At 70.2% G+C, this 113,368-nt stretch carries 100 protein-coding genes and 1 tRNA gene (1 of these 101 running past the window's edge); 43 read left to right on the forward strand and 58 right to left on the reverse strand.

Going from position 1 to position 113,368, the window contains the following annotated elements; translation table 11 throughout:
- Positions 1-140, reverse strand: partial view of a hypothetical protein gene (locus ABGB18_RS29775; protein WP_347698936.1) — the start only. It extends 280 nt beyond the left edge of the window; 140 of the gene's 420 nt are visible here — the first part of the coding sequence; the start codon lies at positions 138-140; its stop codon lies off the left edge, out of view.
- A gap of 138 nt (positions 141-278) precedes the next feature.
- Between ABGB18_RS29775 and ABGB18_RS29780 the strand changes: the two genes are divergently transcribed.
- On the forward strand, positions 279-3,425 hold the full coding sequence (locus ABGB18_RS29780; RefSeq protein ID WP_347698937.1) for a PDZ domain-containing protein: 3,147 nt from the start codon (positions 279-281) through the stop codon (positions 3,423-3,425).
- A gap of 214 nt (positions 3,426-3,639) precedes the next feature.
- Here ABGB18_RS29780 and lexA read toward each other — a convergent pair whose 3' ends face one another.
- Positions 3,640-4,347, reverse strand: a complete 708-nt coding sequence (lexA, locus tag ABGB18_RS29785; RefSeq protein ID WP_347698938.1) for a transcriptional repressor LexA — start codon at positions 4,345-4,347, stop codon at positions 3,640-3,642.
- A gap of 1,023 nt (positions 4,348-5,370) precedes the next feature.
- Here lexA and ABGB18_RS29790 point away from each other — a divergent pair.
- The 3 genes from ABGB18_RS29790 to ABGB18_RS29800 all read left to right on the forward strand — a co-directional run bounded on the left by ABGB18_RS29790 (position 5,371) and on the right by ABGB18_RS29800 (position 9,859).
- The gene (locus ABGB18_RS29790; protein WP_347698939.1) at positions 5,371-5,655 is read left to right on the forward strand and encodes a LysM peptidoglycan-binding domain-containing protein; all 285 of its coding nucleotides are present in this window, start codon (positions 5,371-5,373) and stop codon (positions 5,653-5,655) included.
- 914 nt (positions 5,656-6,569) lie between these two features.
- The gene (gene nrdR / locus ABGB18_RS29795) at positions 6,570-7,025 is read left to right on the forward strand and encodes a transcriptional regulator NrdR (protein ID WP_090941385.1); all 456 of its coding nucleotides are present in this window, start codon (positions 6,570-6,572) and stop codon (positions 7,023-7,025) included.
- On the forward strand, positions 7,022-9,859 hold the full coding sequence (locus ABGB18_RS29800) for a vitamin B12-dependent ribonucleotide reductase (protein ID WP_347698940.1): 2,838 nt from the start codon (positions 7,022-7,024) through the stop codon (positions 9,857-9,859). Before nrdR ends, ABGB18_RS29800 begins: the two co-directional genes overlap by 4 nt.
- 285 nt (positions 9,860-10,144) lie before the next feature.
- On the opposite strand, the gene ABGB18_RS29805 is transcribed toward ABGB18_RS29800, so the two are convergent.
- Positions 10,145-10,987 carry an aminoglycoside adenylyltransferase domain-containing protein gene (locus ABGB18_RS29805; protein WP_347698941.1) on the reverse strand — a complete coding sequence of 281 codons (843 nt, stop codon included), beginning with the start codon at positions 10,985-10,987 and terminating at the stop codon, positions 10,145-10,147.
- Positions 10,988-11,052: 65 nt separating this feature from the next.
- Between ABGB18_RS29805 and ABGB18_RS29810 the strand changes: the two genes are divergently transcribed.
- Positions 11,053-12,162, forward strand: coding sequence for an aminotransferase class I/II-fold pyridoxal phosphate-dependent enzyme (locus tag ABGB18_RS29810; protein WP_347698942.1), 1,110 nt, complete (start codon positions 11,053-11,055; stop codon positions 12,160-12,162).
- A 12-nt stretch (positions 12,163-12,174) separates the two neighbouring features.
- On the opposite strand, the gene ABGB18_RS29815 is transcribed toward ABGB18_RS29810, so the two are convergent.
- A complete protein-coding gene (locus ABGB18_RS29815) occupies positions 12,175-13,017 on the reverse strand; it encodes a glycerophosphodiester phosphodiesterase family protein (RefSeq protein WP_347698943.1) in 843 nt (280 codons plus the stop codon).
- Between the two features lie 240 nt (positions 13,018-13,257).
- On the reverse strand, positions 13,258-13,434 hold the full coding sequence (locus tag ABGB18_RS29820; protein ID WP_347698944.1) for a hypothetical protein: 177 nt from the start codon (positions 13,432-13,434) through the stop codon (positions 13,258-13,260).
- 47 nt (positions 13,435-13,481) lie between these two features.
- Here ABGB18_RS29820 and ABGB18_RS29825 point away from each other — a divergent pair, with 47 nt between their 5' ends.
- A complete protein-coding gene (locus ABGB18_RS29825) occupies positions 13,482-14,888 on the forward strand; it encodes an MFS transporter (RefSeq protein WP_347698945.1) in 1,407 nt (468 codons plus the stop codon).
- Here ABGB18_RS29825 and ABGB18_RS29830 read toward each other — a convergent pair.
- Complete coding sequence (locus ABGB18_RS29830; RefSeq protein ID WP_347698946.1) at positions 14,836-15,273, reverse strand: PPOX class F420-dependent oxidoreductase; 438 nt, start codon at positions 15,271-15,273, stop codon at positions 14,836-14,838. The two genes, ABGB18_RS29825 and ABGB18_RS29830, sit on opposite strands and share 53 nt — an antisense overlap.
- A 99-nt stretch (positions 15,274-15,372) precedes the next feature.
- Between ABGB18_RS29830 and ABGB18_RS29835 the strand changes: the two genes are divergently transcribed.
- Together ABGB18_RS29835 and ABGB18_RS29840 are read left to right on the forward strand one after the other, a co-directional pair.
- A complete protein-coding gene (locus tag ABGB18_RS29835; protein WP_347698947.1) occupies positions 15,373-16,578 on the forward strand; it encodes an amidohydrolase in 1,206 nt (401 codons plus the stop codon).
- Positions 16,579-16,656: 78 nt separating this feature from the next.
- Positions 16,657-17,730, forward strand: coding sequence for a PrsW family intramembrane metalloprotease (locus ABGB18_RS29840; RefSeq protein WP_347698948.1), 1,074 nt, complete (start codon positions 16,657-16,659; stop codon positions 17,728-17,730).
- Between the two features lie 16 nt (positions 17,731-17,746).
- Here ABGB18_RS29840 and ABGB18_RS29845 read toward each other — a convergent pair whose 3' ends face one another.
- Entirely contained in the window at positions 17,747-19,084 is a 1,338-nt protein-coding gene (locus ABGB18_RS29845; protein ID WP_347698949.1) for an MFS transporter, read from the reverse strand.
- Positions 19,085-19,130: 46 nt separating this feature from the next.
- Between ABGB18_RS29845 and ABGB18_RS29850 the strand changes: the two genes are divergently transcribed.
- A complete protein-coding gene (locus ABGB18_RS29850) occupies positions 19,131-19,262 on the forward strand; it encodes a hypothetical protein (RefSeq protein ID WP_347698950.1) in 132 nt (43 codons plus the stop codon).
- A gap of 31 nt (positions 19,263-19,293) precedes the next feature.
- Positions 19,294-19,953: a pyridoxamine 5'-phosphate oxidase family protein gene (locus ABGB18_RS29855; RefSeq protein ID WP_347698951.1), complete on the forward strand. Its 660-nt coding sequence runs from the start codon at positions 19,294-19,296 to the stop codon at positions 19,951-19,953.
- Positions 19,954-19,974: 21 nt separating this feature from the next.
- Here the strand turns inward: ABGB18_RS29855 and ABGB18_RS29860 are convergent, their stop codons facing one another.
- Entirely contained in the window at positions 19,975-20,142 is a 168-nt protein-coding gene (locus ABGB18_RS29860) for a hypothetical protein (protein WP_347698952.1), read from the reverse strand.
- A gap of 468 nt (positions 20,143-20,610) precedes the next feature.
- Between ABGB18_RS29860 and ABGB18_RS29865 the strand changes: the two genes are divergently transcribed.
- Together ABGB18_RS29865 and ABGB18_RS29870 are read left to right on the forward strand one after the other, a co-directional pair.
- Positions 20,611-21,705: an MFS transporter gene (locus tag ABGB18_RS29865; protein WP_347698953.1), complete on the forward strand. Its 1,095-nt coding sequence runs from the start codon at positions 20,611-20,613 to the stop codon at positions 21,703-21,705.
- Positions 21,706-21,800: 95 nt separating this feature from the next.
- Positions 21,801-22,046, forward strand: coding sequence for a hypothetical protein (locus ABGB18_RS29870; protein WP_347698954.1), 246 nt, complete (start codon positions 21,801-21,803; stop codon positions 22,044-22,046).
- 69 nt (positions 22,047-22,115) lie between these two features.
- On the opposite strand, the gene ABGB18_RS29875 is transcribed toward ABGB18_RS29870, so the two are convergent.
- The 8 genes from ABGB18_RS29875 to ABGB18_RS29910 form a co-directional block, all read right to left on the reverse strand.
- Positions 22,116-22,676, reverse strand: coding sequence for a crosslink repair DNA glycosylase YcaQ family protein (locus ABGB18_RS29875; RefSeq protein WP_347698955.1), 561 nt, complete (start codon positions 22,674-22,676; stop codon positions 22,116-22,118).
- A gap of 34 nt (positions 22,677-22,710) precedes the next feature.
- Positions 22,711-24,405, reverse strand: a complete 1,695-nt coding sequence (locus ABGB18_RS29880) for an ABC transporter family substrate-binding protein (RefSeq protein ID WP_347698956.1) — start codon at positions 24,403-24,405, stop codon at positions 22,711-22,713.
- A 30-nt stretch (positions 24,406-24,435) separates the two neighbouring features.
- Complete coding sequence (locus ABGB18_RS29885; protein ID WP_347698957.1) at positions 24,436-26,496, reverse strand: ABC transporter ATP-binding protein; 2,061 nt, start codon at positions 26,494-26,496, stop codon at positions 24,436-24,438.
- Entirely contained in the window at positions 26,493-27,401 is a 909-nt protein-coding gene (locus ABGB18_RS29890; RefSeq protein ID WP_347698958.1) for an ABC transporter permease, read from the reverse strand. The genes ABGB18_RS29885 and ABGB18_RS29890 overlap by 4 nt, the downstream gene beginning before the upstream one ends.
- Positions 27,401-28,384: an ABC transporter permease gene (locus tag ABGB18_RS29895; RefSeq protein ID WP_347698959.1), complete on the reverse strand. Its 984-nt coding sequence runs from the start codon at positions 28,382-28,384 to the stop codon at positions 27,401-27,403. Before ABGB18_RS29895 ends, ABGB18_RS29890 begins: the two co-directional genes overlap by 1 nt.
- A gap of 156 nt (positions 28,385-28,540) precedes the next feature.
- Positions 28,541-30,892, reverse strand: coding sequence for an AAA family ATPase (locus ABGB18_RS29900; protein WP_347698960.1), 2,352 nt, complete (start codon positions 30,890-30,892; stop codon positions 28,541-28,543).
- A gap of 64 nt (positions 30,893-30,956) precedes the next feature.
- Positions 30,957-31,853, reverse strand: coding sequence for a haloalkane dehalogenase (locus ABGB18_RS29905; protein ID WP_347698961.1), 897 nt, complete (start codon positions 31,851-31,853; stop codon positions 30,957-30,959).
- A 15-nt stretch (positions 31,854-31,868) separates the two neighbouring features.
- Positions 31,869-33,596, reverse strand: coding sequence for a hypothetical protein (locus tag ABGB18_RS29910; RefSeq protein WP_347698962.1), 1,728 nt, complete (start codon positions 33,594-33,596; stop codon positions 31,869-31,871).
- Between the two features lie 266 nt (positions 33,597-33,862).
- On the opposite strand from ABGB18_RS29910, the gene ABGB18_RS29915 reads away from it, so the two are divergent.
- The 4 genes from ABGB18_RS29915 (at position 33,863) to ABGB18_RS29930 (ending at position 37,099) form a co-directional block, all read left to right on the forward strand.
- Positions 33,863-35,392, forward strand: a complete 1,530-nt coding sequence (locus ABGB18_RS29915; RefSeq protein WP_347698963.1) for an MFS transporter — start codon at positions 33,863-33,865, stop codon at positions 35,390-35,392.
- 35 nt (positions 35,393-35,427) lie between these two features.
- The gene (locus ABGB18_RS29920) at positions 35,428-36,114 is read left to right on the forward strand and encodes a DoxX family membrane protein (protein ID WP_347698964.1); all 687 of its coding nucleotides are present in this window, start codon (positions 35,428-35,430) and stop codon (positions 36,112-36,114) included.
- 17 nt (positions 36,115-36,131) lie between these two features.
- Positions 36,132-36,785, forward strand: a complete 654-nt coding sequence (locus ABGB18_RS29925) for a substrate-binding domain-containing protein (RefSeq protein ID WP_347698965.1) — start codon at positions 36,132-36,134, stop codon at positions 36,783-36,785.
- Between the two features lie 74 nt (positions 36,786-36,859).
- Positions 36,860-37,099: a ricin-type beta-trefoil lectin domain protein gene (locus ABGB18_RS29930; protein ID WP_347699036.1), complete on the forward strand. Its 240-nt coding sequence runs from the start codon at positions 36,860-36,862 to the stop codon at positions 37,097-37,099.
- A gap of 13 nt (positions 37,100-37,112) precedes the next feature.
- Here ABGB18_RS29930 and sthA read toward each other — a convergent pair whose 3' ends face one another.
- Positions 37,113-38,528: a Si-specific NAD(P)(+) transhydrogenase gene (sthA, locus tag ABGB18_RS29935; protein ID WP_347698966.1), complete on the reverse strand. Its 1,416-nt coding sequence runs from the start codon at positions 38,526-38,528 to the stop codon at positions 37,113-37,115.
- Between the two features lie 60 nt (positions 38,529-38,588).
- Between sthA and ABGB18_RS29940 the strand changes: the two genes are divergently transcribed.
- Positions 38,589-39,422, forward strand: a complete 834-nt coding sequence (locus ABGB18_RS29940) for a PhzF family phenazine biosynthesis protein (RefSeq protein ID WP_347698967.1) — start codon at positions 38,589-38,591, stop codon at positions 39,420-39,422.
- Here ABGB18_RS29940 and ABGB18_RS29945 read toward each other — a convergent pair.
- The 6 genes from ABGB18_RS29945 to ABGB18_RS29970 all read right to left on the reverse strand — a co-directional run bounded on the left by ABGB18_RS29945 (position 39,400) and on the right by ABGB18_RS29970 (position 44,295).
- Positions 39,400-40,230, reverse strand: a complete 831-nt coding sequence (locus ABGB18_RS29945; protein ID WP_347698968.1) for a biotin-dependent carboxyltransferase family protein — start codon at positions 40,228-40,230, stop codon at positions 39,400-39,402. The two genes, ABGB18_RS29940 and ABGB18_RS29945, sit on opposite strands and share 23 nt — an antisense overlap.
- Positions 40,227-40,847 (reverse strand): allophanate hydrolase subunit 1, encoded by a 621-nt coding sequence (locus ABGB18_RS29950; protein ID WP_347698969.1) that lies wholly within the window; start codon positions 40,845-40,847, stop codon positions 40,227-40,229. The genes ABGB18_RS29945 and ABGB18_RS29950 overlap by 4 nt, the downstream gene beginning before the upstream one ends.
- Positions 40,844-41,599 (reverse strand): 5-oxoprolinase subunit PxpA, encoded by a 756-nt coding sequence (locus ABGB18_RS29955; RefSeq protein WP_347698970.1) that lies wholly within the window; start codon positions 41,597-41,599, stop codon positions 40,844-40,846. The genes ABGB18_RS29950 and ABGB18_RS29955 overlap by 4 nt, the downstream gene beginning before the upstream one ends.
- A gap of 186 nt (positions 41,600-41,785) precedes the next feature.
- Positions 41,786-42,145 carry a hypothetical protein gene (locus ABGB18_RS29960; protein ID WP_347698971.1) on the reverse strand — a complete coding sequence of 120 codons (360 nt, stop codon included), beginning with the start codon at positions 42,143-42,145 and terminating at the stop codon, positions 41,786-41,788.
- Between the two features lie 81 nt (positions 42,146-42,226).
- On the reverse strand, positions 42,227-43,717 hold the full coding sequence (locus ABGB18_RS29965; RefSeq protein WP_347699037.1) for a hypothetical protein: 1,491 nt from the start codon (positions 43,715-43,717) through the stop codon (positions 42,227-42,229).
- A gap of 353 nt (positions 43,718-44,070) precedes the next feature.
- The gene (locus ABGB18_RS29970) at positions 44,071-44,295 is read right to left on the reverse strand and encodes a hypothetical protein (protein ID WP_347698972.1); all 225 of its coding nucleotides are present in this window, start codon (positions 44,293-44,295) and stop codon (positions 44,071-44,073) included.
- Positions 44,296-44,449: 154 nt separating this feature from the next.
- Here ABGB18_RS29970 and ABGB18_RS29975 point away from each other — a divergent pair, with 154 nt between their 5' ends.
- The 3 genes from ABGB18_RS29975 to ABGB18_RS29985 all read left to right on the forward strand — a co-directional run bounded on the left by ABGB18_RS29975 (position 44,450) and on the right by ABGB18_RS29985 (position 49,264).
- Positions 44,450-45,019 (forward strand): HhH-GPD-type base excision DNA repair protein, encoded by a 570-nt coding sequence (locus ABGB18_RS29975; protein ID WP_347698973.1) that lies wholly within the window; start codon positions 44,450-44,452, stop codon positions 45,017-45,019.
- 244 nt (positions 45,020-45,263) lie between these two features.
- Entirely contained in the window at positions 45,264-47,357 is a 2,094-nt protein-coding gene (locus ABGB18_RS29980; protein WP_347698974.1) for a SpoIIE family protein phosphatase, read from the forward strand.
- A 242-nt stretch (positions 47,358-47,599) separates the two neighbouring features.
- Positions 47,600-49,264, forward strand: coding sequence for an RNA polymerase sigma factor (locus ABGB18_RS29985; protein WP_347698975.1), 1,665 nt, complete (start codon positions 47,600-47,602; stop codon positions 49,262-49,264).
- Between the two features lie 514 nt (positions 49,265-49,778).
- On the opposite strand, the gene ABGB18_RS29990 is transcribed toward ABGB18_RS29985, so the two are convergent.
- Positions 49,779-50,525, reverse strand: coding sequence for a peroxide stress protein YaaA (locus ABGB18_RS29990; protein WP_347698976.1), 747 nt, complete (start codon positions 50,523-50,525; stop codon positions 49,779-49,781).
- An 86-nt stretch (positions 50,526-50,611) separates the two neighbouring features.
- On the opposite strand from ABGB18_RS29990, the gene ABGB18_RS29995 reads away from it, so the two are divergent.
- Positions 50,612-51,346: a GNAT family N-acetyltransferase gene (locus tag ABGB18_RS29995; RefSeq protein WP_347698977.1), complete on the forward strand. Its 735-nt coding sequence runs from the start codon at positions 50,612-50,614 to the stop codon at positions 51,344-51,346.
- 439 nt (positions 51,347-51,785) lie between these two features.
- Here ABGB18_RS29995 and ABGB18_RS30000 read toward each other — a convergent pair whose 3' ends face one another.
- Positions 51,786-52,016: a hypothetical protein gene (locus ABGB18_RS30000; protein ID WP_192786721.1), complete on the reverse strand. Its 231-nt coding sequence runs from the start codon at positions 52,014-52,016 to the stop codon at positions 51,786-51,788.
- A 247-nt stretch (positions 52,017-52,263) separates the two neighbouring features.
- Between ABGB18_RS30000 and ABGB18_RS30005 the strand changes: the two genes are divergently transcribed.
- Positions 52,264-54,330, forward strand: coding sequence for a DNA topoisomerase IV subunit B (locus ABGB18_RS30005; protein ID WP_347698978.1), 2,067 nt, complete (start codon positions 52,264-52,266; stop codon positions 54,328-54,330).
- A gap of 404 nt (positions 54,331-54,734) precedes the next feature.
- Here ABGB18_RS30005 and ABGB18_RS30010 read toward each other — a convergent pair whose 3' ends face one another.
- Positions 54,735-55,229, reverse strand: a complete 495-nt coding sequence (locus ABGB18_RS30010) for a carbonic anhydrase (RefSeq protein ID WP_347698979.1) — start codon at positions 55,227-55,229, stop codon at positions 54,735-54,737.
- 138 nt (positions 55,230-55,367) lie between these two features.
- On the opposite strand from ABGB18_RS30010, the gene ABGB18_RS30015 reads away from it, so the two are divergent.
- Positions 55,368-55,682, forward strand: coding sequence for a hypothetical protein (locus ABGB18_RS30015; protein ID WP_347698980.1), 315 nt, complete (start codon positions 55,368-55,370; stop codon positions 55,680-55,682).
- 109 nt (positions 55,683-55,791) lie between these two features.
- On the opposite strand, the gene ABGB18_RS30020 is transcribed toward ABGB18_RS30015, so the two are convergent.
- From ABGB18_RS30020 to ABGB18_RS30035, 4 genes are all read right to left on the reverse strand, one after another.
- A complete protein-coding gene (locus ABGB18_RS30020) occupies positions 55,792-56,595 on the reverse strand; it encodes an SAM-dependent methyltransferase (protein ID WP_347698981.1) in 804 nt (267 codons plus the stop codon).
- A 78-nt stretch (positions 56,596-56,673) separates the two neighbouring features.
- Positions 56,674-57,615, reverse strand: a complete 942-nt coding sequence (locus tag ABGB18_RS30025) for an ABC transporter permease (protein ID WP_347698982.1) — start codon at positions 57,613-57,615, stop codon at positions 56,674-56,676.
- Complete coding sequence (locus ABGB18_RS30030) at positions 57,612-58,631, reverse strand: sugar ABC transporter substrate-binding protein (protein ID WP_347698983.1); 1,020 nt, start codon at positions 58,629-58,631, stop codon at positions 57,612-57,614. Before ABGB18_RS30030 ends, ABGB18_RS30025 begins: the two co-directional genes overlap by 4 nt.
- 196 nt (positions 58,632-58,827) lie before the next feature.
- Positions 58,828-59,391: a thioredoxin family protein gene (locus tag ABGB18_RS30035; protein ID WP_347698984.1), complete on the reverse strand. Its 564-nt coding sequence runs from the start codon at positions 59,389-59,391 to the stop codon at positions 58,828-58,830.
- 53 nt (positions 59,392-59,444) lie between these two features.
- Between ABGB18_RS30035 and ABGB18_RS30040 the strand changes: the two genes are divergently transcribed.
- On the forward strand, positions 59,445-59,816 hold the full coding sequence (locus ABGB18_RS30040) for a VOC family protein (RefSeq protein ID WP_347698985.1): 372 nt from the start codon (positions 59,445-59,447) through the stop codon (positions 59,814-59,816).
- 203 nt (positions 59,817-60,019) lie between these two features.
- Here the strand turns inward: ABGB18_RS30040 and ABGB18_RS30045 are convergent, their stop codons facing one another.
- Positions 60,020-63,052 (reverse strand): glycoside hydrolase family 3 N-terminal domain-containing protein, encoded by a 3,033-nt coding sequence (locus ABGB18_RS30045; protein WP_347698986.1) that lies wholly within the window; start codon positions 63,050-63,052, stop codon positions 60,020-60,022.
- Between the two features lie 575 nt (positions 63,053-63,627).
- A complete protein-coding gene (locus ABGB18_RS30050) occupies positions 63,628-66,138 on the reverse strand; it encodes a DNA topoisomerase IV subunit A (RefSeq protein ID WP_347698987.1) in 2,511 nt (836 codons plus the stop codon).
- 1,122 nt (positions 66,139-67,260) lie between these two features.
- Between ABGB18_RS30050 and ABGB18_RS30055 the strand changes: the two genes are divergently transcribed.
- Entirely contained in the window at positions 67,261-69,375 is a 2,115-nt protein-coding gene (locus tag ABGB18_RS30055) for a RecQ family ATP-dependent DNA helicase (RefSeq protein ID WP_347698988.1), read from the forward strand.
- Between the two features lie 149 nt (positions 69,376-69,524).
- Here ABGB18_RS30055 and ABGB18_RS30060 read toward each other — a convergent pair whose 3' ends face one another.
- The gene (locus tag ABGB18_RS30060) at positions 69,525-70,418 is read right to left on the reverse strand and encodes a sugar kinase (protein ID WP_347698989.1); all 894 of its coding nucleotides are present in this window, start codon (positions 70,416-70,418) and stop codon (positions 69,525-69,527) included.
- 146 nt (positions 70,419-70,564) lie between these two features.
- Between ABGB18_RS30060 and ABGB18_RS30065 the strand changes: the two genes are divergently transcribed.
- The 4 genes from ABGB18_RS30065 (at position 70,565) to ABGB18_RS30080 (ending at position 76,182) form a co-directional block, all read left to right on the forward strand.
- Positions 70,565-73,477, forward strand: a complete 2,913-nt coding sequence (locus ABGB18_RS30065) for a GNAT family N-acetyltransferase (protein WP_347698990.1) — start codon at positions 70,565-70,567, stop codon at positions 73,475-73,477.
- A 113-nt stretch (positions 73,478-73,590) separates the two neighbouring features.
- Positions 73,591-74,181: a DUF5998 family protein gene (locus ABGB18_RS30070; protein WP_347698991.1), complete on the forward strand. Its 591-nt coding sequence runs from the start codon at positions 73,591-73,593 to the stop codon at positions 74,179-74,181.
- 79 nt (positions 74,182-74,260) lie between these two features.
- On the forward strand, positions 74,261-75,370 hold the full coding sequence (locus ABGB18_RS30075; protein WP_347698992.1) for a nucleotide pyrophosphatase/phosphodiesterase family protein: 1,110 nt from the start codon (positions 74,261-74,263) through the stop codon (positions 75,368-75,370).
- Positions 75,367-76,182 carry a sulfurtransferase gene (locus ABGB18_RS30080; RefSeq protein ID WP_347698993.1) on the forward strand — a complete coding sequence of 272 codons (816 nt, stop codon included), beginning with the start codon at positions 75,367-75,369 and terminating at the stop codon, positions 76,180-76,182. The genes ABGB18_RS30075 and ABGB18_RS30080 overlap by 4 nt, the downstream gene beginning before the upstream one ends.
- 16 nt (positions 76,183-76,198) lie before the next feature.
- On the opposite strand, the gene ABGB18_RS30085 is transcribed toward ABGB18_RS30080, so the two are convergent.
- The 4 genes from ABGB18_RS30085 to ABGB18_RS30100 form a co-directional block, all read right to left on the reverse strand.
- On the reverse strand, positions 76,199-78,694 hold the full coding sequence (locus tag ABGB18_RS30085; protein WP_347698994.1) for a CHAT domain-containing tetratricopeptide repeat protein: 2,496 nt from the start codon (positions 78,692-78,694) through the stop codon (positions 76,199-76,201).
- A gap of 76 nt (positions 78,695-78,770) precedes the next feature.
- Positions 78,771-79,217, reverse strand: coding sequence for a hypothetical protein (locus ABGB18_RS30090; RefSeq protein ID WP_347698995.1), 447 nt, complete (start codon positions 79,215-79,217; stop codon positions 78,771-78,773).
- Positions 79,214-79,750 (reverse strand): sigma-70 family RNA polymerase sigma factor, encoded by a 537-nt coding sequence (locus ABGB18_RS30095; RefSeq protein ID WP_347698996.1) that lies wholly within the window; start codon positions 79,748-79,750, stop codon positions 79,214-79,216. The genes ABGB18_RS30090 and ABGB18_RS30095 overlap by 4 nt, the downstream gene beginning before the upstream one ends.
- A 71-nt stretch (positions 79,751-79,821) precedes the next feature.
- Positions 79,822-80,829 (reverse strand): S8/S53 family peptidase, encoded by a 1,008-nt coding sequence (locus ABGB18_RS30100; protein ID WP_347698997.1) that lies wholly within the window; start codon positions 80,827-80,829, stop codon positions 79,822-79,824.
- A 176-nt stretch (positions 80,830-81,005) separates the two neighbouring features.
- On the opposite strand from ABGB18_RS30100, the gene ABGB18_RS30105 reads away from it, so the two are divergent.
- Positions 81,006-81,500: a DUF3145 domain-containing protein gene (locus ABGB18_RS30105; protein ID WP_347698998.1), complete on the forward strand. Its 495-nt coding sequence runs from the start codon at positions 81,006-81,008 to the stop codon at positions 81,498-81,500.
- A gap of 60 nt (positions 81,501-81,560) precedes the next feature.
- On the opposite strand, the gene ABGB18_RS30110 is transcribed toward ABGB18_RS30105, so the two are convergent.
- From ABGB18_RS30110 to ABGB18_RS30150, 9 genes are all read right to left on the reverse strand, one after another.
- Positions 81,561-82,985 carry a carboxyl transferase domain-containing protein gene (locus ABGB18_RS30110; RefSeq protein WP_347698999.1) on the reverse strand — a complete coding sequence of 475 codons (1,425 nt, stop codon included), beginning with the start codon at positions 82,983-82,985 and terminating at the stop codon, positions 81,561-81,563.
- A complete protein-coding gene (locus tag ABGB18_RS30115; RefSeq protein ID WP_347699000.1) occupies positions 82,986-84,218 on the reverse strand; it encodes a beta-ketoacyl-[acyl-carrier-protein] synthase family protein in 1,233 nt (410 codons plus the stop codon). It lies immediately after the preceding gene.
- A gap of 59 nt (positions 84,219-84,277) precedes the next feature.
- Positions 84,278-84,517: an acyl carrier protein gene (locus ABGB18_RS30120; protein ID WP_347699001.1), complete on the reverse strand. Its 240-nt coding sequence runs from the start codon at positions 84,515-84,517 to the stop codon at positions 84,278-84,280.
- An 87-nt stretch (positions 84,518-84,604) separates the two neighbouring features.
- Positions 84,605-85,561, reverse strand: a complete 957-nt coding sequence (locus ABGB18_RS30125; protein WP_347699002.1) for a beta-ketoacyl-ACP synthase III — start codon at positions 85,559-85,561, stop codon at positions 84,605-84,607.
- A complete protein-coding gene (locus tag ABGB18_RS30130) occupies positions 85,558-86,454 on the reverse strand; it encodes an ACP S-malonyltransferase (RefSeq protein ID WP_347699003.1) in 897 nt (298 codons plus the stop codon). Before ABGB18_RS30130 ends, ABGB18_RS30125 begins: the two co-directional genes overlap by 4 nt.
- A gap of 93 nt (positions 86,455-86,547) precedes the next feature.
- The gene (locus ABGB18_RS30135) at positions 86,548-87,666 is read right to left on the reverse strand and encodes a helix-turn-helix domain-containing protein (RefSeq protein ID WP_347699038.1); all 1,119 of its coding nucleotides are present in this window, start codon (positions 87,664-87,666) and stop codon (positions 86,548-86,550) included.
- Positions 87,667-87,795: 129 nt separating this feature from the next.
- The gene (locus tag ABGB18_RS30140) at positions 87,796-88,227 is read right to left on the reverse strand and encodes a DUF350 domain-containing protein (protein ID WP_347699004.1); all 432 of its coding nucleotides are present in this window, start codon (positions 88,225-88,227) and stop codon (positions 87,796-87,798) included.
- A 38-nt stretch (positions 88,228-88,265) separates the two neighbouring features.
- Entirely contained in the window at positions 88,266-89,411 is a 1,146-nt protein-coding gene (locus ABGB18_RS30145; protein ID WP_347699005.1) for a glutathionylspermidine synthase family protein, read from the reverse strand.
- A 3-nt stretch (positions 89,412-89,414) separates the two neighbouring features.
- The gene (locus ABGB18_RS30150) at positions 89,415-89,813 is read right to left on the reverse strand and encodes a hypothetical protein (RefSeq protein ID WP_347699006.1); all 399 of its coding nucleotides are present in this window, start codon (positions 89,811-89,813) and stop codon (positions 89,415-89,417) included.
- A 98-nt stretch (positions 89,814-89,911) separates the two neighbouring features.
- Between ABGB18_RS30150 and ABGB18_RS30155 the strand changes: the two genes are divergently transcribed.
- The 3 genes from ABGB18_RS30155 to ABGB18_RS30165 all read left to right on the forward strand — a co-directional run bounded on the left by ABGB18_RS30155 (position 89,912) and on the right by ABGB18_RS30165 (position 92,305).
- Positions 89,912-90,958: a PHP domain-containing protein gene (locus ABGB18_RS30155; RefSeq protein ID WP_347699007.1), complete on the forward strand. Its 1,047-nt coding sequence runs from the start codon at positions 89,912-89,914 to the stop codon at positions 90,956-90,958.
- 167 nt (positions 90,959-91,125) lie between these two features.
- Positions 91,126-91,854, forward strand: coding sequence for a YafY family protein (locus ABGB18_RS30160; RefSeq protein ID WP_347699008.1), 729 nt, complete (start codon positions 91,126-91,128; stop codon positions 91,852-91,854).
- 91 nt (positions 91,855-91,945) lie between these two features.
- Entirely contained in the window at positions 91,946-92,305 is a 360-nt protein-coding gene (locus ABGB18_RS30165) for a VOC family protein (RefSeq protein WP_347699009.1), read from the forward strand.
- A 281-nt stretch (positions 92,306-92,586) separates the two neighbouring features.
- Here the strand turns inward: ABGB18_RS30165 and ABGB18_RS30170 are convergent, their stop codons facing one another.
- The 3 genes from ABGB18_RS30170 to aceE all read right to left on the reverse strand — a co-directional run bounded on the left by ABGB18_RS30170 (position 92,587) and on the right by aceE (position 97,819).
- The gene (locus ABGB18_RS30170; RefSeq protein WP_347699010.1) at positions 92,587-93,348 is read right to left on the reverse strand and encodes a maleylpyruvate isomerase family mycothiol-dependent enzyme; all 762 of its coding nucleotides are present in this window, start codon (positions 93,346-93,348) and stop codon (positions 92,587-92,589) included.
- A 39-nt stretch (positions 93,349-93,387) separates the two neighbouring features.
- Positions 93,388-94,887, reverse strand: coding sequence for an alpha/beta hydrolase (locus tag ABGB18_RS30175; RefSeq protein WP_347699011.1), 1,500 nt, complete (start codon positions 94,885-94,887; stop codon positions 93,388-93,390).
- Positions 94,888-95,071: 184 nt separating this feature from the next.
- Complete coding sequence (gene aceE / locus ABGB18_RS30180) at positions 95,072-97,819, reverse strand: pyruvate dehydrogenase (acetyl-transferring), homodimeric type (RefSeq protein WP_347699012.1); 2,748 nt, start codon at positions 97,817-97,819, stop codon at positions 95,072-95,074.
- A 919-nt stretch (positions 97,820-98,738) separates the two neighbouring features.
- On the opposite strand from aceE, the gene ABGB18_RS30185 reads away from it, so the two are divergent.
- The 7 genes from ABGB18_RS30185 (at position 98,739) to ABGB18_RS30215 (ending at position 101,886) form a co-directional block, all read left to right on the forward strand.
- Positions 98,739-98,912, forward strand: coding sequence for a DUF1918 domain-containing protein (locus ABGB18_RS30185; RefSeq protein WP_347699039.1), 174 nt, complete (start codon positions 98,739-98,741; stop codon positions 98,910-98,912).
- A gap of 10 nt (positions 98,913-98,922) precedes the next feature.
- Positions 98,923-99,330: a secondary thiamine-phosphate synthase enzyme YjbQ gene (locus ABGB18_RS30190; RefSeq protein ID WP_347699013.1), complete on the forward strand. Its 408-nt coding sequence runs from the start codon at positions 98,923-98,925 to the stop codon at positions 99,328-99,330.
- A gap of 118 nt (positions 99,331-99,448) precedes the next feature.
- Positions 99,449-99,877: a DUF3052 domain-containing protein gene (locus ABGB18_RS30195; RefSeq protein WP_347699014.1), complete on the forward strand. Its 429-nt coding sequence runs from the start codon at positions 99,449-99,451 to the stop codon at positions 99,875-99,877.
- Between the two features lie 30 nt (positions 99,878-99,907).
- Positions 99,908-100,369: a peroxiredoxin gene (locus ABGB18_RS30200; protein ID WP_347699015.1), complete on the forward strand. Its 462-nt coding sequence runs from the start codon at positions 99,908-99,910 to the stop codon at positions 100,367-100,369.
- A gap of 15 nt (positions 100,370-100,384) precedes the next feature.
- On the forward strand, positions 100,385-100,723 hold the full coding sequence (locus ABGB18_RS30205) for a hypothetical protein (protein ID WP_347699016.1): 339 nt from the start codon (positions 100,385-100,387) through the stop codon (positions 100,721-100,723).
- Between the two features lie 132 nt (positions 100,724-100,855).
- Positions 100,856-101,797, forward strand: a complete 942-nt coding sequence (locus ABGB18_RS30210) for an ROK family protein (protein WP_347699040.1) — start codon at positions 100,856-100,858, stop codon at positions 101,795-101,797.
- Positions 101,798-101,814: 17 nt separating this feature from the next.
- Positions 101,815-101,886: transfer RNA gene (locus ABGB18_RS30215), tRNA-Val, on the forward strand.
- Positions 101,887-101,946: 60 nt separating this feature from the next.
- Here ABGB18_RS30215 and ABGB18_RS30220 read toward each other — a convergent pair.
- From ABGB18_RS30220 to ABGB18_RS30250, 7 genes are all read right to left on the reverse strand, one after another.
- Entirely contained in the window at positions 101,947-103,107 is a 1,161-nt protein-coding gene (locus ABGB18_RS30220) for a site-specific integrase (RefSeq protein WP_347699017.1), read from the reverse strand.
- Entirely contained in the window at positions 103,107-104,717 is a 1,611-nt protein-coding gene (locus ABGB18_RS30225; protein WP_347699018.1) for a replication initiator, read from the reverse strand. Before ABGB18_RS30225 ends, ABGB18_RS30220 begins: the two co-directional genes overlap by 1 nt.
- Positions 104,714-104,863 (reverse strand): hypothetical protein, encoded by a 150-nt coding sequence (locus tag ABGB18_RS30230; RefSeq protein ID WP_347699019.1) that lies wholly within the window; start codon positions 104,861-104,863, stop codon positions 104,714-104,716. The genes ABGB18_RS30225 and ABGB18_RS30230 overlap by 4 nt, the downstream gene beginning before the upstream one ends.
- The gene (locus ABGB18_RS30235) at positions 104,860-106,278 is read right to left on the reverse strand and encodes an FtsK/SpoIIIE domain-containing protein (protein ID WP_347699020.1); all 1,419 of its coding nucleotides are present in this window, start codon (positions 106,276-106,278) and stop codon (positions 104,860-104,862) included. Before ABGB18_RS30235 ends, ABGB18_RS30230 begins: the two co-directional genes overlap by 4 nt.
- A gap of 85 nt (positions 106,279-106,363) precedes the next feature.
- Positions 106,364-106,678, reverse strand: a complete 315-nt coding sequence (locus ABGB18_RS30240; RefSeq protein ID WP_347699021.1) for a hypothetical protein — start codon at positions 106,676-106,678, stop codon at positions 106,364-106,366.
- The gene (locus tag ABGB18_RS30245; RefSeq protein WP_347699022.1) at positions 106,675-106,941 is read right to left on the reverse strand and encodes a hypothetical protein; all 267 of its coding nucleotides are present in this window, start codon (positions 106,939-106,941) and stop codon (positions 106,675-106,677) included. Before ABGB18_RS30245 ends, ABGB18_RS30240 begins: the two co-directional genes overlap by 4 nt.
- Entirely contained in the window at positions 106,941-107,366 is a 426-nt protein-coding gene (locus ABGB18_RS30250) for a plasmid replication, integration and excision activator (RefSeq protein WP_347699023.1), read from the reverse strand. Before ABGB18_RS30250 ends, ABGB18_RS30245 begins: the two co-directional genes overlap by 1 nt.
- A 155-nt stretch (positions 107,367-107,521) precedes the next feature.
- Between ABGB18_RS30250 and ABGB18_RS30255 the strand changes: the two genes are divergently transcribed.
- Positions 107,522-107,902, forward strand: a complete 381-nt coding sequence (locus ABGB18_RS30255) for a hypothetical protein (RefSeq protein ID WP_347699024.1) — start codon at positions 107,522-107,524, stop codon at positions 107,900-107,902.
- Here ABGB18_RS30255 and ABGB18_RS30260 read toward each other — a convergent pair.
- Together ABGB18_RS30260 and ABGB18_RS30265 are read right to left on the reverse strand one after the other, a co-directional pair.
- Positions 107,887-108,579, reverse strand: coding sequence for a GntR family transcriptional regulator (locus tag ABGB18_RS30260; protein WP_347699025.1), 693 nt, complete (start codon positions 108,577-108,579; stop codon positions 107,887-107,889). The two genes, ABGB18_RS30255 and ABGB18_RS30260, sit on opposite strands and share 16 nt — an antisense overlap.
- 289 nt (positions 108,580-108,868) lie before the next feature.
- The gene (locus ABGB18_RS30265) at positions 108,869-109,153 is read right to left on the reverse strand and encodes a hypothetical protein (RefSeq protein WP_347699026.1); all 285 of its coding nucleotides are present in this window, start codon (positions 109,151-109,153) and stop codon (positions 108,869-108,871) included.
- Positions 109,154-109,498: 345 nt separating this feature from the next.
- Here ABGB18_RS30265 and ABGB18_RS30270 point away from each other — a divergent pair, with 345 nt between their 5' ends.
- A complete protein-coding gene (locus ABGB18_RS30270; RefSeq protein ID WP_347699027.1) occupies positions 109,499-110,788 on the forward strand; it encodes a hypothetical protein in 1,290 nt (429 codons plus the stop codon).
- 311 nt (positions 110,789-111,099) lie between these two features.
- Positions 111,100-112,623, forward strand: a complete 1,524-nt coding sequence (locus tag ABGB18_RS30275) for a reverse transcriptase domain-containing protein (protein ID WP_347699028.1) — start codon at positions 111,100-111,102, stop codon at positions 112,621-112,623.
- Positions 112,624-113,368: the final 745 nt, after the last annotated feature.

Consider the following 113,368-nt stretch of genomic DNA (forward strand, 5'->3'; position numbering starts at 1 on the left):
GGGTATGCCTTCGCGGCCGTGCCGTGCAGGAACGCGGCGGTCTGCGGGTCAGCGTCGATCTTGCCGAGCCCGGAGTGCAGGAAGAAGACTCCGGCGGCCAGGCGGGGCGGGAGCTGGTGCGGACGGGCGAAGATCCTCATGGTTCCTCACAGGATGCGAGAACGGATTATCGGACCATTCCCGTACATATCCGGCGCATCCCCCACTTGACCGTTCGCGGGACGGGACAGGTCTGCTTGGAGGAGAATTCATGAGCTGACCTTGGCTAGTGTGCAGCTGTGACCAATGGCGCATACCTGAGATATCCGCATCTGCACGGTGACGTGGTGACCTTCGTCGCCGACGACGATGTCTGGCTGGCCCCCGTCGCCGGAGGCAGGGCCTGGCGGTTCACCGCGGATCGCGTACCCGTGTCGCATCCGAGGTTCTCGCGCGACGGCCGCCGCCTCGCCTGGAGCAGCACCAAGGAGGGCGCCCCCGAGGTGTTCGCGGCCGAGATCGACGGGCCCGAGGGCGAGCGGCTCACCCACTGGGGCAGCGGCACGACCGGCGTGCGCGGGTGGACCGCCGACGAGCACGTGATCGCGATCTCCTCGACCGGGCAGAGCGAGCGCAGCAGGACCTGGGCCTACGCGGTGCCGCTGGACGGCGGGCCGGCCACGAGGCTGCCTTTCGGGTGGGTCGGCGACGTCGCGCTCAACGAGGAGCAGGTCGCCACCGTGTCGCCGCTGTGGCGCGAGCCGTCGCAGTGGAAGCGTTACCGGGGCGGCACCGCCGGCAAGCTCTGGGTCGACGCCGAAGGGGCCGGGGAGTTCGTCCGGCTGTTCCCCGACAGCGCGGCGCAATACTGGTCGGTGAGCTGGGTGGGGGACCGGATCGTGTTCCTGACCGACATCGACGGCGTCGGGAACGTCCACTCGGCCCTGCCCGACGGGTCCGATCTGCGCCGGCACAGCTCCCATGAGCAGTTCTACGCCAGGCACGCCACCAGCGACGGGGAACGGGTGATCTACTCCCACGCCGGGGACCTGTGGGTGCTGGAGAACCTGGAGGCGGAGCCGCGCCGGCTGGACATGCGGCTCGGCGGGCCGCGGCCGGGGCGGGCCAGGCGGCCCGCGCCCATGCGGGTGGGGGCGTACGCGCCGGACGCGACCGGGCGGGCGAGCGCCGTGGAGATCCGCGGGACCGCGCACTGGGTGACCCACCGTGACGGGCCCGCCGGCGTGCTGCGGGCGCGGCCGGGCGTGCGGGTACGCCTGCCGCGCGTGCTGAACGCCGACGGGCGGGCCGTGTGGGTGTCCGACGCGAGCGGGGAGGACGGGCTGGAGATCGGTACGCCCGGCGGCGAGGTCAGGACGCTGGCCACGGGGCAACTCGGGAGGGTGCTGGAGCTCGCGGCCGCGCCGGACGGCAAGCACGCGGCCGTGGCCACGCATGATGGGCGGCTGCTGGTCATCGACCTGGAATCCGGAAATATCCGGGAGCTCGATCGGACCACGCAGGGGGACGTCAGCGGGCTGACGTTCTCGCCCGACTCCGGCTGGCTCGCCTGGGAACATCCGCATCACGAACCGCTGTCGCAGATCAAGATGGCGCGGGTGGACGGCACGTCGGTGATCGACGTCACGCCGGTGCGGTTCGCCGACTATGACCCGGTGTTCACCAGGGACGGGAAGCATCTGGCGTTCCTGTCGGTGCGGACGTTCGATCCGGTTTACGACGCGCACGTCTTCGACCTGTCGTTCCCGTACGGGTGCCGGCCGTACCTCGTGCCGCTGCAGGCTGACACGCCGTCGCCGTTCGACCCCTCGTTGCAGGGGCGCGGGTTCAACGGGGAGGACGACAAGCCCGCCAAGGAGGACAAGAAGGACGGGGCGCCACCGCGTACCGAGGTCGACCCCGACGGTCTCGCCTCGCGGGTCGTGCCGGTGCCGGTGCCCGCGGGCCGCTACGGCAACCTGCGCACCGCCAAGGACGCGCTGCTGTGGCTGCGTTACCCGCTCACCGGGCAACTCGGCGACGGGACCGAGCCGGCCGGCGAGGTCGTGCTGGAACGGTACGACCTCAAGAAACGCGCCAAGGCCGAGCTGGGCAAGGAACTGCGCTCGTTCGAGGTCAGCGAGGACGGCACCAGGCTGGTCACCAACGGCAAGAACGGACTGCAGACCCGCGCCGCCACTGAGGGCGACGAGGTCGTCACCATCGACCTCGACCGGATCACCATCCAGCTCGACCCGGTCGCCGAGTGGCGGCAGGGCTTCCGCGAGGCCGGCCGGCTCATGCGCGACCACTTCTGGCGCGAGGACATGAACGGCGTCGACTGGCAGGGCGTGCTCGACCGCTACGAGCCGCTGGTGGAGCGCATCGGCGCCCACTCCGAGCTGATCGACCTGCTCTGGGAGGCCCAGGGTGAGCTGGGCACCTCCCACGCCTACGCCATCGCCAACGGCGGCGCCTACGATCCGCGGCGCCGCCAGGGCCTGCTCGGGGCCGACCTGGAGGTGGACGCCCAGGGGGTGTGGCGGATCACGCGCCTCCTGCCCGGCGAGTCCTCCGACCACGCCGCCCGCTCGCCGCTGCTCGCCCCCGGCGTGGCCGTCCGCCCCGGCGACGCGATCGTCGCGGTCGGCGGGCGCCCGGTGGACCCGGTACGCGGGCCGCTCGCCCTGCTGGCCGGCACCGCCGACCAGGCGATCGAGCTCACCGTGCGGCCGGCCTCCGGCGGAGACCCGCGGCGCGTCGTGGTCAGCCCGATCGCGGACGAGACGCAGCTCCGCTACCACGACTGGGTGGAGGGCCGCCGGGCCCTCGTCCGGGAGGCGTCGGCGGGCAAGCTCGGGTACCTGCACGTGCCCGACATGGTGGCGTCCGGGTGGGCGCAGTTCCATCGTGACCTGCGTACCGAGATGGCCTATGACGGGCTGGTCGTGGACGTGCGGGGGAACAGCGGCGGGCACCTGTCGGAGCTGGTGCTTGAGAAGCTTTCCCGCAAGGTCACCGGGTGGGCGCGGGCGCGCGGTTATGAGCCGATGCGGTATCCGGAGGACTCACCCCGGGGGCCGATCGTGACGATCACCGATGAGTTCGCGGCCTCGGACGGGGACATCGTCAGTGCCGGGATCAAGAACCGGGGGATCGGGCCGCTGGTGGGCACCCGGACGTGGGGCGGGGTGATCGGGATCGACTCGCGGTATTCGCTGGTGGACGGGACCCGGGTGACCCAGCCACGCTACTCGTTCTGGCTCGACGGGCCGGGGTGGGCGGTGGAGAACCACGGGGTGGATCCGGACATCGAGGTGGTGATCACACCTCAGGACCGGGTGGCGGACCGTGACCCACAACTGGACAAGGCAATCGAACTGGCGCTGGCCGCCCTGGAGGAACACCCGGCCGCCACTCCACCGGACCTGCCACCCCTGCCGTGACGGACGTGAGGCCGGGTGCGCGTGCCTCATCGTTACTGGGTGCGAGCCGGAGCGCGGCGCGGGCGGATGACGCACCGCCCGAGCCGCCGCCGGTTACAACATCAATGACCTGAGATGCCTGGGAGCCGGGATGTCTCACAAGTGAGGACTCCCAAGACCCGGCACGCTCGTGAAGCGGGACGCTTGTGATCGACCATGCACCCGAGGCCTGTGGTCACAACCGGCGGAGGACCGCTACGACCTTGCCCAGGACGCTGGCCTCATCACCGGGGATGGGCTCGTAGTTGGGGTTGTGGGGGACGAGCCAGACGTGACCGTCCTTGCGCTTGAAGGTCTTGACGGTGGCCTCACCCTCGATCATGGCAGCCACGATGTCGCCGCTCTCCGCCACCGGCTGCTGGCGCACGACCACCCAGTCGCCGTCGGCGATGGCGGCCTCGATCATCGAGTCACCCGCAACCTGGAGGAGGAACAGCGTGCCCTCACCGACGAGCTGCTTGGGCAGGGCGAAGACGTCCTCGACGCTCTCCTCGGCGAGGATCGGGCCACCGGCGGCGATACGGCCGACGAGCGGGACGTAGGCGGCCGTGGGGCGACTGACCGTGGACTCCTCGTCGGAGGCGTCGGGGTCGACCCACAGCACCGGCTCGCCCGGGAGGCGGACCTCGAGAGCACGTGGCCGGTGCGGGTCGCGGCGCAGGTAGCCCTTGCGCTGCAACGCGGTCAGCTGATGGGACACGCTGGACGTGCTGGTCAGCTGCACCGCCTCCCCGATCTCGCGCATGGAGGGCGGATATCCGCGCTGTTGCACCGAGTCGCGAATCACTTCGAGGATCTTGCGCTGCCTGGGTGTCAAGCCCAGAGAATCGCGCCGACGCACCGCGAGGTCGCTGACCCCGTTTGCGTCATCCCGCTCGCTCATGCTCTTCCTCCTCGCCTGGCGGACCGCCTCACCGGCGGGCCTCCCGGTCCGTGGTCTTGATGTCGCACACAGCGACGTTATCGCTGTTGAAGATCATCTTCAAACAATTGTTCGAGTCTTCCTCGAAATTGTCGCCAGTGTGGTGTACAACATCGTACGGGAGTTCGATCGACACCGTGTTCGATTTGCTGATCTTTATTTGGCCTTTTCCTCAGGCCACACGGCGGGAGGTCATCCATGCGAACGACCACAAATGCGGACACGACCAGCGAAGACGCCAAACTACTCACGCTCATCGCCGAGGCCACGCAGAGTAACGATCGACGTGGAGACAATACGCGTTCGGGCATCGGATCCCGCGATGATTCCGGCAAGAGGTTGGGACTCCGTTCGAGTGGCGGGGGGAGGCGCGGCAGACCTTCGTCCGGCGGCGGAGGTGCGGCCCGGGGGCGCGGAAAGCCATATTTGCGACTCGTCCCCTCGCCACGCCCCGACCCCGACGAGACCTTCCCAACGACCCGGGGAGCGCCTCACGCGCGTCCTGCTGAGGGCGAGGAGCCACGGGCAGACCGGAAGCCCTCCGCATCGGGCAACGGTCAAGGACCGGTGCCGCGGGAGGGCGGGGGTGGCGTGGCCGGGCGTGGGAGAGCATCGGCGACAGGGCCGAAGCGCGGCACGGCGGGACGCGGGCGCGCGACGACGACAGGGGCATGGCAGCCGGGAGCGGCGGCGGTCAGGCCGATGGCCGCGGTCGGGCCAGGGCCGGTGGCGAAACGGCCGAGGCCGGTGGCAAGGAGGCCGGGGGCGGCGATCAAGGGGGCGAATCCTGGAGCCGGTGGGGGTCGAGTGCCGGCGGTGGGGGCGAAAGGAAGATCGGGTGTCGGGCGGATACGGCCGGGGAGCCGTCGGGGGGCGCGACGGGGATGGAGCCGGCGTGCTGTCAGGTGGCGTGAGCGACGGGCGGTGGCACGGCTCGGGCGTCAGTCCGCTCCTCCGGTTCGGCTGACCCGTCGCGGGCGGTTCGTGCTGGTGGTCGGGATGGCGTTGCTGTCGCTGGGCGGATTCTGGCTCGGTACGCGTGCCGCAGGGCATGCGGCGGTGCAGGTCGTGGTGCCCGGCCACGCGGGACTGCCGTGGGTGGAGATACGGGAGGGGGACACATGGTGGGGGATCGCCGGCGCGCTCACCCAAGGGGGCGACCCTGACGCGGTGGTGACGGAGATCAGGCGGCTGAACGACCTGCCCGACTCCCTCATCCGTCCGGGCACACGCCTCTACGTCCCGAATGACACGGCGGCCTTACGCTGATCGCCAAGCGGGCACGGATCCCCGCCGGAGCCTGAGCTTACGTCCGCACCAGCGCGGCACGGCCGCGGGCCACCATCACCCCACCGGAAGGTCGACGCTCACCCGGTGCGGTCTGTGCTCGCTTCCTTCTCTGTCGTGCCGGTGGTTTCCGCCATGGCTGAGGGGTCACCCGCGTTGCTGAGGGCGGCATCCATCCGGTGGGGCTGATGGTGTCCCACCGGGTGGATGGCTCAACATCTTGTTATGCGCTGTCCGGCCGGGCGAACAGGCTGAGCGGGCGAGTGGCCGGGCCGCCATGCGGACGTCACCGTGCCCGTCTGCCGCCTGCGCGGGTGAGGTGCGTTTCTGACCCCGCCGGTGACTTTGGGTGTGCGGTTCTTGGCGTGGCTGACGTGCGCATCCGTTGGTCACGTGACTAATCTGCGCGTTCGGTTGGCTCTTGTTGCGGGGGGCGGCCGTGGGGCTGCGGGGTGGACGATGCTGCTGGGCCGGCGAGGACGGTGGGCTGAACGATGCCGATGGGGGCAGAGGGATGGGGGCGAGAGGGTGGGGAGAGGTCGTTGGGGGGGTTGGGTACGGTTGTGAGGGCGCTTCACGGGTGGGAAGCGATGGGGCTTCTGGGGCGTGCCTCGAAGGGGGAACAGCGGTCGGCTGACCGGTGTTGAGGCCGACACGCCCGACCCGGCCGGTCCACCGCAGGCTGATCAGCGACTTCAGGCCGAAGGGGTCGCTCAACTTGCGTTCATGGTCGCACGCTTCTACGGTTGGACCACAACATCTAGTAGTTACACCGATGTAGGTTCACCACACCTTGTGTTTACGTGACCGCCCCATGGATACCCGTGGGGTGTGCGCGAGCGTCCCGCTACGGCGACTGGTTGTGGACTATTGGTGGTCGTAATGGAGGCGAAAGCGTGCATTGTCCGTTCTGTCGCCACCCTGACACCAGGGTCATCGACAGCCGTTCCACGGACGACGGCGCGGCCATCCGGCGTCGTCGGACCTGTCCCGAGTGCGGGCGCAGGTTCACCACGCAGGAGACCGTCCTGCTCATGGTGAGCAAGCGCAGCGGAGTGACAGAGCCGTTCTCGCGGGACAAGGTCGTCGCGGGCGTGCGGCGGGCGTGTCAGGGCAGGCCGGTCAGTGAGGATTCGCTGGCGCAGCTCGGGCAACGGGTGGAGGAGGCGATCCGGGCCAAGGGCGCGGCCGAGATCCCCTCCAACGAGGTGGGCCTGGCCATCCTCGGCCCGTTGCGGGAGCTCGACGAGGTGGCCTACCTGCGGTTCGCATCGGTATATCGCGGTTTCGAGAGCCTGGCGGACTTCGAGGCCGAGATCTCACAGTTGAAGGCGGAGAAGGGGGAGTCATGACGGAGACGGCCAGCGGTTCAGTCGCGCGCGGGGGCAAGCGTCCGCGCAGGGGACTGAAGATGAAGCGGATCTTCACCAAGCCCGGCGTGCACCCGTATGACGAGATCCAGTGGGAGCGCCGTGACGTCGTCATGACGAACTGGCGCGACGGCTCAGTGAACTTTGAGCAGCGCGGCGTCGAGTTCCCCGGCTTCTGGTCGGTCAACGCGGCCAACATCGTGACGACCAAATACTTCCGGGGCGCCGTGGGCACGCCGCAGCGCGAGTGGAGCCTGAAGCAGCTCATCGACCGGGTCGTGGGTGTCTATACGAAGACCGGGATCGAGCACGGCTACTTCGCCGGCGACGAGGACGCGGAGATCTTCGACCACGAGCTCAAGCACGCGCTGGCGCACCAGGTGTTCGCGTTCAACTCGCCGGTCTGGTTCAACGTGGGCACGAAGTCGCCGCAGCAAGTAAGCGCTTGCTTCATCCTCTCCGTGGACGACCAGATGGAGTCGATCCTGGAGTGGTACAAGGAAGAGGGCGTGATCTTCAAGGGCGGTTCCGGCTCGGGGGTCAACCTGTCCCGGATCCGCTCGTCGAAGGAACTGCTGTCGAGTGGTGGTACGGCCAGCGGGCCGGTGTCCTTCATGCGCGGCGCGGACGCCTCGGCGGGGACGATCAAGTCGGGCGGCGCCACCCGCAGGGCCGCCAAGATGGTCGTGCTCGATGTGGACCACCCCGACATCGAGGAGTTCATCGAGACCAAGGCGCGCGAAGAGGACAAGATCCGCGCGCTGCGTGACGCCGGGTTCGACATGGACCTGGGCGGCAAGGACATCGTCAGCGTCCAGTACCAGAACGCCAACAACTCCGTACGCGTCTCCGAGGAGTTCATGCGGGCGGTGGAGAAGGGCGGCGACTTCGGCCTGCGGGCCCGCCTGACCGGCGAGGTCATCGAGACGGTCGACGCCAAGGACCTGTTCCGCAAGATGGCCAAGGCCGCCTGGGAGTGCGCCGACCCGGGGCTGCAGTACGACGACACGATCAACGACTGGCACACCACCCCCGAGACCGGCCGGATCACGGCGAGCAACCCGTGCAGTGAATACGTCCACCTGGACAATTCCTCCTGCAACCTGGCCAGCATCAACCTGCTGAAGTTCCTGAAGGACGACAACTCCTTCGACGTCGCCGACTTCGTCAAGCTGACCGAGCTGATCATCACCGCGATGGACATCTCGATCACGTTCGCGGACTTCCCGACGGAGAAGATCGGCGAGACCACGCGGGCCTACCGGCAGCTCGGCATCGGCTACGCCAACCTGGGCGCGCTGCTCATGGCCACTGGACACGCCTACGACTCCGACGGCGGCCGGGCCGTGGCCGGGGCGATCACCAGCCTCATGACCGGCGTGTCCTACCGCCGCAGCGCCGAACTGGCCGGGGTCGTGGGGCCGTACGACGGATATGCCAGGAACGCCGAGCCGCACAAGCGCGTCATGCGCAAGCACGCGGCGGCGAACGACGACCTGCGGACCGTCGGCTCCATGGACGCGAAGATCCACAGCGAGGCGTCGCGTCAGTGGTCGGAGTGCCTCAGGCTCGGCGAGAAGCACGGCTACCGCAACGCCCAGGCCAGCCTGCTCGCGCCCACCGGCACGATCGGCCTGATGATGGACTGCGACACGACCGGCATCGAGCCGGACCTGGCACTGGTCAAGTTCAAGAAGCTCGTGGGCGGCGGGTCCATGCAGATCGTCAACCAGACGATCCCGCGGGCGCTCAAGCAGCTCGGCTACCAGCAGGAGCAGATCGAGGCCATCGTCGAGTACATCGGCGAGCACGGCCACATCGTCGACGCGCCCGGCCTGCGCCTCGAGCACTACGAGGTGTTCGACTGCGCGATGGGCGAGCGGGCCATCGCGCCGATGGGGCACGTACGGATGATGGCGGCCACGCAGCCGTTCCTGTCCGGAGCCATCTCCAAGACGGTCAACCTGCCGGAGTCGGCCACGATCGACGACATCGAGCAGGTCTACCTGGAGGGCTGGAAGCTCGGCCTCAAGGCGCTGGCGGTCTACCGCGACAACTGCAAGGTCGGCCAGCCGCTGTCGGCGGGCAACGGCGCCAAGAAGGAGGAGGCCAAGCAGAAGGAGGCCGCGGCCGAGCCCGAGGTCAAGGTCATCGAGGTCAACCGGCCGACCCGGCGGCGCATGCCCAACCAGCGGCCCAGCATGACGACCCGCTTCACGGTGGGCGGCGCCAAGGGCTACATGACTGCTTCGTCCTACCCGGACGACGGGCTCGGCGAGGTCTTCCTCAAGATGTCCAAGCAGGGTTCGACGCTGGCGGGCGTCATGGACGCGTTCTCCGTGGCGATCTCCATCGGGCTCCAGTACGGGGTGCCGCTGGAGACGTACATGAGCAAGTTCGTCAACATGCGGTTCGAGCCCGCGGGCATGACGGACGACCCGGACATCCGGATGGCCACGTCCGTGATGGACTACATCTTCCGCCGGCTGGCCCTCGACCACCTTCCTTTCGAGGAGCGGGCGGCCCTGGGCATCTTCTCGGCGGCCGAGCGGGCGGCGCAGCAGCGGGGCGAGGACCCGGCGGCGCTGCAGGAGTCGCTGGACCGCGAGACGCTGGCCCAGTCGGCCCCGATCGAGGAGAAGCCGAAGGCGGAGGGGCAGCGGCAGCCGTCGTCGCAGGTCGGGGAGCTCACACTGGAGAGCCACCAGCGCTTCACGGCCGACGCGCCGCTCTGCATGACCTGCGGCACCAAGATGCGGCCCGCCGGTAGCTGCTACGTCTGCGAGGGATGCGGCTCCACCAGCGGCTGTAGCTGATTTCGGGCAGGTCGCGGTTGATGCGGCGTTGGGCGGTCGCGTCGATTGTGCCTGGTTACGAAGGGGATCCGGAGACGTTCCGGGTCCCCTTCGACCTGTTTCGCACGTGGCCGGCAGACTGCCGAACAACGGCTCAACGAGGTCGCATGTGATGCGACGGAGGCATCTGCGGATTTGTCCGGTGCCGCACACCGGTGGGTCGATGTCCGTCCGTGGGAGGCGGTCTGCCGCCGGTGAGGGCGCTGGACGTGATGGCGCCGCCTTCTGATCTCGGTGAGTGGCGCGTCAGCGGTCCGTGTAGAGGGCGTGGGCGGCGGTGATGGCGTGGTCGGCGAAGCCCAGGGTGTCGCGGCGGCGTTCGAACGGGGACCCGTAGAGGGAGCGGCGGGGGGTGCCGAAGTGGTCGCCCAGCCCGGAGAGCACGCTCGCCGGCGACGGCAGCGCCGTGTCCTCCTCGCGCACCCGCAGGGCCTCGTTCACCACGCGGTGCCAGCGCTCGGGGAAGGTCTCCAGGGCGTGCCGCCCTGCTCCGGCCTTCGAGGTGATCTCGCCGGTGGCCAGTGTGTAGTGCAGGCGCGCGATGCCCGTGACGATCCACACGACGGCGTAGTTCCCGAGGCTCGCCAGCCCCCGCGGGGTGGCCAGGTTGGCGGCGCGGGCCACCAGGCGCCGCCAGTAGCGGTCGAGGTTGGCGTCGGTCCAGGCGGCAAGGGCGTCGGGATCGTTCCAGACTTCCAGCTCGTCCGCTTTGGGGCCGCGGCAGGTGAGGCCGTGCTGGGCGAGGGTGTGCCAGGTGACCGGGTCGACCGTGCCGCGGCGGTTGAGCCGGCCCGCGTGCGCCTGGGGTCGTTCGTCCAGAGTGGCGGGGTCGCGGCGGAGGTCGTCCCAGGTGAGGTAGAAGCCCTCCAGCGGGTGCGCGCCGAGCCGGGCATGGATGCGCTCCAGCACCTCGATCGGCGGTTCGGCGGCCGTGACCGCGACGAAGTCGATGTCGCTCGTGGCCGGACGGTAGTCGCCCAGGGCGGCGGAGCCCTCCAGGTAGAGCCCCTCCACCAGTCCGGGGGCCTCGGCGTCGGCCAATGACAGGTAGGTCTCGACAATGGCATCGATCTTCGGATGGGGCATCATGGCCGCCCAGCCTGCCACAAGCGGCCCCACCGGCTCATCACATTCAACGATCCTAGAATAGCCGGGTGAACAACGTATATCGCCCCGAAGACCTCAGAGCGTTACACGATGGACTCAAGTGGTCGGACGTCGGACCGGACGTGATCCCCGCGTGGGTGGCCGACATGGATCTGCCCACCGCTCCCGCGGTGGTCGAGGCGCTGCGGCGGCGGGCCGAAGGGGACCTCGGTTACCCGGCCTGGCTGTTCGACCCCAGCGCGGGCCCGCTGGCCGAGGCGTTCGCCGAGCGGATGGCGAAGCGGTACGGCTGGGCCGCCGACCCCTCCCACGTACGCTCCTTCAACGACCTCAACCAGGCACTCCAGGTGCTCCTGCAGGTCTGGACCGAACCCGGCGACGGCGTCGCCCTGCACACCCCCGCCTACCACCCGTTCCTGGAGACGCTGGAGGTCATGGAGCGCCCCGCGCGCCCGATCCGGCTGGAGCCGGACGGCGGCTCCTGGCGCTTCGAGGTGCCCGACCTGTCCGGCTGCCGGGTGCTGCTGCTGGTCAACCCGCAGAACCCGACCGGCCGCGTCTTCACCCGCGCCGAGCTGGAAGGGCTGGCCGAGCACGCCGAACGCCACGACCTGCTGGTCATCGCGGACGAGATCCACGCCGACCTGACCTATGGGCCGCACCGGCACATCCCCTTCGCCACGATCCTCCCGGAACGCACCGTCACGCTCACGTCCGCGACGAAGGCGTTCAACCTGGGCGGGATCCGCTGCGCGGTGGCCCACTTCGGCCACCCCGGCATGCGCGCGGCCATGGAGACACAACCCCCCTTCGTGTACGGCTCCGCGAACGTGTTCGGCGTCGAGGCCACGGTCGCGGCCTGGCGGCAGGGAGACGCCTGGCTCCGCGACACCCTGGCCACGCTCGACCGCAACCGGCACCTCATCGCCGAGGCCCTGCCCAGCAGGTTCGGCTATCGGCTGCCGGAGGCGACGTACCTGGCCTGGCTGCGTACGGACCGCCCGGGCCTGGCCGAGGTCATCGAGCGCGAGGCCCGGGTGCGGCTGAACGACGGCGCCGCGTTCGGCCCGGGCGGCGAGCACTACGTCCGGCTGAACTTCGCCACCACCGAACCCATCCTCACCGAGATCCTCAGCCGCCTGCACCAGGTCCGCTGACCAGGGTGGACCTCAGCCGTCGAGCACCGAGCGCAGCACGTCGGGCCGGTTGGTGACGATGCCGTCCACGCCGTAGCCGAGCACGTGGCGCATGGCGGACGGGCTGTCCACCGTGTACGTGAGGACTTGCAGGCCGAGGGCGTGCGCACGCCGCACGTACGCGGCCGTGAGGTCCGTGTAGTGCGGATTGACCTGGTCGGCGAACTTCGCCACCCCGGGGAGCTGGCCGGTGGACGGCCGGCCGAGCAGCGCGATCGGCACGCCGGGCAGCAGCTCGTGGAAGGTGCGCATGGAGTCCCAGTCGAACGACTGCACCACCAGCCGCTCCTGCGACGCCCACTCGGGGTGGTGGCGCAGCTCGGCGGCGATCCGCTTCTCGATCCCCGGATAGAGCCGCGGCGCCTTCACCTCCAACAGCAGGCCCAGCCCGGAGTCGCTCATCGCCTCCAGTGCCTCGCCGAGGGTGGGCACCCGCGTGCCGGCGAACTCGTCGGAGAACCAAGCCCCGGCGTCCACCTTGCGGATCTGGGCGAGCGTGAGGTCGCCGACCCGCCAGGGGGACAGCCCGGGCAGTACGCGCTCCGCGTTCGTGGTCCTGGCCAGGGTGGTGTCGTGCATCAGGACCAGCTTGTGGTCCTTGGTCTCCTGGACGTCGAACTCGAACACGTCGGCCCCGTGGTCGGCGGCGAGTTCGAGGGCGGGGATCGTGTTCTCGGGGGCGTGGGCGGAGGCGCCGCGGTGGGCGACGTTGACGGCGGTGGTGGCGGCGGTGGTGGCGGCGGTGGTGGCCGCGGTCGCCGGTGCTGTCAGGATGGTGAGCGAGGTCGCGAGGGTGACGGCGAGTCGTCCGAACATGGGTCTCCTCTGGTGGGGAGAGGTCCTACGACTCGACGGTGACAATCGATCATGACCGGCAGTTAAGCGCAGAGTAACCCGACGGTGCCGAGACGGTGAGCATTGGACACGCGGGGCGGGCGAATGTCACGGTCCGTCCCGCCGAAGGGACGTAAACCTGAGTCCGGTGTCCAGGGCGCTGGTGACGCGCCGGTGTCGCCGGACATCTCCCAGATCATCGCGCAGGCCCTTGCTCCGCGGTCAGGCCGTCTTCCCGCCGATCGACCAGGCGTCGTCGGACGTCCACCACTGCCCGCCGTCACCGGTGTGGCAGTAGGTGGCGACCGCCTGCTCGTCGTGCCGGACCGTGCAGCCGGGCACCATGGCCGGCGGGTCGTACGGGCTGGCGTCGAGGCAGAGGTTGCAGCCAGGTCGCAAGGGCCCGATGGGGATCATCGCAAAGCCGCCGTTTACCCTTGTCGGACGTGAAATACCGTGGAACGCTCCCCGTGCTGCTCTCGGCCTGGTTCATGGCACAGTTCGACTTCTTCGTGGTCAACGTGGCGGCACCCTCCATCGAACGGGACCTGAACACCGGTTCCGCCTCTCTGGAGCTGATCGTGGGCGGCTACGCCTTCACCTACGCGGCCGGCATGATCACCGGAGGGCGGCTGGGCGACCGCTACGGCTACCGGCGCCTGTTCCTGTTGGGCGTGGCCGCGTTCACGGTCGCGTCGGTGCTCTGCGGCATCGCCGTCACCCCGGCGATGCTCGTGGCCGCCCGCCTGCTCCAGGGCCTGGCAGGCGCCGCGATGGTGCCGCAGGTGCTGGCCACGATCTCCGCCGTGTACCCGCCGCACGAGCGGGGGCGCGCCCTCGGCTGGTACGGCGCCACCGGTGGCCTCGGCTCGATCGCCGGTCAGGTGCTGGGCGGGATGCTGCTGTCGGCCGACCTGTTCGGCCTGGGCTGGCGGGTGATCTTCCTGGTCAACCTGCCCGTGGGCCTGATCGTCCTGCCGCTGGCCGGCTGGTTGCTGCCCAAGATCGCCCCGCCCGGGCGGGCGAGACTCGACCTCGTCGGTGCGACCGGCTTCGCGCTGGCCCTGGCGCTGGTGCTGGTGCCGCTCGGCCTCGGCAACAGCCTGGGCTGGCCCGCCTGGACGTGGGTGTGCATGGTGCTGAGCGTGCCGGCCTTCGCGCTCACCTGGCGCTGGCAACGGGTGCTCGGCGCCCGCGGCGGGCAGCCGGTGCTCGACCTCGCGCTGCTCAAGGTGCGCTCCTACCTGGCGGGCGTGGGCTCGCTCGTGGCGTTCATGGCGTACTTCGCCTCGTTCATGTTCACGCTGACGCTGCTGCTGCAGAGCGGGCTCGGGCTGACGGCCTACCAGGCTGGGCTGGCGTTCGCGCCGATGGGGATCCTGTACTCGATCACCTCGCTGGTGGGCACCCGGCTCATCAGGCGGCACGGCCTGGCCGTGGTCGTCGCCGGTGGCACCGTCGCGGCGCTCGGGCTCGGCCTGCTGGTGGTCGCGGCCGGGCAGGGCCTGCCGTATGTCATGGTCGGGCTCACGCTCGTCGGGGCCGGCAACGGCCTGGTCCTGCCGCAGCTCATCGGGGCGGCGCTGGTCGAGGTCGCGCCGCACCAGGCCGGCGTCGGGGCCGGGGTGCTCAGCACGGCGCAGCAGTTCGCCGGGGCGGGCGGCGTGGCCGTGATCGGCGCGGTGTTCTTCGCCGTGGCCGAGGGCGGGGAGTACGTGGCCGCCATGCGCTCCTCGGCGGCCGTGGACCTGGTGCTCGTCCTCGTCGTGGTCGCGTCGGTGGCCTTCGCCAGGCGGCGTGCTACGCGACGGGTGCCGACGACAGAGCCGTCCCGTACAGCCGCGCGATTCTGAGCCTGATCACCACTCGCCGGCCGGTGACCATCCGCCGCAGGAAGGCGGCCTCGTCGGCGACGGCGGGCTGCATGGCCAGTAACTCCCGGCCCACCTCGTCGCCCGGTTCGCCGCTCACCGGCGACATCTCCGCCATGCCCTCGGCCACGGCGTAGGACTGGAAGTCGCCGCCGGCCACGTAGAGGGTGCAGCGCGGGTCCTGGCGCAGCTTGAGCCGGTCGGCGACGGTGGGGATCCGTACCACCCGCTGTTCCGGGTCCCAGGTGTAGACCACCGTGGACAGGCCGGCGCCGGTCGCCAGCGCGCCGAAGCGTTGTTCCCCCAGCAGGAGCGAGAGCTCCTCGTCGGTCAGCGGCCGGCGCTCCGGCTCGTGGTTCAGCGACATTCGCCATCCCCCGTCCGATTTGTGAAACTGTCAGCCTATCCCGAGCTGCCGGTGGAAGGGCTGGTCGTTCCATGTCCGGTCAGTTGTAAGTTACAAGTCATGAATCTTGCGATAACCAGCGGATATGTCGTACCGATCGACGGCGACCCCATCGACGGTGGCACCGTACTCATAGAGAACGGGAAGATCACCGCCGTCGGCCGGGACGTGCCGCTGCCCGAGGGGATCACCGTGGTGGACGCCGCCGGGGGCTGGGTGCTGCCGGGCTTCGTCGAGGCTCATGGCCACCTCGGGGTGCACGAGGAGGCCGAGGGGTGGGCCGGCCAGGACACCAACGAGATGACCGACCCGAACGGCGCCCGCCTGCGCGCGCTCGACGCCATCAACCCCGCCGACCTGGCCTTCGGCGACGCGCTCTCCGGTGGCGTGACGACCGCGGTGATCAAGCCGGGCTCCGGCAACCCGATCGGCGGCCAGACCGTCGCGATCAAGTGCTGGGGCAGGTCAGTGGACGAGATGCTGGTCAAGGAGCCGGTGAGCGTCAAGAGCGCGCTCGGCGAGAACCCCAAGCGCGTCTACGGCGACCAGAAGAAGCTGCCGTCCACCCGGCAGGGCGTGGCGGCCGTGATCCGCGACGCCTTCATGAAGGCGCAGGACTACAAGGCCAGGCGGCAGGCCGCGGCGGCGGAGGGCAAGCCGTTCGACCGCGACGGCACGCTGGAGATCCTGGTCCGCGTGCTGGACGGCGAGTTGCCGTGGTGCCAGCACACGCACCGCGCCGACGACATCGCCACCGCGCTGCGGCTGGCCGGGGAGTTCGGCTACCGGGTGGTGATCAACCACGGCACGGAGGGCCATCTGCTGGCCGACACCCTGGCCGCCCGGAAGGTGCCGGTCATCATCGGGCCGCTGTTCACCAGCCGGTCGAAGGTGGAGCTGCGCGAGCGCTCGCTGCGTAACCCGGGCATCCTGGCGCGGGCCGGGGTCCAGTTGGCGATCACCACCGACCACCCCGTCGTGCCCATCCACTTCCTGGTGCACCAGGCTACGCTGGCGGTCAAGGAAGGGCTGGACCGGGCCACGGCGCTGCGCTCGATCACGCTGGACCCCGCCCGCATCATGGGCCTCGACGACCGGGTGGGCGCCCTCAAGCCCGGACTCGACGGGGACGTGGTGATCTGGTCGGGGGATCCGCTGGACGTCATGAGCCGCGCGCTGCGCGTGTTCGTGTCGGGTCGGGAGGTCTACACGTACGCGGACGGGGAGTCCGTCGTCACCGACCCGTACTACCGCGAAATCAAGTAACCGTTAAGTGACTGTAGGTATGACTGGCGCATAGAGGGCGGGACCAACGGGAAGAGAGGCACCACCATGACCCCACCGTTGCTCGTTCAACGGCCCAGCAAGGCCCTGCTGGTCGGCCTCGTCGTTTCAAGCCTCCTCGCGCTTGTCATGCTGGCCGTCATGCTCGCCTCCGGCGGCCCCGTCGGGTTCGGCCTGTCGGCGTTGCTGGCCGTGGCCCCGTTGCCGGTGCTGCTCGCGGCCGTGCTCTCGCTCGACAGGCTCGAGCCGGAGCCGAAGCTCAACCTCGCCTTCGCGTTCGCCTGGGGCGCGGGGGTGGCGGTGGTGCTGGGCGTCGCGCTGACGGTCCTGGGCCAGGAGCTGTTCGCCAGGGCCGGCCTGCATGCCGCGACGGTCGACGACCTGGGCGTCGTGCTGCTGGCCCCGGTGATCGAGGAGGCGCTCAAGGGCTCGGCGCTGCTGCTGTTACTGCGCCGGCGGCGGGAGATCGACGGCCTCACCGACGGCATCGTGTACGCCTCCATGGCCGGCCTCGGCTTCGCCGCCGTGGAGAACGTCGGCTACTACCTGCTCGCGTTCGGCGAGGACGGCCCCGGCGGCGCGGTGCAGCTCTTCGTGCTCCGCGGCCTGATCGACCCGCTGGGCCACCCCATCTACACCTCGCTGATCGGCGTCGGCGTCGCCTACGCGCTCACCCGCCGCACCACCGGCAGACATGCCGCCATCGCGCTCGGCTACCTGGGCGCGGTCTTCCTGCACGCCCTCTGGAACGGCGCCGCCACCGCGAAGTCGCTGCCCCTGCTGGGCACGGCCTACCTGGTGATCATGGCGGTGCTGGTCCTGCTGATCGTGGTGACCGTCGTCGAGCGCCGCCACCTCGTCGCCAGGATGGATGTCTACCTGCCCGGATACCGGGACACCGGGCTGGTCACGGAGGCCGACGTCCGCATGCTCACCACGCTGCCGGCGCGCAAGGCGGCCCGCAGGTGGGCCAGGCGCGCGGGGCTCGGCCGTGCCATGAGCGACTACCAGCAGGCGGCGACCGAGCTGACCCTGCTGCACCTGCGGGCCGAGCGGCAGGACCTGGACCCGGTGCGGTTCGCGGTGGAGCGGGACGCGTACCTGGGGGTCATGGCGAACGCCCGCCGCTGGTGAACGCCTCGGGTGGACGTCAGCGGGTGGCCAGCGCGGCGACCGCCGTGCCGGCCGTGAGCACCATGCAGGCCACCACGGCCACCGTCGTGCCCAGGTCCGGTCCGAGGCCCCCGATCACCGCGGCGATCCCGGCCGCGCCCAGCGAGGAGCCGACGTACCTGGCGGTGTTGTTCGCGCCCGAACCCATGCTCACCCGGTGCGCGGGCACGCTCTCGATCGCCAGGTGGGTGATCGAGGAGTTGATCAGCCCGGCGCCGACCCCGCTCACCGCCAGCCCGGCCACGACGGGCGGAAGCGACAGCGCGGAGCCCACGCCGAGCAGCCCGGCGAACCCGGTCGCGCTCAGCCCCAGCCCCAGCGCCAGCCGGGCGGCCGCGCCCAGGCGGACGTGCCTGGCCAGCAGCGACGAGACGAATGACAATCCCGACCAGACGCAGAACAACAGCGCGGCCTGCAGCGGTGTCAGCCCCTGCCCGGTCTGCAACACGCTGGGCAGGTAGCTGAGCAGCCCCACCACCGCCGCACCCACGACCAGCGCCCCGCCCGTCGCCACCAGGAACACCGGCCGCCGGAACAACTCCAGGTCCAGCAGCGGCTCCGCGCGCCGCCGCTGCACCGCCACGAACGCGCACACCAGCACCGCGCCCGCCGCGAACGCCACCAGCACGACCGGCCGCCCCCACCCGGACCGGCCCTCCGTCACGCCCGCGACCAGCGCGGCCACCCCCAGGGTGAGCAGCACCACGCCGGGCACGTCGAATCGGCGCGGCGTCGCCGCGCGCGACTCCTCCAGCACCCGGGCCGACACCACCACCAGGACCAGCGCGCCGCCCGCCAGCAACCAGTACACCGCCCGCCAGCTCGCCATCGCGGCCAGCGCACCCGACAGGAGCGGCCCGAGGGCCGTGCCGAGGCCGATCATCGCCCCGTAACGGCCGGTGGCCCGGATCCGCGCCGCCCCCGAGGGAACGGCATGCCCGACGATGCCCAGGCTGGCCGCCAGCATCGCCGCACTCGCCCCGCCCTGCACCACCCTGGCCAGCACGAACACCGCCACCACCGGGCTCACGGCGGCCACCACGCTGGCCGCGGCGAGCACGCCCGCGCCTGCCACCAGCACCCTCTTGCGCCCGTAGTCGTCGGCCAGCCCGCCAGAGACCAGCAGCACCGCCGACAGCCCGAGCGAGATCCCGCCGAGGATCCACACCGGCCCGGTCGGCCCCGCTCCCAGCGACCGCGTGGCCTGCGGCAGCGTCACCATCGGCACCGTGAAATTCGTCAGCACGAGCAGCGGCGCGGACGACGCGACGGCCAGCGTCCCCCGCCGCACTGTAGGTTCGATCATTGAACTCATACCGCGGAACGCTATCACGGTTCAATGAGTGAACTATGGTGGATCCATGTCGCTCGGCAAGAACTACGACGGCCAGGAGTGCTCCCTGGCCATGGCCCTGGAAGTGGTCGGCGCGCGCGAAGATCGGGTCAGTCTCGCCCTGAGGACACCCCGCCGGATGCTGAGCCCGATTCCCTGACAAAATTGGGGAAACCTCGAAGGGAGATCACATGGGCTGGGCGGAGATCGGGCCGGAGATGGGAGATCGCATGGGCTGGGCGGAGATCGGGTCGGAGGCGGAGCTGCGCGAGCTCCTCGGCGAGGTCATGCCGCGGGCCGCGACCAAGGAGCGGGTCCGGCTGCACGAGCGTGATCTGCAGTGGCTGGCGGCCTCGCCGTTCTGCCTGATCGCCACCTCCGATGACCGGGGTTCCTGCGACGTGTCGCCCAAGGGTGACCCGGCCGGGTTCGTGCACGTCATCGACGACACCACGATCGCCATCCCGGACCGCCCTGGGAACCGCAGGGCGGACGGATTCCTCAATATCCTGAAAAATCCGCATGTGGGGTTGATTTTTCTGATCCCCGGACGCAACGAGACCCTGCGTGTCAACGGGCGCGCCCGGCTCGTGCGCGAGGCGCCGTTCTTCGACCAGATGATCGTCAAGGGCCACCGCCCGCGCCTCGCGCTCGTGGTGGAGATCGAGCAGATCTTCCACCACTGCGCCAAGGCGTTCATGCGTTCCGCGTTGTGGAAGCCCGAAAGCTGGGGCCCCGACGGGTTGCCGTCGCACGCGACGCTGATCAAGGACGTGCAGAAGGTCGAGGAGAGCCTGGAGGAGCTGGAGGCCTACTACGGCGAGAGCTACGCCCGGCGGCTGTACGGCTGACCCGCCGCCCGGCCTGCGGCCTCAGGCGGCGGGAGTGGGACCGCCGGGAAAGCGGATCACGTTTTTGCCCGTGTAGGCCCGCAGGTCGACGACCTTGGGATCGGTGGCCGGCTTGCGGTGGTCTGCCGAGCGGATGTCGCGGACCTTGTGCCGGGCGATCTGTGGCGGCACTGCCACAAGCCTCTTCATCGTGAGCCCCCCGTGATGATCCTGAGACAAATGTTATTAACAGATACCCCCGTAAGCCCGGTGTAAGGAGCGGTCAATAGGGCAGCCTGCGGCCCGACGGCGACCGCAGGTCCGGCGGCGCGGCCGGCCGGAGCCGCTTGGCGGCCGGCTTGCCGACTCTGACGCGTTTCATGTCTCCCCCTTTCCGAAGCGCGCCGTTCTCCTTCCGCGGCCGGGACCCCGCCCGGCCAGGCGCATGGCCGGTGGTCGTCACCCGCTCATGCGCGCCAAACTAACCGGCCTGACCTGACCGTTCAACGCATTTCTACTCAGTGGGTAACAAGGTCGTCTTCCGCGAGGTAATCGCCACAAGACGCGGCAGCCGCGTCCGTCGGGACAAGGACGCCTTCCAAGCGGGCCTCAGGAGGGCGATACGACAGCGTTGATCTTTATGGTGGCTTGACCGAGATTTTGGAGGAGGCAGGGCGTATGCCGCTGATCGCGGTCAGTGCGGCGTGGGCCGTGTTCTGGGGGTCGTGGTCCGCCCTGCTGCCCGCCCTCAAGCTGGAGCTGGGTGTCTCGGCCGGGGATCTCGGGCTGGCGCTGAGCCTCGTACCCGTGGGGGCGCTGCCCGCGATGGCGCTGGCCGGGCGGCTGGCCCGGGGCCGGGAGCGGGCCGCCCTGATGGCCGCCACCGCCTCGTTCGCGGTCAGCGTCGTGGGCCTCGGGCAGGTCGCCACGCTCTGGCAGCTCGCGCTGGCGCTGCTGGTGGTGGGCGCGGCCAGCGGCGCGCTCGACGTCGCCCTCAACCTGGCCACCGGGCGCGCCGAGCGCGAGAGCGGCCGCAGGTTGTTCCAGGCGGTGCACGCCGCCTTTCCCGTCGCGGTCATCGCGGCGGCCCCGCTCACCGGGCTGGCGCGCTCACTCGGGCTCGGCGCCGGCCCGGTGCTGCTGATCGTCGCGGCGATCGTGCTCGCCGCGGCGTTGTCGCTGCCGGCACTGCCCCTGCGGGGCGGCCGGGCCGCCGCCCAGCCGCACACCGACCGGCGCTCGCTCTGGGGGACCGCCCTGCTGCTGGGCATGCTGGCCGCATGCGCGCTGGTCATCGAGAACTCGGTCGAGCAGTGGTCGGTGCTGCTGCTGGAGACGCATCGCGGCGCCACGCCGCTGGTGTCGAGCGCCGCGCCCGCCGTCTACATGGGGGCGCTCACGGCCGGGCGGCTCGTCGTGCAGGTGCTGCCCCGGGCTCCGGTGAGGGAGTTGTTCCTGGTGGCGGGGGTGGGCGGGGGCGCCGGGATCGCCCTGGCCGGCCTGGGCGGCAACGTGCCGGTCTCCATGGCGGGGTTCGCGGTGACCGGGCTGGCGCTCGGGCCGCTGGTGCCCGCCATGCTCAGCCGGGCCGCCGCCGACGACGCCGGCGGGACGCTGGTGTGGGGGGTGTCCACGATCTCGTACACGGGGTTCGTCGTCAGCCCGCTGCTGGTGGCCGGGCTGAGCGGGTGGCTCGGCCTGCCCGCCGCGCTGGCGGCGCTCGGCCTGCTGGGCCTGCCGCTGGTGGCGCGCTTCGCCGCCTGGCGACCGTGACAGAGGTGGAACGCCGGAATATGGCGGTCGCTTGGGGCAGAGGCAACCAGGAACCGGGTATCCCCCCGGCTGACGGACTGCAAAGGGGAGTCACCATGGCTGTCTGCGAGACCTGTGGCAACGACTACGACATGGCGTTCGAGGTGCACGCGCAGGGAGCGACGCACACCTTCGACAGTTTCCAGTGCGCGATCGAGGCGATGGCGCCCGTGTGCGAACACTGCGGGACCAAGGTCATCGGGCATGGTGTCCAGTCGGGCGAGCACTGGTACTGCTGTGCCCACTGCGCCCGCGAGGAGGGCACCAGCGGCATCGTCGACCGGGTGATGGCCGGCACCTGAGGGCCGCCACCACGTCGCCCCTCGGGGCCGCCACCAGCTCGACAACGCCTGTCCGGGCGGATGCTCCGGTCAGGGCAGTAAGTCACGCATGCGGGCGACCGCGTCGTCCAGCGGCCCCTGCGGCACCGGCGTGGCGAGGTCGAGGCTGATCGTGCCGTCCCTGACCTCCCAGACCCCCGCGATCCGCCCCTCGTGGACGACCACCGGGGAGATCCAGCCCGCCTGGCGGCTGACCTTGGGCCTGAGGGCGGGCGGCGGCAGCGTGCCGGCCCAGCCCGGCAGCCAGGTGCGTGGGGTGGTGAAGGTCACCCTGCCCTCGCGGGGCGGGCCGTGGCAGAGCTCACCCAGCCGGCTCAGCGGCTTGAGCAGCGCCCTCCACCCGGACGTGAGCGCCCGCGTCAGGTGAGGCTGCCCCGTCGCCGCCACCACGGCTTCGACCAGCTCCTCGCGCGTCAGCGGCGGCCCGCCCAGCACCCCGGGCACGGCGTCGATGATCGCCGAGATCTCTCCGGCGGTGACCGCGTGGCCGCGCTGCCAGGACCCCTTCTCCCAGAAACGCAACGTGCTCAGGGCCGCACAGTAGTCGGCCACCTCGTCGGCGGGGACGAGGTGCAGGGTGCCGCCGCGCACCAGGCCACCGACATCCCGGCCCCTGCCGGGAGGGTCAGCCCGCGAAACCGATGTCCTCGTAGCGGAGGTCGTAGAAGCCGCGCGCTCCCACGTTGGCCAGCGTCTCCTTGGCGGCCACGTTCTGCGGGCGCTGGTAGAGCGGCAGCACGTTGACCTCCTGCCAGATCAGCTCGTCCGCCTTGTTCGTCAGCTCGCGCGCCCGTACCGGATCCAGGCTCTGCGCCGCCGCGCTCATGGCCCGGTCGATCTCCGGCGACCCGACCCGCCCGAAGTTCGCGTTCCAGGTCTTGCCGTCGGGTGAGTTGGCGTAGATCCCGTAGCTGCTGGAGACCGGGAACGGCGTGCCGATGTAGGCGAAGGGCGTGATGTCGAAGTTCCCGGGGATCACGTAGTTGGTGAAGAAGTCGTCGCTCGGCACCGCCCGGATGTTCAGCTTCACGCCGATCTGGCCGAGCATGCTCTGCGCCAGCTCCCCTTCCGACTTGCTGATCTGCACCCCGGTCGGCACCACGAACCGCAGCTCCAGGGGCTTGCCGTTCTTCTGCCTGACCGCGCCGCCGTTCAGCTTCCACCCGGCCGCGTCCAGCAGTTGTTTGGCCCTGGCGGGATCGTACACGCCGAGGTTCCCGGCGTTGTCCTGGAAGCCCTCCTGGGTGTTCATGAAGAAGTGGTTGTTCAGCAGGGCGATCGGCCAGTCGAGCCCCTGCAGGTCGGACTGCGCGATGGCCTGGCGGTTGATGCCGAGCTGGATGGCCTGGCGTACGTTGCGGTCCTTGAGCAGCTCGCTCGACCCGTTGAAGGTGAAGTGCCGGAAGTCGGGCCCGGCCGCCTGCCGCACCTGGGCCCCGGCCGTGGACTTGGCGCGCGCGTAGTCGGGAGCGGACGGCCCGACGTCGATGAGGTCCAGCTCGCCGTTGCTGAACGCGCCGATCAGCGAGTCCTGCTCGGACGCCCGATAGATGATCTTGTCCAGCTTGGCCCGGTTGCCCCACCACTTGTCGTCGCGTACCAGAGTGATCGTCTTGGCCGTCTGGTCGAACCCGCCGAACTTGAACGGCCCGGCCGTGACCGGGATCTTGTTCAGCCAGGCGGTGTTGAAGGCCTGGGCCGTCCTGTTGGTGGCGGCGGGCAGCAGCGGGCCGAACAGCGCCTGCCAGTCCCCGAACGGCCGCGCGAACGTCACCACCACCTCGTGGTCGTCCTTGCCCCGCGCCACCTTCTCGATGTCCTGGTAACCGGTGGACGAGGCGATGTGGAACTCGGGGTCACGCCCGTTGAGCGCGTGCCACTGCGCCTGGTAGTCGGCCCAGGTGATGGGATGTCCGTTGGACCATCGGGCCTTGGGATTCAGCGTGTAGGTGACCACCTGCTTGGGCCGCTGGGCGGTGACCTTGGCCTCCAGCAGGTAGTCGCGGTCGGGAGAGATCTCCGCCTTCTCGTTGGACACGAACGGCGACGGCAGCAGCGCGTTGCTGATCGCGGCGGCCACGGCCAGGTTGCCGTCGACGTGGTTCCGGTTCCACTGGGAGGGGAACTCGTTGATGCCCCACCGCAGCGTCCCGCCGTCCTTGACCTTGTCACGCGACTGCTGGTTGATGTCGAAGGCCTTGATCGTACGGTCGTCCCCGCCGGGGCCCTTGTTCCCCGGCGCGTTCCCGGCACTGTCCCCGCAACCCGCCAGGCACAACGACGCGGCGACGGCGGCCACGACAAGACATGACGTTTTCATCGAGCGGATTCCTCCTGGTCTGAGCGAGGTCTAGACGACTTCGCGCTTCTCGGCGTAATGGCAGGCCGCGCCCTGGTCCGGGGCACCGTCGTGCTCGCCGGCCAGCGGCTGCACCTCGGGCTCCACGGCCACGCAGAGCCCGCGCTGCTCGTCGGTGAGCTCGGCGCGGAACTTCGGGCACCGGGTGCGGAACCGGCAGCCCGTCGGGGGGTTGGCGGGGCTGGGGAGGTCACCTTCGAGCAGGATCCGCTCGCGCGAGCGCTCGCGGACCGGGTCGGGCAGCGGGATCGCCGACAGCAGAGCCTGCGTGTACGGATGCGCCGGAGCGTCATAGACGGCGTCCACCTGGCCGATCTCGGCGATCCTGCCCAGATACATCACCGCCACCCGGTCGGCGATGTGCCGCACCACGGCCAGGTCGTGCGCCACGAACAGGTAGGACAGCCCGAGCCGGCGCTTCAGCGAGTCGAGCAGGTTGATCACCCCGGCCTGGATCGACACGTCCAGGGCGGAGACCGGCTCGTCCAGCACCAGCAGCCGCGGCTCCAGCGCGAGCGCCCTGGCGATGCCGATGCGCTGCCGCTGCCCGCCGGAGAAGTCCTGCGGGTAACGGGCCGCGTGCGCGGCCTCCAGTCCGACCAGGGCGAGCAGCTCGCTGATCCGCCGCCCGGACCGCTTGCCGTGGGTGCGCAGCGGCTCGGCCAGGATGTCGTGCACCGTCATGCGCGGGTCGAGCGAGGCCAGCGGATCCTGGAAGACGACCTGCATGTCACGCCTGATCTCGGTGCGCTCGCTCCGGGTGAGCCGCGCGGTGTCGTGGCCGAGCACGGCGACGCGGCCCTGCTGCGGCGGGACCAGCTCCAGGATCTGCGTCAGGGTGGTCGTCTTGCCGCTGCCCGACTCGCCGACCAGCCCCAGCGTCTCGCCCTGCCGGATGTCGAAGCTGACCCCGGCCACCGCGTGCACCGTGCCCACCCTGCGCTTGAACACCGCCCCCTTGAGCAGCGGATAGTCCTTGACCAGGTCGCGCACGGCCAGCACCGTCCGCTCCCCACGCACCCGCAGCGGAGAGATGCCGTCGGCACCAGCCGCCTGCCGCGCGACGGCACCAGGCGCCTGCCGGGGCGGGCCGTCCGGGTGCACCTCCTCCCAGCGGATGCACGCCGCCCCGTGCCCGGCGCCCACCTCGAACAGCGGCGGCTCCCGGTCGTCGCACGCGTCGATGCGCATCGGGCAGCGCGGCGCGAACGGGCACCCGGGCGGCAGCGCCGCGGGGGAGGGCGGCTGGCCCTCGATCGGCACCAGCGGCTGCCGCCCCCGGTCCACGCGCGGGATCGAGCCGAGCAACCCGGCCGTGTACGGCATCCGCATCCGGTAGTAGATGTCGTCCACCGCGCCCACCTCGACGGCCCGCCCGGCGTACATGACCAGCACCCGGTCGGCGAACCCGGCCACCACCCCGAGATCATGCGTGATCATGATGATCGCGGCGCCGGTCTTGGCCTGGGCCCGCTTCAGCACCTCCAGCACCTGGGCCTGGATGGTGACGTCGAGCGCCGTGGTCGGCTCGTCGCAGATGATCACGTCGGGGTCGTTGGCGATGGCCATCGCGATCACGACCCGCTGCCGCATCCCGCCGGAGAACTCGTGCGGGAAGGCCAGGGCCCGCTCGGAGGGCCGCGGGATGCCCACGAGGTCCAGCAGCTCGACGGCCTTGATCTGGGCGTTCTCCTTGCTGACCCGCTGGTGCGCGCGCACGGCCTCGGCGATCTGGTCACCCACCCGGTAGACCGGGGTGAGCGCGGACAGGGGGTCCTGGAACACCATGGAGATGCTCTTGCCGCGGAAGGCGGCCAGCCGCCGCTGTGAGGCCCCGAGCAACTCCGTGCCGTGCAGGCGCACGGACCCGGTGACGCGCGCCCCCGGCGGCAGCAGCCCCATGATGGCGGCCGAGGCGACCGACTTGCCCGAGCCCGACTCGCCGACGATGCCGAGCACCTCGCCGGGGCGTACGGAATAGCTCACCCCGCGGACGGCGGGCACGTCACCGAAGGTCACGTTGAGGTCGCTGACCTCGAGAACCGGGCTCATCGCGACCTCTTGGCGGACGGATCGAAGGCATCACGCAGCGCGTCGCCCATGAGATTGACCGCGAGCACGGTCACCACCAGCAGCCCCGCCACGAACCAGAACGTCCACGGCGCGTAGACCGCGGTCCTGGAACCGTCGGCGATGAGCGTCCCGAACGACACGTCCGGCGGCTGGATGCCGAACCCGAAGTAGGACAGCGAGGTCTCGGTGAGGATCGCGGCACTGACGTTGAGCGTGGCGTCCACGATGAGCAGCGACGACAGGTTGGGGATCACGTGCCGGAAGATGATCCGCACCGGCGAGACCCCCATGTAACGCGCGGCCTGGACGAACTCCCGCTCCTTGAGCGAGATCGCCATCCCCCTGACGATCTTCGAGGTGACCATCCACAGGAACAACGCCAGCATGATCACGAACACCGCCCACTGCCCCGAGCCGAACAGCGGCGAGATGATCGCCAGGATGAGGAACGCGGGCAGCACCAGCAGCAGGTCGGTCAGCCAGGTCAGCGACCGCTCGGTCCATCCGCGGAAATAGCCGGCGAACGCCCCCACCACGGCCGCCAGCGCCGTGGACACCAGCGCCGCCAGCAGCCCCACGATCAGCGACTTCTGCATCCCGCGCAGGGTCACCGCGAAGACGTCGGACCCGGTTTGGAGCGTTCCAAACCAGTGCGTGGCCGACGGCGGCTGCATGAACGCGGTGAAGTCCTTGTCGGTGTAGCTCCACCGGTTGACCAGCGGTCCCGCGAAGGCCAGCAGGAACATCAGCGCGAGCACCGCGAACCCGATCCGCCCCTGCGTGGAGCGGAAGAACCGCCCGGCGACGACCCGCACCCGTGACGGCGCCTTGACCGCCACGCCGTCGGACAGCTCCTCTGCCAGCTCCTCGTCGGACAGCGTCATCAGGCCCGCACCCTCGGGTCGAGCGCCGCGTGCAGCAGGTCGGAGACGAGCGAGGCGCACAGCACGGCCACGGCCGCCAGCAGGGAGATGGCCGCCACCGTGTTGACGTCGTTGGTGAAGATGGAGTTGATCAGTTGCTCGCCCAGCCCGTGCCAGCCGAAGATCTTCTCCGTGAACGTGGCCCCCGTCAGCAACGCCCCGAACGTGAACGCGAAGTAGGTCATCACCGGGATCATCGCGGTCCGCAGCGCGTGCCGGGTGAGCGCCTGCCTCCTGCTCAGCCCCTTGGCCAGCGCGGTGCGGACGAAGTCGGCACCGATCACGTCGAGCATCATGTTGCGCTGATAGCGGCTGAAGACGGCGACGAGCCCCACGGACAGCGAGACCGTCGGCAGGATCAGATGCTGCAGCCGGTCCACCACGTGCCCCCAGAACCCGGCCTCCAGCCCGACGCTGTATTCGCCGCTGACCAGGAATATCTGGCGGTCGAAGAGGCGGAAGTTGGCCCAGGACGCCGCCAGGATCAGCATGTTGGCCAGCACGACCACCGGCACGGCCAGCACCACGAAGGACCCGCCGGTCGTGAGCCGGTCGAACCAGCCGTATTGCCGGACCGCCGCGAGCGCGCCGAACAGCACCCCGAGCAGGCTCCCGCAGACCAGCCCCAGCATGACCAGCCGGAACGTGACGCCCATGCGGCGCTTGAGATCCTCGTTGACCGGGGCACCGGAGACGGACTTGCCGAAGTCGCCGCGCAACACGCCGCCCGCCCAGGTGCCATAGCGCTGCAGCAGCGGCGTCTTGTCGTTGAGGTTGAGCGCGGTGAGCTGGGCGTCCACGACGGCCGGCGGCGGCTTGGGGGTGCGGTCGGCGTAGTTGGAGCGCGGGTCGAGGGCCGTCGCGGCCAGCAGGTAGGCGAGGCTGGCGGCCAGCACGATGAGCACGGCGTAGTTGAGCAGCCTGCGGGCCAGGAACCCGGCCATCGCTCCTCCTCCGCCGCGCCACCCGACGTAACGTCGCCCTGGTTGTCACCGACGCCGCTCACTCTACGACATCACGCCATCACTGTGAGACGACATGCCAAGGGCTGGGGGCTCCGCCTTCCCCGAGGGAGGAGATCAGAGTGCCGGAACCGCCGATCAACGTCCGGAGAGCTCGTCCACCGCCGTGCGCACGTCCTCGCTCATGATCGTCGTCAGATCGGCCGAGCTGGCCGAGCCGCCGCGCGAGGCGTGGGCGGCCAGCCGCACGTCGCGGCGCATGGCGGCCCGCTCGAACAGGGACCGGGCGAACCGGCCGTTGCCCAGGCCGTCGATCAGCCGCTCCCCGCACACCCAGGCGAACACCTCGTCGAGGTTGCGCAGCGCCTCTTCGTCGAACGTGTCGCCCGACTTCTCCGCCAGCAGCACCGCGATCTCCGACAGCTCGGCGGGGGAGTAGCTGGGGAAGGCCACGCGCTGGTTGAACCGGCTGGCCAGGCCCGGGTTGCTGGCCAGGAAGGAGTCCATCTCGCGCTCGTAGCCGGCCAGCACGATGACGAGCCGGTCGCGGTCGTCCTCGGCGCGCTTGAGCAGGGTCTGCACGGCCTCGGCACCGAACGCGTCACCGCCCTGGTAACCGGGGTTGAGCAGGCTGTAGGCCTCGTCGATGAACAGCACCCCGCCGAGCGCCCGGTCGACCAGCTCGTTGGTCTTGATCGCGGTCGCGCCGAGGTGCTGCCCGACCAGGTCGGCCCGGTGCGCCTCGACCACGTCGGGCCTGGCCAGCAGGCCGAGCGCAGCGAACACGCGGCCGAGGACCCTGGCGACCGTGGTCTTGCCGGTGCCCGGCGGCCCGACGAACACGAAGTGCCGCGTCTGCGGCGGCGTGGGCAGCCCGCGCTCCTGCCGCATGCGCGCCACCTGGAGCTGGGCCGCGATGGCGTGCACCTGCCGCTTGACCGGGGCCAGGCCGGCCATCCTGTCGAGGTCGGCCAGCGCCTCCTCCAGCGTGGGCGTGGCCACGTAGCCGCGGAAACGCGCGGTCAGCTCGTCGAACGCCTTGGTCACGTCGGGCGTGGTGGTGGTCACCAGGTCCTCGGTGGTCGGGGTGCCGCCGGCGCCCACCACGCGCACGTCGCGGGCCTGCGCGGCGGCCTCGACCAGGCTGCGCGCGAACCGGGCGTTGCCCAGCTCGTCGACCAGGCCCCGCCGGTGCACGTCCTCGAACAGGCCGAGCAGCGTGCGCCTGGTCTCGGAGCCCATCGTGTCGCCGCGCCGGCGCTGCAGCAGCTCGGTGACCTCGACCAGCTCGGCGGGCGAGTAGCCGGGGAAGCGCACGCGCGTGGCGAACCGGCTGGCCAGGCCCGGGTTGCTGGACAGGAACGCGCTCATCTCCTGCTCGTAGCCGGCCAGGATGATGATCAGCCGCTCGCGGTCGTCCTCGGCGCGCTTGAGCAGGGTCTGCACGGCCTCGGCGCCGAACCGGTCGGGCTGCCCGTCGGAGGAGTTGACCAGCCCGTACGCCTCGTCGATGAACAACACGCCGCCGAGCGCCCGGTCGACCAGCTCGTTGGTCTTGATCGCGGTCGCGCCCAGGAACTCGCCGACCAGGTCGGCCCGCTGCGCCTCGACCACGTAGGGGGTCTCCAGCAGGCCGAACGCGTAGAAGATCTTGGCGAGCGCGCGGGCCACGCTGGTCTTGCCGGTGCCGGGCGGGCCGAGGAAGACGAAGTGCCTGGTGGGCCGCTCGGTGGTGTAGCCGGCCTCGGCCCGCAGCCGGGAGGCCTCGATGGAGGCGGCGATGGAGCGTACCTGCTCCTTGACCGGGGCCAGGCCGACCATGCTCTCCAGCTCGCTGAGCGCGTCCTCCACGGAGATCTGCGGGGGCGCGCCCGACTTGTCGGGCGGCGCCTCCAACCTGCCCTCCCGCCCTCTGATCCGGACCTGCCGCTCCTCGGCCGCGGCGCGGGCCGCCCTGGTCTTGCGGGCGAGCATGAACCGGTGGACCAGCACGGCGAGCGCGGCGGCGCAGGCGGCCCAGACGGCCACCTCGTCGGAGACGAAGGAGAGGAGGGCGGCGAGCACGCCCGCCGGGGCGAGCGCGGCCAGCGTGGTGACCCACGGCGTCACCCAGCGGATGAGGTGGGCGGCCGCGGCGACGGGCAGGGCGAGCCCGACCATCAGGTGCAAGGTGCCGGCTCCGGCCGGGAACAGCCCGGAGAAGGCCAACAGCGCCAGCACCATCCAGCCCGCCACCACCAGCGTGGTGGCGGCGGCGCGGGGGAAGCGCATGGTCAGCGCGACGAACGCGAGCACCAGCAGCACGACGGGGAAGGTCTTCAGCAGGTCCCAGCCGAACGCGGCGCCCACGCCCATGGTGGCGACGAGCGCGACCACGTAGAGCACCCGGCGCACAGCCGGGGGAATCTGGAAATAACGCAGCCGAACCTTCTCGAACAGATCCCGCGCCGCGGCCCGCCCCGCGGCCTGGGCCCTGTCGGACTCACGCATCACGCCTCCCCGGTCCGCCCCCGGTTATACCGCACTGGAGCGGCTGTTGGGCGGACCTGACACGCTAGGTGGAGGTCACGAAAGCGGCGATCCGCCGCCCGAGTTCCGGGCCGGCGTCCTCCTGGAGGAAGTGCCCCGCACCTGTGATCACAGGATGTCGCAGGCCGGAGGCCCCCGCCAGAGATTTGCGAAGAATGGGCGCCATGCCGCCGGTGATCGGATCTCCGTCGGAGAACGCAACGAGGAACGGCCTGTCGAGCGTGGTGAGAACCTGCCAGGCCGCGCGGTTGGCGGGCGCGGCGGGATCGTCCGGCGCGATCGGCACGAGGCCCGGCATGGCGCGCGGCCCGGCCTTGTACGACTCGTCGGGGAACGGCGCGTCGTAGGCCGCGCGCACCTCCTCGGGCAACACGCTCCTGCAGCCCGCCTGGACGAGCCGGGCGACGTCCAGCACCGGGGCCTTGAGCACCGCGTCCTTGAACCGGTGCCACACGTCGGGCATGGGAATGTCACCCGTCGGCAAGCCCGTGTTGGCGGCCACGATCCTGGCCACCCGCTCCGGGTGCTCGGCGGCGACGCGCAGCCCGATCAGCCCGCCCCAGTCCTGGCCGACCAGGGTGAAGCCGTTCAGGCCGAGCGCGTCCAGCAGCAGGGCGCGGGTCCACTCGACGTGCCTGGCGTAGGTGTGCTCGGCCTGCTCGACCGGCTTGTCCGAGCGGCCGAACCCGACGAGGTCGACCGCTATCGCGCGCAGCCCGGCCGCGGCCAGCTCGCGCATGACGTGCCGGTAGAGGAACGACCAGCTCGGCTCGCCGTGCAGCAGCACGACGGGCTCGCCGCCGGCGGGTCCGGCCTCGACGTAGGCCATGCGCAGGCCGTCGGTCACGTCGGCGTAGCGGGGTTCGTGGGGGAAGCCGGGCAGATCCGCGAAGCGCTCCTCGGGAGTGCGCAGGATTCGCATAACGGATGATCCTAGTCACCGCCGCTGGTGCCGCCCAGGGAACTCGCCCACGGACACCTGCTTGGGGGTGACGCGCAGGACGTTCGAGTCGGGCAGCGCGATCCCGCGCACCTCGACCCAGAACCGGCGCTGCAGCGGGTCGGTGGCGAACACCGCCACCCGGGGATCGGCCTCGATGGCCGCCCACGCCTCCGTCTCGGCGATCAGGCGCAGCTCGCCGGAGGACGTCACGGAGGCCACCGCCCCGGCGACCCTGGGCCCCCGGTCGTCGCCGTAGGACAGGACGATGCCGCGGGCGTAGGAGAAGGTCTGGCGGACCTCGGCGTCCAACGGGACGGAGGGCGCGGAGCCCATGGGCAGGTCGCACATGATCAGGGAGGCGCGCCACGGCCCCGGGGCGCCGCGCCACCACGCGCGCAGCGCCCGCACCGCGAACACCACCACCGCCGCGCCCAGCGCGCCCAGCCCGGCGCGCCACGCCCACGCCGACCCGAGCAGCCCGCCCGCCGCGCAGGCCGCGGCCGAGGCCACGACGAGCGCGGTCGCGACGAGCAGCCACCCGTTGTCGCGGTGCCTGGCCCGCAGGTAGCCGCGCACCAGCGGGTACGGCACCGCCACCGCCACCACGGCGGCCCTGGGCTCCACCGCGAGCGCCCCGCCCAGCAGCGGCACCAGCACCGACCAGGTCCTGCCGAGCACGATCCAGAGCGTCACGCCGGTGTTGCGCCTGGCGCTGCGCTCGTCCGCGCGCGCCGTCTCGGCCAGCGCCAGCAGGGGACGCCCGCGCCACGCCCCGGCCAGCGCGCGCAGGGCCGCCAGCGCCGGCCAGCCGAGCACCACCAGGCCCGCCAGCCCGGCCCACACCGGGTCGAGCGCGGCCGGGACCGAGGGCACCGCCGCCAGCAGCAGCCAGGCGGCGAAGGCCGCCACCGACACCACGGCCGACACCACGGACGCGCCCAGCCAGGGGTCCCTGGAGAGCATCGCGGGCACGTACGGCCAGCGGCCGACCCGCCGGGCCTGCCTGACCGTGAGCGGCACCAGCAGGACCAGCACGGCGAATCCGCCGAGCTGCGCCTGGGCGCCCCAGTCGAAGAAGAGCGCGCACACCCCGATCGCCACCGTGGCCACGGCGACCAGGAGGCGGGACTGGCGGGACCAGACCTCCAGCGCACGCCTGGCCCGGCCCGTCTCGCGCGGGTCCACCGGCCAGGCCGGATCGTGGTGCGGGCGGGGCCGGTCCCAGCGCAGCAGGGCCAGACCCAGGTTGACCTGGGCCTGCGGGTGGCCGGGGTCGGTCCTCAGCGCGGCCCGGTAGTGCCGCTCGGCGTCGGCGTGCTCGCCGTTCAGCAGGGCCAGGTCGCCCGCCATGACCTCCGGGTCGGCCTCCTCCGGGGCGAACTTCCTGGCCAGCGCGGCCTGCTCGGCGGCCTCGCACCAGCGGCCGGGCACCCGGCGCAGGATCGCGGCCAGGCGCAGGCGGGCCGACCAGGAGCCGCAGGCCAGGTCGGAGGCCCGCTCCGCGGCGCGTACGGCGTCGGCGTCGCGGCCCAGCCGCTCGTGCGCCAGGCTCATCAGCCGGTACGGCCACTCCGCGCCCGGATCCAGGTCCGCGGCCCGCCGCGCGGCGTCCAGCGCGGACTCGGGGCGGCCGGCGTGCAGCCTGGTCAGGGCCTCCTGGCACCACTCGCGTGAGGACCTGTCCGGAATGTTGCCGTTACCGTTACCTTGATCGATCCTCACCTGACCCATGATCGGCGGATGGCTGAAAGTTGGATAGGTAGCGACATATGGGTGTATCTCTCTAGAGAGGTGCGGGGGCCACCGTGGATCGGCTGATACCGCTATGACAAGTGCCTGACATGGCCTAAGCTGCGACGCAAGCCGGAGCGCGGGAATCAGGGGTTGAACAGCTCGGGAGGAGTGAGCGTCTAGCCCGCATTTCGCCAGCGGCCGTTGCCCAACCGCACGTGCGGGCCCTGTGCACGGATCGGCCCGCAAGGAGACCCATGACCGTCACCCAGGCCGTTCCCTCCGTACGGACTGCCGACCCCGAACACCATGACCGCCGCTGGGCCATTCTCGTACTGCTGTGCCTGAGCCTGTTGCTGATCACGGTCGACGCCACGGTTCTGCACATCGCGGTGCCCGCGCTCACGGCCGCGCTCGAACCGTCCGCGGTGCAACTGCTGTGGATCATCGACAGCTACTCGCTGGTGGTCGCGCCGCTGCTGATCGTGTTCGGCACGCTCGGGGACAGATACGGCAGAAAACGCCTGGTCCTGTGCGGCTTCGTGCTCTTCGGCGTGGCCTCGGCGGCCGCCGCGTTCGCCCCCACCCCGCTGACCCTCATCCTGGCCAGGGCGCTGCTCGGCGTCGGCGGCGCGATGATCATGCCGGCCACGCTCTCGCTCATCCGCCAGGTGTTCACCGACCGGCGCGAGCGGGCCATCGCGCTGGGCGTCTGGAGCGCCGTCGCGGCGGCGGGCGCGGCCGTCGGGCCGCTCATCGGCGGCGTGCTGGTCGGCCTCTGGTGGGGCGCGGTCTTCCTCATCAACGTGCCGATCCTGGTGGTGCTGCTGCCCGCCGCGGTCCGGCTGCTGCCCGAGTCGCCCGAGCGCAAGGCGCGGCCGTGGGACGGCGCGAGCGCGGCGTTGTCGGTGCTGGGGATCCTGGCGCTGGCCTTCGGGCTGAAGGAGGCGGGCTCGGGCAGCCTGATGCCGCTGTGGGCCTCGCTGCTGGTGTTCGTGGCCGGGCTGGGCTTCCTGGGGGCGTTCGTCCGGAGGCAGGCGCGGTTGCGCGTGCCGCTGCTGGAGGTCGGGCTCTTCCGGCGGCGCGCGTTCAGCACCGGGGTCGCGGGTGTGCTGCTCGGCGTGTTCGCGCTGGTGGGGCTGCAGCTCATGCTCGCCCAATACCTGCAGCTCGTGCTGGGCGACAGCCCGCTGCACGCGGCGGTCAGGATGCTGCCGCTGGTGCTGTCGGCCATCGCGGGCGGGCTCGCCGCCGCCCACATCCTGCCCCGGATCGGCATGCGGGCCACCATGAGCGGCGGCCTCGGGCTCGTCGCGCTGGCCCTGACCCCCACGCTGACCTGGGGGGTCGAGCGCCATCCCGTGATGCTGGCGGTCTGTTTCGTGGGCATCGGCTTCGGGGTGCAGGTGGCGCTGCTGGCCGCCTCGGACACGATCATGGCCGCGGCCCCGGAGGCCCAGGCGGGCGGCGCCGCGGCCATCGAGGAGACCGCGTACGAGCTGGGCGCCGGCCTGGGCGTGGCCGTGCTCGGCACGATCACCACCATCGTGTACGCCCCCGGCCTGCCCGCCGTGCCCGGTGTGTCCGCGGGCGGCATGGACGAGGCCAGGCAGTCGCTGGCCGCGGCCGCCCACGTGGCCCACGAGGTCGGCGGCAGCACGGGCGGCGCGTTGCTCGACGCGGCGCGGTGGGCCTTCGTGAACGCCCTGCACACGACCGTGGTCGTCAGCGTCGTCCTGCTCAGCCTGACCGCCGTCGCGGTGGCCGTGCTGCTCAGCCGTGATTGAGGTGTGCCATGTCACCATTAGGGCAGACAACAACCGTGAAACAGGTCTTTCGTGATCTTGCCGCGTTAGTCGCCCGCGTCGGCGTGGGCGGTATTTTCTTCGCCAATGGCTGGACCAAGCTGGAAGACGGGCTGAAAATCACCGGGGCGAAGTTCCTGGAGCAGGGTGCGCCCGCGCCGGGCGCCTGGGCCACGGTCACCATGCTCGCCGAGCTCATCGGCGGCGCGCTGCTCATCGCCGGGCTGGCGGTCTCCACCACCGGCCTGGTCCTCTTCGCCGAGGCGCTGGCGGTCTTCGTGGTGGCGCCGCCGCTCAATCCGATCACCATGAACGAGCTGATCCTGCTCGGCGCCGCCGCACTCCTGCTCGCCGTGGTCGGGGCGGGGCGGGTGTCGGTGGATCACATGGTCGTGATCCGGCGCAGGGAGTCGGAGGCGGCCAACGAGTTCGCCGCCGACACCGAGGCCGAACGGGTCATCGCCTCGCTGCGCGACCCGGACAAACCCGCTGATACCCCCGCCGCGCAGGAGGATCCGCCCGCCCCGGCGGGTGAGGACCCGGCCCCCCATCCCCGTCCGGCGAAGGGCGAGCCGGAGCCGGCCCGTCCGGCGAAGGGCGAGCCGGAGGCCCCCGCTCCCGCCCCCGTTCCCGCCGAGGGCGACACGCTGGTGGCGGGCCGTAAGAAGCCCCCGGCCCGCGGCCGCCGCCCCGCCACCGACTGACCGAGCGGGGGGCGCGCATGGCGGCCAGGGCGGGCAGAGCGCGCGCGATCTACGTGCGCTGCCCGTACGTGCTCACGGACTACTTCGGGCTCATCGTCTCCTCGGTGGGGGAGACCATCGAGCCGCACGGCAGGCAGATGATCCTCGGCGCGGGGGAGGCGGCCCAGCGCTCCGCGGTGCTGCCCGCCCTGCCCGGCCGCCAGGGCGTCGCGGGCGCGGTCCTCATCCTGCGGCCCGAGCCCGGCGAGGAACTCCTACGCCTGCGCGACCGCCGCTTCCCCTTCGTGGTGATCGACCCGAGGACCCCGCCGCCGAAGGACATCGTGGCCGTCTCGGCCGCCTACTTCGCCGGCGAGCTGCTGGACCTGCCCGAGCCGCCGACGGCGCTGGTGGCGTTCAACGACAAGATGGCGGTCGGGGCGCTGTGGGCGGCGGCCGAGCGGGGGCTGCGCGTCCCCGGAGACCTGTCGGTGGCGGGGTTCGACGACATCGACGTCGCCACGGCGACCTCACCGCCGCTCACCACCGTGCGCCAGCCGCTGGCGGAGATGGGCCGGATGGCGGTCACGCTGCTGATGCGGCTGCTCGGCAGGCACACCCTGGAGGCGCTGCACGTCTCGCTGGGCACCGAGGTGATCGTCCGCGGCTCCACAGGCCCGGTCCCGCGCTGACCGCCCGCCCGCACCACCGCGACCTTCACCTGGTCGGCACGCAGACCGGAAACCCGGGTGGCGGCGGAGGCACGATCGTCGGCCTGGCGGGCAAGTGCGTGGACGTGGCCGGGGGGAGCAACGCCGACGGCGCCGCCGTACAGCTCTACACCTGCAACGGCAGCGCCGCCCAGTGGTGGACCCGCCCGGGCGACGGCACGCTGCGCGCGCTCGGCAAGTGCCTCGACGTGGTCGACCGCGGTACGGCCAACGGCGGCCGGCTGCCGTTGTGGTCGTGTTCCGGCGGTGCCAACCAGAAGTGGACGCTGACCTGAGCCACCGCCCGGCTCACATGCCCGCCGTGAGCCGGGCCACCACCCGCATCTTGTTCATCGCGTCCAGCGCCGCCACCTTGTACGACTCCGCCAGCGTCGGATAGTTGAACACCGCGTTGACGAGGTAGTCGACCGTGCCGCCGCACCCCATGACCGTCTGCCCGATGTGCACCAGCTCCGTCGCCCCCGTGCCGAACACGTGCACGCCCAGCAGCCGCCGGTCCTCGGAGGAGACGAGTAACTTGAGCATCCCGTACGAGTCGCCGATGATCTGCCCCCTGGCCAGCTCCCGATACCGCGAGATGCCCACCTCGAACGGCACCTTGTCCCGGGTGAGCTCGTCCTCCGACTTCCCGACGAAGCTGATCTCCGGGATGGTGTAGATCCCGATGGGCGGCAGCTCGCGCAGGTCCTCGACCGGCTCACCGCACGCGTGCTGGGCGGCCAGCCGGCCCTGCTCCATGGACGTGGCCGCCAGCGCCGGGAAGCCGATCACGTCGCCCACCGCGTAGATGTGCGGGACCTTCGTGGCGTAGTTCGCGTCCACGGCGATCCGGCCCCGGTCGTCGGCCTCCAGGCCCGCCGCCTCCAGGCAGAGCTCGGCCGTCTTGCCCTGCCGGCCGGCCGAGTACATGACGCAGTCGGCGGGGATCTTCTTGCCGCTCTCGAGCAGGGTCAGCGCCCCGCCGGGGCGGCGCTCGACGGCTGCCACGCTCTCGCCGAACCTGAAGGTCACCGCGAGGTCGCGCAGGTGGTATTTCAGCGCCTCCACGATCTCCAGGTCGCAGAACTCCAGCATGCGCTCGCGCCGCTCCACCACCGTCACCTTGGTGCCGAGGGCGGCGAACATGGAGGCGTACTCGATGCCGATGACCCCGGCGCCCACCACGACCAGGGTCTCGGGGACACGGTCGAGGTGCAGGATGGCGTCGGAGTCGATGACGGTCCTGTCGTCGAACTCGACGGTGTCGGGACGGGCGGGCGAGGTGCCGGTGGCGATCACGATCTTGTCGGCGGTGACCTTCGCCTCTTCGATGTTCCCCTGCTCACGGGTGATCCCGATAGTGTGCGCGTCCAGGAACCGCCCGGTGCCCGGCAGCACGGTCACGTGGTTGCGGCCGAGCTGGCTGCGGATCACCTGGACCTCGCGGCCGATCACGTGCTGGGTGCGCATCCCGAGGTCGGCCACCGTGATCTCGTCCTTGACGCGGTAGCTGGCGCCGTACAGGTCGCGCTGGTTGAGCCCCGTGAGATAGAGCACGGCCTCTCTCAGGGTCTTGGACGGGATCGTCCCGGTGTTGATGCAGACGCCGCCGATCATGTGCCGTTTCTCGACCACCGCCACTTTCTTGCCGAGCTTCGCCGCCGCGATCGCGGCCTTCTGCCCACCCGGTCCCGAGCCCAGGACCACTACGTCAAAGTCCGCCACGCCCTCCAGTCTGCGGGTGCCGTGTGAACGGGGAAAGACCTGTCTGGGAGACTCCGGGTTATGTCGCGTCCCTTTACTCAGGTCGATGTCTTTCCCACCGACGCGCCTTACCAGGGCAACCCGCTGGCGGTCGTGCTGGACGCCGAGGGGCTGGACACGGAGGAGATGCAGCGGTTCGCCAGGTGGACCAACCTGTCCGAGACCACGTTCCTGCTGCCGCCCACCACGTCCGAGGCCGACTACCGGGTGCGGATCTTCACCCCGGTGAGCGAGCTGCCCTTCGCCGGGCACCCGACGCTGGGCTCCTGCCACGCCTGGCTGGAGGCGGGCGGCCGGCCGCGTTCCGAGACCGAGATCGTGCAGGAATGCGGGGCCGGGCTCGTCCGTGTGCGCAGGACGGACGAGGGGCTGGCGTTCCAGGCGCCGCCGCTGCTGCGCTCGGGCCCGGTGGAGGAGGAGCTCGCCGAGCGGATCGCCGAGTCCCTGAGGATCAAGCGGGGCGACATCGTGGACATCGAGTGGGCCGACAACGGTCCCGGCTGGATCGGGGTGCTGCTCGCCGACGCCGAGTCGGTGCTCGCACTGCGGCCGGGGCTGGTTACGCACGACATCGGCGTGGTGGGGGCCCACCCGGCGGGCTCGCCGTACGCGTTCGAGGTGCGGGCGTTCTTCCCGTACCAGGGTGCCACCGTGGAGGATCCGGTGACGGGCAGCCTGAACGCGTCCCTCGCCGGATGGCTGCTGCGGACGGGCCGGGCCACGGCTCCCTACGTGGCCCGGCAGGGAACCGCGATCGGGCGCTCGGGGAAGATCCACGTCTCCACCGGCCCCGAGGGCGAGGTGTGGGTGGGCGGCGCCTCCATCACGAGCGTCACCGGCCGCGTCGAGTTGTGAACCGTACTTCGTCGCCCGGCCTGAGCTGGGCGGCGACGGCCAGGTCCGCGGCGTGTACGACGGCGATGACCGGATAGCCGCCGGTCGGCGGGTGGTCGGCCAGGAAGACGATCGGCTGCCCGCTCGGCGGCACCTGGACGGCCCCCACGACCATGCCCTCGCTCGGCAGCTCGCCGTCCCTGCCCCGGGCCAGCTCGGGCCCGCGCAGGCGGACGCCGACGCGGTTGCTGTCCTGGCTGACCTCGTAGGGCCGCGCGCACATCAGCTCCAGCGCCCCCGGGACGAACCAGTCGTCGCGCGGCCCCGGCAGCACCCGCAGCACGGGCGGCCGCGGCTCGGGCGGCGGCGCCAGATCCGCGTGGATCTCCCCCTGGGGCGGGCCGACGGGCAGCAGCGTGCCCGCCCGCAGCGGCTCGGGCCCGAGCCCCGACAACGAGTCGGTGGACCGGCTGCCGAGCACCGGCTCGACCGCGATCCCCCCGCGCACGGCCAGATAGGTACGCAGCCCGCGCGCGGGCGCCCCCAGCCGCAACTCCCCGCCCGCGGGCACCCAGAACGGCACTCCCATCGCCGCGTCCAGCGGCGCGCCCGCCAGCGCCGCCCACGCCCCCTCACGGAAGCGGAACCTGGCCAGGCCGAACGTCAGCTCGATCCCCGCCAGCCCCTCCGGGTTGCCCACCAGCCGGTTGGCCAGCTTCAGGCTCTCCATGTCGGCCGCCCCCGACCGGGGCACGCCCAGGTGGGCGTAGCCGGGCCGCCCGAGGTCCTGGACGGTCGCGTACGGGCCGGGCGCCAGGACCTCGATCATGCGCTGTCCGGCTCGAACCGCACCCGCATGCCCGGCCGGAACAGCGAGGGCGGATCGGCCGCCACGTCCCACACCCGCACGGACGTGCGCCCGAGCAACCGCCACCCACCCGGCGAGGGCCCCGGATAGACCGCGGAGTAGGGCCCCGCCACCGCCACCGACCCCGCCGGCACCGAGGTGCGCGGCGTGTCCAGCCGGGGCATCTCCAGCAGCGGGTCCAGCCCGGTGAGATAGGCGAACCCCGGGGCGAACCCCAGCCACCCCACCACCAGCTCCCGCCCGCAGTGCCGGGAGACCACCTCCGCCACGGAGATCCCCGCGAGCTCCGCCACCGAGTCGAGATCGGCCCCGTCATAGACCACCGGGATCCTCACCACGGGCCCCTCGGCCGCCGCCGAGCCGCGCCGGCCGCGCTCGCGGTCCACGACCGCCTCCAGCCGGGCGCGCAACCGCCCCTGATCCGCCCCCGGCGCCACCACGAGCACGGTCTCGGGCCCTGGCAGGATCTCCACGACCCCCTCGGGCCGCTCGGCCCGGAGCGCCGCGTGCACCCGATGTGACAGCTCCAGCGAGCCGGTCTCCACGAGCAGCCCGTGCTCCCCGGCGGCACGGATCACGCGAACGCCTGCAGGACCACTCCGGCAGCCAGCAACTCGTCCCGCACCGCCTGCGCCAGCCGGACCGCGCCAGGCGTGTCTCCGTGGACGCAAATGGACCGGGCGGAAATAGGGACAGAACTCCCGTCTACGGCCATCACAGAGCCGTCCACGGCCATCCGGCGGGCCCGGGCGGCCACCTGACCGGCGTCGTGGATGACCGCGCCCGGCTCGCGCCGCGGCACCAGCATCCCCTCGGGGGTGTAGGCCCGGTCGGCGAACGCCTCGCTCACCGTCGGCACCCCCTCGCCGGCCGCCACCTCGTGCACCACCGAGCCGGGCAGTGTGAGCACCGGCAGCGCCGGGTCGTAGTCGGCCACCGCGTCGATCACCGCGGACGCCTGCGTCTTGTCGCGGCAGATGCGGTTGTAGAGCGCGCCGTGCGGCTTGACGTAGGACACCCGGCCGCCCATCGCCCTGGCGATGCCGTCGACGGCCGCGAGCTGGTAGAGCACCTCGGCGCACAGCTCCTCCGGCTCGACGTCCATCTCCCTGCGCCCGAAGTGCGCCAGGTCCCGGTAGGACACCTGTGCCCCGATCGCCACGCCGCGGTCCACGGCCGCCGCGCACGTGCGCCGGATGGTCACCGGGTCGCCCGCGTGGAATCCGCACGCCACGTTGGCACTTGTGACCACGTCGAGCAGCGCCAGGTCGTCGCCGAGCCGCCAGATGCCGAAGCCCTCGCCCAGATCCGCGTTGAGGTCGATCACCATGCCCCCATCATGGCTTATGGCCGCCTCGGCACGACGAACAATGTCTGCGTCGCCCGGCGCTTTGATAGCGTCTCCGTGGTTGAACGGGCAGGGCTTGTCCGTCGCCTACCTCAGCTGAGGGAAGCGAGAAGCTGCTCCCTCCAGGGAGCGGAGGAGTCACGCAGATCCACTCGCCGCGAGGGATCGTCAGGCACGTTCACGAACACGTGCGTGGTGGAGTCGACGTCGAGCCGACGCCGTCGCGCTATTGGCGAATAGCGCCAGGCGCTCCAGCGGCGTCGTCTCCTCGCCCCCGACCAGGAGGATGGTCAGCTTGCCCAAGGCCGTGGCCAGGCCGGTCACGCCGGGATGGCCGGTGACGAAACGCCAGTCGAGCGCCCTGCCGTGCCCGAAGCCGGAGCCCAGCCACGAGCGGGCGTGCTCCTCGGAACGCGGCGGGATGGGCGGCGGGGGTCCCGGGACGGGCGTGGCCGGGGTGCGGTCGCGGCGGGCTCGTGGACGATCAGCGCGGTCACGGGCCCCATGTGCTGGGTGCCGGGATCCCACGGCCCCTGGGTGCGCTCCGAAGCCTGGTATCGGCCGGCGCCCAGGTGCGTGTACATCGCCATAGAAGGAGACTCTAGTGGCTCAGATCTCGTCGGGGATGTCGGCGATGTCGTCGAGTGCCGCCGCCAGCTCGTCGGGGTCGCCGCCGATCCGCTCGGCGATCTCGATCAGCACGTGCAGCACGTCATGTCGGTCGTGGCCGAGGTCGAGCAGACGCTGCGCGGCCTCCCACAACTGCGGCGGGTCGCCCTCCCACAGCCGCGTTGCGATCTCCTCGTGCCAGGCCAGGTGCTCCTGATCGATCGCGCCGCCGTGGTCGAGCTCGAGTAACGTACGGCGGTCGGCCTCGTCGGCGGGGTTGAGCCGGTCGAGCTCGATCCCGTTGTGCGTGCCCTGCAGGTAGGGGAAGGCGAAGACCCGCCGCGCCAGCGCCGACAGGTCGCCGTCCGGCAGCAGCCGCTCCAGCAGCGGCCGGTCCAGCCCGAACGACGTCGGATCCCGGTAGGCCTCGGGGAACTTGCCGATGGCCTCCCACACGGCGTCGAGCGTGGCCTTCAGCCCCTGCTCGGGCAGCCCGTTGCGGCGGGCGGCGAACCGCACCCACGCCGACATCACGTGCGGCATCGCCTCCTGCTCGGCCACGCTCAGCATCACCTTGCGCGGCAGCCAGTCCAGCAGGAACGTCTGGCACTTGGTCGGGCTGACCCGCAGCGGCCGGTTGAAGTCCTGCTCGCACCCGTAGTCGATGATGTGGTCGGCGCAGCGTGAGGCCGATGACGGGTCGGACAGGTGCTCGGCCGCGTCGGAGGCCAGGAACTCCGCCGCCAGCATGGCCCGCCGTTCCCTGCTGTACGGGGCCTCGATGTGCAGCGGCGCCGGCCGCTTGCGCCCCGGGGGCAGCGCCTTGAGCCGGGCGCGGGCGAAGGCGTGGTAGGAGCTGTAGCTCTCGCTCACCGGCGGTGGCGTCTTCGGCTCCCTGGTGGCCTTCATCGCCGATTCCAGCAGGGCCCTGGCCTGCTCGGGCTGGACCTCCTCGAACAGCAGCAGCGGATTGCCCGCCGCCTCGGCCCTGGCCTGCTCCAGCAGCTTGTCGACCTGCGAGGACACCCAGGCGTCGCGGGCCATGCCGCTCATGTTGTAGTCGACGACCATGACGAGCGCGTGCAGGTCCTCGGGCAGTGAGTTCTCGTTCCAGCGGTAGGCGAAGGTGCAGATCACCGTGTCCTGGTCGCCATAGGCGTCGCGGGAGACGTAGCAGCCGGCCGGTTTGACGGCGCCCACCCGGTCGGCCCAGCCCGGCCTGGCCACGCCCGACTCCATCATGGCCAGCGCCGCGCCCTCGGCCTTGGCGCCCTGGCGGGCCGTGCCGAGGTAGGCCAGGCACATGAGCAGCGTGAGAGAGGCCGGCGTGCCCGCCTTGGCGGCGTAGTCGACCAGACCCTCGCCGAGCACCTGCTCCACGTCACCGCCCCTGACCCGCCTGCCCCACCAGGCGCCGATCATGTCGGAGACCATCAGCTCCGCGTCCAGCGGGCTGCGTACGGCCAGCAGCTCGCGAGCCGCCTGCACCATCTCCTGGAACACGTCGTCCGGCGAAGTGCTCTCCCTGGGATCTCGTCGGTGTCGGCGCACGCCCTCACTCTCTCGTATTCCAGGCGCAAACGGTGCGTAGAACACGGCCTGGTGACCCCGATGTTATCGGGGAACCTCCTCGCGCCCCAGGGTACGACGGCGCGGACGCCGCGGGCACGCGTTCGGCAGGCCCCGGAGGCATGCCGCCGGACAGGCGCCGGGGCATGCGACCGGCAGGTACTGAGGCACGCGGGCCTTCGGTATGAGGGGTGCCTCTGATCTGGTGAGCCTGGTGCCTTGGGACTACCGGTGCCTTGGAACTGCTGGTGGTGCCTCGATCTGCTGGTGGTGCCTCAGCGGAGGCTTCGGGGCGGAGGCGCGGAGTTGACGATCGCGAGCAGGTGCTCGCGAGCGATGCGCTCCACGATTTCGGGCGTCGCTGAGATGCCCAGGTGCTGTGCGCACGCGCACACGTCGGCGACACAGCGGTCGATCGTGTCCACGGGCACGGTCAGGAACTCTTCGGCCAGCTTGAGACTGACCGGCTCCCTGAGGAACCGTGTGGCCAGAGCGAGCATAGATGTGAGATTCCTCTGGAGACCTGGGGGCAAACCCCCAGGAACGTCTACAGGGCGACTTGCGCTCTCATTTCACTCTTTCTCGGGACTCTGTCAAGGCTCTGCGGAGCCTGTGTTCACTTCACCCGGTGCGCATTCATGCAAAGCTGTCTCCATGCGCATCCAGCTCGCCCAGCGGAGCGAGGCAGACGAGCTCCTCGGCCGCAGCCCGCTCGCCCTGCTCGTCGGCATGCTGCTCGACCAGCAGGTCCCCATGGAGTGGGCGTTCACGGGGCCTTACACGATCTCGCAACGGCTGGGGCACGATCTCACCGCCGCGGAGATGGCCTCCTATGATCCCGAGGCGTTCGCCGCGCTGCTGGCGGAGAAACCGGCCGTGCACCGCTACCCCAAATCCATGGCGGGCCGGGTCCAGCAGCTCGCGGCCTACCTCGTGGAGCACTACGACGGGCAGCCGGAGCGGATGTGGGCAGGGGTGGCGGACGGCAAAGAGTTGCTGAAACGATTGATGGCCCTCCCGGGATACGGCAAGCAGAAGGCCCAGATCTTTTTGGCATTGCTGGGTAAGCAACTCGAGGTCCAGCCGTCAGGCTGGCGCGAGGCGGCCGGACTCTACGGCGAGGAGGGGTCATACCGTTCGGTGGCCGACGTGGTCGACCCCGACAGCCTGACCCGCGTGCGCACAGCCAAGCAGGAGGCCAAGCGCGCGGCGAAGGCCCAGTAGGAAGGCCCGTAGGCGGGCCCGACAATCCTGCGCTGTAACCTGATCTTGCTGCGCAATGTGGAGCTACTTTGACAGGATGCGTTGACCCTAAAGGCGACCCGGCCGCGACGGGGGCTTCCGTCCACACATGCCCATCGCCGATGATGTACTGCAGAATCCGGTCGCCCGGAGCTGCGCTACGCCGATACACAGTTATGGAGATGTGCCGCGTGGGAGACCCTGGCACGCGACGGAGGTGCCGACCATGAGCGCCGAGACCTCCGTTCCCCGTCCCCGGGAGTCGGATGTGGACATCTCAGACTCCGCCCTCTTCAAGGGCATGCTGTCGGAGGCCGAGTTCGCCTTCGCGTTCTTCGACGGCGATGGCCGCGTCCAGCGGGTCAACGACGTGTTCAGCGATGTCGTCAACGTGCCCGCGGACCACATGATCGGCCGTCAGCCCGTGGAGGTGCTGGCCGCCGACCTCAGCCAGATCATCACGCACGCCGTACAGGCCGTCATCGAGAGCGACGCGCCGGTCACCGAGAGCCGCGTGCGGGTGCGCTCGGCGGAGGGCGACACCCGGCACTGGTCGCTGTCGTTCTCACCGGTCCACGACGAGGCGGGGGAGCTGCGGGCGATCGCCCTGGTCGGGCTCGACGTGACCGAGAGCCGCCAGACCGAGGAGGCGCTGCGCCGCAGCGAGGAGCGCTACCGGTCGCTGGTCGAGGCGCAGTCGCAGCTCGTCTGGATCACCTCGCCCACCGGGGCCGTCGTCGAGGACGCGCCGCAGTGGCGCGCCATCACCGGCCAGGGGCTGGAGGAATACCTCGCCAGCGGCTGGCTGGAGGTCGTGCACCCCGAGGAGCGCCAGCAGACCGAGGAGGCCTGGCGGGAGGCGCTGCGCGGGCGGACCATGTTCGAGTGGAACTACCGGGTGCGCACCCGGGCCAGCGGCTACCGCCACTTCGAGGTGCGGGCCGTGCCGATCATCCGCCACGGCCGGGTCGTGGAGTGGGTCGGCGCCAACACCGACGTGACCCCGCAGCGCGAGGCCGAGGAGATGCGCGGCCGGCTGACCGACCAGCTCGGCGCCGCGGCGCTGCGCACCGCCCGGCTGCAGGGCGCCACCGCGATGCTGGCCGAGGCGCTCACGGTGGAGCAGGTGGTCCAGGTCATCATCGACGTGGGCCGTACGGCCCTGGCGGCCGACCGCTCGGCGGTCGCGCTGCTCGACACCGACCGCGCGGCGCTCAAGCTGATCAACGGCGAGGGTGTGCCCGAGGCGTCCGGGGTGGCCGGCGAGGAGATCCCGCTGTCCAGCTCCAGCGTCATGACCATGGCGGTCAACAGCCGCCGGCCGGTGTTCGCCGAGTCGCCCGAGTCGCTGAAGGCCCAGCTCCTGGAGGCGGGTGGCGAGGAGGAGATCCTGGCCAACTACCTCTTCCACAGCGACGAGCGGGCCTGGGTCGGCCTGCCGCTGCTCGCGGCGGGACGAGCACTCGGCGCGCTGCGGTTCTCCTTCACCAGGCCGCAGAAGATCTCCCAGGAGGACGGCGTCTTCCTGGAGGCGCTGGCCGGCCAGTGCGCGCTGGCGGTCGAGCGGGCCACGCTGTTCGAGCGCGAGCACCGCACCGCCGAGACGCTGCAGCGCAGCCTGCTGCCCGACCGCCTGCCCGTGGTCAAGGGCCTGGAGCTGGCCCAGCGGTTCCGCTCGGGCAGCCGCCACGTCCAGGTCGGCGGCGACTGGTACGACGCGTTCGTGCTGCAGGACGGGCGGGTCGCGGCGGTCGTGGGCGACGTCATGGGCAAGGGCGTCAAGGCCGCGGCGGGCATGGGCCGCATCCGCAACGCCATGCGGGCGCTGGCGCTGACCAACCCGCCGCCAGCGGCCGTGCTCACCGGTCTCGACCGCGTATTCGAGGCCACCGAAGAAGAGGAACAGGTCACGACCCTGGCCTACATGGTCGTCGAGCCGGTGACCGGCGAGGGCACGCTGGCCCTGGCCGGTCATCCGCCGCCCGTCCTGGTTTCGCCGCAGGGCACGGCGATCCTCTGCGACGCGGAGCCCGGCACTCCGCTAGGCTGGCCGACCAGTCGCAGGCAGTTCCGGTTCGTGGTGCCGCCCGGCCATACCGCCGTGCTCTACTCCGACGGACTCGTGGAGAACAGGAAGCGCGGGCTGGATGCCGGACTGGCAGAGGTTTGCAGTGTTGTGACCGAAGCGCCGCCTGAGGTCGTCAGTAGTCCGCATATGTTGCTGGACTTCCTGGTTGATCGAATGTTGTCTGGATATGAACAGGATGATGACGTTACCGCCCTGGCCATCCACGTGCCGCCCGCCACGAAGAGTGACTGAATGAAACAGTCATAACGGTTGCTTTCGGGTATCAGTGCCCCGCTTACGTACGCACTACTGTCTTGGTCGGCCTAGGGTGGAGGTCAACCGCCGGGAGGTGGCCGTATGGAGTGCGGGGTCATGCCAGAATGCTGTGCAGGTCCGTCGCGGTCCGCACGGCCTCACCGATCTCCGAGAGAGGCAACAGCCCCCCAGCGGGCATCTGGGTCCATTGTCGCCACGCGTTCGTTCGAGAGGTGTTCGTGTCGCCTGCAAGTTCGACTCGCTCGAAGCCACAAGAGCTGAACGAGCCCGTCATTCAGCGACTGCTCGAGCGTGGGCGCTCGCAGGGTTTCCTCGAGTCTGAGGATGTTCGTCAGGCCTTCGAGGAGGCGGACATCCCCATGTCGCACGCCGCCGCGTTCTTGCGGAACCTCAGCAAAGAGGGCGTGACCGTGGTGGTGACCGCCGCGGATTCGGCTGCGCCGAAGAAGTCTCGTGGTCCAGCAAAGCGCCGCACCGCCGCCCCCGTCAAGACCAAGACGGCGGCAGCCGCCAAAGAGCAGCAGCCCGAGACCGTGACCGCGGTCGTGGGCACCGCTGAAGCCGAGCCGGCCGCCAAGAAGGCGGCCCCTGCCAAGAAGGCCGCTCCGGCGGCCAAGAAGGCCGCGGCCCCCGCCGCCGCCAAGAAGGCCGAGCCGAAGAACGGTGGGCCTGCCGAGACCAAGCCGAAGGCGCCCGAGGGCTCCAGGGCCGACTCCGACGACGACGAGGACATCGAGCTCGACGGCGACGTGGAGCTGGAGGACCTCGAGGATCTCGACGTCGAGGACGACGAGATCGTCGGTGAGTCCGACTCCGAGGGCGACTCCGACGACGACTCCGAGCCGGAGTCCGAGGACGAGGCCGAGCCCAAGGCCGCCGAGGTCGCCGTCGAGAAGGGCGAGGACGAGGTCCTCATCCTCTCCGACGACGACGATGACGCCCCGGTCGCGCAGGTCGCCGCCGCCGGCGCCACCGCCGACCCGGTCAAGGACTACCTCAAGCAGATCGGTAAGGTCCCCCTGCTCAACGCCGAGCAGGAGGTCGAGCTGGCCAAGCGCATCGAGGCGGGTCTGTTCGCCGAGGAGCAGCTCGGCAGCGGCGAGACCGACGGGCTGCCGGTCGACGTCCGGGCCGAGCTGGAGTGGATCGCCGAGGACGGCCGCCGTGCCAAGAACCACCTGCTGGAGGCCAACCTCCGGCTCGTGGTCTCGCTGGCCAAGCGCTACACCGGGCGCGGCATGCTGTTCCTCGACCTGATCCAGGAGGGCAACCTGGGCCTGATCAGGGCCGTGGAGAAGTTCGACTACACCAAGGGCTACAAGTTCTCCACCTACGCCACGTGGTGGATCCGGCAGGCGATCACGCGTGCCATGGCCGACCAGGCGCGGACCATCCGCATCCCGGTCCACATGGTCGAAGTGATCAACAAGCTGGCCCGCGTCCAGCGGCAGATGCTGCAGGACCTGGGCCGCGAGCCCACGCCGGAGGAGCTGGCTCGTGAGCTGGACATGACCCCCGAAAAGGTGGTCGAGGTCCAGAAATACGGCCGCGAGCCGATCTCCCTGCACACCCCGCTGGGTGAGGAGGGGGACAGCGAGTTCGGTGACCTCATCGAGGACTCCGAGGCCATCGTGCCGGCCGACGCCGTCAGCTTCACGCTGCTCCAGGAGCAGTTGCACTCCGTTCTCGACACGTTGTCGGAGCGGGAGGCGGGCGTCGTGTCGATGCGCTTCGGCCTGACGGACGGACAGCCGAAGACGTTGGACGAGATCGGCAAGGTCTACGGGGTGACGCGCGAGCGCATCCGCCAGATCGAGTCGAAGACCATGTCCAAGCTGCGCCACCCGTCGCGCTCCCAGGTGCTGCGGGACTACCTGGACTGACCAACGCTCATCCACCCATCGCCCCGCCCGGGCTCATCCGGGCGGGGCGATGGTATTTCTGAGGATCGTTTCGGGTGGGATGGGGTTTCCGGGGACTCGTGTCGGGGTGGGGCAGCCGGGCAGGAGCAGAGAGCGGGCGCGCCAGCGGGTCGGTTGGGTATTGCTCGTGGCGGGGGCGCCTGGCCAGGAGGTCCGCTCTTTCTGGTTCTCGCCTGGCGAAGTCGTGCGCGCGGTCGTATGCCGGCTTGCCCACATGCCCGCAGGCGGTCCCTGCGGCGTCTCTCAGGCGTGATCTCGCGGTCCGGGTGCTGGACGGCGCATCACACGTGGAAGCCTCTTGTGTGCCATCCTGCGGCCGGCCGGTCCTGCGGCCGGCCACTGCGCGTCCACTCACAGCCAGCCCATCCCGCAGGCGACCCTCTCGCGTGCCGTCCGCGACAGCCCGTCTCCTGGAAGCGGGGTGTTGGACCGTCCACCGGAAATGGGTCGCTTGGGTGTGTCGTCCCGTTTGGGTCTAGGCAGGGCCGGTGAGGTGGACGTCGAGGGTCCAGGGGCGGTTCGGGCGTGGGGGAGCGGTCAGGTCGACGGTGTAGCCCAGGGCGTCGAGGGTTTTGGCTAGCTCGTCGGGGGATGAGGGGGTGGTGTCCTGGTGGAGGAGGGCACGGGCGATTTCTCCTCGGGTGGCCTTGGCCATGTGGCTGACGACCTTGCCGTCCCGGAACACCCGGACCGTCACCGAACGCGAGCCGGGCTGCCAAGCCCCCGTGTACGTGGCCGAGCGGAGGTCCACCACCAGCCCGGAGACCCGGTCCAGTTCCTTCGTGATCTGGGGGCGCCAGAAGGCCGCCAGACCCCCGAGCGGCGGAAGGTTGACGCCCATCGAGAGGCGGTACGGAGGGATCCGGTCTGTGATCTTCACCACACCCCAGAGGCCGGAGAAGATCAGCACGGAATCCTCCGCGCGCCGTCTCGCATCGCTGTCCAGGGTGTCCAGACCGAGGTTGTCGTACAGCACGCCGGTGTAGAGGGCGGCGGCCGGGAGGGTGGGGGCCGTCTTCAGGGCCGCGTTCTTGGCCAGTTCGCCCGCCAGGCCGGGGGTCAGGCCCAGCACGTCGAGGGCGTCGCGCCGTTTGGAGGCGCGTACGAGTGCGGTGATCACCCGCTTGCGGGTCCGGTCGAGGGCCGGGAAGGACAACTCTCCGACGGGCGGGCCGTCCCCTTCGTGGGCCTTGCCCTCGGACGGCGGCAACAACATCAGCACGACTGCCAACCTTACGGCGCCACCGCCTGTGACCGGGCCGTAGCCCGGATGAAGGCGGGGGAGAGCAGGTCAATTAGGCTGCGCGGGTGAATTTTGACCTACTTGTCCACGAGGCATGGCCCGCCTACGAGCAGCACGTCCACGAGGGGTGGGTGCTGCGTTATGCCGGGGGAGTGACCAAGCGGGCCAACTCGGTGCTGGCCCTGACCATCCCTCAGGATCTGGACGGGGCCATCGGCGCGGCGGAGGCGTTCTACCGGGAGCGCGGGCAGCGTTGTGTCTTCTCTATGGGGTCGAATTCCGCGCCCGGGCTGGAGGACGAACTGGCGCGGAGAGGCTACGGGCAGGTCGACTCGACGATCATCATGGCTGGTACGCCCCGCCTCGACTCCGCGAACGGGGACGGGAACGGGGGCGGGGATCGGGGGGGCGGCTCGGGGGTCAGGATCGCGGAGCGGCCGTGGCCGGGGTGGCTGGAGACATGGTGGACCGTGGACGGGCGTTTCGACAGCGCGGTCGAGGTCGCCGAGCGCATCTGCACCGGCGTGCCCGCCTGGTACGCGGCGTACGAGGAGGACGGGATGGCGCTGGCGGTGGGGCGGGGCGTGCCGCAGGGTGACACGCTCGGCATCTACTGCATGGCCACGTTGCCGCAGGCGCGCCGCCGCGGCCTGGCGCGCAAGGTGCTGCGGGCCCTGATGCGCCATGGCGGGACGAACTCCGCCTATCTGGTCACCACGGCACCCAACCAGGCCGCGCAAGCTCTCTATCGCAGTGAGGGCTTCGAGACCGCCGGACGCTATCACTACCGGGCCCTATGACGCCGTCCGCGTGACGTGGGCCGGAATCCGGCCGTGTGGGACGGGTGACCGGGCGTTGAGCGGGCGAAACGGGGCCTGGGGCCACGGTTTGAGCGTGCGACGGGAGCCCTCGCCCGGCCGGGGCCCCGGCCTGCCTGGACGTGGCCTCACCCGTGATGCGGGCTCGGACGTGATGCGGGCTCGGACGTGCGGACCGTGCTTCCTCAGGGAGGCCGTCGCGATGCGAATGACGGCCCGGGGAGTCGGCTGTGGCGAATGCGGAACGATGGCTCGGGAGGAGCCGGCCGGCCGTGTGGGCCAGGGATCCCTGCGAGGGTGGGCCGCGCGTGGTGGGTGCGGGCCGATGGAGTTTGGGCGTGCGGAACGGCGGCCCGGGTGTGCCGGGACCGCCGTCCGCGGTTGTGCAAATGAGTTATGTCATCACGACCAGCGCCAAGGATCAGCGCTCGTCGTTGGGGGCGATTGAAGAGGTTTCGCTGAGGCGAGCCGACTCGTCCAGGATGTCGGCACCCTTTTCACGCAACGCTGCGATGTGCTGACGCCCGTGATGGGCGCAGAACAACAGCTCCCCACCCACAGGGAGGGTTGCGCGAATATAGGCCTGGGCACCGCAGCGGTCGCAGCGGTCGAGGGCCGTCAGCGGCTTAACGGGGGCGAGAGCTCCAGTCACGTATCGCCTTTCGGGTCACCCCCGCCGAAGCGAGGATCTGGCGTCAGTCACTTGGAACAACATCTAACCGGACGTGGACGTTCCCAACCGCCTGGTCTCTACGCCCAGAGCAGAATGTGGCCCTTGGTAATGATGATCAGTCTGCTGGTAACGACAAACGTCGCGCCATGGCAAGCTTGTACGCGCGCGTACGGGAAGAACGGTAAGCTACGCACACGTGTTCGATGCCTAGATCAGGGGAGCTGGAGTGACGCTAGTGGAGGCGGGTTACACGGCTCGTCACCTGTCGGTGCTTGAGGGCCTTGAGGCGGTTCGCAAGCGACCGGGCATGTACATCGGGTCCACCGACAGCCGCGGGCTCATGCACTGCCTCTGGGAGATCGTGGACAACGGCGTCGACGAGGCGCTGGCCGGGCACTGCGACCGCATCGAGGTCGAGCTCTACGCGGACGGTTCCATCGAGGTCCGCGACAACGGGCGCGGCATCCCGGTCGACATCGAGCCGAAGACCGGCCTGGCCGGCGTCGAGCTCGTCTACACCAAGCTGCACGCGGGCGGGAAGTTCGGTGGCGGCGCCTACGCCGCCTCCGGCGGCCTGCACGGCGTCGGCGCCTCGGTGGTCAACGCCCTGTCCGCGCGGCTCGACGTCGAGGTCGACCTCGCCGGCCTCGTGCACGAGATCAGCTTCCGGCGTGGCGTCCCCGGCGTCTTCGACGGCGAGGGCCCCACCGCCAAGTTCAAGAAGAAGTCGGGGCTGCGGATCGGCGGCAAGCTGCCGAAGCAGGTCACCGGCACGCGGGTCCGGTTCTGGGCCGACAAGCAGATCTTCCTGCCGGACGCCGAGGTCTCGCTCGACGAGATCCACGTGCGCCTGCGCCAGACCGCCTTCCTGGTCCCCGGCCTGACCCTGGCCGTCTTCGACAGCAGGCAGGAGGAGCGCGTCTCGGAGGAGTTCCGCTTCGACGGCGGCATCTCCGAGTTCACCGAGTTCCTGGCCAGCGACGAGCCCGTCTGCGACGTGCTGCGCCTGCAGGGCGTGGGCCACTTCCACGAGACCGTGCCGGTCCTCGACGACCAGGGCCACATGACGCCCACCGAGGTGCAGCGCGAGCTCACCGTGGACGTGGCGATCCGCTGGGGCAAGGGTTACGAGTCGACCGTGCGCTCGTTCGTCAACGTGATCGCCACCCCCAAGGGCGGCACCCACCTCACCGGATTCGAGCGCGGCCTGGTCCGCACGGTCAACGAGCTGCTGCGCGAGACCCGCCTGCTGAAAAACGGCGACGACCCGGTCAACAAGGAGGACATCTCCGAGGGCCTGACCGGCGTGGTCACGGTGAGGGTGCCGGAGCCGCAGTTCGAGGGCCAGACCAAGGAGGTGCTCGGCACCTCGGCGGCCACCCGCATCGTCTCCCACGTGGTCTCGCGAGAGCTCAAGGAGCTGTTCGCCAACCCGCCGCGCGGCTACAAGCAGCCGCTGCGGGCCGTTCTGGAGAAGATCGTGGCCGCGGCCAAGGCGCGCATCGCGGCCCGCGAGCACCGCGACAACCAGCGGCGCAAGAGCGTGCTGGAAAACTCCGCGCTGCCCGCGAAGCTGGTCGACTGCCGCAGCAACGCCGTGGACCGCAGCGAGCTGTTCATCGTCGAGGGTGACTCGGCGCTGGGCACGGCCAAGCTGGCCCGTGACTCGGAGTTCCAGGCTCTGCTGCCGATCCGGGGCAAGATCCTCAACGTGCAGAAGGCGTCCGTGAGCGACATGCTCAAAAACGCCGAATGTGCCGCCATCATCCAGGTGGTCGGGGCCGGCTCCGGGCGCTCGTTCGAGATCGAGGCCGCCCGCTACGGCAAGGTCATCCTGATGGCCGACGCCGACGTGGACGGCGCGCACATCCGCACCCTGCTGCTGACGCTCTTCCACCGCTACATGCGGCCGATGCTGGAGGCGGGGCGGGTGTTCGCCGCCGTGCCGCCGCTGCACCGCATCGAGCTGACCAATCCCGGCCGGGGCAAGGACAAATACATCTACTGCTACTCCGACGCCGAGCTGCACAAGGTGCTGCGTGACCTGGAGCGGCGGGGCAAGCGGTGGAAGGATCCGGTGCAACGCTACAAGGGTCTGGGTGAGATGGACGCCGACCAGCTCGCCGAGACGACGATGGACCCGCGGCACCGCATCCTGCGCCGGGTGCGCATCGAGGACGCCGAGGGTGCCGAGGGCATCTTCAACCTGCTGATGGGGAGCGACGTGGCGCCGCGGCGCGAGTTCATCGTCAACAGCGCGGCCGAGGTCGATCGCGATCACATCGACGCGTGAGAGCGCGGGTGCGGCCACAGCCGGTGTGCGACGGTGTGGCCGCCCCCTGGAGCTCATACGGCCTCGGCTGCATGAGATCCGGGCGCTTGCAGCGTGCGGGCGCGGGCTTCGGAGCGCTATCTCGCAGGGTGTGTCGTGCCATGGCGGGCTCCTGATCTTCGCGCCCGGTCACCGGCCGCCCGGCCCGGCCGCCTTGTGAGGCTGCCCGAGGTCCTGGTCACTCACAGCCGTTTTGCGGCTGGTCGCACGGACCCCGGGCGGAGAGCCAGTTTGGTCTGCTGGGGGCAGTCCGAGTGACCTGGTCAGATCGCGCGTCTCGGAGCGGCGGAGCTCGCCCCGTTGGCGGGTCCGCGGGTCGAGGTGCCCAGATGGTCGTCGGGGAGGGGGTGCGGGCGCGTCCGTCGTCAGTGCGGTGACGGTGTCAGGCGGCCCGTGTGGACGTCGTAGATCGCTCCGGCCACCGGGAGACCCTCCGGCAAGAACGGGGTGGTCCTGACGCGGATGAGGTCGTGACGGAGTGCCTCGTTCTGGTCGGGCACCGTGTGAAACTCCAGGCTGCGCGTGTCCACGCCGCGTTCGGAGGTCAGGGCGTGCACGTCCGAGTCCGTCACCTTGCTCATGCCGCAGTCCGTGTGGGGCATGACGAGCACCCGGTCCACCCCGAGCACGTAGACCGCCAGCACCAGCGTACGGAGCACGTCGTCCGTCACCCGGGCCCCGGCGTTGCGGAGGATCTTGGCGTCGCCCGCCTTCAGCCCCAGCAGCCCCAGCGGGTCGATGCGGGAGTCCATGCAGGTCACGACCGCCAGCCCGCGGGCGGCGCGGCCGGTCAACCCGGAGCTCCCGAACCTCTTGGCGAACTTCGCATTGGCGGCATACACGTCGTCGAACGAGCTCATGTCAAAAATGATCCCCTATGCCCTACGGATGGTCTTTTCCGGGGTGGCGACAGGCTGGAGTTGGCCAACCTCCCACGAAAACGCTTCACTTCGCGTGATGATGTCGTAGCCCTGTGTACGTCTTCGAAGAAGGTTGTCGTGAGTAGGTCCGAATCGCTCGCCGAGTATTTCCGTGTCCAGGCCCGGCGCCGCCTCGACCGTGTGGAGTCCAGGGACGACGGCCGCAACGCCAAGTGCGCCCTGGCCCTCCTCGACACCGCCGTCTACGCGGCCAGCCTCCCCGAGGACGACCCGCTGATTCTCGTGCTGGACGAGGCGGGTTGCTTCGGGCCGCTGGGGTGTGAGGGCTTCGATCCGGGGGAGGCCGGCAACCGGCTCGTCCGGCACTGGCAAGGCGGCGAGCCCCACGAACTGCTGCTCGCCCTCCCGGCCGCCATCGCCGCCGCCACCTGACGTTCGGTCGGGCTGCCGCATGAGGTCCGGCCAGGGCCGGTGCATCGTGCCCGGCCCGGCCGTGGCCGGTGAGGGCGTGCCGGGGTGACCGGGCTGCCGGCGTGGGTGGTCAAGGTTTGCGGCCGACGCCGACGTACCACCATTCGCTGCCCGCCAGTTCGGTCTCCCAGAGTTCGTCCGGCCGCCAGTCGGCCACGTGCGTCACCCCGGGATCGAGCACCTCGAACCCGTCGAACATGCGCGAGACCTGCTCATGGCTGCGGTGGACCAGCGGCGCGTCGGCCTTCTCGTACACCTCCCTGGCCGCCACCCCCACCTCTGGGTGGGCGTCGTCGGTGAGGTGGGAGATGATCAGCGCGCTGCCGGACGCCATGCGCTCGCGGAAGTCGGCGACCACCTGCCACGGGTCCTCCTTGTCGGTCAGGCAGTGCAGCAGGCCGAGGAACACCACCCCCACCGGCTTGGTGAAGTCGATCAGTTGCTTGGTCTCCGGGTGGTCCAGGATCGTCGCGGGCTCGCGCACGTCGGCGTGCACGATCGTGATGTTCGAGTCGGTGCCCGCCAGCAGGGCCCGCGCGTGCACGATCACCACGGGGTCGTAGTCCACGTAGACGACGTGCGCCTCCGGGTGCGTCTTGCGGGCGACCTCGTGCACGTTGTTCTGGTTGGGCAGCCCCGTGCCCAGATCGATGAACTGGTCGATGCCCTGCTGGGTCACATGACGGACGGCTCGGCCGAGAAAGCGGCGGTTGGCCAGGCAGATCTCCCTGCTGGGTCCCAGGGCCATGATCTTCTCCGCGGCCTCGCGATCGACCGCGAAGTTGTCCTTGCCGCCGAGGTAGTAGTCATACATGCGCGCTGCGTTGGGGATGCTCGGGTTGATCCCCTTCGGGACCCGCGAGGGGTTGGTCATCTCGGCCCTTCAGTAAGCACCGTTGGCTGCTTGGACCAGATGTTAACGCGCATGACTCTCATTTGTTGATCTTTCCTGCTAATCCCGGCGGTGCCTGAGCGCGTAATCAGTGCTGACGGCCGTGAGGATGAGCAGCCCCTCGACGATCGGCCGATAAGTGGAGTTCCAGCCGAGGAGGTTGAAGCCGTTCCCGATGAGCGTCAGGATCAGCACACCCACCATGCCCCGCCAGACGGCCCCCTGGCCGCCCAGGATGCTCGTGCCGCCGATCACGGCCGCGGCGATGGCGGTGAGCTCCAGCAGCGTGCCCATGTCCGCCTGGGCCGAGCCGCCGCGCGCGGCCAGCACCAGGCCGGCCAGCGCCGCGCAGACCCCGCCGGCGGCGAACACCGCGACGCGGACCCTGCCCACTCCGATGCCCGACAGCCAGGCCGCCGTGGGATTGCCGCCGACGGCATAGACGCGCCGCCCGAACGCGGTACACGACAGCAGCACCGTCGCCACCACGGCCACCGCCACCAGCAGCAGGGACGAGGCCGTGACGCCGCCCAGCACCGTGGGCCAGCTCAGCGACTGGAAGGCGGCCAGCCGCTCCGGCCCCGGATAGACGATCGCGCCGCCGGTGATCACGAGGGCCAGGCCGCGGTGCACGATGCCGAGCGCCAGCGTGGCGATGAACGAGTGCACCCGCGACAGCACCACGACCACGCCGTTCAGGGCGCCGAGCAGGCCGCCGGTGGCGACGGCGGCCGCGTACCCGGCGGGGACCCCGGCGCGCTCGGTGACGATCACCGCCACGATGGCGCTCACCGCGAGTACCGCGCCGGCCGACAGGTCGAAGACGCCGCAGATCACGCACAGGGTCATGCCGCACGCGAGCAGCCCGACGACGACGGCCTGGTCCAGCAGGTTGACGAGATTGCCGGAGGTCAGGAACGTGTCCGTGGACAGCGACAGCGCCACCACGAGCACGGCGACCGCCAGCACGATCCCGTAGTCGCGCAGGCGGAGCGTCGTCATTCGTCGTATTCGCCGGTCACCTGGGCGAGCGCTTCCTTGGTCCCCATGGCCTTGCCGGGGTCGAGATCGGTCGCGAGGTTCGTGGTGGGCACCTGCTTGCCGAGCGCCTTGTTCAGGCCCAGCTCGGCGGCCTTGGCACCGAGGGTCTTGACCGGCAGGTAGTACGCGGCGTACCAGCGTCCCTCCCGCACCGCCGTGACGGTCTGCCGGGAGGCACCGTTGGCGATGTACAAAATGTTCTTGTCCTTGGCCACCGCCTCGGCGCCCAGGATGGCCTGCGACGCCCCGATGATCACGTCGATGCCGGGGTCCTTCTGCAGCACGTCCTGCATGGCCTTGCGCCCGCTCTCCTGCGTGTAACCGCCCTCAAGCCGGGCCTTCACCTCGACGCCCGGCGCGCCCTCCAGCACGCCGATGGCCGCCTGGGTGCGGGCGTTGTCCAGCGGCAGTGCCTTCAGGCCCTCGAAGTAGCCGACCTCGCAGGGGTCCAGCTTCCTGCTCTGGCACGCCTGGACGGCCAGCTTGCCGAGGCCCTCACCGTTGACCGTGGGCACGTCCACCAGCGTGATCGTGCCGTTCACCTGCGGTTCGGCGGTGTCGTACCGATTGCCGACGGGGGTGAAGTGGACGACGACGGAGATTCCGGCCTGCACGGCCGAGCGGATCGCGGGCACCACGGACGCGCCGTCGTTGGCCTGCACCACGAACACCTCGAAGCGCTTGGCCGTCACCGCGTCCTGGAGCTGCTGGACCTGGGCCTGGGCGTCGAAGTTGGAGTCCAGGAACTCGGCGGTGGCGTTGTTGGCCTTGGCGTACTCCTCGATCCCGGCGAACGTCGCGGTCGAGAAGGAGTTGGCCTTGGCGAAGCCGAAGAATCCGATGCGCTTGGGCCCGGCGGTGTCCGGGGCCGGCGTGGAGCTGTACGTGGCGGTGCCGCGGTCGGCGGGATTGACGCACGCGGTGGTCAGCAGGGCCACCGCCGCCAGGACGGGTAAGGCGGTCCATCGTGCGACCATGGCGGTCTCCTTCGGCATCCTCGGGGACTCACGGGGCAGAATGCCTGTGATCATAGAGAAACGGGGAGACCGGGGAGGCCGCTCCGGCCGACGAGCGGCCGGAGAACCATGTTTCGGACGGGAAGCCTGGGTTTCAGGCGGCGAAACCCGGGTTTCGGAACCGATGACCCGTATTTCCGGACATCGAGCTCGGGTCTCAGGCGGGAGCGTTGCCGGGCTTCCACTTGATGCCGCAGCCGAGCGACGGGATCTGCTCCTCGGGCACCGGGTCGCCCTCCAGCAGGGCGTCGATGGCCACGCGCAGCGACGAGCCGGTCACCGGGACGGAGTTGCCCGGCCTGGCACCGTCGAACTCGCCCCGGTAGACGAGCTGCAACTGCCCGTCGTACAGGAAGAAGTCGGGGGTGCAGGCCGCTCGGTAGGCTTTGGCCACCTCCTGGGTGTCGTCCAGCAGGTACGGGAACGGGAATCTCGCCCTGGCGGCCTGCTCCGCCAGGTGCGTGGGATCGTCGTCCGGGTAGTTCACGGCGTCGTTGCTGCAGATGGCGACGACCGACAATCTGGCGCCGTAGTCGTTGGCGAGGGCACCGATGCCGTCTTCGATGTGCCGCACATAGGGGCAGTGGTTGGACAGGAACATCACCAGTGTCGCGGGCGAGCCCTTGAGGTCTTCCAGCGAGACACTGCCGCCGTTGATGGCGGTCAGGTCGAAGGCGGGCGCGGCAGTCCCCAGTGGAACCATGAACGAGTTGGCAGCCATGGCATCAATTGTCGTCCCCGGGCGGGCCGGCAAACGAGTCGAGAGGTGAATTGATGAGTGGCATCGCCGCGTTCCGGAGCATCGTGCTCGACACCGCCGACCCGAAAGGGCTGGCCGAGTTCTACTCGAACCTGCTGGGGTGGCCGATCACGTCAGTCGAGGACGACTGGGTCGTGGTCAGCGACGGCGGGTCGCCGATGCGGCTGGCCTTCCAGCTCGCGCCCGACCACCAGCCGCCGGACTGGCCGAACCCCGGCCGGCCCCAGCAGTTCCACCTCGACGTGACCGTGGAGGATCTGGACGAGGCGGAGGCACAGGCGATCAAGATCGGGGCGGTGAAGCACGGGCACCAGCCGAGCGTGGAGGGCGACTTCCGGGTGTTCCTCGATCCGTCCGGCCATCCGTTCTGCCTCTGCCGGGACTGACGGCCGCCGCCGCACCCGGGGACGGGCGGGGGCCTGGTCTGGCGGGACCTCGTCTGACGGGACCTCGTCTGACGGGGGCTGGTCTGATGGGGGCTGGTCTGATAGGGCCTGGTCTGGCGGGGTGAGTTCGTGTGTGGGGGTGCGGGGGTGCTGGTTCGAGAGTGGGGTGGCGGGGACCGGCCGGCGCCGGTCCCCCAGCCGGGTCAGCGGGTGGACTGGATCAGCAGGTCCACCGCCTTCCTGAGGTTGCCGGCCGCGAGCTCGTGGTCGGCCGCCGCCTGCAGGTCCGGCCGCTTGCCGGCGCGCTGCGCGACGTCCCTGGCCACCGAGACCAGCGCGTCGCCGACGGCGTACGCGTCGGTCTCCGAGCGTTCGAGCAGGGACGCGGCCGTGCCCAGGGCGTCCAGGACGGGGCCGGTGTCGCGGGCCGAGCCGTCGGCGTGCCAGTTGCGGTCTTGCAGGGCGGGCGTCAGCTCCGAGGCGGCGGCCCTGGACAGGTTGTCGCCGCCGGTCAGCCTGCCGCGTGCAGCCTTGAGCCGGTCCTGCCCGCGGTCGGTACGCAGCCCCCACCCATACGGGAACAACGGGTCATACGCCGCGTCGCCCACGTTGATCGGAAGCTGCTCGGCCGAGCGGAACCAGGTGAACGGCAGCCGCCCGGTGTAGGGCACCGCCCCGAACAGCGGGTCGGCCACCCCGTCGCCCTCGGTGCCGGGCAGCCAGGAGGCCACCACGGCCTCGATCCCCGACAGGTCGCCGAGCACCATCGGGCGGCCGGACACCACCAGGACCGCGCACTTCATGGCCCCGCAGACCCGCTCGATCGCGGCCCGGTCGGCGGCGGACAGGTCCAGCGTGCGGCCGGCGCGGCCCACGTCGCCCTGACCCTCGGCGTACGGCGTCTCGCCCACCACGACGACGCCCACGTCGTGCCCGGCCAGGTCGGCGGAGGCGTCGCGGGAGTAGGTCACGCCGGCCGCGCGGGAGCGGATGGCCGACAGGATCGTGGTGCCGGAGGTGATCGGCCCGGACGAGCCCTGCCAGGTGATCGTCCAGCCGCCGGCCTGGTTGCCGAGGTCGTCGGCGTTCGAGCCCGCCACGTACACTTTGGCGTCGCGGCGCAGCGGCAGCAGGCCGCCCGCGTTCTTCAGCAGCACCTGCGACCTGGCCGCGGCCGTGCGGGCGACCGCCCGGTGCGCCGCCGAGCCCACCTCACCGAGGCGGGAGCGGTCGGCATACGGGCGCTCGAACAGCCCCAGCCGGAACTTCTGCCGCAGGATCCTCCTGACCGCGTCGTTCACCCGCTTCCTGGCCACGCGTCCGGCCTCCACCTCGGCCTTGAGCGTGCTCGTGAACGCCGGGTAGGCGTACGGGACCATGATCATGTCGAGCCCGGCGTTGACCGACGTGCGCACGTCGCTCGGATAGTCGCCGGGGATCTGGTCGATGGCCTGCCAGTCGCTGATCGCGAAGCCCTTGAAACGGAGCCGGTCCTTGAGCACGCCGTTGAGCAGCGCGTCCTGGGCGTGCATCTTGAGCGGGCCGGAGCCGAGGTCGACGCTGGAGAACGACGGCATCACGGTGGCGACGCCGCGCTTGACCGCCTCCGCGAACGGCGCCAGGTGGATGGCCTCCAGCTCCTGGCGGCTGGTCCTGGTGATGCCCTGGTCGGTGGTGAAGTCGCCGTTGGTGGAGGAGCCGTACTCGGTGCCGCCGTCGCCGACATAGTGCTTGGCGGTGGCCAGCACGCCGTTCTGCTGCAGCCCGTCGATGATCGTGGCCATCCGGCTCACCAGCGCCGGGTCCTCGCCGAACGACTCGTACGCCCGGCCCCAGCGGTCGTCACGCGACACGCACAGGCACGGCGCGAAGTCCCACGGGATGCCGGTGGCCTTGACCTCCCTGGCGGTGATCTCGCCCTGCCGCTCGACCAGTTCGGGGTCGCGGGTGGCGCCCATGCCGACGTTGTGCGGGAAGATCGTCGCGCCGACCACGTTGTTGTGGCCGTGCACCGCGTCCACGCCGTAGATCAGCGGCACCTGCAGGCGGGCCCGCCGCGCCTGGAGCTGGTAGGCGTCGACCATGTCGGCCCACGCCCGCGGCGTGTTCCGGGCGGGCGCGGAGCCGCCGCCGGACAGGAGGGAGCCGAGCAGGTAGGTGGCGATGTCGCTCTGCCTGGCCAGCGCGCCGCGCTCGGCCTGCGTCATCTGGCCGACCTTCTCCTCCAGCGTCATCCTGCCCAGGAGGTCGGCGATGCGCTTCTTGACCGGCAGGCGGGCGTTCAGGTAGGGGAGGCCGTGGGCGTTGATCACGACGACCGGGGCCTCGGCCGGCGGCCTGGTGCCCGGGCCCGACAACTCGATCGGGATGGTCTCGGCTACCTCGTCCTGCCCGTCCTGGCTCGTCCTGACGGTGAACGCCTTGCTCGCGCCGGACGCCGTACCCGCCCGGAACGTCAGCGTGCCCTGGGCGGACGTGTAGTCCGCGCCCGGGGTGGCGGTGCCGGCGCCGGTGCGGTAGTCCACGGCCAGGTCCTCGGTGAGCGGGGCGCCGGTGGTGGTGGTGATCGTCACCCGTACCTCGGCCCGGCCCTGCTCGTCCACCGGGTAGACGGGCGCGTCGGTGGACAGCCGCACGGGTCGCGGCGGCGCCGTGCCGTAGACCTGGACCTCGTCCCACATCAGGGTGCCGGTGCCGGTGGGCAGGCGCATCGCGTAGCCCCACATGGCGACCAGGTCGAGCTCGCCGTCGGTGGGGGCGCCGCCGGGCTGGTGGTCTGTGCGGCGGGTGAAACCGGCGAACGGCGCCCGCACCTGCCGCCAGCCCACCGTGTCATCGGTGAACGACGACTCGAACAGCTCCGCCTTGCCCGCTCCGCCGCCGCCGTCCTTGACCTCGAAGAAGATCCGCTGGCCTGAGCCGGCGCCTCTCACCCAGAAGGAGAAGCCCTCGTAGGGGGTCCAGTCCTGGGGGGCGGACAGGTCGTGGGACCAGCCGCCCCACCGGCTGATGGCGAAGGCGGACCTGAGCGCCCGGTTGCCGGGCGGGGCGCCCGGCCTGTCGGTGGCGGGTTCCGTGGTGAGAGCCGGGATGGAGGCCGCGTCGTTGCCCCAGGCGTGGACGCCGGTGGGCACGCCACCCGACGTGAAGTCGGTGATAGTGAGCGGCTCGGCGGCGGCCGTTGCGGGCGGGGCGACGACGAGAGACGTGATCAGGGTGGCGAGGGCGGTCCACATGGGGGGCCTCGATCGGAACACGGTGCCTCCAGTCGGGAGAGCGCACTCCCAGGTGCGATCGGCCATACCGCACCTTTCATAACAGCCCCCGACGACGCTGTTCCCGCTGCTTGGCGGTCCCTTTCTCTAAAAACTCCATCCGTTGGGGCAAAGCCAAGCCGCCCGCCGCACGTGGCTGAGGGCCTCCAGGAAAAACGCTCGCTGACGCGCTCGAAAGCTCTATCTGTTACGGCAGAGCCAAGCCGGCCGCCACCCGCCGCACGTGGCAAGGGCCTCCAGGAAAACGCTCGCTGACCCGCACAGGGCTGATCACCGTTACGTGCGCCTCCTTGACCGCCTGGGTGGTACCCACGAGGGCCGCCTGAGAGGTGCGCACGAGACTGCCCGGGCGGTCGGCCCAAGACCGCCCGGGCGGCGCTCCGAGACCGCGTCCACCCCTGGACCGAGGCGTGGCGGCGCACCCGCGCGCTGTGATCGGCTCGCCACGGCCCACACCCCCGTCAAGGCCCAGGCCCGCCACGACCCACACCCCCTGCGACCCCAGTTCAAGCCGGCGGCGAGAGGCCGTGGGGGTGTTAGTCCTCGTCGGGTTCCTCGATCGGCTCCGAGTTGGTGGTGGGGGTCGGCGTCAGGGACGCGGAGTCGGAGGCGAGGGCGCCGCCGATGGCGCCGATGGTGTGGGTGAGGCGGACACCTGAGCCGTCCCTGCGGCCTATTTCGTCCGGTAGTGGCACCGGCTTGCCCACCGCCGAGACCGCCTTGGCCGGGGCCGGGCCGGCCCAGGCCAGCAGCAGCTCGTCCTCGCCCTTCAGGAACCGCTGGGCCCGCACCCCGCCCGTGGCCCGCCCCTTGGCGGGGAAGTCCGCGTAGTCGGAGACCTTGCCGCCGCCCACCTGCGTGCCCGGCAGGGCCGTCGAGGAGCCCGCGATCGTGACCACCTGCGCGGGACGTTCGGAGTCGACGACGCCGAACCAGATCACCCTGGCCCCGTCGTCGAGCCGGATGCCCGCCATGCCGCCCGCCGGACGGCCCTGCGGGCGGACCAGCACGGCCGGGTAACGCAGCAGTTGGGCGTCGGAGGAGATGAAGACCAGGTCGTGGGCCTCGGACACCAGCTCCACAGCGCCCACCACGTGGTCGCCGTCCTTGAGGGCGATCACCTCGAAGTCGTCACGGACCGGATAGTCCGGAACCACCCGTTTGACCACCCCCTGAGCCGTGCCCAGGGCCAGGCCGGGACCGTCGGGATCGAGGGAGCTCAGGCCGACGACCTTCTCGTCGGGCTGCAGCGAGACGTATTCGGAGACCGGGTGGCCGCCCGACAGCGTCGGAGGGTTGGCCGAGGGCGGCAGTGTCGGCAGGTCCACCACCTGGACCCGGATCAGCCGGCCCAGCGACGTGACGACGCCGACCTCGCCGCGTACGGAGGTCCGTACGACCGACACCAGCACGTCGTGCGCCGCGCGATCGCCCTCGCCAGGCAGCGGCGTGGCGTCGCCGGTGCGGGCCAGCAGGCCGGTCGAGGACAGCAGCGCCAGGCACGGGTCGTCGGCCACCTGGAGCGAGATCGCCGCGGTGCGGGTGACGCCCGGCGACTCCAGCAGGACCGTACGGCGCGGCGTGCCGTATTTCTTGGCCACGTCGGCCAGCTCGCCGGAGACCACCTGGCGCAGCTTGGCCTCGGAGGAGAGGATCTCGGAGAGCGCGGCGATCTCCTCAGTCAGCGTCTCCTTCTCGCGGTCGAGCTCCAGCTTGTCGTATCGGGTCAGGCGGCGCAGCGGCGTGTCGAGGATGTAGGAGGCCTGGATGTCGGTCAGCTCGAACACCTCCATCAACCGCGTCCGCGCATGGGTCGAGTCGTCGGAGGAACGGATGACCTGGATGACCTCGTCGATGTTCAGCAGGGCGATGATGAGGCCGTCGACCAGGTGCAGGCGCTCCTCGCGCTTGCGGCGCCGGAACTCCGTCCTGCGGCGCACGACCTCGAGCCGGTGGTCCACGTAGACCTGCAGCATCTCTCGCAGGCCCAGGGTGCGGGGCTCGCCGTCGACCAGGGCGACGTTGTTGATGCCGAAGGTCTCCTCCATCGGCGTCAGCCGGTAGAGCTCCTCCAGGACGGCCTCGGGGATGAAGCCGTTTTTGATCTCGATGACCAGCTGCAGGCCCTTGTGCCGGTCGGTGAGGTCCTTGAGATCGGCGATGCCCTGCAGCTTCTTGCTGGTCACCAGCTCGCGGATCTTGGTGATGACCCGCTCGGGGCCGACGTTGTAGGGGAGTTCGGTGACGACGATGCCCTTGCGGCGCGGGGTGATCTGCTCGACCGCGCACTTGGCCCGCATGCGGAACGTGCCACGCCCGCTCTCGTAGGCGTCCCTGACCCCCTGCAGCCCGATGATCGAGCCGCCGGTCGGCAGGTCGGGACCCGGCACGAACCGCATCAGCTCGTCGAGCGTCGCGTCCGGCTTCTTGATCAGGTGGCGGGCGGCCGCCACGACCTCAGCGAGGTTGTGCGGGGCCATGTTGGTGGCCATGCCGACCGCGATCCCGCTGGTGCCGTTGACGAGCAGGTTGGGGAACGCCGAGGGCATGACCCCGGGCTCGGTCTCCTGGCCGTCGTAGTTGGGTTTGAAGCCGACGGTGTCCTCGTCGAGCGACTCGACCATGAGCATCGCCGCCGGGGCCAGCCTGGCCTCGGTGTAACGCATGGCGGCGGGCAGGTCGTCGGGCGAGCCGAAGTTGCCGTGCCCGTCGACGAGGTTGAGGCGCATGGAGAAGGGCTGCGCCAGGCGTACGAGAGCGTCGTAGATGGCGGAGTCGCCGTGGGGGTGGAGCTTACCCATGACGTCGCCGACGACGCGCGAGGACTTGACGTGCCCACGGTCGGGGCGCAGGCCCATCTCGCTCATCGAGTAGAGGATGCGCCGCTGCACCGGCTTGAGTCCGTCACGAGCGTCGGGCAGGGCGCGCTGGTAGATAACCGAGTAGGCGTACTCGAGGTAACTCGTGCGCATCTCGGAGGAGACGTCGATGTCGACGATCCGCTCCTCGAAATCCTCAGGCGGGGGTGCAGTCGTGCGTCGGGCCATCTTGTGCTGCGCGGCTGCCTCGGCCGTCGCGCCGAGGGGAAGCGCATCCTCCTTCTGTGCTTGTGCTGTAACGGTAGCCGTCAGCCCGCTGGAGCAGCGTCAGATCGGCGTGTGGGGTGTCAACGTACCCCGTCCCGGTCGCGACTCGGTGACGCCCAGAGGCGCGCGGCCACGCGACCGGTATGGGTTCCGACGTGTTCGCCCCTGGGAATGATGGCACGAGCCAGGTCCCCATTGATGTATCCAGAGCGTCGCATGTGCCTCGGCGGACGCCTGCGGGATCAAGGCCGTGCTCGTCGGGGACGGCGGTCTCCACCGCCGCGCGGGCGCGGGACAGGGCTTCTCGCCCATAAGGTACGGGCACCTCCTCGCCGATGACTGACCTGGTCACGCCGGGTCTGGCCGGGTAATCCCGATGACCCGGATCGAACATCCTGTCGAAGTCAAGAGGATACTCGATCCGCGCGGCTTCTCGCATACTTGTTCGATCAAGGGGCGGCGTGTCGTCGCGCGAGGAGTTCGTCGGCCAAGCAGTTGCTGGGTATCACGTTCTGGGCACGGAGGCCACCTCCCTGGCCTCCGGAGGCGTCGTGACCGAGTTTCATCCCCGCGACCGAGCACATCGGCCACATCGGCGCCGAGCACATCGGCGCCGAGGCCGCCGGGGTCGATCCGCGCAGGCCGCTGGAGGCCGAGACCCCGCCGGCTCAAACGCCCTTCCGCGAGACGGGGATCGACGACGAGCAGCACCTGCAGTTCGCCGTCGGGCTCACCGATCGGGAGAACGAGGCGCCGCTGCCGTTCCCCATGGGCCCCATCAGGTCGCCGGAATTCCAGCCGAGGCTGCGGTGGCGGCCGCGCGATCGCCACCACCTCCTCCAGGCGGGCACGGGATCACCACCCAGGGGGCCCAGAACGCGCACGTCACGGCGCCCTGCCCGATGCGGGTCAGCGAGCGTTCTCCTGGAGGCCCTCAGTCATGGGCGGCGGGTGGCGGCCGGCTTGGCTTCGCCGTACAGGATGAAAATGCGGGTGGTGGCCGGCTTGGCTCTGCCGTACGAGCTGGAAATGCCGTTCAAGATGAAAATGCACCGGGTAGGAGAAGCTGGTAACAAGGAGGGCATGATTGATGCCCCGGATGCGGCGATGCTGCGGGAAGAGGCCGAGGAGAAGCTGCGGGCGCTGGCAGGCGATCACGCACGGCTCCGTGATGACCAGTGGGCCGCGATAGAGGCGCTCGTCGTGGACCGGCGCAGGGTGCTCGTCGTGCAGCGCACCGGATGGGGCAAGTCGGCCGTCTACTTCGTGGCCACCGCCCTCCTGCGCGAGCTGGGCGAGGGCCCCACCGTCATCGTGTCGCCCCTGCTGGCGCTCATGCGCAACCAGATCGCCGCCGCCGAGCGCGCCGGCATCAACGCCGTGACGATCAACTCCGCCAACCCAGAGGCGTGGGAGGAGATCTACGGCCAGGTCGCAGACGGGCAGGTCGACGTGCTGCTGGTCAGCCCCGAGCGGCTCAACAACCCCGACTTCCGCGACAACGTCCTGCCCGAGCTGGCCGAGAGCGCCGGGCTGGTGGTGGTCGACGAGGCGCACTGCATCTCCGACTGGGGACATGACTTCAGGCCCGACTACCGCAGGCTGGCCACGTTGTTCGCGGAGCTGCCGCCGGGCATCCCCGTGCTGTCCACCACCGCGACCGCCAACGCGCGGGTCACCCGTGACGTGGCCGAGCAGATGCGCCTGCCCGGGGAGCTGAGGTCCGACGGCGACGACACGCTCGTGCTGCGCGGCCCGCTGGAGCGCGACAGCCTGCACCTCGGCGTCGTCCGCCTTCAGACGGCCGAGCAGCGGCTGGCCTGGCTGGGCCGGACGCTGCGCGAGCTGCCCGGTTCCGGCATCGTCTACACCCTCACCGTGGCCGCTGCCCACGAGATCGCCGGCTACCTGCGCGAGCAGGGCCTGGAGGTGGCCGCCTACTCCGGTCAGACGGAGCCGGCCGAGCGGCTGGCGGCCGAGGAGGCGCTGCTCAACAACAAGATCAAGGCGCTGGTGGCGACGAGCGCGCTCGGGATGGGGTTCGACAAGCCGGATCTGGGGTTCGTGGTGCACGTGGGCGCGCCGCAGTCGCCGGTCGCCTACTACCAGCAGGTCGGCAGGGCCGGGCGCGGGGTCGAGCGGGCCGAGGTGATCCTGCTGCCCGGCGTCGAGGATCGCGACATCTGGGCATATTTCACCTCGCTGGCGTTCCCGCCCGAGCCCGTCGTACGCGCCACGCTCCAGACCCTCGAAGCGGGCGGCCTCATGTCCACCCCCGCCCTGGAGGCCGCCGTCGACCTCAGCCGCGGCCGCCTGGAGATGATGCTCAAGGTCCTCGACGTGGACGGCGCGGTCAGGCGGGTCAAGGGCGGCTGGGAGGCCACCGGGGAGCCGTGGTCCTACGACGCCGACCGCTACGCCCGCATCGCCGCCGAACGCAAGGCCGAGCAGCAGGCCATGCTCGGCTACCTGACGACGTCCGAGTGCCGCGAGCAGTACCTGCGCAGGCACCTCGACGACGAGTCCGCCGCCCCGTGCGGCCGCTGCGACAACTGCACCGGCAACCACCGCTCCCCGGAGATCGGCGAGCAGGCCGTCGCGACCGCCCGCGACCGCCTGAGCCGCCCCGGCGTCGAGATCGAGGCCCGCAAGCAGTGGCCGACCGGCCTGGCCGACCTGTCCGGGCGGATCAAGGCCGAGCTCGGCGCGGATCCCGGCAGGGCGCTCGGGCGGCTGACCGACATCGGGTGGGGCAACCGGCTGCGGGAGCTGTTCAACGGGGACGACGGGCCGCTCCCCGACGACCTGTTCAAGGCCGTGGTGCAGGTGCTGGCGGCCTGGGAGTGGAGCGCCCGCCCGGTCGCCGTGGTCAACGTGCCGTCGGCGGCACGGCCCACGCTGGTGCGCGGCTTCGCCGAGCGGCTGGCGCAGATCGGGCGGCTGTCCTACCTGGGGGAGCTGGGCTATCGGGCGGGCTCGCCGGGGCAGCAGTTCAACAGCGCCAAGCGGGTCCAGGCGATCAGGGGCACCCTGGCCATGCCCAAGGAGCTGGCCGCCTCGATCGCGAGCTGCGGCGGCCCGGTGCTGCTCGTGGACGACCGGGTGGACACGGGGTGGACGATGACGCTGGCGGCGGCCCTCGTCCGCCACGCGGGCGCCCCCGCCGTCCTGCCCCTGGCCCTGGCGACCACGTCCTGACCGCCGGGGTCAGCCGACGCCCATCGAGAGCAGGTCGTAGCCGGCGCGCTCGGCGCCGGCGAGACCGTATTCGACCTCGTAGGAGCCAACCGACGGAGGGTCACCTGGCCGTAACGCCCGCATGCCGCGAACCGCGAACGCCCGCGTGCCTAGAACGGCGGGCGCGCGCCCAGGTGCATGATCGCCTTCGCCGCCAGCCGGCACCCGGCGGTCAGTGCCTCCGCCGGCGGCTTGCTCGCCAGCCAGGCCGGCAGGAACCCGGCCGAGAACGCGTCACCGGCCCCCGTGCCGTCCACGATCTTGTCGACCGGCTCGGCGGGCACGCGCACCGGATCCGGGCGGCCGTTGGAGTACCACAACGCGCCTTCGGCGGCCATCTTGATCACGACCTGCGGGAACCACGCCGTCAGCACCTTGGCGGCGGCCTCGGGGTCGTCGCGGCCGGTCAGCACCTTGGCCTGGTCGGTGTTGGCGAACAGCAGCTTGGCCCCGCTGGTCCACTCCAGGAACGGCTCGGCCCCCGTGCGGTCCAGCGGCGCCGACGAGGCGCAGTCGATCGAGATCGACATGTTGGTGCGGTGGGCCATGTCGAGCGCGGCGAGCCCGGCGTCCCGCGAGCCCTCGTTGATCAACGTGTAGCCCGACAGGTGCAGGTGCGTGCCCGGCGCGAACAGGTCGCGCGGCAGGTCCTCCGGCGACAGCGCCGCGTTGGCACCCGGGTCGGACAGCATGGTGCGCTCGCCCTTGTGCGTCACGAGCACCACGCAGGTGCCGGTCGGGCGCTCCGGGTCCATGACGAGCCGGGCGTCCACGCCGTAGCCCATCAGCTCCATGTCGCGGTTGCGCCCCGTGATGTCAGCGCCCCTGCGGCCGATGAACGCCACCTCGGCACCCTCGACGGCGAGCCACGAGGCGACATTCGCCCCGGAGCCGCCACCATGCATGGTCACGATCGCCGGAGTATCGCTCGCCCTGGCGAGCGCATAGCGGGCGCGCGCGACGGCGTCGGTCATGAGATCGCCCACCACGACGACCCGCGTCATGATGCCACCACCTTGCATCCTTCAGAACGAGCCTGGCCACGGCAAAACTAACAGCTTCCGGGCTGCCCGTGGGGCGGACCCCCGACACCCGGCCGCAGTCGATGCACAAGCGTTGCCCAAAAAGCCTACTGGTCTTGCCATGTGGGATGAGGGTTACCCTCGAGACTGTGGAGGCACAGTACCCGGCTCACTGGGAGGCCGACGTCGTCCTGACGGACGGTGGCACCGCACACGTACGTCCCATCAGGCCCGCCGACGCGGACCGCCTCCGTTCCTTCTACTCCCGCCTGTCGGACGAGTCGATCTATTTCCGGTTCTTCGGCCCGCGCCCCCGGCTGTCGGACCGGGAGGTCGAGCGCTTCACCAACGTCGACTACGTCAACAGGGTCGCCCTGATCGCCACCATCGGCGACGAGATGGTGGCCGTGATCCGCTACGACCGCACGGGCCCCGGCGAGGCCGAGGTGGCCTTCCTCGTCGAGGACGCCCACCAGGGCAGGGGCGTGGCCTCCGTGCTGCTGGAGCACCTGGCGGCCACGGCCCGCGAGCGCGGCATCGAACACTTCGTCGCCGACGTCCTGCCCGCCAACAAGCGCATGACGGGCCTGCTGCGCCAGGCGGGCTACACGGCGCAGACCCAGTTCGCCGACGGCGTCGTACGCATGACGCTCGACCTCACCCCCACCGAAACCTCCACCGAGGTCACGGCGGCGCGCGAGCACCGGGCGGAGGCCAGGTCGATCGCCCGGCTGCTCGCCCCGGGCTCGGTCGCGGTCATCGGCGCCTCGCGCGAGCCGGGCGGGGTGGGCCAGACGGTCCTGCGCCACCTGCTGGCCGCCGACTTCACCGGCCCCGTCTATCCGGTGCACCGCGAGGTGCGGGCGGTCGCGGGCGTGCGGGCCTACCCGAGCGTGAGCGCGATCGACGACGACGTGGACCTGGCGGTGGTGGCCGTGCCGGCCGAGAGCGTCATCGACGTGGTCAAGGAATGCGCGGAGAAGGGCGTGCACGGGCTGGTCGTGGTCTCGTCGGGGTTCGGCGAGACGGGCGCGGAGGGCAGGGCCAGGCAGGATGAGCTGGCGCGCATCGCCCGCTCCTACGGCCTGCGCGTCGTGGGCCCCAACTGCCTCGGCATCGCCAACACCGACCCCGCCGTCAGGCTCAACGCCACCCTCGCCGCCACCGTGCCCGGCCGGGGCGAGGTGGGCTTCTTCAGCCAGTCCGGCGCGCTCGGCACCGCGCTGCTCCAGCGGGTGGCCCAGCGCGGCATGGGCATCTCGTCGTTCGTCTCCGCGGGCAACAGGGCCGACGTCTCGGGCAACGACCTGCTGCAATATTGGGAGGAGGACGATTCCACCGAGGTGATCCTGCTCTACCTGGAGACGCTGGGCAATCCGCGCAAGTTCACCCGGCTGGCCAGGCGCATCTCCCGCAGGAAGCCCATCGTGGTGGTCAAGAGCGGCGGCACCCGCGCCGGGGCCTCGGCGGCGGAGCCGGGGCTGCCGGACTGGGCGATCGGCCCGCTGTTCGAGCAGGCGGGCCTGATCAGGGTCGACGACCTCTTCCAGCTCTTCGACGTGGGCCAGTTGCTGGCCTACCAGCCGCTGCCCGCCGGTCCCCGGGTCGCGCTCGTGACCAACTCCGACGCGCTCGGCCTGCTCGCCGCCGACGCCTGCCTCGCCGCCGGGCTGGAGCCCCGCGCGCCGGTCAACCTGGGTGCGGCCGCGGGCCCCGCGGAGTTCGGTACGTCGCTCGCCGGCGAACTGTCCTCCCCCGACGTGGACGCCGCGGTCGTGATCTACATGCCGCCCATTCCCGGCGAGACGGCCGAGGTGGCGGCCGAGCTGCTCCGGGCCGCGAAGGACACCGGCAAGCCGGTGCTCACGACGTTCCGCGGCCATCTGGGCATGGATCCGGTGCTGCGCGTGGAGACGCCCGGCTCGGGGACGCCCGCGCGCGGCTCCATCCCGTCGTACGCGGCGCCGGAGGAGGCGGTCAGGGCGCTGGCCCACGCGGTCCGCTACGCGAAGTGGCGCGCCCAGCCGGTGAGGCCGCCCTCGGAGCTCGACGACATCGACACCGCCCGTGCCAGAACCCTCGTCCACACCGCCCTGTCGCCCGGTCCCGAAGCGATGACCCCGGCTGCGGCGGATGCGACCGGCGACGCGGCACCCTCGGCCACCACACCGCGGCCCGCCGCGGCCGCGCAGGCCCAGGGAGAGCCCTCAAAGGGGGCACAGGGGGATGCCCCGGGGAAGGCGCTGGCGGAGGCCGCAAGCGAGGCACCGAGGGAGGCCCCGGAGAAGGAGCCCCCGGCCGAGGCACCGACAAAGGTCTCAGGGGTGGCGGGTGGTGGGTCCGTGTTGCCGCCCGTGTTCGCCGAGCCCGGACCGCCCGTCGAGATCGACGCCACCGAGCTGCTCTCCTGCTACGGCCTGACCGTCTGGCCCGCCGTGGTGGTGAGCTCGCCCGACGAGGCCGTCGCCGCCGCCGAGCGGCTCGGCGGGCCCGTGGTGCTCAAGGTGGCCGACCCGGGCGCCTCGCGCCGTGCGGGCACCGTGCGCCTGGGGCTGACCGGCCAGGAGATGGTGCGGCACGCCTACGCCGAGTTCACCGACCAGCTCGGCACGGAGGTGGAGCTGGCGGTGCAGCGCATGGCGCCGCAGCCGGCCGTGCCGACCGTGGTGAGCGTGATCGAGGACCCGGCGTTCGGGCCGGTGGTGTCGTTCGGGCTGGGCGAGGTGGCCGCCCGCCTCCTGCTCGACCAGGGCTTCCGCCTGGCCCCGCTGACCGGCGCGGACGCCTCCGCCCTGGTCAGGTCCGTACGCGCGGCGCCCCTGCTCTTCGGCCAGTACGGCTACCCGCCCGTGGCGGTCGACGCCCTGGAGGACCTCCTCGTACGCGTCGGCCGCCTGGCCGGCGACCTGCCGGAGCTGGCCCGGCTGGACCTGGACCCCGTGTTCGTGGGCGAGTCGGACGCCATGGTGCTCGGTGCCAGGGCCACCCTGCGCACCCCGGCGGGCCCCCGGCTGGACGGCGGCCCGCACCGCCTCTCCTGATGCGCCCTGAGCGAAAGAAGTGACCAGAGCGCGCAATGATGCCTGGATAAAGACGTTATAGAGCGTTATGTGCGGCGGGTGAGTGCACAGCCGGTCCCTGGCAGGATGGAGCCATGAGGGAAACCCGAGTCTCAGCCGCGGGCCTGCGTGAAGCGATCGAGCGCAGCGGCTACTACCCCGACCTCGTCACCGATGCGGTCGAATCCGCGCTGGGCAAGGAGGCCGTGACCGCGTTCGTGGTCCACCACGAGGCCACATTCGATCCCGCGATGGAGGTGCGCAGACACGTCACCGTCCTGGTGCTGTCGGCGACGCGGCTGCTGGTCTGTCACACCGATGAGCACCCCGCGGTGGAGGGTGTCTCGACCTCCCACGCCTCCACCACCACGGAGGCCGTGCGCCTCAGCCGGGTCCAGTCGGTCGCCGTCACCCGCGTCGTGCCCGACCCCGCCTCCTACGTGCCCGGGGTGCCGCCCACGGAGGTGACGCTCACGATCGGCTGGGGTGCCATCTCCCACGTGGACCTGGAGCCGGCCACGTGCGGCGACGAAAACTGCGAGGCCGACCACGGCTACACGGGCGCGATCACGGCCGACGACCTCTCGCTCAGGGTCAGCGAGGCGGCCGACGGCCCGGAGAAGGTCACCCACGTTCTCGCCTTCGCCAAGGCCCTCTCCGAGGCCACCGCCCGCGCCGCCTCCTGACCCCCGGGCCGCGCCGGCGCCTGCCGACCAGCAACGCGGACGAACAGGGAGTGACAGGGCGAGGGCTACGATGAGGGACATGCTGGTGCCGAGTTACGGCGCGGGGTCTCTGACCGATCTGCCTGGTTCGCTGCTGGCCGCGCTGGGCCTGCGCGAGCCCAACACGCTCGCCATCGAGCCCGCCGACCGCATCTGCCTGTTCCTGGTGGACGGCCTGGGAGCCGAGTTGCTCCGCGCCCACCCCGAGACCGCCCCGTTCCTGTCCGGGCTGGCCAGCCGCACCCTCACCGCCGGCTTCCCCGCCACCACCGTCACCAGCCTGTGTTCCCTCGGCACCGGCCTGACCCCGGGCGAGCACGGCATGCTCGGCCTGATGCTGGCCGTCCCGGGCACCGGCCACCTGCTCAACTGCCTGCGCTGGACGATGCCCGACGGCCTGTCCATGGATCCGGAGGTGTGGCAGCCCGCCCCGACGGTCTACCAGCGCGCCGCCGAGGCCGGGATCGACTGCGCCTACGTGGCCCCCGCCGAGTTCGAGGGCACCGGGCTGACCAGGGCCGTCTACCGCGGGGTCCGCCACGTCGCGGCCGAGGCCGTGGCCGACCGCGTCGCCCGTGCCCACGAGGCGATGCGCGAGCGATCCGCGCACGTCACGGTCTACTACGGCGACCTCGACGCCGCCGGGCACAAGACGGGCTGGGGGAGCGAGGAGTGGCTGCGCCAACTCGGCATCGTCGATGACATGGCGCGGCGGCTCGCCGAGGGCCTGCCGCCCGGCTCCGCCCTCTACGTCACCGCCGACCACGGCATGGTCAACGCCACCGAGAAGCTCGACGCGGAGAGCGTTCCCGAGCTGGTCGAGGGGGTGGCGATGCTCGGCGGCGAGGCCAGGGCCAGGCACGTCTACGCCCGCCCCGGCGCGGCGACACAGGTGCTGGAGGCGTGGCGGGAGCGGCTCGACGGGAAAGCCTGGGTAGTGTCCAGGCAGGAGGCGGTCGACTCCGGCTGGTTCGGGCCCCGCGTGCGTGACGCGTGGCTGGGGCGCATCGGCGACGTCATCGCCGTGCCGCACGCCGACCTGGCCATCACCGCCCCCGGCAACCATCCGATCGAGGCCCTGTTCACCGGATACCACGGCTCGCTGACGCGGGCCGAGCAGCACGTCCCGCTTATGGAGGTACGAACGTGACGAGCCCGTTGATCTCTCCCGCCGATCTCGCCGCGCTCGGCGGCGTGACGGTGCTCGACGTCCGCTGGCGGCTCGGCGGCCCGCCCGGGGTGGAGCTCTACCGCGAGGGCCACCTCCCGGGTGCCGTCTTCTGCGACCTCAACGCCGATCTCGCGGCCCCTCCCGGCGCGGGCGGGCGGCATCCGCTGCCGGCGGCGGACCCGTTCCAGGACGCGATGCGCCGTCTGGGGGTGTCGGGCGCGCGGCCGGTGGTGGTCTACGACGACACCGCCTCGATGGCCGCCGCCCGGGCCTGGTGGGTGCTGCGCTACTTCGGCCACGACGACGTACGCGCGCTCGACGGCGGCCTGCGGGCCTGGACCGAGGCGGGGCTGCCGATCACGAAGGAGGCCCCGGACGTCGCGCCGGGGGACTTCACGGCCCGGCCGGGCGGGATGCCGGCGCTGACGGCCGCCGAGGCGGCGGCGCTGGCCACCGAGGGCGTGCTGCTCGACGCCAGAGCGGCAGAGCGTTACCGGGGCGAGGTGGAGCCGGTCGATCCGGTGGCCGGGCACATCCCGGGCGCCGTCAGCGCGCCCACGACCGACAACGTCGGCCCGGACGGCAGGTTCCTCGACCCGGCCGCCCTGCGGGCCCGCTTCGCCGGGCTGGGCCTCGGCGAGGGCGTCCAGGCGGGCGCCTACTGCGGCTCCGGGGTGACCGCCGCCCACGAGGTGCTGGCCCTGGCGGTGGCCGGCCTCCCCGCCGCCCTCTACGTGGGCTCCTGGTCCGACTGGATCACCGACCCCACCCGCCCGATCGCCACGGGCTGACCGCACACCGGCCCTCCTAACAGAGGGGGAGGTCGCCGGCGCCGAAGCAGACGAAGCCGACCTCGCTGCTCTTGGCGGAGGCGTAGGCCAGGGCCGCGTCCGGCGGGTGCCCCGCCGCCACGAGTTCGTGGAACGTGCTCATCAGCACCGGCGCCAGGTCATCCCGGACCGGCACCATCCCCGCCACCACGCAGGCCGACCCCTTCGCCAGGAACGTCCCCGGCAACCCCAGTGGCGCCCCCTCCACCGGCGTACGGGACATGCCGGAATTGCAGGCCGACAGCACCACCAGCCCCGCCGACCGCGACACGTCCAGCAGGTCGTAGGCCATCAGCGAGCGATCCTCCAGCGTGATCCCCGACACCAGCGGGCTGCGCGCGTGGAACACCCCGTGCGCCGCCAGGTGCAGCACGTCGGCCATCTCCAGCGCCGACAGCACCGCCTCCGTCCGGCCGGGGACCTCCCGCCCGCCCCGATAGCAGGACAGCACCTGCGAGACCTCCGCCCGCGCGTACGAGAGCGCGGGCCCGGCCGCGGCCACCACCACCGGCGAGCCGCCACCGCGCGCCCGGCCCACCTCCCGGGCCCGGACCCAGGCGGCGGCGCTGGCGGCCACGCTCACCGGGCGTTCGCGCAGGCACGGCAGCGCCCCCCAGGGCAGGGTGTGCAGCGCGCCCACCGGCACCGCCACCAGCGCCCGGTCACCCAGCTCGGCCAGCAGCGGCCGCAGCAGCAGCCGCTCCACCTCCGCCCCGGCGGTCTCGACGTCCTCCGGACCCTCCTGCCGTCGCAGCGAGTAGCGCAGCCGCACGATGGCCTCCTTGACCGCCCGCACGTCCCCGACCCGCCGCACCAGCACCCGCTCGTCGCTGATCAGCACGCCCAGCAGCGCCTCGCCCTCGGCCACGAACTCCACCAGTGCCCCCCGCCCGGCCAGCTCGGCACGCACCCGCTCGGGGTCCACCGCCTGGCAGGCATGCGCGGGGGCGGTGACCGCCCGCCACCGCTCGGCCCACTCGAACACCTCAGCCGCGCACCCGTCCCGCATCGCCAGCCCCAGCCCGAACGCCGCCAGCCGGTCCCCGGCCCTGGCCGCGTGCGCGCGTACCGAGGGGTCGTCGAACGTCTCCACCTGCTCGCTCACCTTCGCCAGCCCGTCGTGGACCGCCCGGAAGGCCCCCGTGACGTCCTCCCGCAGTGACGCCTCCAGGGCGAGCGCGTGCTGCCGCACCGGCACCGGGATCCCGGTCGTCTGCGGCTCGGCCCCCAGCGAGGTGAGCCGGGTGCCGACCGGCATCCAGCGCTCGTTCCGGTTGACGTGCCGGGTGAGCCTGGCCAACTGCGCCGAGGCCGTCGGATGATCGTCCACGGTCAGCGCCGCCTCGGCCGCGACCAGCCGCAACGCCGCGGCCCCCGCCCGGTCGGCGAACCCCCGCTCCAGCTCGTCCGCGCACTCGACCAGCTCCGCGAGCAGCGCGGGCGAGACCGGTTCGAGCGCCAGGCGGGAGCGCAGGACGACCTCCCGGGCCAGCGGCAGCCACGACGTACGGTCCTGCGCGGCCAGCTCGGCCGTCGCCTGCTCGGCCACCTCCCAGGCCCGGCGCGGATCGCCGGTCAGCAGCTCCACCTGCGCCAGCTTCAGCCGCGCCTCCGCCAGCGCCACGTGCGCGCCGGCCGCCTCCAGATCGGGTACGGCCAGGCTCAGCATGGCCCTGGCCTCCCCGGGCAGGTGTGCGGCCAGCAGGGCCCCGGCGAAGTCGGCCCGCATCGTGGCCAGCCGCTCGGGGAAGCCGAACAGCGTGTCCTCGGCCTCCCGGTAGTGCTTGAACGCCCCCGCGATGTCGCCCCGGCGTACGGCGAGGAAGGGCAGGTTGGCGGCGGACAGGCGGGCCAGATGCCGCAGCCCGGACCGGCGGGAGATCTCCAGGCAGGCGCTCAGGTCGCGCATGGCGGCGTCCCAGTCACCGCGATAGGAGTGGATGAGCCCCCGGTTGAGCAGGCCGCCCGCCAGGAACCGGCGGTCGTCGATGGTGCCCGGCGCCGTCACCAGGGCCCGCAGCGCCCGGTCGCAGGAGGCGATGGCCTCCTGGTGGCGGCCGAGGTGGGCCAGGGCGACCGCGCGCTGGGTGTCCAGCTTGGCGCGGTCCAGCGGCGACAGGTAGGCCCAGGCCAGCGCGGCCACCCGCAGGGCCTGCAGCGGGTGGCCGCGTTCGGTGCGGACGGTGACCAGGGACAGCCGCGCCTGGGCCACCCGCTCCGGCGGCGCGCCCTCGGTGGTGACGGCGGCGCGGAGGTGCTGTTCGGCGCTCTGGAGGTCGCCCAGCTCGCGGGCGGCCAGCGCCATCGCCCTGAGCGCCATGACCTCCCCCTCGGGGAAGCCGATGCGGCGGGACGTCGCGAGCACGAGACCGCCCGCGTGCAAAGCATGGTGGGGATCGACGAGGGAACGCATCAGGGCGGCCTCGGCCGCCCTGATGAGCCGGTCGCGCTGGGAGTGCGATGTCACGCTCATGAAGCCTTGCTCGAGAAGTTACTCGAAAAAGCCGGGAGAGGGCGCGGCTCTACCGGCTGGTCAACAGGTGCGGGGGTCAGGGGCGGATACGCACCCACCTGGTCTGTACGGGTGCGTGACCCGGCCGGTGACACACCACGCTGAACCAGCCGGGAGGCAGGCCGGTCGCGATGAAGTGACCGGTGTGCGCGATGCGCGCGGTGAGCGTGAGATGCGGGGTCCTGACATCGACGAGAGCGCCCTCTCCTGGGTAGGGGGAAACCTGTCCCGCGACGTCGATGAGCCCGTCGCCCACCGTCACCTCCAGGTCGAAGGTGAGGCCGGCGGCGACGAAGCGCACCAGATGGGAACCGTCGTCGTCGCGGGTGCCGCGGATCGCGGCGCATTCGCTGAGGGCGGCGGTCACCGCTCGCGGGACCCGGAACCTGAAGAGGTCACGCGCGGCGGCGGACACGCGACCGGGGATCGGGTCGTTCCCGGCGGCCAGCCGGAGGGCTGCCAGGAAGTATTCGTCGTTGATCATTGCGCCATCTCCTGGGTTGAGATCAGAGTGCGCAGTTTCTCCAGGCAGCGGGCCCGGGTCGGGCCGACGCTGCCGATGGGGACGCCGAGCCGCGAGGCCATCTGCTGACTCCCGAGATCGATCGCGACCAGTTGGAGCAGGGTGCGGCAGGGCTCTTGCAGGGTGGAGACCGTCTTCCAGAGCAGGCGCCGGCCGTCGGCCTCCAATACGGCGGAAGCCGGGTCGGGGTCGTCGACGACCTCGAAGGAGGAGATCCCCGGGCGTTCCTTCCGCAACAACAGCAGGGACTCGTGGCGCACGGTCGTCATGAGCCAGGCGCCCACTCTCGCCGGATCTCTGATGCTCTCGAGCTGCTGGAGCAGGCGCAGCCAGGAACCCTGGACCGCGTCCGCGGCGTCGGCCGGGCTCAGGCCGCAGGCGCGGGCGACGGCCCACATCCGCGGCCCGAACCGGGACTCGAGCGCGTCCCAGGCCGACCGGTCGCCGTCGCCGGCGGCCAGCAGCAGCTCCGCCGGCTCGCGGGGATCGCTCACGCGGCCTCCCTTCGGCCGGTATGAGGGGCGATCATGCCTCCTCGTGATGAGCTGAGGACTGAGCGTAAACTCTACAGACTCGCCGGGAAGAGAACTCCCAGATCGCGAATTTGCCGGGGAGCGTCGAGCAGCCGCCTGGCCGCCTCCTTCACCGGCTCGTCCGCGGCCGCCCCGGCGATGGTCCCGGCCACCAGGGCGGTGGCGAACGACGTGCCGCTCCACGCCGCGTAGCCCGCGAACCCGCCGCCGGTGAGATAGCTGCTGGTCAGCCAGTCGCCGCGGGCGCAGGCGTCCACCCAGTCGCCGTAGCTCGAATACAGCGCCCGGCGCTCCTCGGCGGCGTCCAGGGCCGCCACGCCCACCACGCCGGGCAGCGCCGCGGGCCAGAACGGCCGGTCGGAGCCGTCGTTGCCGGCACAGGCCACCGCCACCGTGTCGGGCAGCGCGCCGAGGGCGTCGGCCAGCAGGAGCGGTGGCCGGTCGTCGAATGAGTGGCAGCCGAAGGACAGGTTGAGCACCTGCGGGGGGCGCTCGCGCATGCGGTGCAGGACGCGCACCACGGTGGCCTCGTCGCCGATCCCGTCGCCGTCGAGCACCCGGTGGACCCGCAGCGCCGCGCCGGGCGCCCGGCGCACCAGCAGGCCCGCGATGAACGTGCCGTGGCCCGCCTGCGAGCCCTCCGTGGCGTCGGCCTCGCCGGGGCCGAGGGCGTCGTACCAGTCGCCGCCCGACCACCACGGGTGCTTGGCGACACCGGTGTCGAGCAGGCCCACGACCACGCTGGAACGTGCCTTGCGCGGCTTGTGGGCGATGGGCGGCGCGGGGAACGGCCGGGACGCGGGACCGCCGAACCACAGGGGCTGGCCGCGGAGCACGTGGTTGGGGGAGGCCCTGAGACCCTGTTCCCGCAGGTCGGCCACCACCTGGCAGGGATCGACGCCGGCCGACAGGTGGATGACGCAGACGCCGTCCGCCTCCGACACCGCCTGGGTCCAGCGCGCCACGGCGGGGATCGCGGCCCGCTCGGTCAGCACCTGACCTGCCCGGATGAACGACTCGCCGACAGATTGAATTTCCATGAGCGGGGTGTTTCCCCCTGCTCGGCAAGCTTTCACACGCCACTCCCGCACCAACTTGGTATGGCCCCCCTCTGGTGCCGGATAGCGACCGACGGTAGTCTCTCCCTAGTCACTTGTGATCATCCCGATACGAGGCCGTTGGGGAAGGCGCACCTCGTACCGAAACGGGAGGTCCGGTGTCTGCTCGTGGCGTCCTTTACGTCCACTCGGCTCAGCCCGCGCTGTGCCCTCATATTGAATGGGCAGTCGCGGGTGTCCTTGGCGTGCCCGTAGACCTGACATGGACGCCGCAGCCCGCCGCGCCCAACGTCGTGCGCGCGCAGGCGGAATGGGAGGGCCGCCCGGGCATCGCCGCGGCCATCGCCTCCTCGCTCATGGGCTGGCAACGACTGAGATTCGAGATCACCGAGGACGCCTCGCCGGGGGTGGACGGCTCCCGGCACGCCTACACGCCGACGCTGGGCGCCTTCACGGCGGTCATCGGCGCCGCCGGCGACATCATGATCCCCGAGGACCGGCTGCGCACCGCGATGCTGGCGGCCGCCCAGGGGCGGTGCGCGCTGGAGGACGAGCTGGACAAGCTGCTCGGCCGGCCGTGGGACGAGGAGCTGGAGCCGTTCCGGTACGCGGGCGACGGCGCCCCGGTCCGCTGGCTGCACGCCGCCGTCTGAGGCGGGCGCACATGCGAAAGGCCCCGCGCCGTCGCCGGCGTGGGGCCTTGTCGCGGTCGATCAGAGGGGGATGTTGCCGTGGGCGCCGCGGGCCGGGGTGGCCTGGGCGAGCAGCCGGGCGATGGCGCCGCGGGTCTCCCGAGGCATGATCACCTCGTCGATGACCCCCAGGGCCTGCGCCCGCTCCAGGCCGCCGGCGAGCTTCTCGTGCTCCGCCGCCAGCCGCTGCTCCAGCTCGGCGCGCTCCTCCTCGGGCGTCGCGGCGAGCTCGCGCCGCTTGAGGACGCGGACGGCGGCCACCGGCCCCATGACCGCGACCTCGGTCGTCGGCCAGGCGAACACCTTGGTCGCGCCCAGGGCGCGGGAGTTCATCGCGACGTACGCCCCGCCGTACGCCTTCCTCGTCACCAGCGTGACCCGCGGCACCGAGGCCTCGGCGAAGGCGTGCAGCAGCTTGGCCCCCCGGCGCACCACTCCGTCGTGCTCCTGTCCCACACCCGGCAGGTAACCGGGCACGTCCACGAGGACCACCAGGGGCACCCCGAACGCGTCACACATGCGTACGAAGCGGGCGGCCTTCTCGGCGGACGTGGCGTCGAGGCAGCCGCCGAGCCGCAGCGGGTTGTTGGCGACCACCCCGACCGTCCGGCCGCCGAGGCGGCCCAGCGAGGTGACGATGTTCGGTGCCCACTTGGGGTGCAGCTCGATGCCGGGCTCGTCGAGCAGGCCGTTGACCAGCGGTTTGACGTCGTAGGCGCGGCGCGGGGACTCGGGCAGCAGCGAGGAGAAGTCCACCTCGCCGATCTCCCCCATGCGCACCCGGCCCTGGTGACCGAGGAGCGTGGCGAGCTGCCGCGCCTTGACGAACGCCTCGGTCTCGGACCCGGTGACGACGTGCGCGACGCCGCTGCGCCTGCTGTGCGGCTCGGGGCCGCCCAGCGACGCGCTGTCGACGTCCTCGCCGGTGACGCTGCGGACCACGTCGGGGCCCGTGACGAAGATGCGGCCGGAGTCGGCCAGGATGACCAGGTCGGTGAGCGCCGGCCCGTACGCGGCGCCGCCGGCGGCGGGGCCGACGACCACGGAGATCTGCGGCACGACGCCGGAGGCCTTGGTCATGGCGGCGAACACCCGGCCGACGGCGTGCAGCGACTCGACGCCTTCGGCGAGTCGCGCACCGCCGGAATGCCAGATCCCGATGACCGGCACCCGTTCACGGACGGCCACGTCGTAGGCGTGCACGATGTGCTCGCAGCCCTCGCTGCCCATCGCGCCGCCCTGGAAGCGGGCGTCACTGCAGAAGGCGACGACGGGGACACCCTCGACGCGGCCCATGGCGGCCAGCACGCCGCTCTTGTCGACGGAGGTGATGAGCCGCGGCGTGCCCTCGTCGAGCAGCGCGGTCAGCCGGACGACTGGATCACGGGGATCGCCGGACTCCTGTTCGGAGCTGCCGGCGGCGACCCGGTTGTCCAGCACGGTCATTCAGGCTCCCTTGAACACGACGGTCGCGTTGTGTCCACCGAATCCGAACGAGTTGTTGACCGCGGCGATGTCACCCTCCGGCAGCGTACGGTTCTCGCCGTAGACGAGATCCACCTCGATGCCGTCGTCGAGATCGTCGATGTTGATGGTGCGGGGGACGATCCGGTCCTGCAGCGCCTTGATCGTGAAGACGGACTCGATGCCGCCCGCGCCGCCCAGCAGATGGCCGGTCATGGACTTGGTCGAGGTGACCAGCGGGTGCGTGCCGATGGCCTTGGCCACCGCCTGCACCTCGACGACGTCGCCGGCGGGAGTGGAGGTCGCGTGCGCGTTGAGGTGCTTGACGTCCAGGCCGGAGACGTCGGCGTCGTTGAGCGCCTGCGTCATGGCCATGATGATGCCCCGGCCCTCGGGCTCGGGCTGGGTGATGTGGTGGGCGTCGGCGGAGTAGCCGACACCGGCGGCGTAGGCGTAGATCCGCGCGCCGCGGGCCCTGGCGTATTCCTCGGACTCCAGGACGATGATGCCCGCCCCCTCGCCGAGCACGAACCCGTCACGGCCGCGGTCCCAGGGCCGTGAGGCGCCCGCCGGGTCGTCGTTGCGCTTGGACATGGCCCGCGCGGCGGCGAAGGCGGCCATGTTGAGGCCGTGGATGGCGGCCTCGGTGCCACCGGCGACCACCACGTCGGCACGGCCTGACCTGATCATGTCCATCGCGTAGCCGATGGCCTCGGCCCCGGAGGCGCAGGCCGACACGGTGGCGTGCACGCCGGCCTGGGCGCGCAGGTCGATCCCGATCCAGGCGGCCGGGCCGTTGGGCATGAGCATCGGCACCGTGAACGGCGACAGCCTGTTCCAGCCGCGCTGCCGGTAGGTGTCGTAGGCGGTCAGTGTGGTCGAGATGCCGCCGATGCCGCTGGAGACCACCACGCCGAGCCGCTCGGGCGCCACCTCGGGGGCGCCCGCGTCCTGCCAGGCCTCCCTGGCGGCGACCAGCGCGAGCTGCTCGCTGCGGTCGAGGCGGCGAGCCTCAGGCGCGGGCAGGACCGTGGTCGGATCGACCGCTGCCGTCCCCGCGAACTTCACGGGGACGGTGTCGATCCAGTCCGTCGTCAGGGTCTCGACGCCCGACTGACCGGCGAGGAGCGCCGTCCAGGTCGAGGTGACGTCTCCACCGACGGGCGTCGTCGCGCCAAGCCCGGTGACGACGACACGTACCCGGTTCGCACTCACGTTTCGCGCTCCTTACTGGTCAGACTGGGACCTGACAGGTCAGGTGAGGTGGGAATCTCTTAGTTCTGGATGAAGTTGAGGACGTCCTTGACCGTCTTCAGGTTCTTGAGCTGGTCGTCGGGAATCTCGACGCCGAACTCGTCCTGGGCGGCCACGGCGATCTCGACCATGGACAGGGAGTCGATGTCGAGGTCGTCCACGAAGTTCTTCTCGGGGGTCACCTCGGACGCCGGGATGCCGGTGATCTCGTTGATGATCTTGCTGAGGTTCTCGAGGATGTCCTGGTCGGTGGCGGCCATGTCGCTATTTCTCCTTCTGGTTTCCTTGGTTCTGTGCGGACACGCCGCACAAGCTCTTACAGGTACGGCGGGCAACCGTACCGGATGTCAGGGAATCTCGATGACCTGGCCCGCGTAGGTCAGGCCCGCCCCGAAGCCGAGCACGAGCGCGAGACCGCCGGAGCGGACCTCGCCGCGCTCCAGCATGCGCGAGAGCGCCAGCGGGATGGAGGCGGCCGAGGTGTTGCCGGCCATGATGATGTCGCGGGCGATGGCGGCCTTGTCGGCGCCCAGCTTACGGGCGATGGCCTCGATGATGCGCAGGTTGGCCTGGTGCGGCACGAACGCCGCCAGCTCCGAGGGGTCCACCCCCGCGCGCTCACAGGCCTCGAGCGCCACCGGGTGCAGCGCGGTGGTGGCCCAGCGGAAGACGGTCTGACCCTCCTGGAAGAGGAAGGAGTCGCGGTCGCTGATGCTGATCGCCTCGGCCTTGTCACCGGAGCTGCCCCACACCACGGGGCCGATGCCGGGATTGTCGGAGGGACCCACCACCGCGGCGCCCGCGCCGTCGGCGAAGATCACGGCCGTGGACCGGTCGGTCCAGTCGACCCACTGCGACAGCTTCTCCGCGCCGATGACCAGCACGTGCCTGGCCGCGCCCCCGCGGACGGCGGCGCTGGCGGTGGCGAGCGCATAGCAGAACCCGGCGCAGGCGGCGTTGACGTCGAACGCGCCGGGCGAGTTGATGCCGAGGCGGTGGGCGACGACGGCGGAGGCGTTGGGGATCTGGGTCTCGAGCGTGCAGGTGGCCACGATGACCAGGTCGACGTCCTCGGGCGACAGGCCGCTCGCGGCCAGCGCCTTGCCACCGGCGATGGTGGCCATGTCCTCGACGGACTCCTCCTTGCCCGCGACCCGGCGCTGCTTGATGCCGACCCGGGACTGGATCCACTCGTCGTTGGTGTCCATGGTCTTGGCCAGATCGTCGTTGGTGACGATGTTCGACGGCTGGTAGTGGCCCAGGGCCAGCACTCTGCCGCCGGGGGCGATGTCCGGGATCCTCACTTCGTCAACTCCCTGGCCGCGTCGAGGTCGTCTGGTGTCTTCAGTGCCGCGGTCCGCACGCCGCGCAGGCCGCGCTTGGCCAGGCCGGTCAGCGTGCCGCCGGGCAGCAGCTCGATCATCTCGGTGACGCCGAGGCCCGCCATGGTCTCCATGCAGGCACCCCACCTGACGGGGCTGCTGACCTGCCTGACCAGGCGCTCGACGAACTCGGTGCCGGAGGGGACGGCCTGGCCGTCGGCGTTGGACAGCAGCGTGACCCCGGGGTCGGACGGCACGACCTGCCCGGCCGCCTCACGCAGGCTCTCCACCGCCGGGGCCATGTGGTGCGTGTGGAACGCGCCGGCCACGGAGAGCGGGATGAGCCGGGCACGCGCCGGCGGGTCCTCCTTGAAGGCCGCCAACTGCTCCAGCGTGCCGCCCGCGACGATCTGGCCGGCGCCGTTGACGTTGGCGGGGGTCAGGCCGTGCCGCTCGATGGCGGCCAGCACCTCCTCCTCGACGCCGCCGAGCACGGCGGTCATGCCGGTCTCGGTGACGGCGGCTGCCTTGGCCATGGCCTGGGCCCGGTCGCGAACGAGGCCGAGCGCCTCCTCCGGGGTGAGCACCCCGGCGAGCGCGGCGGCGGCGAACTCGCCGACGCTGTGGCCGGCGACCACGTCGGGCCGCACGCCGAGCACCTCCGCCGAGGCCAGCGCGGCCGCCACGAGCAGCGGCTGGGCGACGGCGGTGTCACGGATCTCGTCGGCGCCGGCGGTCGTGCCATAGGTGACCAGGTCCAGCCCGACGACCTCCGACCAGGCGCCGATCCTGTCCGCGACGCCGGGCAGCTCTAGCCAGGGAGTCAGGAAACCTGGTGTTTGGGCACCTTGGCCCGGAGCGACGAGTACAAGCACAAAATCCACCTTGCCCTGTAGAACTCCGACACGAGATGGAGATCCGTACGAACTTTGTGTCGCGTGTTTTGTAGGAAACCTACAGTGGGGATTTCAGGGCGGCCAGGTAACGGCGGCTTCGGAAAGCCTGCCGAGGATCAGGCCGACCTGCAGGGTGAAGGCGGAGCGGCCCTCCGTGGGCTGGTATCCGGTCAGCTCCGTGATCTTCTTCAGACGGTAGCGGACGGTGTTGGGGTGCACGAACAGCAGCCGTGCCGTCGCCTCCAGCGAGGTGCCCTGCTCCAGGTACGTGGCCAGCGTGTCGAGCAGCGGCGTGCCGGCGAGCGGCAGGTAGACGTTCTCGATGAGCTGCTCCCTGGCGTCAGTGTCACCGTCGAGCGCCCGCTCGGCCAGCAGGTCCTCCGCGTGCACCGGGCGGGGCGCGTCCGGCCAGCCGGAGGAGGCCTTCAGCCCGGCCAGCGCCGCCCTGGCGGAGCTGGCGGCGGCGTGCAGGTCGGCGACCTCCGGGCCGATGACGATGGGGCCCACGCCGAAGCGGGCCACGACCTGCCTGGCCGCGTCGTGGACGCTCTCGGCGCCGCCCACGATCACGATCAGCCGGTCGGCCTGCACCCCGGCCAGCAGGTCCATGCCGATGCGGCGGCCCTTCTCCCGCAGGCCGTCGATGACCGCCCGCGGGTCGCCCTCGGGGGCGTGGCCGGCGATGACGACCACGGGGGAGGAGGTCCAGCCGAGCGCGGCCGCCCAGGAGTGCAGGCCGTCGTCCACCTCGCCGCGTACGAGGGCGTCCACGATCAGCGCCTCCAGCCGGGCGTCCCACGACCCCCTGGCCTCGGCCTCCCTGGCGTAGACGTGGGCGGCGGCGAAGGCCACGTCGCGGGTGTAGCGCAGCATGGCCTGCTGGAGCTGGTCCTCGCCGCCCGGCGCGGCCAGCTCGTCGGTCTGCGCCTCGACCACCTCGACCACGACCCTGACGATGTCGACGGTCTGCTGCAGCGAGATCGACCGCTTGAGCTCGCGCGGGGCCGTGCCGAAGAACTCGATGCTGGGCGTGGGCCGGTCCTTGCCGGCGTGCTGGAACCACTCGACGAACGCGGCGATGCCGGCCTGGGCCACGAGCCCCACCCACGACCGGTCCTCGGCGCTGAGCGCGCGGAACCACGGAAGCTGCTCGTCCATGCGCGCCATCGCCGCCGTGCCGAGCGAGCCCATGGCCCGCTCAAGCCTGCGTGTGGTGTCCTCCCGGGTCCGGTCTGTCACGTCTCCTAGAGTGCCAGGTCCGTTCAGATGAGCTGAACCCCCTGCCCGGCCCCCATGCGGCGTCCGGGCGGAGGGGCGTGCTCAGATGACGGCGACGGCGGTGATCAGGCCGATGGCCACGTGGGTGACGGCCAGCAGGCGCGCGCCCGGCTGCAGATCCGGCTCCTTGACCAGGTCGCGGACCGAGATGCCGACGATCCGGTCGAACAGCAGCATCGCCACGGTCTGCACCACGATGCCGACCAGGCCGAAGACCGCGGTGCCCGCCAGCCCCTCCGCCAGCCGGCCGCCGGAGGACCAGATGGAGGCCGCCACGATCAGGCCGACCGCGGCCAGGGCCGAGGTGGCCAGCAGGGTGGCGTTCGGGTTGCGCTCGGTGCGGATGACCTCGCTCAGCTTGCCGGGGGTGGCCCAGTCGATCACGTAGAAACCGATGATCATCAGGAGCAGGCCGACGGCGGCGTACGCGGCGATGGCGCCGGCACCGCGGGCGAGGGTTTCGAGAAGGGTCACGGTCAGTTCCAATCGGGGGTGCGGTGAGTCAGGGTGGTTCAGTCGGCGATGCGGTGCGGGACGAACGAGGAGGTGTCGTCGGTGATGAAGCCGGTCGTCTCCCGGATGCCCAGCCCGGCGGCCGCGTCGGCGACCACCCAGGCGCCGAGCACGGGGCGCTGCCCCTCGAAGACGGGCAGCGCCTCGAAGCCCTGGAAGACGTAGCCTTCCTGACCGTAGACGCCGGGCGTCTCCTGGGTGCCTTCAGGGGTGACGATGCGCATCGAGGCGCCCTCCCTGCCCAGCAGCGGCTTGGCGATGTAGGAGGTCAGGTCGCGAGGTCCGTCGAGGTAGGCGGGCAGCAGGTTGGGATGGCCAGGATAGAGCTCCCACAGCAGGGCCAGCAGGGCCTTGTTGGACAGCAGCGTCTTCCACAGCGGCTCGATCCAGGTGGAGTGCCGTACGGCGTGCCGCCCGAACGGCTCGCCCAGCATCCACTCCCACGGATAGAGCTTGAACACCGAGCGGATCATCCGCTCCCCGACGTCCACGAAGCGGCGGTTGAGCGAGTCCCAGCCGATGTCCTCGACGGCGACGGCGACCGTCCGCAGGCCGGCCTGCTCGGCGGTGTCCTGCAGGTAGGCCACCGTCATGGCCTCCTCGCCCGTCTCGTCCATGTTGGTGAACGCGAAGTGCGTCGGCCCCGGCGGCAGTCTCAGCTCGCGCCAGCGGTCGATGAGCCGCTCGTGCAGGGAGTTCCACTGGTCGTCGGCCGGATGGACGTCCTGCAGCCAGAACCACTGCACGACCGACGACTCCACGAGGGCCGTGGGGGTGTCGGCGTTGTACTCCAGCATCTTGGCCGGGCCGGTGCCGTCGTAGCGCAGGTCGAAGCGGGCGTACACGTGCGGGTCGCGGCGCTCCCATGAGCGCGCCACGTCCTCCCACGCCCATTCGGGGATGGCGAAGTCGGCGAAGCGCCCGGTCGAGACCACGTGTTCGACCGTGCGCAGGCACATGTCGTGCAGCTCCTCGACCTGCTTCTCCAGCGCCTCGACCTCGTCCATCGAGAAGACGTAGTGGACCGACTCGTCCCAGTACGGCCGGTGCAGCCCGGACGGGTGGGCGGTGCGATGGTAGGCCAGGCCATGGCTCTCGATCGTCTTCTCCCAGCCCTGGCGGGGGGTGCCATGCTCACGGCGCACGCGTCAGCTCCCGCCGTAGCCGTGGCTGCCGAAGCCGCCGCGCTGGATCTGCTTGCCCGCGCGAGTGGTGATGTTCGTGTCGGACGGCCGGTAGGTGGTGCCGCCGTGCACGGTGTTGCCGGTCCTGGTGCCGCCGTAATACCAGTGGTACGCGCCGCGCGACCCGCTGTAGTGGTAACTGCCGTCGTCGTCATCGTCGCAGTAGTCGTCGTCCACGACCTGGTAGGTGCCGTCCGCTAACTGGATGACGCAGTCCGCGGTGACGTCGTCGTCGTCGTTCTCGGCGATGATCCACGCTCCGACCAGCATCACGGACAGGACGCCGACGATGGTCAGCGGCACGGCCTTGGACGACTTGCGCGGTTGCGTCGAGTGGTCGTGGTGGTGCGACGGTATTGCCATCAAGATCCTGCTTTCATGGGCCGAACAGCCTATCGGCGGCCCTGCTCCCCGTTCAATGATGGTCGGCTGTTGTCTTGCCATGGGGTATGAATCGGCTTATGGAACCGGTTGAGGCTCTGCGCGAGATCGCCTTCCTGCTGGAGCGCGCCGGAGAGCCCACATATCGGGTGCGGGCCTTTCGTCGTGCCTCCTCGGTCGTCGCGGATCTGCCCCCTGACGAGCTGGCGCGGTTGTCCCGCACCGGCGGGCTCGGCGACCTGCCCGGCATCGGTAAGGTCACCACACTCGTGATCAACGAAGCACTGGCTGGTGAGGTTCCGACATATTTGCGCCGGATGCGAGCCACCGAGGGCGTCCAGCTCGACGAGGCGGCGGCCGCGCTGCGGGCGGCGCTGAAAGGCGACCTGCACAGCCATTCGGACTGGTCGGACGGGGGGTCGCCGATCGAGGAGATGGCGGAGGCGGCGATCGGACTGGGGCATGAATACTGGGCGCTGACCGACCACTCGCCCCGGCTGAAGGTGGCCAGGGGGCTGCCGGCCGAGCGGCTGGAGCGGCAACTGGAGGTGGTGGGCAAGCTGAACGAGCGGCTGGCCCCGTTCCGGATCCTGACCGGCATCGAGGTGGACATCAATCCCGACGGCTCGCTCGACCAGTCGCCCGACCTGCTGGAGCGGCTGGACGTGGTGGTGGCCAGCGCGCACTCGCAGTTGCGCATGGCCAGCGCGGACATGACCCGCCGGATGGTCACCGCCATAGCCAACCCGCTGGTGGACGTGCTGGGGCACTGCACGGGGCGGGTGGTGCGGGCCGGGGGCGAGCGCGGGGCGCGGCGGCCGGAGTCGTCCTTCGAGGCGGAGCTGGTCTTCGAGGCCTGCCGGCGGTTCGGGGTGGCGGTGGAGGTCAACTCGCGGCCCGACCGGCTCGATCCGCCGAAGCGGCTGATGCGGCTGGCGTACGAGATGGGGTGCGTCTTCGCGATCGACTCCGACGCGCACGCGCCCGGGCAGCTCGACTGGCAGCGGTACGGGTGCGAGCGGACGGCCCTGTGCGGGATCGAGGCGGACCGGGTCGTGAACACCTGGCCGCTCGACCGGCTCCTCGCGTGGACCCGGAGGGAGGAGGACACGCCGGACCCGGCGTGAGCCCCGGGCAGGGCTGTCGGGCAGGGGTGTCGGCCTGGGTTCGCTGCGGGGGTGGCGGTTGAGGTGGTGGCTCGGGCGGGATGGCACGGTGGCGGGGTGGATAGACGGGGGTGGCGGGGCCGGCGGGTGCCGCGCGAATGTCGGTGGCGCGGCGTAACGTCGCGAATGTGAACCGTACCGACCGGCTCTACGCGCTCGTCGAGGACCTGCGCGCGATCTCACCCCGCTGCCGCTCCGCCCGTGAGCTGGCCGAGCGGTTCGAGGTGAGCGTGCGCACCATCGAGCGCGACATCACCGCGTTACAGGAGTCGGGGGTGCCGATCTACGCGGAGCCGGGGCGCAAGGGCGGTTACGCCATCGACAAGACGATGTCCCTCCCGCCGCTCAACTTCACCCCGGCCGAGGCGGTGGCCATCGCGGTGGCGCTCAGCCGGGCCGGTGACCAGCCGTTCGGCCGGCAGGCGCGCAGCGCCTTACGCAAGGTGGTGGCCGCGATGCCGGGCACCGAGGGCGACCTGGCCAGGGAGCTGGCCCGGCGGGTGCAGCTCGTTCACCTGCCGCCCGAGCAGGGCGCCGAGATCCAGCCGCTGGGCGCGGAGGGCATCTCACGGGCGATCGAGGACGCGCTGCTCCGCCGCCGGGTGCTCAGGCTCGACTACGCCGACGCCAAGGGGGCGCTGACCTCCCGCGACGTCGAGCCGGGGGTGTTCCTGGGCGGCCGGGGCGGGTTCTGGTATCTGGTGGCCTGGTGCCGCCTGCGCGAGGACGTGCGGGTCTTCCGCCTCGACCGCATCGCCGCCGCCACCGTCACCGCTGAGCGCTGCCCCGACCGGCCGCTCGAAGGCTTCGCCCCCGACGTGCCCGAGATGATCGTTCACGGCACCCTCCTGGACTGAATCGCTCGAAAAGTCAATCGAAAACACCGACATAGGGTTGTCGCCTACGCGTTAGATCGTTGTCCTGTTCTAAAAACAAGGGAGACGAACGATGGACAACACGGTGACCTGGTTCGAGGTCGCGACCGACGACCCCGAAGGTGCCGAGCAGTTCTACGGCGGATTGTTCGGGTGGGCCTTCACCCGCGACGACGGGCCGATGGACTACCGGATGATCGGCTATCCGGGCGGCGCGCAGCCGGCCGGAGGGCTGTTCAACACCAAGGGTGAGTTCCCGGGGCACGCCGTCTTCCATGTTCGTGTGGCCGATGTCGAGGAGACCTGCGCCAGGAGCGAGTCGCTGGGCGGCAAGGTGGTCACGAAGGTGATCGGCGAAGGTGCGGGCACCGACTTCGCCTACCTGCGTGACAGGTCGGGCAACCTCTTCGGCGTCTTCCACCAGAGGGGGTGAGCCGGTTGCGCGCCGGGGAGAGCACCTTCCCCGCCGACCCGGGCGCGCCGCCGGGCCGCTCCTGGGGAGCGGTTCACCCGCACGCCCTGGACACGCCGCCGATCGCCGAGCGGCGGCGCGTCCAGGGCCGGGCGCATGAATCCGGGTACATGAATCCGGGCGCACGAAGGCCCGGCATTGGAAGTCCCGGCACTGAAAGACACGGCACAGGAAGGCCGGATGCGCGGAAGCCGGCCGCCGTCAGGCCTTGACGGCAGCCGCCGCGGAGGCAGGGGTCTCCGTCAGAGTGCGGCCGTCGTCAGCCAGCGGTTCAGCAGGTCGTGGTCGCCGTACACGGTGAGCGCGTCGGGGGAGCGGCGGCCGTACAGGAGCAGGAGCAGGTCGCGGACCGGGCCCCGCACGGCCGCGTCACCCCTGGCGTGGCCACGGTCCCAGGTGATCTTCCCGGCGGGACCCTGGGTGATGGTCCACTCGCCGGCGGTGTCGCCGGCGGTGTCGGTGGCGTGGAGGTGGATCGTGGCCCCCTCCAGGCCGGCCTTCGCCAGCGCCCGGGTGACCCAGACGGCTGACGGCAGGTTGTGCAGGAGCTCTTCGATCCCGTCGATCGCGGTCTCCGCCGGGACCACCGGGTCGATGCCGAGCGCGAGTTCGGCGTCGGCCCGGTGGATCACCAGCTCGAAGTGCATCCGGCGGGGCCACCAGGACGCCCGCCTGTCGGGGCCCCAGGTCCACACCTCCATCTCGGGATCGGTGACCCGCAGCGTGTCGAGCAGCTCGGCCGCCCCCGCCAGGAGCCAGTCGGCGTCGCCGCTGCGGCCCTCGGCCAGGTCACTGGGCACCTGGGCCGACCAGATCCGCTCCTGGACCCGGCCGCGCAGCACGTGGACCGCCCAGCGGTGCAGCCGGCCGACGTGGGTGACCAGCTCTGCCATCGTCCATTCCGGGCATGTGGGCACCGGGACGGACAGGTCGCCCGCCAGGGCCGCGAGACGTGCGGTCTCCTGCTCGATGAGCGAGATCCGCGATCGGTAGTCGGTCGTCACACGGCCCACCCTAAGCCGCCGGGCACCGCCTGTCCCAGGCTAGGCGGCCGGGCAGGTGGAGCCCTTCGCCGGCACCTTGCCCTCGATGAGGTAGCTGTCCACGAGGCCCCGGATGCACTTGCTGCCCGACAGGTAGGCTCCGTGCCCCTCACCCTCGTACGTCACCAGCGTCGCGGTCTTGAGCTGGGAGGTCAGCCGCGGCGCCCACTCGTACGGCGTGGCAGGGTCGCCCTTGCCGCCCACCACCAGGATCGGCCCCGACCCGGTGGCGTCCACGTGCCGCGCCTCGTTGCTGCCCTTGACCGGCCACACCCGGCACAACCCGCCCGAGCCCTCGCTGCCGAACAGCGGCGAGATCCGCATCGCGGCCGCCTCGGTCTTCCGCAGCTCGGCCTGGGAGGGGCGTTCGGCCGTGTCCACGCAGGTGATGGCCGGGAAACTGGTCATCTGCGTCGAGTAGCTGCCGTTCTCGCTGCGCCCGGTGTAGGAGTCGGACAGGTACATCAGTCCCTGGCCGCGGCCCTTGAGAGCCTCCCCGAGCGCCTGCTCCAGGAACGGCCAGGTCAGCTCCGAGTAGAGGGCGGCGGCCACGCCGGTGGAGGCCAGGCCCTGGGTCAGGTCGCGGCCGCCGACCTTCAGCGGCTTGGCGGCGACGTCGTTCATCAGCCTGGCGACGTTCGCGTTGGCGGTGGCCACGTCCTTGCCGACGGCGCAGGAGCCGTCCTTGACGCACGCGCGCAGGAAGCTCTCGTAGGCCTGCTGGAATCCGCGGGTCTGGGCCAGCGTGCGCTGCTCGAAGGTGACTGTGGGGTCGAGTGGCGCGTCGAGCACCATGCGGCCCACGCTCCGGGGGAACAGGGTGGCGTAGACGCCGCCGAGCTGGGTGCCGTACGACATGCCGACGTAGTTGAGCTTGGGGTCGCCCACGGCGGCGCGGATGCGGTCCATGTCACGGGCGGCGTTCACGGTGCCGATGTAGGGCAGGATCTTGCCGGAGTCCTGCTGGCACAGCGCGGCGAACTCCTTGTTGGCCTGCTCGCTCTCCCGGTGCGTCTCCTCGTTGGGCGGCAACGTGTCCAGCGAGGTGAACGCGTCCAGCTCGGCGCCGCTGCCGCAACGCACCCCGGAGCTGCGCTCGACGCCGCGCGGGTCGAAGCTGACCAGGTCGTAGCGGGTGCGCATCGTGGCGAGCGCCTTGGCGGCCTGGTCGAGCGTGTCGACGCCGGAGGCGCCGGGACCGCCGAAGTTGAACACGATCGAGCCGAGCGGCTTGCTCTTGCCGGTGGTGGGCAGCTTGATCAGCGCCAGCTCCAGCGTGCCGCCGTCGGGCTTGGTGTAGTCCAGCGGCACGCTCAGCTTCCCGCACCGCACGGAGGGGTCCTGGCGAGCGGGCGGCGCGCCGTCGGGACGCTTGAGGTCGGTGCACGGACCCCAGGACACCTGCTCGGGTGCGGTGGTGGCGTCGGCGGCGGGCTCGGCGGGTGCGGTGGAACAACCGGCGGCCGTCACGACCAGGGCGGCGGCTAGAACGCGGCGCATAACTGAAAGTCCCCTCATGTCTCAGGGGGAAGTAGTGCCCACAATACGTGAGCCTGCACCAAACCTGGGTGAGGCGGCACGTACCCCTCCTGAACGTGCCGCCTCACAGGCCGAACAGCGCGGGCGGTCCAACATGACGGCGCTCCCGCGCAGAACATTCGCGGGAGCGCCGTTCATGTCTGACTCAGACGCCCATCGATTGCGTGTCGTTGCTCTCGGCGCCGCCCGCCTCGGTGACGCCGTTCTTGAGGTGGTAGCGGGCGATGGCCTCACGCAGCACCTCGCCGTCGAGCTCGCCCTGCTTGACCAGGCTGGTCAGCACGGCCAGCGTGATCGAGGCCGCGTCCACGTGGAAGTGGCGGCGCAGCGCCGAACGGGTGTCGGACAGGCCGAACCCGTCGGTGCCCAGCGAGGACCAGTCACCCGGCACCCACTGCGCGATCTGGTCCTGCACGGCCTTCATGTAGTCGCTGACGCCCACGAACGGCCCGCGCGCGTGCGACAGCGCCTGGGTCACGTACGGGACGCGCCGCTCGGCGTCCGGGTTGAGCAGGTTGTGCTCCTCGCAGGCCAGGGCCTCACGGCGGAGCTCGGACCACGACGTCGCCGACCACACGTCGGCCGACACGCCCCAGTCCGCGGCCAGCAGCCGCTGCGCCTCCATGGCCCACGGGCCCGCCACGCCGGAGGACAGGATGTTGGCCTTGGGGCCCTGCGTCTGGGGGCCTGCGGCGAACTTGTACAGGCCCTTGAGCAGCCCCGCCACGTCGAGGTGCGCGGGCTGCGCCGGCTGCAGGTAGGGCTCGTTGTAGACGGTCAGGTAGTAGAAGACGTCCTCGGGCTGGTCGCCGTACATCCTCCGCAGGCCGTCCTTGACGATGTGGGCCACCTCGAACGCCCAGGACGGGTCGTAGGAGACGGCGGCCGGGTTCGTCGAGGCGATGAGCGGCGTCTGGCCGTCCTCGTGCTGCAGCCCCTCGCCGTTGAGCGTGGTGCGGCCCGCGGTGGCGCCCAGCAGGAAGCCGCGGCCCATCTGGTCGCCCATCTGCCACATCTGGTCGCCGGTGCGCTGCCACCCGAACATCGAGTAGAAGATGTAGATCGGGATCATGTGCTCGCCGTGCGTGGCGTAGGAGGTGCCGGCCGCGATGGCCGAGGCCATCGAGCCCGACTCGCTGATGCCCTCGTGCAGGATCTGCCCCTGCACGGCCTCCTTGTACGACAGCAGCAACTCCCGGTCGACGGCCTCGTAGGTCTGGCCGTGCGGCGAGTAGATCTTGGCCGTCGGGAACATGGCGTCCATGCCGAAGGTCCGGGCCTCGTCCGGGATGATCGGCACGAACCGGTGGCCGATCTCCTTGTCCCGCATGAGGTCCTTCAGCAGCCGTACGAACGCCATCGTGGTGGCCACCTGCTGCTTGCCCGACCCCTTGCCGAAGGTGCCGTAGACCTCGTCGCCGGGCAGTTTGACCGGCTTGGCGCGCATGACCCGCTTGGGCAGCACGCCGCCGAGGGCCGCGCGGCGCTCCTTCATGTACTGGATCTCGGGGTCGTTCTCGCCCGGGTGGAAGTAGGGCGGCAGCTCGCCTTCCAGCGCCGAGTCCGGGATCGGCAGGTAGAGCCGGTCGCGGAACTCCTTGAGCTCGGCCTTGGTGAGCTTCTTCATCTGGTGCGTGGCGTTGCGCGCCTCGAAGTCCTTGCCCAGCGTCCAGCCCTTGATGGTCTGGGCGAGGATCACGGTCGGCTGGCCGACGTGCTCGCGGGCCGCCTTGAAGGCCGCGTAGACCTTGCGGTAGTCGTGGCCGCCGCGCGACAGCTTGCGGATGTCGTCGTCGGTCAGGTGCTCGACCATCTTGCGCAGGCGCGGGTCGCCGCCGAAGAAGTGCTCGCGGATGTACTCGCCGGACTCGACGGAGTAGGTCTGGAACTGGCCGTCGGGGGTGGTGTTCATCTGGTTGACCAGCACGCCGTCGACGTCGGCGGCGAGCAGCGGGTCCCAGTCACGGCCCCAGACGACCTTGATGACGTTCCAGCCGGCGCCGCGGAAGTAGGACTCCAGCTCCTGGATGATCTTGCCGTTGCCGCGGACCGGGCCGTCCAGCCGCTGCAGGTTGCAGTTGATCACGAAGGTGAGGTTGTCGAGCTCCTCGCGGGCGGCCAGGCCGATCGCGCCGAGCGACTCGGGCTCGTCCATCTCGCCGTCGCCCAGGAACGCCCACACGTGGCTGCGGCTGGTGTCCTTGATCTGGCGGTTGAGCAGATAGCGGTTGAACCGCGCCTGGTAGATCGCGCTGATCGGCCCCAGACCCATGGAGACGGTGGGGAACTCCCAGAATTCCGGCATGAGCCGCGGGTGCGGGTAGGAGGGCAGGCCGCGGAAGCCGTGCGACAGCTCCTGGCGGAACGCGTCGAGCTGGCTCTCGTTGAGGCGGCCTTCGAGGAAGGCGCGGGCGTAGATCCCCGGCGCGGCGTGACCCTGGAAGAACACCTGGTCACCCGACTCGCCGTGGTCCTTGCCGCGGAAGAAGTGGTTGAAGCCCACTTCGTAGAGTGAGGCGGCCGAGGCGTAAGTGGCGATGTGGCCGCCGACGTTGGTGCGGGCGTTGGCCCTGGACACCATGATGGCCGCGTTCCAGCGGATGTAGGCGCGGATGCGGCGCTCGACGTGCTCGTCACCCGGGAACCATGGCTCGCGCTCCGGCGGGATCGTGTTGATGTAGTCGGTGCTGCGCAGGCCTGGCACGCCGACCTGGTGCTCACGCGCCCTCTCCAGCATGCGCAGCATCAGGTAGCGGGCCCTGGCGCGGCCCTCGGTCTTGACGACGTTGTCGAGAGACTCGAGCCACTCGTTGGTCTCACTGGGATCGACATCAGGCAGTTGGCTGGGTAGGCCGTCGCTGATGATCGAGAAACGCTGGCGTCCGGAAGCCACTGGGTCTCGCCTTCCGAGGATGACTGATGTCTGGTCTTGGGTCGCCTTCCATCCTGGTCGCTAGTCGTAGAAAACGCATCTCTACTGGCTAGTAACCAGGGTGTCCCCACTGGCAGGGGTCCTCCCGGTGGCCTAGACCACCGATGGTAGGACGAATTGCCACAAAGGTTACAGCGCGGGAGCAATTTAACAAGACCGGAAAACGAACGAAATTTCGCTCAAATGCGGTGGCCTTCTGCCTCCGGACGCCGCGGGCGTACCTCACCCCTCCCCCGAACAGGGGAGGTTCTCACCCGCGCTGGCGCGATGCGCCCGCACGGCGCGGGAGGTGACCCGCTCACCCCCTGCCGGAGGGAGAAGATGGCTGGCCTGGGTGCGATCGGCCGGGCCGAGCTTGGCCGGACGTGGCTCTTGACCGTCTCCCTGTCCATGCTCGGCTCCCCGGCGATCTCCGAGTTCGACCGTCCCAGCGGGACGGCGCGCACCGCCTCCACCCCCCCGGTCGACCGCGGACGTCTTGGACAGGTACGACGATGGCCAAGGCCGAGCGGCACCACGCCCGGCCGCAACCCCCGCGGCCCACGCGCCGGGGTCGGCGGCCGGCAGGCGGGTGACCCCCCAGGCTGAGCATGGTCGCGTCCTTGCTCGCCTGCTCCTGGAGCGCGGCGGCCAGGTCGGCGTCGGCCCGGGGACCAGGCCGAGGCCGACGATCACGGCCTCGGCCGGCAGTGCCGCGGTGGCGGTGACGAGTACGTAGGACGCCGCCATCCGGCCGCGGAGCCCGAATCGCCACATCCGCGCAGCGTAACGTTTTGGTCATCTTTTTTGCCCTCCCGAGCGGAGGAGCAAAAAATCACCCTAGTTGTGATTTGGTCTTTTCCCCCGGCTTTCGGCGTACCAATCTGGAGGTATGAATGCGATGGTTGGAGACCGGCTCCTGGTCCACGCGAATACCGTGGGCGAAAGGGACCGGGGCGGAGTAATCACGGAGGTCCAGGGCCTCGACGGCGGGCCCCCCTACGTGGTGCGGTTCGACGACGGGCACACTGGGCTGGTGTTTCCCGGCCCCGATGCCGTCGTCCTGCCAAAGTAAGATTTCGTCTGTGAGATCCGAAATCATCTCCGTGTCCACGGGTTCACGAGAGACGGTGCACGACATCACGGCCGAATGCGCCGACTTCGTGCGTGCGCAGGGCGAGGACGGGCTGCTGCACGTCTTCGTGCCGCACGCGACCGCCGGCGTCGCGCTGCTGGAGCTGGGCTCGGGCAGCGACGATGACCTGGTGGCCGCGTTGCGCGATATGCTGCCCGCCGACGACCGGTGGCGTCACGTCCACGGTTCGCGCGGTCACGGCAGGTCGCACGTCATGCCGGCGTTCATCCCGCCGTACGCCACCATCCCCGTGCTGGGCGGGCGAATGGCGTTGGGAACCTGGCAATCGGTCGCACTCGTTGATCTGAACATCGACAACCCGCAACGCCAGGTTCGCCTGTCGTTTTTGTCTGATTGATTCTGGCCGACTACGGCCGTACCCGTGGCGACCGTTGACGACTGAGGGTCACAGCGTGTGGACTGTGCCGAAGCGATAAACCGCATAGAGCGGGGCCACTCAAGCAGGAGGGATAAACGTGAGCGCGACCGCGGGTCAGGCGCAGGGCGAGCGCGGCCTGGCCGAACGACTCGGCCTCAAGCCGGGTCAGGTGGTGCAGGAGATCGGTTGGGACGAGGATGTCGACGACGAGCTTCGCGACTCCATCGAGGACCTGACCGGTAACGAGCTGCTGGACGAGGAGAGCGACGACGTCGTCGACGTGGTGCTGCTGTGGTGGCGCGACGGGGACGGGGACCTGTTCGACGCCCTCACCGTAGCCATGCGAGCACTCGCCGAGGGCGGCCAGATCTGGCTGCTGACTCCCAAGGCCGGGCGCGAGGGCCACGTGGAGCCGAGCGACATAGGGGAGGATGCCGCTTCGGCGGGTCTCTCGCAGACCAGCAGCATCTCAGCCGCACCCGATTGGTCCGGCACCAGGCTCGTCACGCCCAAGGGCCGCCGGTAAGGGGAGCCCGAGCGCCTGCCGTACGGCAGGATGGTGGCTGTGAACGCACATCCTGCCGAGGTCGGCGCCCTGGCTCCGGATTTCGAGCTGCAGGACCAGCACGGCACACCGGTGAGGCTGTCCCGGTTCCGGGGCGGCAGAGTCGTGCTGGTCTTCTATCCGCTGGCCTTCAGCGGGACCTGTCACAGTGAGCTGTCGGCATTGCGCGATCAGTCACTCGACGCGCAGGTGCTGACGGTCTCCGTCGACTCCGTCTTCACGCACCGTGCCTGGGCGGATCGGGAGGGTTACGCGTTCCCGCTGCTCTCTGACTTCTGGCCACACGGACAGGTCGCGCGGGCGTACGGTGTGTTCGATGATGCGAAGGGGTTCGCACGTCGGGGGACCTTCATCATCGACGGCGAGGGCGTGATCCGGTGGTCGGTGGTCCATCCGGTCTCCACGGCACGTGACGTCGCCGGCTACGTCAAGGCACTCGCCGACATTTCTTGACCTTCGGAGGGAACGATGCCCTGCTACCGGTGCGGGGCCCGGCAGACCGACCCGGTGCGCGGCGCCAGCCCGTGGCAGCGCGGGGTGCGCAACGAGTCCCAGGTGTTGATCTGCCCGGACTGTCAACGGCTGCATGACCTCGACCTCGACTCCTGCGGGACCTGCGGGTCCACCGCGCTCATCTGCCGGCTGGGGGAGGTGGAATGCCGGTCCTGCGGGGCGGTGCGACCGGCACGCTCGGACGACACCGCCGTCACCGACTCGGCCGAGGCAGCGATACCGTCGACGCCCACGGCGCCCGGGCTCTCGGCGGAGGTGGAGGCGGCGCTCAACCGGGTGCTGGGGCGGGCCTGAGGGCCTGCCGGCGGCGTCGGGCGTTTGACCGCGCGCTCAGGCGCGGGCCCTTGGACAGGGTCTTCGCCGCGCACGGACGAAAATTTTACGGACATCGGCTGAGCTGCGATATCGTCTCCTTCCGTGTCCGCTATGAGTTCGTTCGTCGTCGCGCTTGACGTCGGTGGCACGTCCATGAAGGGCGGCCTGGTCAACGAGTCCGGCGCGGTGCTGCTGAGCGAGCGGCGCCCGACCCCCCGAGCGGAGGGTCCGGAGGCGGTGGTGACCGCCATTTCCGGCTTCATCAGCCACCTGGCCGCCTCGGGCGAGGGGGCCCCGGCCGGCGTGGGCCTGGCCGTACCGGGGCTGGTGACGGAGAGCACGGCCGTCTACGCGACGAACCTGGGCTGGCACGACGTCCCCGCCTCCGACTTCACCACCCTGGACATCCCGGTGATGCTGGGCCACGACGTACGCACCGGGGGCATGGCGGAGAGCATCCTGGGCGCCGGCAGGGGCCTGACGGACTTCCTCTTCCTGCCCATCGGCACGGGCATCGCGGGCGCCTCGATCATCAACGGCGAAGCGTACGGCGGCTCCTCGGGCTGGGCCGGCGAGATCGGCCACACCCCCGTCTTCCCCGACGGCGAGCAGTGCGCGTGCGGCCAGTTCGGCTGCCTGGAGACGTACGCCTCGGCCGCCTCGGTGGGCCGCCGCTACAGCCAGCGTGCGGGGGTGGAGGGCGTCAGGGCGGAGCAGGTGGTGGCCTCGGACGACCCGATCGCGATCGAGGTCTGGGACGAGGCCGTGGAGGCCCTTTCCCTGGCGCTGGCCACGTACACGCTGCTGCTGGACCCCTCGGTGATCGTCCTGGGCGGTGGCCTGGCGGAAGCGGGCCCCGCCCTCTTCGACCCGGTACATACGCGCCTCGTCAAGCGCCTGGTCTGGCGGGACGCGCCCCCGCTGATCCCCGCGGCCCTGGGGGTGGACGCGAGCATGCTCGGCGCCGCCCTCCTGGGCTGGCGCGCGGCGGACCGGCCCGAGCTGGGACCGGGCTGGACAGTGGATGTGCGATCGGCCCCTGTGGTGTCGTAAGGTGTAGTGCCGATCAGGGGCGGTTAGCTCAGCGGTAGAGCACTCGCCTTACAAGCGAGGGGTCACTGGTTCGAACCCAGTACCGCCCACCTGCATCGAGAAGCCCCGCAGCGATCATGCTACGGGGCTGTCGTGCCATTAACGTGCCATTAGGTCACGCGGGCGAGCACTCCTGAAGATCCATCTTCGTCGTCGGGGTTGCTCTGATTGATCTTGTCGTTCATGGAGTCGGCGATCTTGCGGTCGGCTTCCGCTGTGCTGTGCTGGTAGATCAGCGCGGCACGGACGGAGTCGTGTCCCATCCGCTGCATGAGATCTTTGAGGCTCGCGCCGGAGCTGGCGGCGATCGTGTTGCCGGTGTGTCGAAGATCGTGGAAGTGAAGGCTGGGAAAGCCGATCTTCCTTGTGTTCCTGTCCCATCTAGCCGCGCGCCGGAAGTTGCTGCGGCGAAGGATGCCACCTCGTGATCCGGTGAAGATCGGTGCGTCGGGTTCTGGGTTGGTGAACTCGTCGAGGTGATCGCGGAGCGCCGGGATGATCGCTTCCGGGATGGCGACCGTACGGACGCCCGCGCGGGACTTGGGTGGGCCGACGAGGAGTTCGCCGGTGTCGAGCTCGACATGCTGTTGCCGAACGCTGACGGTCCGGGCCGCGAGGTCCAGGTCCATCCGGCGCAGGGCCGCTACTTCGCCCCAACGCAGGCTGGCGAAGGTGGCGAGGAGGACCAGGGCGCGCAGGCGTATAGGCATCAGGGCAGCGAGTTCGAAGACCTTCGCCACGGTCAGGACCGGTCGTTCCTCCGGTTTCTCCTCACCGGCGCCCCGGATGCGGCAGGGATTTCGAGGGATGATCTGATCGTCGGCCGCCGTCATGAGAACGGCCCGCAGGAAGCGGTAAGCCTTGGCTACCTCGGACTGGCCGATGCCATTGCCAAGCAGCAGGACCCGCCACTCACGGATCGTAGCCGTGTCCACCTTGCCGAGGGGCATACCGCCCAGGTGCGGGCGGATGTAGCGCTTGAGCAGTCCCTTGTAGATCTCGACCGTACGAGGCCGGAGGTTCGTCCGTTCAGTGATCCACTTGTCCGCGTAGTCGCCGAGCTTGACCTTGGCCCGTTGTGGATCGGTCCAATCGCCGGTGATCAGCTTGGCCTCGATCAGCGACAGCGCCTTTTCGGCGTCACGCTCGCGGGCATAGGTGGTCTCGCCCATACGGATCTTGCCGTCAGGACCGGGGTAGCGGATCTGGAATCTGCCGGAGGGGAGTTCGCGGATGCTTCCGAACCGCCGTTTGCCTGGCTTGTTCGCCATTAGGCCACCCTCCCAAGGTCAGTTGCCGAAAGATCTTGGCCATTCGCTCTGGCTTCCAGCTCGCGGAGGTGAGCTCGCCAGCGTTGGCGTTCGTGGACGGATCGGAGGAGCCGGAGGGCGAGAGGTGGCACGTTGGCGTCTCCGGCCGGGACGGGTCGCCAGACGTAGCGGTGTGGGTCGGTAGGTTCGTCGGCCTGGCCGAGGGCTTCCAGGACCCAGGTGCGGCGGTCCTGCTTGTGCTCGGCGAGGGTCTTGTTGGACCACTTGCGCGAGACCAGGACTCGACGACCGGCGTAGCCGAGGTGCTCCGGCTTGTGGGCCTTGCCCCGGCAGCGGCCAGGCTGCATGCCGGACTTGGCGTCCTTGGGCTGGATGCCGTAGCGCAGCCAGTTCGGGCAGGCAGGAGAGCAGGGTTCGTAACGAAGGGCATCCAGCATGCGGGCGGCGTGCTGTTGCTGGGCCTGGCCGCCGTCGAGGGCGTCGCCGATGGACTTGGTGAGGTACTTGGACAGGTAGCGGATGCACTGGTCGGCGTCCGGGGTGCCTGCGAGCACGCCTTGGACATCGACCTGTTCGCCGAAGCGGATGACGTGGAGCGGTTCGGTGCCTTCGTCGAGTGCGTCGAGGGCTTGGTCCCATGTGGGCAGGACTTCGCCGGTGGCCGGGTTGAGGTAGCCGGTGCCGTCTTGCCAGATGGGCATGTGGTCGCCGTCGAAGATGACTTCGTCAGCCTGGGGCCACCAGACCTGGTGGTAGGTGGCGGCGGCTATCTGCTTGATCTCGGCGCGTGGGAGCGTTCCACGGATGGCCATGTGCAGGTGCGGGGCGAGCCGCTTCTGAGGCTCCACGGAGGCGAAGTACTGCACGTCATAGCCTGCGACGCGGCGTAGGTTCTGCACGAAACGATCAACCAGCTTGGAGAAGTGCAGCGCGTCCCGAGCCGCGCGCCGGTAGTCGTAGGCGTCGGGGTCGATGGGTGCGCCGTCGCGAACCTTGCCGTACGAGGGCAAGGTGAGCGTGACGAACAGGGACGGCCGGTAGGTCTTGCCGTCTGTGCCGTGGAAGGTGCGTCCCAGGGTGGTGTTGGTCATCTTGCGCTTGGGCAGGTCGGGCGCGCCCTGCCGCCGCTTGGTGGAGCGAGAGCGCTTGGCGGTCGTACGGCCCAGCACGTTGCCGCGCATGCCTGCGGCGTTGATCTCCTCGTCCAGGCCGGTGATGATCGCGTCCAGTTCGGTGGTGTCGTCGCCGGCCTTTTCGGCGGCATCCCGCTGGGCTTGGTAGTCGGCGCGGAACTCCACCAGCCAGCGCTGTTCCTCGTTCGGCTCATCCGGGGTGATGGCGGGCTCTTCGTCGAGATGCCAGCCCTCGCGGCATTGGGCCTTGCGGAGCTGCTTGTTGCGCTTGGCGCACGGCGGGCACTTGCTGTCGAGTGTGGCCCCGCACGGGACATCGATGATCTCGGACTTGCCGGTGACGACGTCGAGGCGCTTGAGCGGGATGGGTCGGATACAGACGCCGTGGAGCTTGGCGACCTCTACGAGCACGTCGCGGGCCATGGGCATGGCCTGTCGGACGGCCCGGGGGAGGGCGCGGTCTTGCGCATGAGTCAAAGGAGCCTCCCTTCGTCGGGGTCGGTGACGATGAGCGCGGTCTGGCCGCACTCGGCGCACTCGATCAGGGCGCGGACGGGGTCGAGCCAGAGAACGTTGAGGGCGAGGCAGGTGGCGCAGCGAAGGCCGTGGAGCAGGTGAGTCATGCGGCCTGCCCGTAGTAGGCGACCATGGCGCGGATGTCGGCGTCGGAGACGTAGGCGGCGCGGACTCGGATCGGTTCGGGTGAGGTCTCCAGGCGCATGTAGGCGACGCCCGCGCCCAGTTCCGGGACGGGTGAGATGTGGTCAGCGAGGGCTCCCCGGTCGCGTGCGCCGTCGCCCAGGACCATGTCCACCTGCTCGGACTCATCCAGCCGGAGCGCGATCTTGTCGGGGAACAGGTTGCGGATGTTCATGACCTCCTTGCGTGGGTCCTGGAGAGCGGCCATGACGCCGACACCGACCGAACGGCCTTGGGTGGCGAGCGTGGCCAGGGCGGCGGAGATGCGCTGCCGGAGTTGCCGGTCGGGTTGGTAGGCGGTGAGGAACGCCACCTCGTCGACGAGCACCAGGACGAACGGATCCTCAACGGTTGGGACGTGGGAGCGCTGGAGTCCGGCGAAGCGGGTCGCGCGCTTCTGCATGACGGAGACGGCCTCGTCGAGCAGGTCGGCGCAGTCGGCCGGATCGGCGGCGTATCGGCCCTCGAACAGCTCCCGCCCGAAGGACAGCTCCATAAGCTTCGGATCCAGCGCCCAGATCTGCACCAGCCCTGCCCGCATGGCGCAGAGCAGTCCGCGGATGGTGTCCCACAGGAAGGAGCCCTTACCTGCCCCGGTCGCGCCCGCGATCAGGACATGGGTTCCGTGCACCTTGAGCCGGAGCGGTCGGCCGTCCTCCTGCTTGCCGATCTCGACCGGTCCGACCGATGGCTCGTCCGGGATGGGCAGAGCAGGCATGGGCGCGGCCAATGGATCACTTCGCGGAATGGTCAGCAACAGCCGGCCACCCTTGATGACCGCGACCCGGCACGAAGTGGCGCCGAAACCTTGTGCGAGGTTGTCGATGCGGTCGGACCAGTCCTTGACCGCCTGACCGCCGAGCATCCGGACCGTGATCCGATCGGCCCAGCCGTCGCAGGTGACACGCATCAGACGCGGCATGTAGACGCGTCCGTTGACGCGCTTGGCCAGGCCGGAGACGTCCATGACGCCGTGCCAGTGGCGGCGATACACCGACATCAGCCGCCACCAGGCCAGCAGTCGCCAGCCGACGAGACGGGAGAAGGAGTCGGGCTCGGTGAAGGACCAGGCGAGCAGCGCGAGAACGACGAAGCCGAGCGTGGATGCTGCGGCGGGCCAGCCGTACCAGGTCCAGACGACTCCCAGGCCGACCGGCACGGCGACGGCGACCGGATGTCGCCAGGTGGTGCGGACGAGGGCTGACAGGAAGCGCCAGCCGTAGACGATGGAGGTGATGATGGCGGGTGTCTTGAGGACGGCCGGTCGGAAGACGACGGCCGTGTCGGGCGTGGTGGAGACGAGGTTGCGCGCCTCGTCGCCAGGCAGCCGCTTGAACATAAGCTGGGTACCTCTCGTGATGTGGAAGTCAGGGGAGAACCGAGGGGCCGCCGGAAGTTGCCGCTTCCAGCGGCCCCGCTTCGTGTCAGGCCGCCGTGTCGGTGGCGTCCTTGGCCGGCTCTTCGGTGTGCAGCAGTTCGCAGTTGGCCAGGTAGCGAGCGGCGGCGTTGAAGATTTCCCGGGCGATGGCCAGGTCGGCGTCGGTGACTGGCCCGGCCCCGGTGGTGGAGATGTGTACGTCGGCCTCGTGGGAGGCGAACTCTAGGTACGGCCGCGGATTGCTGACCAGCAGTCCGGCGCGGATCTGGAGGCGCGGCGTGTGGAAGGAGACTCCGACGTGCGTGTCGGAGTCGGGTCGCATGGACAGGGTGACGTAGGTGTAGGGCCGGTGTTCGCTCACGCCGCCACCCCGCGTCCGTCGGGCAGGCCGTAGAAGCTGCGCTCCATGGAGCGGGCGAAGCGGTGGGCCTCGCGGGCGAGCTGGCGGGCGAACTCCAGGTCCTCCACCGTCACGGGTCCGCTTGTGGTGACCAGGACGGAGGTGGCGCCGAAGTCGAGCGCCAGGACGGGCTCACGGCGGGCGAGCGGGTGGTTCATGGTGCGGGCGGCGTGCCCGGTGGTCAGCCGGATCACGCTGTTGCGCGGGGTACGGCGACGGGTCATTAGGCGGCTTCCTTTCCGGCCGAAGCCTTGCTCTGGGCGGGTTGGGTGGTCTGCCGGGGTGCGCGCATCTCCTGGACCTTGATCGAGTAGGCGAGACGGCCTGCCGCGTTGACGTACGGCGTGACGGACATGCCGTCGAACTCGACCGGGGTGAACGGAAGCCCCGGCATCGGGGAGGGCGGCACCGGCTGGACCGGCGCGAGGATCTTGACCGCTACCGTCTTCTGGGCGGGCTTGAGGGTCGGGTCACCGTCCATGACCGCGACCTGCCAGACCAGCTCTTGGGTCTGCTTGTCGCGGGCCTGCACGAACCGGCCGTTGGACGAGGCGTCGAAGTCCTTGACGGGCTCGACTTCGCCGACGATGTAGCAGCCGTGCGGGAACACCATGGTGTAGGTGACGGGGATGGGGCCTTGCAGAGCCATAACGACTTCCTCTCTTGTATGACAGGCACTCGACCTATCAAGTAGCTAGACGATAACTCTCCGTAGCTTGCTAGGTCAAGTGCCTAAGTGGGCTGGTGTCCAACTGGTGAAGCTGGTAGAACGCACCAGGCAGGGTGATCACGGAAGGAGTGCCGATGTACGTGAGGTTCCAGAGCCCGACACCGAACGGGCGAGGGACGTACCCGGGCATGTTCGGCCTCGTCAACGGGCTGGCCGCGCAGGGGCGCCTGTCCGATGCGGAGGAGCGGTTCAGGCGCGAGAACAACGCTTGGTACGAGGCGAACTTCACCAATCCCGCGACCGTGGACCCTGCGGTCTACGACCGGAGCACCAACCCAGGAGCCGCAGCCTGGTTCAAGCTCTCAGCCGGTCACCTCATGCAGAGAGTGCCCGGATATCTGGCGATCCTCGCCGCTCACGACGTGCAGTGCGTACGCCTCGAATCGGCGGACCCCGGCAGGATCATCTACGAGGACGACGGACAGGTAGTCGTCGTTCCTCACGAGATCGGGTAAGCGTCCTCCAGCTCGTGCCGATCGGCGGGCAGGAGAACCTCCACGACGGCAAGAGGCCGGCCGGAAGCATCACGGACCGCGCCGAAGACAGCCAGCATCGGGACGTTCTTGGGCATGCCCAACTGCTTGACCTCGTCGGCCGAGGGCATACGGGCGGTGATCTGCTCCACGATGTGATCGAAGCGCACGCCCTTGCGCGCCTGAAGATGCTCCCGGAAGCCCTGTCGCAACGGCTCACCACTGGTGAGATCGGTCCCTTCGGACAGCTCCAAGGGCAGCCAGAGCGACACCAGTTCGGTTGGCTCGCCTTCGCGGGTGATCAGTCGTCGCCGTACGAACACCTTGCTCTTGGGCCGCACGTCGAGCAGGACAGCAACTCGATTCGGCACGGTCACCGCGCCCACTTCGATGACCTCACCTGTGGAGTCGGCTTCTGCCTTGGTGAGGTACGCCTGGCCGGGACGTTTCTGCTCCACCGAGGCCATCGCTGGCCGCCCGCGCACGAACCGGCCCTTGCCCTGCTGGGACTCGATCCACCCCTGCTCACGCAGCACGCGCAGAGCGGCGACCACGGTGGGACGGGAGACGCTGAACTCCTGGATGAGCTGGTTCTCGCTGGGGAGGAGCGTGCCCGGCGGGTACTCTCCCGCCTCGATGCGCCTCTGGAGGTTCTGCACAAGCTGCGCATACTTAGGCGGCACGGACTCAAGCGACATCATGACCGTCCAACAGCCGACAGGTTGTTTTACCAAGTTTGAGCGTATCCGGCTCGTCGCCGACTGTCCACGTAGTTGCCGACAACGGGAAACCGAACACGAGGAATCCGGCAGACAGCGCAGCGACCGGGCTGGGAAGGCCGCCGCGGGGGCTGCCACTGCGTCTGCCTGCCGGGGAGGCGCGACGAGGCCAGGCCACGGTCCCCACCCCCTCCGGAAGGGACCGCGCCCGCCTCGCCGCGCCCGTCATTCACCTGGCGATGTACTCAGCCAGGACGTCCGCCGCACCCTCGACATCACTGGTCGGGTGCCGCCTTTCGGCGTTCTGCCACGAGTAGTAGGCCCCGCCGTACCCGACGAACACCCACACCGGCATCCCCGGCACGGGCTTGTGCACCATGAGCGCACTGTTGTTGTCCCGCAACTCGGCGTTGACACCGAGACGCGTGAGCTGATCACGCAGCCGGACGAGCATGTCGCCCTCCTCCTGACCCTGCGGGAAACCGCTCACCGCCGCTTGAATGATCGAATTCATTTTCCGCTCCCTTCGGCCCGGCCGTCTCCGAGGCAGTCGAGACACTCCCGCTCCTCACTCGAGATCTCATCTCTGTCGGTGTCGCCGGTAAGGAGCGCACGGCGCGAGTCGCGCAGCTTGATCCCGCGTCCCCGGCAAGCAGGGCAGGGCGACGTCTTGCTTGTCTCGTCTGGCCGGATCACCGTCGCCATCTCCTCGTTCATCCGGCGTTCCCTGTGGCGGGAGGCCGCGTGACGTACCGTGGTTGATTGATGACAAGTCCACCGGCAACCGAGTCTGAGCAGGACCCCTGAACGGCCCCCTCATTTCCCCTTTCGAGCCCCCAGCCGGGAGGAAGGCCCGCAGATGCCCGACTACATCCCAAACGTTCGCCTCCGCGCCTGGCGCAACCAGGAACAGCTCAACCGCGCGCAGATGGCCGAAAAGGTCAACGCCACCCCCATCGGCGTCGCGCAAAGGTTGGCCTGCGACGAGGAGCGGATCCGGCGCTGGGAAGCAGGCGAAGTCAGGTGGCCGCGCACCGAATACCGGCTGGCGCTGACCCAACTGACCGGGAAGCAACCGGAAGAGCTCGGCTTCTCGCAGGGCAGGCAGAACGAGAGCCGTCTCATCGAAGCCCAGGAAATGCCCATCGACGCCCTACGCGCCGAAGCCGACTTGTACGGCACGATGCAGCTTGCCCAGCAACTCCAGGCATCCGACGTCGGAACGGGCACCTTGGAGGCTCTCGCCGAGGCCGTTGATCTGCTGTGCCGCGCCTACCCGGTGGTGCCCGCCGGAACCCTGCGCGAACGCACGCAGAAACGCTTGGCCCAGATCAATCACCTGCTTGCGGGGCGCCTCACCCTCGACCAGCATCGCGAGCTGCTCGTGACTACCGGATGGCTTACGGCCTTGCTGGGATGCGTTCATTACGACTTGGGAGAGAGGGAGGAAGCCGAAACCGCCCGTCGAACAGCCTTCGAGATGGGACGTCAGGTCGGGCACGGCGAACTTATGGGATGGGCTCACGAGATGTCAGCGTGGTTCGCCCTCGTCGAAGGTCGCTACGAAGACGTCGTCACCTCTGCCCGCATGGGGCAAGCCGTGGCCGGCACCAGCAGCGCCATGGTCCAACTCACCCTCCAAGAAGCCCGCGGCCTGGCCCGCATCGGCGACCGTCGCGAAGCCGACCGCGCCTTGACCCGCGGAGCCGAAGTTCTGAGCAGCTTGCCTCTACCTGACCGCCCAGACCACCACTTCGTCTTCGACCACGCCAAGTGGGTCTTTTACGCGGCAACCTGCTACACCTGGCTCGCAGACGACGATCGTGCGGAAGAACATGCCCGCGAAACGATCCAGATGCATACGCGCCCTGACGGCACTTCCAATGCTCCCATGCGTGTCGCTGACGCGCATATAGATCTCGGCATCGTCCACGCTCGACGGGGTAACCTTGACGCAGCAGTTGAGGCGGGTATAGCGGCCTTCGACATAGATCGACGCTCCCTTACCGACCTCGTAAACCGTGCAGCAGATCTAGATCGCATTCTCCGACAGCGTTATCGTCGGGAAGCGCTCGCCACAGAATTTCACGAGCGATTCATCACTGCGCGACGAGCCCTCACGAGCCGACGTCCCGACCTTCTCGATTGATATTGCATCGGTCTTCGTCGAGCACTCGTGATTGCTCTGCTTTATAACACGTATCCGTAATCGCTCGCGGGTTTGTATACATGACAGCACGACGAGCTTGATCTGGCTACGAGTCATACTGCAGCTTCCGATCACATGCCGAGGTAGTTGGAGAGCTTCCACCATCAGCATGGACGGCGAACTACGGCCCTATCGCGGAAGCAGAGATCTTGACGAGTGGCTCGATGTGCAGTATTAAGGAAAGCTCTGCACCGAACACCCTAGCAACCATGCCGCTAGCAACTTGATAGAAGATCGACAGAGATGGAATCATGGATCCGCTGCCACAGGCTTTAATAAAGAAACTGAATATCATTGACGCGGTCGGGTCGGAACTATCTGCTGTGCGCAACCTGATCCCGCCAGAGCCATGGACAGACATTCTTCCCTCCAAGGGAAAGGAAATCGCCGCATGGATTTCTACCCTACTTGCCTCGCGCTACCAACCAACCTCTAGTGTGCTAACAAATGCTAAAAAGGCCGGCCATGGTATACGGCCGGTTCCCACTATAAGTTTGATAGATCGCATCATCTATAGAAGCCTAGTCGAATATATCTTGAGAAGCCATGCCGTCTCATCTAGAAGCAAGGATGAATATCGACTATTCGTCATTGCTCCAATCGCCTACGCGCGAGCAAGGATCCTCGAGAGGAGGGGGCTCGCGGAAGCGGATCTGCCGACCGCACGGCCCATCAGATACGTAGTAGAAGCGGATGTCACGGCATTCTATCAATACATCGACCACGAAGTGCTCCGCCGAGAGTTGGAGCTACAAACTGGCGAAATTGAGGCAATAGGGTTTCTTATTCAATTTCTAGCAGAGCTGGAAGGAAGAACCTTCGGCCTCCCGCAGCTACTAGATCCCTCAGATTGGCTCTCCGAAGTTCATATCGGCATTGTCGAGCGAGACCTCATACGTCGAGGTCTTGCCTTGTGGCGCTTCAACGATGATTTCAGGATCGCCTGCGAAAGCTACTCGGACGCACTAAGCGCCATTGAAATGCTAGCGGAATCCTTGCGCGCAATCGGACTTGTCATAGCTGACCACAAGACATACACGCCAACAATCCAAACTTATATCAAAAGAGCTCTGCGATCTGAGCCAGATAATTTGGAAGGGGACTCTGAAGATGACATCGAGCAGGCCGAGCTCAACGACTACTTCGACCCAGGCGGAGAGAAGTCCATCGAGGAAGCTTTGACTACCCTTAAGCGCATCGGCCTAGATCCAGACGATCCCGACAGTATCGACCTGAAAAATACTAAGCGTGAGGAAGTGACGGTCCTCCGCAATGCTCTTGCATCGCTAACACGTCATGAAAGTGACTTGGGACTTTCGTATGTGATTCGCCTCTTCAACTTCGTTCCCTCACTCACGCCTGAGATTGCCAACTACCTCGTCCTTATGTTCGAAGGAAACAAGGGGAGAGTTGAACAGATATGGGACACGATATCAAAGCGCTCCTCCAGCGAGTGGCAAAGCCTCTGGTTAATCTACATAAGTCGCAAGCTAGGCATTGCGGCAACTCACAGTCGCACAGAGTGGATTAAAAGCCAGAGAGATAAGGGATATGGGCGTCTCATTCATGGCGAAGCAGAGTTGGCGCTAGCCACCATTGCAGCGAGCACTTTCCCCGACCTGGACCGTGCCCTGCGGATGGAACCTCAAGCTCTTGCGCCCTGGTATATCCTCGCGATCAAAGAACTAGTCGCTACAGATGCGCGCCCCACAGATAAGCAGATAAATGCTATTAAGGAATCGTCGCGCCTTTATCGATGGCTGATGGATGGTTGATATGGGCGCACTCACTCCCTACCCGCGCAGGAGCATAAGCGAAGCCGCCCTAGTGTTGATACGCGAGGTTACGCTTGAGTCGGATACTCGTACATCCGCTCGGAAGCCTGGTCGCATTCGGACATCGTACAACTACCTGGGTACTCTCGAGCCGAACGTCCTTCAAGCTGAAGCAGCTATTTTTCGATATGTAAGCATTGCAGAGTCATATATCGACAGTTTGTCTCTGGACCTATTGGGTGAAGCTCTGCCTTATCCAGATCCTATCGTGAAGATACTTGTGGACGAGTACGAGCTTCAATCAACGAGCAACTGGGACCGTCGACACGACAAGTACAATAAAGTTCACAGGATACACCTCAAAGGCTGCGCCGACTGGAACAAGGTAAATGCGGCAATTGAAGCCAGAAATACAATCGCTCATGGGCTTGGTCGACTAACTCCGCTACAGCAAAAGAAGTCAAACGTGTCGAGCTTATTCGCCCCTATCGGAGTATCGGTTAATGCAGGGCGCATACGTTTGAGTCTAGCCACGGCTGGTATAGTCAGAGACGCTTGTATTACCTTCATAGGCAGCGTAGACCAGAAATGTCCTCCCGGCTAACTGCCGAATTGTTCTAGTAGATATCAAGACGGCGGCGCGGCGCGCCGCCGTACCTCCGGCCCGCCACCCGCCCGCCGTCCGGGCGTGCGGCCTGGGGGCCGGTCCCGGACGGCGCGGGACTGCGGGCCGGCCGCCGCACGC

The sequence above is a fragment of the Nonomuraea sp. B12E4 genome (assembly GCF_039871825.1).
Lineage (GTDB): Bacteria > Actinomycetota > Actinomycetes > Streptosporangiales > Streptosporangiaceae > Nonomuraea.

What these genes read in the sequence shown, in the direction of transcription:
- ABGB18_RS30090 (WP_347698995.1), bottom strand. Translation starts at nt 79,217, where the DNA reads ATGATCAACGACGAATACTTCCTGGCAGCCCTCCGGCTGGCCGCCGGG.
- ABGB18_RS29880 (WP_347698956.1), bottom strand. Translation starts at nt 24,405, where the DNA reads ATGAAAACGTCATGTCTTGTCGTGGCCGCCGTCGCCGCGTCGTTGTGC.
- ABGB18_RS29940 (WP_347698967.1), top strand. Translation starts at nt 38,589, where the DNA reads ATGTCGCGTCCCTTTACTCAGGTCGATGTCTTTCCCACCGACGCGCCT.
- ABGB18_RS29865 (WP_347698953.1), top strand. Translation starts at nt 20,611, where the DNA reads ATGCCGCTGATCGCGGTCAGTGCGGCGTGGGCCGTGTTCTGGGGGTCG.
- ABGB18_RS30035 (WP_347698984.1), bottom strand. Translation starts at nt 59,391, where the DNA reads ATGGCTGCCAACTCGTTCATGGTTCCACTGGGGACTGCCGCGCCCGCC.
- ABGB18_RS30275 (WP_347699028.1), top strand. Translation starts at nt 111,100, where the DNA reads ATGGATCCGCTGCCACAGGCTTTAATAAAGAAACTGAATATCATTGAC.
- ABGB18_RS30100 (WP_347698997.1), bottom strand. Translation starts at nt 80,829, where the DNA reads ATGGAAATTCAATCTGTCGGCGAGTCGTTCATCCGGGCAGGTCAGGTG.
- ABGB18_RS29845 (WP_347698949.1), bottom strand. Translation starts at nt 19,084, where the DNA reads ATGAGTTCAATGATCGAACCTACAGTGCGGCGGGGGACGCTGGCCGTC.
- ABGB18_RS30075 (WP_347698992.1), top strand. Translation starts at nt 74,261, where the DNA reads ATGCTGGTGCCGAGTTACGGCGCGGGGTCTCTGACCGATCTGCCTGGT.
- ABGB18_RS30175 (WP_347699011.1), bottom strand. Translation starts at nt 94,887, where the DNA reads ATGCGCCGCGTTCTAGCCGCCGCCCTGGTCGTGACGGCCGCCGGTTGT.
- ABGB18_RS29915 (WP_347698963.1), top strand. Translation starts at nt 33,863, where the DNA reads ATGACCGTCACCCAGGCCGTTCCCTCCGTACGGACTGCCGACCCCGAA.
- ABGB18_RS30200 (WP_347699015.1), top strand. Translation starts at nt 99,908, where the DNA reads ATGGTGGCTGTGAACGCACATCCTGCCGAGGTCGGCGCCCTGGCTCCG.
- ABGB18_RS29975 (WP_347698973.1), top strand. Translation starts at nt 44,450, where the DNA reads ATGCGCATCCAGCTCGCCCAGCGGAGCGAGGCAGACGAGCTCCTCGGC.
- ABGB18_RS30235 (WP_347699020.1), bottom strand. Translation starts at nt 106,278, where the DNA reads ATGTTCAAGCGGCTGCCTGGCGACGAGGCGCGCAACCTCGTCTCCACC.
- ABGB18_RS30250 (WP_347699023.1), bottom strand. Translation starts at nt 107,366, where the DNA reads ATGGCTCTGCAAGGCCCCATCCCCGTCACCTACACCATGGTGTTCCCG.
- ABGB18_RS30210 (WP_347699040.1), top strand. Translation starts at nt 100,856, where the DNA reads ATGAGTTCGTTCGTCGTCGCGCTTGACGTCGGTGGCACGTCCATGAAG.
- ABGB18_RS29970 (WP_347698972.1), bottom strand. Translation starts at nt 44,295, where the DNA reads ATGCTCGCTCTGGCCACACGGTTCCTCAGGGAGCCGGTCAGTCTCAAG.
- ABGB18_RS29885 (WP_347698957.1), bottom strand. Translation starts at nt 26,496, where the DNA reads ATGAGCCCGGTTCTCGAGGTCAGCGACCTCAACGTGACCTTCGGTGAC.
- ABGB18_RS29835 (WP_347698947.1), top strand. Translation starts at nt 15,373, where the DNA reads ATGAATCTTGCGATAACCAGCGGATATGTCGTACCGATCGACGGCGAC.
- ABGB18_RS29945 (WP_347698968.1), bottom strand. Translation starts at nt 40,230, where the DNA reads ATGATCGAGGTCCTGGCGCCCGGCCCGTACGCGACCGTCCAGGACCTC.
- ABGB18_RS30070 (WP_347698991.1), top strand. Translation starts at nt 73,591, where the DNA reads ATGAGGGAAACCCGAGTCTCAGCCGCGGGCCTGCGTGAAGCGATCGAG.
- ABGB18_RS30165 (WP_347699009.1), top strand. Translation starts at nt 91,946, where the DNA reads ATGGACAACACGGTGACCTGGTTCGAGGTCGCGACCGACGACCCCGAA.
- ABGB18_RS29905 (WP_347698961.1), bottom strand. Translation starts at nt 31,853, where the DNA reads ATGCGAATCCTGCGCACTCCCGAGGAGCGCTTCGCGGATCTGCCCGGC.
- ABGB18_RS29980 (WP_347698974.1), top strand. Translation starts at nt 45,264, where the DNA reads ATGAGCGCCGAGACCTCCGTTCCCCGTCCCCGGGAGTCGGATGTGGAC.
- ABGB18_RS30025 (WP_347698982.1), bottom strand. Translation starts at nt 57,615, where the DNA reads ATGACGACGCTCCGCCTGCGCGACTACGGGATCGTGCTGGCGGTCGCC.
- ABGB18_RS30120 (WP_347699001.1), bottom strand. Translation starts at nt 84,517, where the DNA reads ATGGCCGCCACCGACCAGGACATCCTCGAGAACCTCAGCAAGATCATC.
- ABGB18_RS30185 (WP_347699039.1), top strand. Translation starts at nt 98,739, where the DNA reads ATGGTTGGAGACCGGCTCCTGGTCCACGCGAATACCGTGGGCGAAAGG.
- ABGB18_RS29860 (WP_347698952.1), bottom strand. Translation starts at nt 20,142, where the DNA reads ATGAAGAGGCTTGTGGCAGTGCCGCCACAGATCGCCCGGCACAAGGTC.
- ABGB18_RS29870 (WP_347698954.1), top strand. Translation starts at nt 21,801, where the DNA reads ATGGCTGTCTGCGAGACCTGTGGCAACGACTACGACATGGCGTTCGAG.
- ABGB18_RS30065 (WP_347698990.1), top strand. Translation starts at nt 70,565, where the DNA reads ATGAGGGTTACCCTCGAGACTGTGGAGGCACAGTACCCGGCTCACTGG.
- ABGB18_RS29850 (WP_347698950.1), top strand. Translation starts at nt 19,131, where the DNA reads ATGTCGCTCGGCAAGAACTACGACGGCCAGGAGTGCTCCCTGGCCATG.
- ABGB18_RS29900 (WP_347698960.1), bottom strand. Translation starts at nt 30,892, where the DNA reads ATGCGTGAGTCCGACAGGGCCCAGGCCGCGGGGCGGGCCGCGGCGCGG.
- ABGB18_RS29800 (WP_347698940.1), top strand. Translation starts at nt 7,022, where the DNA reads ATGACGGAGACGGCCAGCGGTTCAGTCGCGCGCGGGGGCAAGCGTCCG.
- ABGB18_RS29805 (WP_347698941.1), bottom strand. Translation starts at nt 10,987, where the DNA reads ATGATGCCCCATCCGAAGATCGATGCCATTGTCGAGACCTACCTGTCA.
- ABGB18_RS30045 (WP_347698986.1), bottom strand. Translation starts at nt 63,052, where the DNA reads ATGTGGACCGCCCTCGCCACCCTGATCACGTCTCTCGTCGTCGCCCCG.
- ABGB18_RS29895 (WP_347698959.1), bottom strand. Translation starts at nt 28,384, where the DNA reads ATGGCCGGGTTCCTGGCCCGCAGGCTGCTCAACTACGCCGTGCTCATC.
- ABGB18_RS30010 (WP_347698979.1), bottom strand. Translation starts at nt 55,229, where the DNA reads ATGAGCTCGTTCGACGACGTGTATGCCGCCAATGCGAAGTTCGCCAAG.
- ABGB18_RS29925 (WP_347698965.1), top strand. Translation starts at nt 36,132, where the DNA reads ATGGCGGCCAGGGCGGGCAGAGCGCGCGCGATCTACGTGCGCTGCCCG.
- ABGB18_RS30270 (WP_347699027.1), top strand. Translation starts at nt 109,499, where the DNA reads ATGCCCGACTACATCCCAAACGTTCGCCTCCGCGCCTGGCGCAACCAG.
- ABGB18_RS30245 (WP_347699022.1), bottom strand. Translation starts at nt 106,941, where the DNA reads ATGACCCGTCGCCGTACCCCGCGCAACAGCGTGATCCGGCTGACCACC.
- ABGB18_RS30135 (WP_347699038.1), bottom strand. Translation starts at nt 87,666, where the DNA reads ATGGGCTCGCTCGGCACGGCGGCGATGGCGCGCATGGACGAGCAGCTT.
- ABGB18_RS30060 (WP_347698989.1), bottom strand. Translation starts at nt 70,418, where the DNA reads ATGACGCGGGTCGTCGTGGTGGGCGATCTCATGACCGACGCCGTCGCG.
- ABGB18_RS30055 (WP_347698988.1), top strand. Translation starts at nt 67,261, where the DNA reads ATGATTGATGCCCCGGATGCGGCGATGCTGCGGGAAGAGGCCGAGGAG.
- ABGB18_RS30155 (WP_347699007.1), top strand. Translation starts at nt 89,912, where the DNA reads ATGGAACCGGTTGAGGCTCTGCGCGAGATCGCCTTCCTGCTGGAGCGC.
- ABGB18_RS30040 (WP_347698985.1), top strand. Translation starts at nt 59,445, where the DNA reads ATGAGTGGCATCGCCGCGTTCCGGAGCATCGTGCTCGACACCGCCGAC.
- ABGB18_RS30020 (WP_347698981.1), bottom strand. Translation starts at nt 56,595, where the DNA reads ATGACCAACCCCTCGCGGGTCCCGAAGGGGATCAACCCGAGCATCCCC.
- ABGB18_RS30265 (WP_347699026.1), bottom strand. Translation starts at nt 109,153, where the DNA reads ATGAATTCGATCATTCAAGCGGCGGTGAGCGGTTTCCCGCAGGGTCAG.
- ABGB18_RS29855 (WP_347698951.1), top strand. Translation starts at nt 19,294, where the DNA reads ATGGGCTGGGCGGAGATCGGGCCGGAGATGGGAGATCGCATGGGCTGG.
- ABGB18_RS30110 (WP_347698999.1), bottom strand. Translation starts at nt 82,985, where the DNA reads ATGACCGTGCTGGACAACCGGGTCGCCGCCGGCAGCTCCGAACAGGAG.
- ABGB18_RS30205 (WP_347699016.1), top strand. Translation starts at nt 100,385, where the DNA reads ATGCCCTGCTACCGGTGCGGGGCCCGGCAGACCGACCCGGTGCGCGGC.
- ABGB18_RS30150 (WP_347699006.1), bottom strand. Translation starts at nt 89,813, where the DNA reads ATGGCAATACCGTCGCACCACCACGACCACTCGACGCAACCGCGCAAG.
- ABGB18_RS30050 (WP_347698987.1), bottom strand. Translation starts at nt 66,138, where the DNA reads ATGGCCCGACGCACGACTGCACCCCCGCCTGAGGATTTCGAGGAGCGG.
- ABGB18_RS29965 (WP_347699037.1), bottom strand. Translation starts at nt 43,717, where the DNA reads ATGGTGCAGGCGGCTCGCGAGCTGCTGGCCGTACGCAGCCCGCTGGAC.
- ABGB18_RS29890 (WP_347698958.1), bottom strand. Translation starts at nt 27,401, where the DNA reads ATGACGCTGTCCGACGAGGAGCTGGCAGAGGAGCTGTCCGACGGCGTG.
- ABGB18_RS30230 (WP_347699019.1), bottom strand. Translation starts at nt 104,863, where the DNA reads ATGACTCACCTGCTCCACGGCCTTCGCTGCGCCACCTGCCTCGCCCTC.
- lexA (WP_347698938.1), bottom strand. Translation starts at nt 4,347, where the DNA reads ATGAGCGAGCGGGATGACGCAAACGGGGTCAGCGACCTCGCGGTGCGT.
- ABGB18_RS29955 (WP_347698970.1), bottom strand. Translation starts at nt 41,599, where the DNA reads ATGGTGATCGACCTCAACGCGGATCTGGGCGAGGGCTTCGGCATCTGG.
- ABGB18_RS30220 (WP_347699017.1), bottom strand. Translation starts at nt 103,107, where the DNA reads ATGGCGAACAAGCCAGGCAAACGGCGGTTCGGAAGCATCCGCGAACTC.
- ABGB18_RS30085 (WP_347698994.1), bottom strand. Translation starts at nt 78,694, where the DNA reads ATGAGCGTGACATCGCACTCCCAGCGCGACCGGCTCATCAGGGCGGCC.
- ABGB18_RS29830 (WP_347698946.1), bottom strand. Translation starts at nt 15,273, where the DNA reads ATGTCGCTGAACCACGAGCCGGAGCGCCGGCCGCTGACCGACGAGGAG.
- ABGB18_RS30255 (WP_347699024.1), top strand. Translation starts at nt 107,522, where the DNA reads ATGTACGTGAGGTTCCAGAGCCCGACACCGAACGGGCGAGGGACGTAC.
- ABGB18_RS29815 (WP_347698943.1), bottom strand. Translation starts at nt 13,017, where the DNA reads ATGTTCGGACGACTCGCCGTCACCCTCGCGACCTCGCTCACCATCCTG.
- ABGB18_RS30030 (WP_347698983.1), bottom strand. Translation starts at nt 58,631, where the DNA reads ATGGTCGCACGATGGACCGCCTTACCCGTCCTGGCGGCGGTGGCCCTG.